Raw genomic sequence first — 115,343 nt, 5'->3', positions numbered from 1 at the left:
CACAGCGGGATGCCTCGCGATACATCGGGCAAAACGTCATCACGATGTCAGGACGAGGCCAGCTCATGACACTGATGCACGACCCTGGCATCGAACGGCCGCGCATGACGCTTGCGCGCGAACGCGAACTGCGCATCGGGACTTACAACCTGCATGGCGCGGTGGGGATCGACGGCAAGTTCGCGCCGGAACGCATTGGCGATGTGCTCGCTGAAATCGATGCGGATATTCTCGCGCTGCAGGAAGTGCCATTGGGCGGTGCGAGTTCGCCCGACGTGCTTGCAGTTCTGCAACGCATGACGGGCCTGGACGCCGTCCCCGGAGCAACCTTCGACACGCCCGCGCGACGCTATGGCAACGCCGTGCTGACGCGCTATCCGGTGCGCGCGGTGCGTACGCTAGACCTGTCTTTCAGAAGCCGCGAGCCGCGCGGCGCGCTGGACGCCGATATCGATTGCAACGGCGAACTGTGGCGCGTGGTAGCGACGCATCTCGGCCTTGCCTCCAGCGAACGGCGCGCGCAAGTGGAGCAGGTGTTGCAGAGCTTCGACACGCCCGCGCTGCCCGTCATCCTGCTCGGCGATCTGAATGAGTGGTTCGTCTACGGCCGTACGCTCAGGCGGCTCGTCACACACTTCCATCGCGCGACCGCGCTGCGTACGTTTCCTACGCGCTTTCCGCTGTTCGCGCTGGACCGCATCTGGGTGCATCCGGGCGAACGGCTGTTGCGTGTCGTCGTGCATCGCACGGCGCTTTCGCGAATCGCGTCGGATCACTATCCGTTGATCGCGCATATCAGCGCGTCGGTTAATGAATGATCCGCGCGCGGCTTCCGTCTATTTGTGCAATTCGCTGCGCAACGTCGCGACGTCGTTGGCGGTGACGGGCTGCGCATTGTTGCCCCAGGCGCCGCGGATGTACGTCAACACCTGGGCGATCTCGACGTCGGCGAGGGTCGTCGCGAACGCCGGCATCGACTGACGTGGCGGGCCGCTTTCGGTCGTCGGACTGTTGCCGCCTTCGATCAGCAGCCGGATCAGCGAGGTCGTATTTTCCGCGATTACCGACGGGTTGCCGGCGAGCGCGGGAAACGCGTTCGGCACGCCGCGTCCGTCCGCGTGATGGCAACTCGCGCAGAACGACCGGTAGACGTTGAAGCCGACGCTCAGCGCGTCGGCCACGCGGCTGCCGTTCACACTCGAACGCGCGGGATCGGCGCCGCCCGTATAGGTGCCCGACGGCTGCTGGGCGGGCAGCGACTGCAGGTAATGCGCGATCGCATGCAGGTCCTCGTCGGTCAGGTATTGCGAGCTGTCCTCCACCTGTTCGACCATGCTGCCGTATGCGACGACGCCCGCGCCGTGGCCGGTCTTCGAGGAGCCATGAGTCTGATGGTCCAGCGATATCGACGGTCCTGCGACGGAGAATCAGTTGAGCCGGGTTTCTCACGGCAGTGAGCCAGTCAGGGCACCAGCTTCACCTTGATCCAGCCAGGCTCCCGCCGGTCGAACTCGCGGTACGCCGCGATTGCATCGACTAGCGGCTCGCGCTGGGTCAACACCGCGAGCGGATCGAACGTGCCGTTGCGTACGAGTTCGATCAACCGCGGCGTCACCGCGCGATGGTTGCAGTTGCCCATCCGTAGCACCAGGTTGCGGTTCATCGCCTCGCCGATCGGAAACACCCGATCGGTCGGCGGATATACACCGATGATCGCCACCGTGCCCGCCTTGGCGACGGCGCGCACCGCCCACTGCAATACTTGCGACGGGCCACTCCCGGGCTGCCAGTTGTCCCCGTCGGGCCTGGTCTGCGGCGCGATCTCCCTGACCTCCTGATCGAACAGCTTCTGCTGGTCCTTCGCTTTCTGTGCGGCGGGTCCGTGCTCCGCGCGCACCGCATCGACGCCGACCGCATCGATCACGCGATCCACGCCGATGCCGCCGGTCAGTTGCAGGATCATGTCGACCGGGTCTTCGTCGTCGAAGTTGATCACTTCGGCCCCTTGTGCGCACGCCATGTCGAGCCGGGAAGCAACGCGATCGACCACCAACACCCGGCCCGCGCCCATCAGCTTCGCGCTTGCGATCGCGAATTGACCGACGGGTCCCGCGCCGAACACCGCGACCGTATCGCCGGTACGAATGCCCGCCAGTTGTGCGCCGAAATAGCCGGTCGGAAAAATATCCGACAGCATGATTGCGCGGTCGTCGTCGATCTCGTCGGGCAACCGGATCAGGCTCGCGTTCGCGAGCGGCGCGCGCGCGAACTGTGCCTGCAAACCCTGAAACGGCCCAGTCGATTTGGGACCGCCGAAAAATGCGGTGCCGGCCGCCGGCCCGTGCGGATTCGCGGTATCGCATTGGGCGGTATAACCGGCGCGGCAATACGAGCAGAAGCCGCACGAGATTGTTGACGGGATCAGCACGCGATCGCCCTGGCGCAGATTGCGCACCGAGCGCCCCACTTCCTCGACGATGCCGAGCCCCTCGTGCCCGAGGATCGTACCGGGCTCCATCTCGCCGAGCGTGCCGCGCACCATATGCAGGTCCGTGCCGCAAATCGCGCTCGACGTGAGTCGTACGAGCGCGTCGCTCGGCTGCTGCAGTTGCGGGTCCGGCACGTTGTCGAGCCGGATATCGCCGATCCCGTGAAATACCACTGCCTTCATCATTCACCTCCGATGCTCGATGGCGTTAGCGTCCGTCAGATCCTGTCCGACCGCGCGACTGCCCGGTGTTCTCGTGGTTCCGCGTGCAGCGACGAGTTCCGCTTCGTCGGAAGGGGAATCCGTTGTGCGGTCATTCATGGCGGCTCCGCGATCGACCAGGTTCTCCCGTCGAGCAAACCCCATACCGAGCCACTGGTCGCGCGGCTCGTTCCGATCTGCCGCACGGTCCGTGGATTGCGCAACTCACGTCAGGAGGTACGAGCACGGCGCGATCCCGCCCGCGTCGCCCCGTCGAGGTACGGTGGTTGCTACGTCGCTGGCTGACTAGCTGCCCCCCCCAGGCCAACCGGCGAACCCGATCTTCATGACTGACACCGACACCACGCGCGACACGTCTGCCCGTCTGAACGCGATGCGCAGGACGCTGCGCGAGGTGTTCGGTATCAGCCGGCTGCGCCCGGGCCAACGGGACATCGTCCGCAGCGTGCTCGAACAGCGCGACACGCTCGCCGTGATGCCGACGGGGGCCGGCAAATCGCTGTGCTACCAGTTGCCGGCGTTGCACCTCGACGGTTGGACGCTCGTCGTGTCGCCGCTGATCGCGTTGATGAAAGACCAGTTCGACAAGCTGTGCGAGGCCGGCATCGACGCCTGGCGGATCAATAGCGCGGTGCCGGCTGCTGAGCTGCGCGAGACTTACGAAGCGTTGCGCGACATACGCCGCGGCATCGTGTTCGTCACGCCCGAGCAGTTGACCCGGCCAGAGCTGATCCACGCATTGCAGGCGGGCTCGCGCCAGCGCATCAAACTCGTGGTCGTCGATGAGGCGCACTGCGTATCGCAGTGGGGCCACGATTTTCGCCCGGCGTTCCTGCGCATCGTCGATGCGGTCAAGGCGCTCGGCAAGCCGCCGATCCTCGCGCTGACCGCGACGGCGACGCCCGACATCCGCGAGGACATCGTGCGTTCGCTCGGCCTTCACGAGCCGCGCATCGTGAACACCGGCGTGTATCGCGACAACCTTCACTATCGAGTGACGCAGGTGTCGGTGGGTGGGGGACGACAGCGTGCATCGACGCGCGCGAGAGAGGCGAAGACGGCCGCGTTGCGCACGCTGCTCGCGAGCGAAGCCGGCCGAGGCATCGTCTACACGGCGACCGTGCGCGAAGCCGAACAACTCGCGGCAACGGTGCGCAGCTGGGAAGTTGCCGCCGCCTGCTATCACGGCCGTATGCCGGCGCGCGAGCGGCACGATGCGCAGGAGCGTTTCATGTCGGGCGACGTGCGCGTGATGATCGCAACCAACGCGTTCGGGATGGGCGTCGATATTCCCGACATCCGCTTCGTCGTCCATTACCAGATTCCCGGCAGCATCGATGCGTATTACCAGGAAAGCGGACGCGCGGGACGCGACGGCAAGGTCGCGCGCTGCGAGCTGCTGTTCGACCTGAACGATCGGCGGGTGCAGCAGTTTCTCGCGCTGGGCCGCTATCCCGATGCTGCGCTGCTGCGGCGGATCTGCGACGCGCTCGCGCAGCGCGCGAAAGCGCCCGGTCCTGGCGTGACGGCGCGCGAGCTGCTCGACGCGGTGCCGGACGTGGGCCGCAACAAGCTCGCCGTGGCGCTGAAGATGCTGACCGACTCGGGGCACGTATTGCGCAGCCGGCTGCAGCGGTATCGGCTACGCGAGCGTGGCCCCGAGCATGGCCGCGATGGCGCCGAGGACAGCGCGATCGAGGCCGCGGTCGAACGGTATGCGCAGCTCGCGACGCGCGATCGCGACGCACTCCAGCAGATCATCGACTACGCGCAAACCGGCGGCTGCCGATGGCGGGTGATGCTCGAATATTTCGGCGATGCGCAGGGATTCGAGCGCTGCGGCACTTGCGACAACTGCCTGAACCCGCTGGCGGCGACGCTAGAAGCGCAACGAGCCGCCGCCGACGATAGACGGCCGCCGCGCCACGACAGCAGGAAAGCGCGCTTCGGCCGAGGCGATGCAGTCCGCGTGCGCAAATACGGCTCGGGCCATGTGGTGTTTTCAACCGACGAACAGGTCGCGGTGCTGTTTCCCGACGGCACGACCCGCACCTTCATGGCGACGTTCGTGAAGGCCGAGATCGCGTGATGCGCGGGAACGTTCGCGTAAAAAAGTGCGACCAGCCTTCAACCGGCATGGTCGCCACAAGCACGTCTGAGAACGCTGTCCCCTGGAGTCCAAGCGGAGGACGAGGGCAGTATAGGAAACGCGCCCGCAGCGCGGAGTGTCCGTAACCCTGCGCGACGGACAGTTCTACACGCGAGACGCTGTGCGCCTCATCATTGGCCGCCCTTTTCCTGCGATGGCTTCACTTCGGACAGGTCTTCTTCTTTGACTTCTGCTTGCCGCACGCTCGTGCCGTCCTCGCCGGATTCGGAAATGTCCGTTTCGAACGTGCCTTCGTTGCCCGTGTCGGCGTCAGCAGGTTTCGGCGTTTTCGGCTGCTGTTGCTGGGTCGTCATGATTTGCTCCTTGCAATGTCACACGGCGCGTGATGCCGCGCGTGAACATCACTCAGCATGGACGATGCCCGGGAGCGCAAGACGTTTCATCGCGACGAAGTTCGCACTCGAAAGCAGGCGAGAATTGCCTGTCGTCTGCGCCATATGGCTGCAACTCGTATGGGCCGTACCGGATTCGAACCAGTAACCAACGGATTAAAAGTCCGCTGCTCTGCCAATTGAGCTAACGGCCCAGCCAGCCAGATCGTCACCCGCTGCGGGGTAATCCTGGCGTCGGTGCTAGCCGATGTCGATGGTTCGTTCAGTCGGTACTCACCTCGATGCGGCGCGGTCGCGCTTCGTCGCGGCGCGGTATCGTCAGCTTCAATACGCCGTCCTTCAGATTGGCTTCGATTTTCGACGCATCGAAGTCGGCGCTGATCGAGAACGCCCGCGCGAAGTGAGGCTGCCGGATCTCCGCATGCTGCAGGCGCAGTTCCGCCGGTGTCGGCACCACCGCTTCTGCTTCGATGTACAGGTTGCCATCGTGGACCTTGACGTCCAGCCGCTCCCTGGTCACGCCCGGAAGATCCGCCCACAGCGTGATGCCGTGGCTGTCCTCGAAGATGTCTACCGGCGGTGTCAACGTGATCCGGCGTTGCGACGCATCACCGTCGCGCTGGGCCACCGCCGTTTGGTCCTTTCTGGCGAGTTCAGTCGTGTCGTTCATGATGTCCTCCGTAGTTCTGCCAGCCGCTCACTGAACGGTGATCGCCCGCGGCTTTGACGCCTCGCTTTTGCCGATGCTCACCATCAGGCATCCATTGGTGTACCGCGCGCTGACCTTGCCTGGGTCCGCGTTTTGCGGGAGCTCGACCACGCGCCGGAACGTGCCAACGAATCGCTCCTGCGCATAGGTGCGCACATCGTCGCCGCGGGTTTCCGGTTGCGAGCTCGCGCGCTCGCCGCTGATGGCCAGCAACCCCTTGTCTAGCGATACGTCGAGCTTGGCCGGATCGACCCCGGGCGCGAACGCGACGATCTCGATCGAGTCGTCGGTCGAACCGATGTTGATCTGCGGGAAGGCGCCAGCGCGGCCTGAACGGATACTGGAAGGGAAGCCGCCGAAGAGGCTCGCCATCTGCCGTTGCAGACGGTCGAACTCACTGAACAGGTCGGTCCCGAAGTAAAGGTCACTCATGATCGTTTCCTCCTTGGATGCAGCACGGAAACGAACCGGCCTACGCGCTCCAGTCCGTCTGCCGGGCTGCGGCAAACAAATCGAAACACGCAGCGCGCCGCATGGCGGGCGCGGCTGCCTGAGCGGAATTTAGAATAGTATGCACGGAGAAAATTTCAAGGTGGGGAACGCAAAATTTTGTTCTTGAAATCGGCTCGCTGAGCACTATTTTTACGACACTCCGACGAACCATGCGAGGTCTTCATGGAATTCGAACATGACTGGCTCACCCTTGGGCGGCACCGAATCCGGTTGCGCTCAACGAAAGGTTTTCCAACCGAGACGATGCGCTCTGCGGCCGAAGTCATCCAATTGGCGATCGACAACAATATGAGCGCCCGCGCGCGGCTGGTCGAAGTGGTATTCCGGCAGGAATCGGCTTACGAAATCTCGGTCGGCACCACTTTCGCGGACGATCGGCTTTGCGCGCCGCAGCTCGAAGCGGCGATCGCCACGGTGTTGGGTTTGCAGCTGGACCAGATCAATATCTTCGTGACGGTGGTGACGCAGGAAGAGGTCGATCTGCACTTCGGCGTCTATGAAAGAATGCTGGCCGAAAAGCTCGGCGTCGTGCCGCCGATCCAGTAGGGAGAGATGGATGATCGAACCAGTCGAATTTCTCACCACGATAGATACCGCTTGCGACGGTTACCGCAATGAAGTCCTGACGACCGTCAATGATCACGACGTCCATATTAGCGTGATGAATGCGCCATATTTTTGGCACATCCATCCCGACTCCGACGAAACGTTCATCGCGATCGACGGAACATTGATCATTGACTTCGACGACGGCCAGGTCGAGTTGCGGCGAGGCCAAATGCTCACGATTCCGGCCGGCATGCGCCACCGTACCCGTCCTGCCACGGAACGCTCGATCAATCTGACGGTAGAAAGAACCAACGCCACGACGGTCCGCTGCGACTCACCTGCCGACTAGCTCGTTCGGGGCGGGCATGGCGGTTGCGACCCGGCTGATACCAGCAGAAACGAGGGAGGACATCATGACGAGGCTTGATCCAAATCGAACGACCGGCGAAGCGGGCGCGCGGATAGTTGGCGGTGGCGTAGGAGAAGGACCGGGGCCGGATGTAATGTCCGCCGACACACTGGACGGCAACAAGGTAATCACCACCGACGGCGAACATGTCGGCAAGATTTCCGACATCATGCTCGACGTCCGGGGTGGTCGCGTCGCCTACGCCGTCCTGTCGGAAGGAGGTTTCCTCGGCATGGGCGACACGCTGCACGCGATTCCGTGGAATGCACTCACTCTCGACACGGCGGAAAAATGCTTCCGTGTCGACATCACCGCGCAACGGATCAAGGACGACCCGGGGTTCGACAAAGATCACTGGCCGTCCATGGCAGATCCAGCATGGGGAACCGAGTTGCATAAGTACTACAACCGGCGACCATACTGGTCGGCGCCCGACACCGGAGACTTACCGCTTGGGCCGATGGACGTATGAGGACATAAGCGGAGGCGGCTGCCCGCGAACATCAGCGGGCACCGGCCCCATCACAAGCGTCGGTCAGATGAGTTCACGGAGCTTGTAATACCACATGCCCAGAACCAAAGCCTGTGTGCGTAGCCTCTTGCCGCCCGGGAACCGTCGATGCCTGATGCGGCTAAACACGTCGAAGCGGGACGCATCGCCGCCGATCGCGTCCGCCAGAATCTTGCCGGCCATTCCCGCGAACACCAGCCCATGTCCGGAGAAGCCTTGCACATAGTAGAGGTTGTCGCCGATACGACCGAGATCCGGCGCGCGGTTCATCGTGATGTCGACATAGCCGCCCCATGCATATTCAATGTTCACGTCGGCGAGTTGCGGAAAAACGCCCATCATGCGTCTGCGCATGCGGTCGATCAGATCGCGCGGGGTGGTGGCGTCATACGATTCGCCTGCACCGAACAGCAAACGATCATCCGCACTGAGCCGGAAGTAATCGAGTATCAGATTGTTGTCGGACGCCGCGGCGCGGCCCGGCATCAGCGCGTCGGCCCGCTCACCGGTAAGCGGTTCCGTCGCGATCATGTAGGTGCCCACGGGCATGATGCGGGCTTCGATCTCCGGTGCGGGATGATCGCCGAACTCTCCCAGATAAACGTTTCCAGCCATTACCACACGGTCACACGACACCTCTCCCTCGGCTGTCTTCACCACAGGCCGAGCGCCCCGATCGAGCCGCGACACGGCGGAATTTTCGAAAATCCTGACGCCCGTGCGACGCGCCGCCTCGCCCAGACCAAGGCAATAGAGAAGCGGATGAAGATGGCCAGACCCGGCGTCGTACACGCCCGCGGCAAACCGCTGCGACGCTATATGAGCGTCAAGCGCCGTGCGGCCCAGCCATTCGAGCGGGTAGTCGTACCTGTCGCGCGTGCGCCGCACCCAGTTCATCAGTTGTTCCGCCTTCCGATCGCTGACGGCAAGCGTCAGATATCCGCGCCGATAATGGCAATCGATGCCGAAGCGCACAAGCCGATCTTCCAACAGTCGCATACCCTCCAGCGACACATCCCACGCCCTTCGCGCGACCTCGCGGGAACATTGGTGCTCGATCGCATCTTCACCCTCGTCGCCGAAGCCGACAATCGCGTGCCCACCGTTACGCCCGGACGCCCCCCAGCCGATGCGCTGCGCCTCCAGCAATGCCACGTCGAAGCCACGCTCGGCTAGCTCCAGCGCGCACGAAAGCCCCGCATAGCCAGCGCCGATCACGCACACGTCCGCGTTGAGTTTCTCCTGCAACGGAGGATGAGACTGCGCACGGGTGACGCTCGCCTCGTAATACGAGTCCTCGACAACGCCCTGTTCCTTGTTCAACAGTGACGACATAAGCCGGTCTCCGAAGGTCTGCCCGCTATGGAACGCGTATGTTGAGAAATTGCCAGGGATCGTCGTCGCACGGCGAATCGTAAAGGAGCGAGCGTTGCGCGAGCGGCGTCCATGAATCATAGACGCCAATCATCTCGCCCAGATAGGGTCGCGCGACCCGCATCACGGTTTGATAGTCGATGTCGTCCGGCTCGACTACGCCGGCGTCCGGATTCTCGAGCGCCCATACGATGCCGGCCAGGATGCCGGCCACCACCTGCAGGCTCGTTGCGTCGTTATGCGGCGCGAGTCGACGGGCTTGCGGCGTGGTCAGACGGGAGCCGTACCAGTAGACTCCGCTGTCGTTTCCCATCAACAGCACGCCGAGTTCGTCGGCGCCATCGACGATCTCATCGCGCATGATCCGCTTTTGGTCCTGCAGGCGCCAGCCTCGTCCGGCGAACTGGTCGATCGAAAGAAACGCATCGTCGCAAGGCCGATAAGCATAGTGCACTGTCGGACGGTAGATCACTTCGCCATCCTTGCGAAGTGTCAGATGGTCGGCGATGGAGATCGACTCTCCGTGCGTAATGAGGAACCCATGATAACTACCGGCGAGCGGCGTCCAACTGCGTACGCGGGTCGCGAGTCCCGGGCGTTGCAGGTAGATCGCCGCATCACTGCCGAATCCGTGCCGACGCGCGTCCACAGGCCAATGCCGTTCATGCGTACCCCATCCAAGTTCCGCCGGTTGCATGCCCTCTTCCACGAAAGCGTCGACGGACCACGTATTGACGAACTCGTTTCGCGCCTTGCGGCACTTGGCGACCTGGAAGTCCCGCTCCGCTATGTGGATCGCCTTGATGTTCAGCCGGTGTGCGAGCGCGGCCCAGTCCTCGTAGCTGCGCGGCGCTGTTGCCTCGATGCCGCTGTTGGAGGCCATATCGAGCAGCGCCTGTTTTACGAACGCCGAAACCAGTCCGGGGTTCGCGCCTTGCGTGAGAATGGCGGTCGGACCGTCGCGCTTGTCGAGGCGAAAGGCCAGCAAAGCTTCGCGAAGCGCATAGTTGCTGCGCCTGGAGGCGGAACGATCGGGATCGGTCGACTCTCCTTCCCATGGCTCGATGGATGTGTCGAGATACAGCGCGCCACGAGACCAGCAGAAACGCACGAGCGATTCGCTCGACACGTTCACTGACAGATTCAGCACGAGGTCGCCTCTTTTGACGTAGCCAGCGAGCAGCGCCTCGAAGTTGTTCTCCGACAGCGCCTGCTCGACGACGCTCAGCCCGCATTCGCGAGCGATCGCCGTATCGTTGCCGGGCGGGCAAAACACGGTCACGTGTTTCGGGCAAACATCGATGTGCCTGAAAAGTATCGGTAGCAGCGAACTCGCGATGCTTCCTAATCCAATGATCACAATATTGCCGTGACAAACGGCGTGCTTTGTCCAATTCACCTGCGCGCTCATCTCTGCTCCCCAACCACAGCGCTTCGGTATGCGCGTGTTCTCGTGTTCGGTCTTTGTGATCCATCGTGACGGGCCGTACCAATCCGCTAGCATTCCGCATTCCGCATTCCGCATTCCGCATGCTGCTGCCCGCCTCGCGATTACGGCCGCGGCGGTTGGCCGGGAACGCCCGTTGCTAAACGTGCATCGTCAATACGAAACGCATAACGGAGACAGCCATGGGCTGCGCGCTTGTCGCGGCCGAACGGCGCGACCCGTTCAGTGGCGGGAGAAAAGCGATGTCCATTCAGGAATATGCGCCGTATCGCGGCTGCAATATCGAGGTCAACGTCACGCTATCGAAGACGCATTGGCTCGGCGGGAAATATCGCCGTTATCGCGTGTCATGGACCGTGACGTTGCCCGGCAATCCGCACCAGGAAGTGGTCAGCTTTCCGGAACAGTTCGATTTTCTGACTGAGCGGGAGGCGTTCAGGTATGGAGAAAATCGGGCGCACACCTATATCGATTCGATGTTGTCGACGCCTTCTCAAAGGCGCAGGCTGCGCGAGCCGGTCGCGCAGCCCGGCACGCGCCATGAGGTTTGATGGCTCGAGCCGGTGCGCGCTCTTTTGCTGAAGGCGGGCCAGCTGTCGCGCGAGGCGCAAGGTCACGCGGAAATCCGGTTGTAATATGCTAACCAGCAAATGCTCCGCGAGCAGCTCGGGCGAAACCAATCGATCTCGACGGAGCCCCGTGGAGGGACAGCATGAGAGGCTTCCTTCTGGCATTGGCATGCGCGTGTGAGCTGTCGGCGGCCACGGCGCAGGATTTGTTACCTGCCCCTTCGACTTCAGCGCCGGTCGCCGCGACGGACTTTCTGGCCATGGCGAAGCGAGTGGTCGACGCCGCTTCGCGACCCGCTGCGCCCTGGAGCGGGCCGCGCAATGGCCCGCGCGCGCAATCCGGAAAGCATATCGCCGTGGTCGCCGAGGATTTGCGCAACGGCGGCATCCTCGGGGTGGTCGGTGGTGTGCTGGAGGCGGCCAAGGTCATAGGCTGGCGGGTCAGGATCTTCGATTCCGGCGGTACGGCCGAGCTCCGTCTGAAGATGCTCGCGAATGCGCTGGCAGGCCACCCCGACGGTCTGATCCTCGCCGGGGGCGACGCACATGCGCTGCTCCCCGCACTGCGGCAGTTTGCCGACGGCAACATCCCGATCGTCGGCTGGCACGTGGCGGCGCGGGCCGGACCCGTGGCAGGCACGCCCGTCGCGATGAACGTCTCGACGGATCCGCTCGAGGTTGCACGGGTGACCGCGCTCGCGGCCATCGTGCAGTCTGCCGGACATGCGGGCGTCGTCATCTTCACCGATACCGGTTTCCGGATCGCACAGGAAAAGGCGGACGCAATGGCTGCTCTCGTTCGCAAGTGCAGTGGCTGTACCCTGCTTGAAGTGCGCGACGTGGCGATCTCGCGCAGCGAGAAGCTGATGCCAGAGGCGACACGCGCCCTGCTCGCGCGTTACGGCCCGCGCTGGACCTGTGCGCTGGGGATCAACGACATCTACTTCGACTACGCCGTGCCGGTATTGACGCAGGCGGGAATACCAAACGCCGCAATGATCATGCTGTCGGCCGGCGACGGCAGCGAGTCCGCCTTCCTGCGCATCCGCACGGGTACGTTCCAGACGGGGACCGTCGCCGAACCCCTGAATCTGCACGGCTGGCAGTTGGTCGACGAACTGAACCGGCTTTTCGCCGGAGAAGGCGTAACGGGTTACGTGAGCCCCGTGCATCTCGTCACGGCGGACAACATCGCCGCTGACGGCGGCGATCATCTGCTCTACGATCCTGACAACGGCTATCGCGACATTTATCGTCGGATCTGGCAACGCCCGTGAAACTGCCATTCCCACAATCGCTGACCGCTCAGTTTGCGCTCGTCGCCTCGTGCCTGGCCGCGCTGGTGGTCGTGATCGGCGCCACGTCGATCTACTCGTTGGCCACTTCGGCCTATTCGATCCGTCAGCTCGCCGAAGAGCGGCTCGCCCGCCTCGTGGATGCGCAGGATCTCGTGCAGCACACGCTGACGATCGAACGCCTCGCGTTGCAGCTGTCTAGCGACGATACGGTTGAAGCCGTGCGCGAGACGCATCGGCAGGTGCTCGAACAGTTGGCATCCTTCGACGGCCTGGTCAGCCGGCTGGCGTCGGCGACCACGAGCGAAGACCCGGGCGTCGACCCGCTGACACTTTATCGGTCGAGCCAACGCTTTCGCAACATCGTCAACATCGAGGCGCAGGTGCGCGAGACCGCGCTCGCCCGCCGGGCTGCCTCGGCGTCGGTGCAACCGGCAGGCGTGTCGCTGGCCAGCCTCGACGCGGATCTGCGCGGCGCGGCCGACGCGCTCGCCGCCGCGGCGCACCGGCAGTCGGATGATTTGACGAGCGAATACCGCGAAGCAGTCCAGGATCTGGCCGCTCGCGCGGATCGCACTCGTAAATGGGTGGCAGGCGGACTCGCTGTCAGCCTGTTGCTCACCTGGCTAATCGCCCGCGAATTCCTCGGGCGCCATGTGGTGGCGCGCCTGCGCCGCGTCAGCCATTTTCTGCGACATGGCGATGCCGGGAACCCGCAAGCTGGCGTCCCCGTGCACGGCGGCGACGAGATCGCCGATATGGCGCGTGCTGTCGAGCAGTTCCTCGAAGACCGGCGCCAACGCCGCCAGGCCGAGCAGGCGCTAAAAGAACTCAACGCCGGACTCGAGGCACGCGTCGCCCAGCGCACGGCGGAACTCAGTACGGCGCTCGCGGGTCAAGCCGCCGAAATCGCCGAACGTCAGCACGCCGAAGATGCGCTTCGGGAAAGCGAGAACTTTCTTAACAGCATCATCGAAAACATCCCGGACATGGTCTTCGTCAAGGAGGCCGAGACCTTCCATTTCGTGCGCTTCAACAGGGCGGCGGAGCGACTCCTCGGCTACCGGCGCGAGGAACTCCTCGGCCGCTCCGTCCATGACCTGTTTCCCGTCGACGAGGCCAATTTCTTCGCGCTGAAGGATCGCGCGGTGCTGGAGTCGCGACAAATGATCGACATCCCGGAGGAGCCGGTTCATACGCGCCATGGACTTCGCCTCGTGCACACGATGAAGATTCCGATCGTCGATGTGCGCGGCGAGCCCCGGTTCCTGCTCGGTATCTCACGTGATATCACGGAGCAAAAGCATGCCGAAGCGGAGTTGCGGCGCTATCGCGAGCACCTCGAAGACATGATTCGCGAGCGGACAGCGGAACTAGCCGTTGCCAAGGAGCGTGCCGATGCGGCCAATCAGGCAAAGAGTCAGTTTCTGGCACACATGAGCCACGAACTACGCACGCCGCTCAACGGAATTCTCGGGTACGCGCAAATCCTCAAGCGCGACACGACCCTCGATCAGCACCAGCTCGACGGACTTGCAGTGATTCAGCGCAGCGGCGAACACCTGCTTACGCTCATCGACGACATCCTGGATATCGCCAAAATCGAGGCCGGGAGAATGGAACTCAATCTGTCCGACGTCCCGCTCGAACAGTTCGTCTCTTTTATCGCCGAGACGATACGGGTGAAGGCCACGGAAAAAGGCCTGGCCTTCGTTTGCGAGATGCCGCCGGATCTGCCCGCGTGTGTGCGGGTGGACGAAATACGGTTACGCCAGGCGCTGCTCAACCTGCTGTCGAACGCGATCAGATTTACCGAGCAGGGAAGCGTGCGTCTGCGCGTCGCTTTCACACCGCCGACGCGACTATGTTTTGAAGTCCGCGACACCGGCATCGGCATAGATCAAGGGCGTCTGGAGGAAATCTTCAGTCCTTTCGAGCAGGTCAGCGAGGACCATCATCGCTTTGGCGGTACGGGCCTCGGGCTAGCCATTAGCCGGCAACTCGTGCGCCTGATGGGAGGCGAGATCCGTGTCGAAAGTCGCCGCGATATAGGCAGCGCCTTTTCGATCGAGCTGGACGTCGAGGTGGTAGCGCCTTGCGCGGCTGTCGCCACGCCCGAACGAATCGTGAGCGGCTACAGAGGGCCGCGCAAAACTATCCTCGTTGTGGATGACGTGGCGGAGAACCGTGCCGTGATGGTCGATATGCTCGGTCCGCTCGGATTCGATATGGCGCAGGCGGGTAATGGATCTGAAGCAATGGAGAAAATCGAATCCCTGCATCCTGCGCTCGTCCTGATGGACGTGGTCATGCCCGGGACGGACGGCCTCGAAGCCACGCGTCGCTTGCGCCAGATGGCCGAGTTCCGGGAGCTCCCGATCGTCGCAGTCTCCGCACGCGCGTCGAGAACCGATGCGGCGCAAAGTCTGGAGGCCGGCGCAAATGCCTTTCTGGCCAAACCGATCGACTTCGGCCAGCTTTTGTCCGTCGTCGCGGCGCTCCTGAATGTCGAGTGGATCGATGCAGCTTCAGAGGCGCAAGTCACTGAAGCGGGACCATCTGCTGGACCCGCCGTCGCGCCTCTTCCGGACGACTTGAAGGCGCCTCCGCCGGAGGAAATTCAAGCGCTGCATTACCTCGCGCGACTCGGCGATATGCGTGCCATTGCGCAACACGCGCAACACTTGACCGAGCTCGACGAGCGCTATCGACCCTTCGCGGACCACCTCAGCAGGTTGGCGAAGGCTTACCGGTCCAAGTCGATTCTCAATTTCGTCGAGCAATATCTGGAAGGAAGATAAATCCGATGATTTGCGCCGCGGAACGTGAATCGCTGGGCTTACCTTCCAACAGCATCGAGCGGAATGTGAATCGAAACCATGGTGCCCGCGCCGGGCGCGCTGTCGATTGAAAGCGATCCGCCGATCAGCCGCGCGCGCTCGTTCATGCCGAGCAGGCCATATGAATAGTCGCGCCTCACGACTTGCTGATCGAAGCCTCGGCCGTCGTCACGCACCTGCAGCAGGAGCTTCGCCGCTGTCGAAACAAGCGTCACCTCGACATGTGTGGCGTCCGCGTGCCGCGCGACGTTCGTCAGCGACGCCTGTGCGATGCGAAACAGGGCCGTCGCATGGGCGTCGGACAACGCGGGGTCGCCGCCTTCGATGCGCAATTCACACGCAATCGCATGGCGGCGGTTGAACTCCTCGACAAGCCATTCGAGCGCAGACACGATTCCGAAGTTGAGCGCGGCAGGGCGCAAATGGCTCGCGACATTGCGCACCATCGAGATCGTGCCTTCGACCAGTTGACGCATATCATCGGCTTTCTTCGACGCTTCCGCGTCGTGCGCTATGCGCATCTTGAGCAACGACACGTCCATCTTGAGTGCAGTCAGCAATTGGCCCAGTTCGTCGTGAATCTCCATCGCGATGCGCTTTCTCTCTTCCTCGCGGATCGCCTCCATATACGCGGACAGCTCGCGCTGCTGCTCGCGTGATTCGACGAGTTCCTGTTCCATCTGCTTGCGACCCGTAATGTCGTTCAGGCCGACATAGATCGCGGGAGCATCGTCGTAAGTCGCGACGCGCGCCGTCGCCATCGCCCAGAACCGTGTACCGTCCGCACGCCGGAACTGTATCTCCCTATCGCGCAAGCTGCCCTCCGTGCGCAGATGCTCGATCAGACGCTCGCGCTCCCCCCGGTCGGCGTAGAAATCCGTGATATTGGCGGACAAGCGTTCGTCCATGCCGAACAGTTCGCGCAGCGGCTGATTCGTGTACAGGATGTGCCCGTCAGGCATCGACGTGATGCACAGCGGCACCGGGCTCGTTTCGACGATCGCGCGAAAGCGGGCCTCGCTTGCCTGCAAGCACGCGTTCGCGCGCGCCAGTTCTTCCGTACGCAAAGCGACACGCCGCTCGAGATCGTCGCGCGCTTGCGATAACGCAGCCTCCGTTTCCTTGCGCATGGCCACTTCCGCCAGCAGTTGCCGGTTTTGCGCGAGAACCTGCTTGTGCATCACCCGCAGCTCGAGATGCACGCCGACGCGCGCGACCATCTCGTCGACGCGCAACGGCTTGGTCACATAGTCGACGCCACCTGCAAGAAAACCTTCGACGCGGTCCTCGTTGCCCGTCAGCGAGGTCATGAACAGGACGGGAATATCGCGCGTGCGCTCATCGAGCTTGAGGCGTCGACAGGTCTCAAAGCCGTCGATGCCCGGCATCTTCACGTCGAGCAGGATCACATCGGGCTGCGAGAAGACCGCGCGCTCCAACGCTTCGATACCGTCGAGCGCCACCAGCACGCGTATGCCTCGCGCTTCCAGACTGTCGACAACTACGCCGAGATTGCCCGGCGTATCGTCGACTATCAGAATAGTGCCGGTCTGCGCGACCGGGGTGGCGAAATGGCTCATGATGCGGTGTTCCCTTTCAGAGACCGCTCAACGAGTTGCAGGCTGTCCTATTCTGCACTCGATGTCAGAGCCTGGTCTATCGCGCGCTCAAAGGTTTTGAAACGTCCGATGACACAGCCGCGCCGCGGCCTCACTGCCGCCGCACGCTGCTCGCCTCTCGCCGCTCGCACGCTTTGCTCCGCTCTTCTGCGTTTTTTGCTGCGTTGCGGCTCGCTATTGCGCCGCCTCGCCCACCACGGCCAGCAGCCGGACTGCGCGAGGCTCGGTCAGTTCGTCGATCAGGTCGGCTACTTCGCACAGCGCGCGAAAGTCATACTCGTTGATCTGCTCCGCGTGATTGCGACGCAATTCGCGCATCGTTTCACCCAGCCGTTTGAGCGCGTTGGGCGTGCTGTCGATCAGCGGCCAGCAGTGCATCAAATATGCGAGCGATTTCACGCTGCGCGCCTCGCACCACGCGTCGAACAGTCGTAGACATATCGAGTCGATCTGTTCGACGACGTTCTCCCGCTCCGACAGATAGCCCATCATGATCCATCACTTCGACATTGCATTTCGATACCTCATCATCTATGAGCAGAAGTCGTGTCGCATTCAGTGCAAGCTGGAAAACCGGGGTGACACATCCTGATTCGCGTGTCAGGAAATCCTTAGGCCATGCCGATTCCGATGGAGCAAATCCTGACGGCTAAAACCAGCCCTTCCTGAGACGACATTCCGCCGGTGCCGATTGGACGCACTCGCCGATCGCCATAGCATCGACGCATCGTGCATCGAGGGGGGAAATCATGGCGGGCAATATATCGTTGCGTTCTCAGGTCGAAAAACTCATCGGTCCGCAGGACGTGATCCAACTGCGCGCGTGGCTCAGCGACTGGTACGACTATGTATTCGCCGTGGGCTACATCCACCCGCCCTTCACACTCGATGAGGCGACAGCCGACCGGCTCGAAGGCTACTTCAAGGCGGGCCTGACGCCAGCCGAAGGTGCAATTCTGTTCTTCGGCATCGTGCATTGAGAGGCGAGCGGCGAGCTTCGAAGAGTTCGACGGAGCTGCCAGCAAGCGTTGCCGCACAAGCGCCAGGAGAAACCCCCTTTGATCGCATGAGCGGGTCCGACCGCCAGTTCATCCGGCAGATCGTTTGCGACCTTTTCCTTGCGCGCGCGGACCGTGCCATTTTTCTTCGTCAAGATGCCGATCGAATAGACGATCGGACCGTATCATCCAGCGGCGACATGCCCAGCAGCGAGTGAAACGCGAGGCCACTGGCGGCAAAGTAGCGCAGCAACGACAAATCCGCGTCTGCCGCCTCGTCGTGCAACGCCTTCATTTTCGCTTCGTCCGACGTCTTCATTCCGTCCAGCAGGTTCGGGCTCTCGATAATCGCCGCAAGCACGGCCCGTGCGACGGAGTGCGGCTGATTGACCGATTCCCGGTAAATGGCGATCTGGGCCGCAAGGGTAGGTTCGGCTTTCGACGCGCCCTCTTTTGCCACATACCGGCAAGACAAAGATCAAGTTCAAGAACGTCGATATCGGCGTGATCAAAAGCCTCGAACTCTCCGACGATCACAAGACCGTGATAGCCCACGCGGAGATGTCTACCAACTCCGTCGGTACCGCACGAAATAGCGAGCGTACTGTTCCAGCGAAACGTCGCAATTCTTCTAGCGCCGGGCCGACGCATGTATTCAAATGACGATGCCCCCGCAGCCTCCGACCCGCGAATGCCAGAGCGGGCCTTGCACTGAATGGAGCATTCTCGAAACAGTGGAGCAGTTTGGCTGGACGCTGAGCCGGCCGCGGTCCGCTCGAATTGTTTTCTGCAGATCGGGATTACCGTGCAAACTTACATTGGACCATCTGAATCCGCAATTGCTAGCAAAGCGGCTCTGTTCAAGGTTGCTACCGATCGCGGTCACATCATCATGAGCGTGGACTCCGATCAAGACGAGAACGGAGAGCGCGCAATCGTTGAAGTCCGGCGCGATGCTTTGCTGGGGCTATGGCGGAACTGGACCACAACTGAAAACGAACTCGTCTGCTCGTCTCGTGCACCATCGACCCCGCTGAGAGGAAAGCTTGCGTTCGCCGACGAAGCTTTCATGCTGGGCAGGATCGCCCCTGTACCGCTGGCTGAAGTTCGATGCCGGGTGCGCCCGCAATCGATTGCTCGATCGACCAACGCGTCGTCCTTTGTTCAAACGACGACCCAGCCGTATGTGTGTGTGGCCGATGGCATCGACCGCATGCTCTGGCTCACTTCGACCGGGGCACGCTGCTTTCCGGTCGTGTGCCTGGTACCCGAGGCTCCCTTGCTTTCCCGGCTGGCCGGCACGCCTCGCAGCCAATGGGTCCGGGTTTCAGAACTATTGCGACGCTGAATCGGATGCGCACGCGTGCGGGCAGTCGGTGAGAACCACCTGCGTGAAGGCGAATACGCATACGTTTCGCCACGACGCCCAAAAACGTTAGGCCCCCTCACCACCCGCGATCGCTTTAAGCCGGCGATAAAGCGTGCGCTCGCTCAAACCCAGCTGCGCGGCAAGCTCACTGCGTTTCCCGCGGAACTGCGCCGCTGCGCTCGCGAGTTCCGCATCGGTGAGCTTGCGCGGCAAGCCCAGACCCTCGACCAGCGATTCCTTGGCCGCGCCGGAAGCCTTTTCGCGGACCGCCTCGGGCAAGTGTTCCGGGCGGATCACGCCGCCGTCGGCGAGCAGATTGGCGCGCTCTAGCACGTTGCGCAATTCCCGGATGTTGCCGGGCCACGCATAGGCGCGCAACAGCGCCAACGCCTCGGCCGAAATCGACGCCTTATGCGACGCCCCCGTTCGCGTCGACGCAATGCGCGTCAGGATCGAATCCGCGAGCAGCGCGATGTCGTCGACACGCTCGCGCACCGCGGGCAAATGAATCGGAAACGCACTGATGCGGAAATAGAGGTCAGCGCGAAATTGCCCGTCCGCGACCATCCGCTCTAGCGGCTTGTGCGTGGCCGCGACGAGCCGGAAGTCGGCACGCAGCATATCGGTGCTGCCCACGCGCCTGAAGGTGCCCGTTTCGATCAGCCGCAGCAGCTTCACCTGAATGGAAAGCGGCACGTCGCCAATTTCATCGAGAAACAGCGTGCCGCCCTGCGCGGTTTCGACGAGGCCCTGCTTACGGCTCGTCGCGCCGGTGAACGCGCCTTTCTCGAAGCCGAACAACTCGCTTTCGAACAGCGTCTCGGTGATGCCCGAGCAATCCACCACGACGAACGGCCCCTGGCCGCGGCTGCTCGCTTCGTGCAGAGCATGCGCGAACAGCTCCTTGCCGGTGCCCGATTCGCCGAGCAGCAGCACGGGCAGCATCGAAGGCGCGACGCGCTGCAAAGCGGAAATCGCCTCGTTGAACGCGGGCGCGCGCCCGACCAGACCTTCCGAGCTTGGCCGCGCGGACGCGCTCCTGACCGTGGCGAGACGTTCGACATAGGCGACGATGCGTGCTTGCCGGTCGAAGATCGGCCGCAATTCGACGTCCACGTGCTCCGGGCCTCTCGGCGTGTGATGGATATGCAGCACGCGATCCGCACTGCGATTTTCCGTCGCGCGTTTCATCGGGCAGTGCTCGCCCGCCTGATCGCACGGCACGTCGTAGTGATGGGAAACCTGATAGCAGCGGCGCCCGATGTGCGCCTGGCCTTCGACGCCGAACTGGCGCTGATACGCGCGGTTCGCGGCCAGAATCTGATAGTGCGGATCGAGCACGATCGCCGGTTGCGGATCGTGCTCCAGATACGACACCAACGTGCTCACGTCGGGTCCCACTGCGGCCACGCCGTCAGGCGAGCCACAGGATTGCGACGGAAGCTCGGTCGAAGGCAGCGGCGGAATGTCGGGCGGGATCATCGTGGGTACTCGTTGGCTGCCGCACTATACGCCCGGACCTGCCATTTCTGCCACGACTGCCAAATGGCAGTGACTTTATGCCACGGGTGATGCCGATTGCCAGGCGGGTGCATCTTCAATCCGCCATATCGCGCGCGACAAGCCTCTAAAAATCAGCGTGTTACGAACGAGGGCCGCGACGCCGCCGCTTGATGGCACGACTCCTGCAGTAGTGGGCGCCTCGGACAGGCTTAGTCCGCTAGCGTGAGGAACCCACCGAAATGGCAACCGGCAAGCTCGCCGTCGAGGGCTTCTTCGATCCTGCAACATCGACCGTCAGCTATCTGCTGATGGATGCAGGCACGAGGAATTGCGCATTGATCGACACCGTGCTCGACTACGACCCGAAGTCGGGACGCACCTGCACCGCAAGCGCGGATCGTCTCGCCGCGCGCGTGGAGTCGCTCGGCGCCCGTGTGCAATGGATACTCGAAACCCACGTGCACGCCGATCACCTGTCGGCCGCGCCCTATCTGAAAGCACGGCTCGGCGGTCAGATCGCGAGCGGCGCGCAGGTTACGCGCGTGCAAGCCGTGTTCGGCAAGCTGTTCAACGCGGGGCCTGAGTTTTGCGCTGACGGCTCGCAGTTCGACCGCCTGTTCGACAACGACGAGACGTTCAACGTCGGCGACCTGTCCGTGCGCGTGATGCACACGCCAGGCCACACGCCCGCCTGCGTAACCTATGTCGCGAGCGACGGCAGCGAAGAAGCCGCGTTCATCGGCGACACGCTTTTCACGCCCGACTACGGCACCGCGCGCTGCGATTTCCCCGGCGGCGATGCGGCGGCGCTGTACCGCTCGATCCAGCGCATCCTCGGTCTCGCGCCGCAAACCCGCCTGTATCTGTGCCACGACTATCAGCCGGGCGGCCGGCCGCTGCTGTTCGAGACCACGGTGGCCCATCAGCGCGAACAGAACATCCATGTCCACGACGGCATCGACGAAGCGTCGTTCATCGCGATGCGCACGGCCCGCGATGCCACGCTCGCGATGCCCGTGCTGATCCTGCCTTCGGTGCAGGTCAACATGCGAGCGGGCCACCTGCCACCGCCCGAAAGCGATGGCGTGTCGTACATCAAGGTACCGGTCGATGCGCTGTAAGCGCGACGGCGTGATACAAACATGAGGACCCTACATGCGGAACACGAAACTCACGGACCGTTCGAATCCAGCGGCAGACACGCTCGCCGCCGCCTCGCAACGGATGCGGCCGACGCACCGGCACGACGTGGCGATCGTCGGCGCCGGCGCGGCAGGTATCGCGACGGCATCGAGCCTGCTCGCGCGCTGTCCCGATCTCGACATCGCGGTCATCGATCCCGCCGACACGCACTATTACCAGCCGGGCTGGACCTGGGCTGGCCGCTACAGCAAGCCACGCCGGTCGCGCTCGTCGCGGTGGCCGGCAGCGCAGCGGTGGGCGCGCTCGAGGCGTTCCGCAAGCGGCTCGTCCGCTATCGCGCCGCGCTGCTGATGGCCGCCGCGGGTGTGCCCGCCACCGCCGCCGGCGCGCGCCTCGCGCATGCGTTGCCGCAACGCGTATTGCTCGCGCTGTTCGCCGCGGTGATGCTGGTCGTCGCGTTCCGGCTGCTGCGTCAGACGCTCGCGCGCCGCGCGTCGGGCGAGCCGCAATCGTCGATGTGCGTCGCGCATGTCGACCCGGCGACTGGCCGCTTTCGCTGGACCTGGCCGACCGCAGCCGCGCTCGCGGCCACCGGGTCGCTGACCGGATTGATGACAGGTATGCTCGGCGTCGGCGGCGGCTTCATCATCGTGCCGATGATGCGCAAGCTGACCGACGTGTCGATGCACGGCATCGTCGCGACTTCGTTGATGGTGATTGCGCTCGTCGGCAGTGGCGGCGTTCTCGCGACGGCCACGCACGGCGCGACACTTCCACTCGAAGTCGCGTTGTGGTTCACTGGCGCCACCGCCGCCGGAATGCTCAGCGGGCGGCTCGCATCGCATCGCCGCCCATCATGTGCAGTTGGGCTTTGCGAGCATCCTCGTGTGCGTGGCGCTCGGCCTGCTGGTCAAAGCGGCGCTGATGTAAGCGCTGCTGCTGCCCTCCAACCCACCCAACGATCAAACAGAGCGAACGATGATCGATCTCGACCATTTCACCCCGATCGCCTCCCTGTGCGGAGGCCTGCTGATCGGCGTCGCGGCTGCGGCGATGGTGCTTTTGCTGGGCCGCATCGCCGGAATCAGCGGGATAGTCGGCGGCCTGCTGCGCTGGACGAAGCGCGAGGGCGCATGGCGCGCCGCCTTCGTCGCCGGGCTGATCGTTGCCGCGCTGATCGCGCGCGCGCTCGATGCACCTGTCGCGATCACCGTCGACGCGTCGTGGCCCGCCGTGGTCGCGGCCGGCTTGCTGGTCGGCATCGGCACCCGCTACGGCAGCGGCTGCACGAGCGGACACGGCGTGTGCGGCATTTCACGCGGCGCCACGCGCTCGCTGGTCGCGACGGCGACGTTCATGGCGGCCGGCTTCGTCACCGTCTATATCATTCGACATCTTCTCGGAGCCTAAGATGGCAACAGCTGTTTCATTCGTATGCGGGCTGCTGTTCGGCTTCGGCCTGCTGTTGTCGGGCATGGCGAACCCCGCGAAAGTGCAGGGCTTCCTCGATCTCGCCGGACGCTGGAACCCGTCGCTCGCTTTCGTACATGATGGGCGCGGTGGCCGTCGCGGCAATCGGCTTCGCGATCGGGAAACGCCGCGACAAGTCGCTGCTCGGATTGCCGATGCAAATTCCCGCGTCGACGCACGTCACGGCAAGGCTGGTGCTGGGCAGTGGCGCGTTCGGCGTCGGCTGGGGAATTGCAGGGTTCTGTCCCGGCCCCGCGCTCGTCGCGCTCGGGCTCGGGTCGGCCAAAGCGTGGGTATTCGTGGCGGCGATGATCGCGGGAATGGCCATCTTCGAGTTATTCGAACGGCGCAGACAGGCGGCCTTGGCGACCGGTTCTTAACCTGACCTTAAGGTGCCGCCGTGTACGATCCATTTCGACAGAAACCAACTCACAGGCGCCCCTATGCAAGTCTCGACTGAACACCGCTATGACATCGTCGCCCGTTTGCTCCATTGGCTCGTCGTCGGGCTGGTAGCCGCGCAGTTCGCGATCGGCTGGACGATGCCGGACGTGCACCGCGATACCGTGCCGGACGGCGAGATCGCCTGGCACCTTGGCGTCGGCACCGCACTGCTCGCGGCGATGGTGTTGCGGGTGCTGTGGCGCGTGACTCACCCGTCGCCGCCGGACAATCTGCCGCCGCTGTTTCGCGTCGCCTCCAAAGTCACCCACCTGGCGCTGTACGTGCTGCTCGTGCTGGTGCCGCTGCTCGGCTGGATCAACGCTTCGTCGCGCACATGGACGGTACGCCTCGGCGGACTTGTTTCGTTACCCTCACTGTCGGCACCCGGCTCGTCATTCGGGCATGCAATGGGCGATGTGCATGGCGTTCTCGCGTGGGTGCTGTTCGGTGTCATCTGCCTGCATATCGCTGCCGCAATGTTTCATCAGTTCGTCTCCGGCGACCGCGTTCTACAGCGCATGAAGATCTAGCGCGACCCCGAATAACCAAAGCCGCGGCAACTCAACAAGGACCCTCTCGATCTCCCGCCTTGCGCGTTCAAGCGCATGCGCGGGAATAAATCGGCGTGCGCGTTCGTTCTGGAGTCTGGAGAAAGCGCTTCGCGCAGGCAAGCATCAACCCCAACGCGGCATCAGCTTGCCCCACTACGCCGATGTAAATGCGACGCCGGTCATGCCGAGCGCGAAGTGCGATGCTGTCGCCCAGTTTCCGCAGTGGGCAGGGATTCGTGCGCGCTGCGCATGACCGAATGCGGAACTGGCTGTCGGGGAGACGGACATGTCAAAGGCAATTTCAGGCGACGATGCCGCCCATCGGCTGATGGGTCACTTCTGGATGCTGGCGCTCGCCGTGCTTTGCCTGCTGGTTGCTCCAGTCGTTCGAGCGCTGCCTGTTTTCGCCCGTCAAACAGGGCAAAGCTGCGTCGCGTGTCACGCGGGCGGACAGTTTCCCGAACTGACGCCGTACGGTCGAATGTTCAAGCTCAATGGATATACCTTCGGCGAACGTACGGTCCCGATCGCCGTGATGGCGATGCTCGACATGACCAGGACGAGGCTCAACCATGATGCCAGCGGCAATATCGTCTCGCCCAAAGACGGTCTGCCGATCTTCGATTCAGCCAGCATCTTCCTCGCCGGCAAGATCACCGACAGGATCGGTGCGTTCACGCAATTCACCTACTCGAACTACGACCATCAGGGCAGCGACGGACACTGGATCGGCCACTGGGCATCGGACAACATGGATTTCCGTTATGTGGACAGGATCATAGGGGACGCCAGCGACCTGATTCTCGGCACCACCCTGCACAACAATCCGACCGTGCAGGACGTGTGGAACAGTTCTCCGGCATGGAGTTATCCGTACATTTCCTCTTCGATCAGCACGGTCGGCTCACCCCAGTTTCTGCCACTCCTCGAAGGCACACTCGCGCAGCAGGTCGTGGGTGCGGGCGGCTACCTCTACTGGAACCGGACCGTCTATGCGGAGGTGTCGCTGTATAGCACCGCTGATGGCATCTGGTCGTTCATGAGCAAGGGCAACAAGGCCGGCGACCCCAACCACCCGCAGATCTATCTGAAGGGTCAAAATCCGTACTGGCGTCTGGCCCTGACTCATGAGTGGGGGCCGCACAACATCATGGTGGGAACATTTGGCATCAATGCGAACGTCTATCCGAACGACGCGAACTCGATGCCGATCTTTACCCAGGGTGTCACCCGTTATCGCGACATCGGTGTGGATGCGCAGTACCAGTACATCCTCGACCCGAACACCGTCACCGCACAGGCGCGCTACATCCATGAAAACATCAGCGATCCGAGTAACTTCGTGTTTGGCAACAGCCAGTCAGCGAATCTGAATTCCTTACGCCTGAAAGCCTCGTACATCTATCAGGCCAAATATGGCGTGAGTCTTTCGTTCTTCAACGTGACTGGCACCGCGGATAGTGTTGCGTACGCCGGCAGCGCGAACTCGTCGCCGGCCACGCAAGGGTGGATGCCCGAGATCTTCTGGATTCCGGTTCCGAACATTCGCGTCGGTCTTCAATACACGCATTTCACCAAATACCTCGGCGCCCGGTCGAATTACGACGGCCATGGACGCAATGCGAGCGACAACGACACGCTATTTCTATACCTATGGGCCGCGTACTGGTGACGGTATCGGCTCACGTTCTTTAGAAGGCTCATCGATGAAACATCCAGCGAATTCCATTGAGGATTCAACGTGCCGCTTCCCACGAGCGCGATTGATCCTCGTCGCCCTATCGCTCGGCGCAACCGGCTGCCACAACCTGGAGCAGTCCAGACAGATCGACAATCCCGCGGTCGCCGGAAAGACGATCGCGTTGCAGGTATGCTCGAATTGCCATAGCGTAAATGGCGTTTCGGTATCTCCCACGTTTCCGAAACTCGCGGGCCAACCACGGGAATACCTCGTCAATCAACTGACGGACTTCAAGGCCCATGTGCGAAGCGACCCGAATGCCAGAAGATTCATGTGGGGCTTCACGCATCTGAGTGAAACGCAAATCGAGCAACTCGCCGCGTACTTCTCCAGCCAGCCGCCTCCGGTACCACGAGCGCCAGCCGATCATCGGCTCATCGATTCGGGCAGGACGATTTTTTTGTTGGGCATTCCGGACAAAGGTGTACCGGCGTGCAGTGCCTGTCACGGCCAGCGTGGGGAAGGGATAGGGGGATTTCCTCGCCTCGCCGGGCAGTACGCGGACTACGCTGAAAAACAGATACTGGTGTTCCGGAGTGCCGGGCTACGCCCCCGTGGCGAAGTGATGAAGACTATCTCCGACAATATGTCGGATCGGGACATCCGAGCCGTTGCTGCTTTCATGGAGGCGTTTCCCGCAGAGACAGAGGCAGCGGCCAGTCCCGCTGTGAATCACTAGGCGTGCGGTCTTGCCATTCGGGTTTATCGGCCAGTACGCGCCCGCCCAGTCGGAAACCAGCGCGGAAGCATGCCGACCAGGACGTCGTCCTTAAGAAAGACATGATGAAAAATAGCCGCGAACGCGTGAAACCCCGCAAGCCACATAATGCCGTCGCCGAGCCACGTGTGCAGCGATGCGATGGCTGAGCCTGCTCCATGTGAAGTACCGAGCAACGGCGGGATATCGCGAGCGCCGATCAGCGTCAGCGGATGCCCTTCTAGCCACGCGCCAGAGATGGCCGTCAGCGGTAATGCAAGGAGAAGCAGATACAGCATCCATTGAACGGTTGCTGACATAACAACCATCCAGCGAGAAATTGGCGGTGTCTCGGGACGCGTGTCGACTAGCCGCCACGACAGGCGGATGAGCGTGAGCGCAAATACGCACAAACCCAAAGTCTCGTGGAGTCGCCGGTCGAACTCGTGGGCCGAAGAGTAGACGCGCTGCTCGGAACCACCTGGACCATAAATGAACGTCACGAGCACGAGAATTGCCGTGCACCAGTGAAGCAATTGGGCAATCGAACCGTAGCTAGTGGCAGAGCTTTTCACTGTGGCGTCTCCGATGTGCAACCTTCGACGAACGCCAGGCACAAGCGCTGGCCGGACACTGGCGTATTCGATTCGTGAATGGATTCTACGCGCAAACTCCGAGCGAATTATCAAGCTGACGGCGGCTCACATTTTGAACGTTCTCCGTCGAACCATCGGCCCGCCAGACTGCCGTCGATCCAGATTGATTCTCAAGTTCTTCGTATTGCTGCCGATACCTTCACTGAGGAGACAATAGCCCGGTTACTGCGCGCAATAACCGGTAAAAGATGCTGACGCACAGCCATGCCGCCGTCGAGTATCAATGTTCTGCACTCACGCGCGCTGATTCTGAATCGATGCAATATATTCCGAGCTTAGGCATCGCTGGCGTCATTGGCCGGTGGAGGCGGCGACATGGCGTCGACCGGCAACTGATCATCACCGTCGCACTGGTGTTGACCGGTCTCGTCATTTTTGCTGTCGGCATCGGTTACACGCTGATATGGCACGAGCGGTCCGTTGCAGAGCGCATTCACGCCCTGCGTGCCCGCGATGACATCGAGACGCTGCAAGCCGTGCACATTCAGGCGAACGCCGACTTCCTGCAGGGGCTCGACAGTGCACGGGTCGCATCTTTCGCGTGGCCGGTGCAGCGTGTAGTGTTGGCCGCCACCTGCTTCGACCGGTTGGAACAAAGTTACGCAAGCGACCCGCGAAGCGAACTGGTGGTACGGCGTCTGCGCGGTGAGACGGCCGGCTGGGCGTGGCTTCTGGCCGACATCGCGGTACGTGCGCACGTCGCGGATGGCCGTGTCTCGGTAGACAGCCCTGAGCTGCTCGCAGCGAACCGCATGCTGGCGAACATCGTCGCCCAGTTGGTGACCCTCCGCGACGCGCAGACCGCTTCCCTGAGGGCTGCAGCCGACAGCGCGACGCGCCATCTGGTGATAGAACGGACCGTGCTTGCAACCACGGCGCTGGCGGCATGTTTGCTTCTTTGCTATGCGCTGATCGCTCACTATCGCGCCCGTCTCGCGCGGCAACGCGCGCGCGTCATCGCAACAGAAAGCGAGCGCCGGTTCCGTCAGTACTTTGATCATCATCCACTGCCGATGTTGATTTTCGACGTCGAGACGCTATCGATCCTCGCTGCGAACCGCGCGGCCGCATCGCAATACGGACGCACGCGCCGCCAGCTATGTTCGCTCGAGATGGCTGCTCTGTATGCGCAAGCCGACTTGCCGTCGTTTCTGCGCGATCTGCACGCGCTGCTGGCCGCGGCCACCGCAAGCGGATCGGCCGGTGTATGCCGGCATCGACACCGCGACGGCACGCCCGTCTACGTCGAACTGTCGTACCACTTCCTCACCTATGGCCGTCATCGAGCGTGCTTCATCACAGCTGTTGACGTCACGGAGCGAAAGAACGCCGAGCTCGCGCTATTGCTGCGAAGCCGTGCCCTCGACGCGATTGGCAACGGCGTGCTCATCACTCGACCCGATCCGAACGGCGACGTGGTCGAATACGCGAACCCGGCATTCGAGAAAATTACCGGCTATGAGCGCCCGCAGAATTCAGGCGATCACTCCGCGCGGCCGGAAACACCCGGATTGTGGCAACAGATCGGTGCGGCGATTGCCGAGAAACGCGAGGCCACCACGCTGACGAAAAGCCAACGCGCAAACGGAACAGAGTTCTGGTATCAGCTATACGTTGCACAAGTAAGCGACGAGTCGGAAAAGGTTACGCATCACATCAGCGTGGTGAGCGACCTGACGGAGCTCATCGAGTCGCGAGATCTGCTGGTCAGGCAGGCGCGCCGCGATGCGCTGACGGACTTGCCCAACCGCGTGACGCTGCGCGAACTGGTCGACACGGCGATCTTCGAGGGTCACGAGTTCGCGCTGCTGTTCATCGACCTCGATCATTTCAAGGACATCAACGACAGCCTGGGCCACGGCGCCGGCGATCGCCTGTTGCAGGAAGTCGCGCGGCGGCTGTCGGCATCGGTCGGATCGGATGGCGTGGTCACCCGTTATGGCGGCGACGAGTTCGTGACGATGTTGAAGGGTTCAACCGGCGATGCCGAACTCTGCGCGTTGTTGGCGCGCGTGACGCAAACGCTGGACGAGCCGGTGCAAATCGACGACATGCAACTGCGGGTCCGGATGAGCGTTGGGGTCAGCTGCTATCCGCAGGACGGCACGGACTGCGAAACCCTGCTGAAACACGCCGACCTTGCGATGTATCGGGTCAAGGCAGGCGGGCGCAACGGCGTCGAGCGATTTGCGCCTTCGCTCGCACATGAAGCGGCTCAGCGCATCGCGCTATCGCACAAGCTGCGCAACGCCGTCGAGCAGAACGGCTTCGAGCTGGTGTACCAGCCGCAAGTGGACATACGCAGTTACCGGCTGAGCGGGGTCGAGGCGCTGATCCGATGGCACGACCCGGACTTCGGCACGGTCAGCCCGACGACGTTCATACCCTTGGCCGAAGACATCGGTTTGATTGCGCCAATCGGAGAATGGGTGCTGCAAACTGCCTGTGCACAGGCAAAGCGCTGGGAAGAAGCGCTGCCGGGGCTGCGCATGTCGGTCAACGTGTCACCGAGCCAGCTTACGTCGAGCGATTTCGGCGCCGTCGTGCGTCGTGCCCTTGCCGCGTCGCGATTGGCCGCCGACCGGCTGGAACTGGAGATTACCGAAGGAGGCCTGGTTGCCCCGGGCGCGCTGCCCACGCTGCGCGCGCTGCACGACATCGGCGTGTCCATAGCGATCGACGACTTTGGCGCCGGTTACTCGAGCCTGGCTTATCTGCGCAGCTTTCACGCTGACCGTCTGAAGATCGACATGTCGTTCATCCGCGGCATTGGCAGCAGTCGTGCCGATGAGACGATCATCGGGGCGATCATCGCACTTGCCCGCAACCTGCGTTTCGAAGTCGTCGCGGAAGGCGTCGAACGAGCGGAGCAATTGGCTTTTCTTGCCGAGGCCGGCTGCGAGATCGTTCAGGGATATTACTTCGCCGCGCCACAGCCAGCGGCGAATATTCCGGCCTACGCGGCGAGTCTGCTCGGCGAGTTGCACGAGTTGCAAAATGCCTCGTCGTGAGAGCCCCGCGCGCGACGACTTCGCTTCGGCCTTGCGACGCCAAAGAGCGGCGCGTCGCCGCTCTTTGGCCCGTCGCCTCTAACGCGGATCCGACAGCGTCTGATTGAGCGTCTGCCCAGCGATGGTCACGTTCTGCAACGTGATGTCGTGCACGTTGTAGAGGTAGATCGGTCCCGGCGTGCTGGCGCTAGCAGGGCCCGCGGCCGCAGGCGTGCCGAAATCACAGTTGGAAATCGTCACTCCGGTGATTGCCGGGACGCTCGGTGCAGGCGCCGGACCGTTGTAGTCGAACGCGACTGGACCTTGTGCAACGATGGCCTGGAAACACGAGCCGGTTGTACTGCCCAATGTCACGTTCGCGGCATTGACGTTCGTGATGTTGACGTTGTCAATGAGCGCGGGGCGGGTGCGGATGGCATCGGCAGCAGGCTGGTAATCGCAATCGAACGTGATCAGGCCGCCTTGCGACGCGGACGGATTAGCGGCGGTTGCGGTGGCCACACCGATGGGCACGGTGCTGTTGATCGGACTGCCTGTCAGCATCTTGCTGCCGTAGCCGCCGCCGGTGAGGCTCACCCCGTGCGGGAGCGTGACGCCGTTCACATAGAAGTTCTTGACGTAGCCTCCGCGGTTCATGTTCGTCTTGATACGGATCGCAATGTTCAGCGAATTGGTTGCCCAGAACTGGTTGAGCATGGTCAGGTTGCGTGCGTAGATGTTCTGCACGCCCCCACCCATCTCGCTGCCGAGCGTAATGCCGCCGTGACCGCTATTCATCATGCAGTTCTGGATCACATGGTTCTGCGCCGGTCCGTACTCCGTGTCGAGATCCTTGCCTGACTTGATGGCGATGCAGTCGTCGCCCGTGTTGAACGTGACGCTGTCGCACAGAACCGTGTTGCAGGCGTCGGGATCGAAGCCGTCGTTGTTCGGTCCGATGCTGTCGGCTGTCACGCCGCGGATCACGACGTTCGTGCAGTCCGTCGGATGATGCTGCCAGAACGGCGTGTTGTTGGTCCGGTAGTTTTCCATCAGCACGTTCGTGCAACCGAGGAATTCGACCATGCACGGCCGCAGATAGTGGCCGAGACCGAAGATTCGCTGCGCGACCGGCACGCCCGCTTCGGAGAGCGCTGGCAGGTAATTCTGGTCCTGCTGCCAGGGCGTAGCCGGATTGGTCAACTGCGCGTACAGCGAGGCCGAAATGGTGGGGGCGGCCACCATCAGATCGACGTTGTTCGGGTTGGTATAAGCCTGCGACGGCGTGGACGACCCGGCGCAGCCGTATGCGCCACTGGTACCCTTGTAGGTCCACCAGCAAGTGCTGGTGTTTCCGCTTCCGGCGAACGGCGTCATCGCCTGACCGTTCAGCACCGACGTCGGACCTTCGCCAGTCAGCGCGATATTGTTCGCGTTGCGCGCATACACGGGCGAGCCGAAGTTCAGGCAGTCGTTTGCCTGCCAGCGGCTGTAGTACAGGTTGCCGTTGGCGCCGCAGTTGACGGGGCCGTCTTTCGCGTAGTCGGCGGGATTCGGGCTGAAATAGATCGTGCAGTTTGCGCTCAGATGGAAGTTGACGTTGCTCTGCAGCACGATCGGACCCGCGCAATACCAAGTGCCGGCCGGCACCACGACCCGGCCGCCACCGGCGGCACTGCACGCCGCGATTGCCGCGAGGAAAGCGGGACGTGAATCGAACGATCCCGGTGCGTTGGTCGCGCCAGCACCGGTACTCACCGGCGATGAACTGCCCGTATAAGGGCTGGTCTGCGCGATGACCGCGCACGGTTGCGCACCGTACTGTTCAACCGGGAAATCGACGGCCGGGAAAGCGCTCTGGGTGATTTTCTGCAGCGCATTGATGATCTTCGTCGCCGAGCCGTCGGAGCCCCAGACCGGGTCGGCCGCGGCCGTTGACGGCGTGCTTCCGGCCGCTGGCGTCGAACTGCCGCCTCCGCCCGCGGCAGCCGAAACGCCGCCGCCGCCGCACGCCTGCAAGAGTGCGCTGCCCGCCAACGCGCCTCCCAGCCCAATGAAGCCACGGCGCGAAATGCGCAAGGTGTCGCCCGTTGCGGGCGCATTTTTATCAAGGTCGCACGACAGCCTGGACATCGGGTCCCCTCCGGACAAATTGCATCGGTTGTATGACAAGTCTGGAAGAGTAAAGACAAGATTCGCGGCAGTACACATGGTGGATACCCTGACTGAGTCTTTCCTACACACCCCGGACACGGCAGGAAGTGACCGGAGGCGTTTAGAGGGTTCGAGCTTCTTTTGGAATTTCGCGCGAGACGGTTCGACTAGAATGATGTCGACGCGCGGCTACGCACTCGATGCACTACACCCGTCATCAGGTATCGCGATGAACAACGGCAGGCTCGTATTACATGCGCGATGGCATCGCTTGCAACGCGACGCGCGCACCTGGTCGCCGCAGCCTGCTGCCGGTAGGCTCAGCGCTTTGCATGAAAGCGATCGATGAAACCGCGATCCGCCGACTGCGCTGCCGTCCTGATGACCGCGTCGTGCATCGCGGGCCTCATGCAGACCTCACCCGTAGCCGCACAGGCATGGCGCGATGTCGCGCCTCAACCCGCCCCGCAGGCGCCGCGAAGCGCGCCGCCGCCCTCCTCCCCGGAGACGCAGGCCGAGTCCGCACGGATCGCTGTCGAGCGGCTTGCCGGGCTCGTCTTCGAACCGGCCGCCGCGTCCGCGACGGCATCACCGACGCAGCAACAACGCATCGTCGCGCAAGGACTGCCCGTACTCGACGACGCGTTCCTGCAGAGCTTCGCCACGGACCTGGACAAGCCGCTGACTTTCGGCCGCCTCGCCGAGATTCGCCGCGCCGTGGTCGCGCGGTATCGGGCAGCGGGAAAGCCGCTCGTCGACGTCTATGTGCCGGAACAGGACGTCAGCTCGGGGGTCGTGCGTATCGCCATTGCCGAGTTCAAGCTCGGGCGGGTTCATGCCAGCGGCAACACCTACTTTTCGAGCAGCCTTCTCGAACGTGAAATGCCGCTCGAGCCCGGCGCACCGATCCCGCAAGCGACGGTCTCGAAGGGACTCGCCGTGCTCAACGCGAATCCTTATCGACGGGTCGATGCTGTGTTTGCAGCCGGTGAAGCAGCGGACACGACCGACGTCGTGCTGCAAACCGAAGACCGTCTGCCGCTTCGGGTCAGCGCGGGTTACGACAATGAAGGCGTGCCGGACCTCGGCCGTGACCGGTTCTTTGCGGGCATCGGCTACGGCAACCTGTTTGGGCTCGATCAGCAGATCGCCTATCAATTCACGGCCAGCAACGATTTTTTCAGCGGCAATCCGGATATCGAAGGCCGGCCGAAGCGCGCCCGCTTCACCGCGCACGCGCTGAACTATACGGCGCCGCTGCCCTGGCTCGACACGATCGAGTTGTTCGGCGTCTACGCGCAGAGCACGCCACGCCTGCCCGACACGTATGGGCAAACGGGCATTTCCGCGCAGCTTAGCTTTCGTTATGACTTGCGACTGCCGACCATCACGGACACGACCCAACTCGTCCAGATCGGATACGACTTCAAGCGGAGCAACAACGATCTGGAATTCGGCGGCTCCCAGGTTTTCAACTCGAATACGCACATCCATCAGTTCGTGTTGGCTTACAGCATCAGCAAACCGACCGACGCGGGCACGGCGCATGCCGCGGCGACACTCGTCGCCAGTCCGGGTGGATGGGATGGCAGCAACCAGGACGCGGCATTCAACGCCGCGCGGCAGGGCGCGACGGCCCGCTACATCTATTTGCAGTTGACTGCGTCGCGCGCCACCGCGCTTGGGGCGGGCTTCACACTGATCACGAACGGAACGTTTCAGTGGACGCCGAACACGTTATTGCCGAGTGAGGAGATGGGGCTCGGCGGGGAGTCCAGTGTGCGAGGCTACGACCCATACGTGACGCTCGGCGATCGCGGCTGGAACATCCAGACCGAGGTGCGCACGCCTGCGATCGCTCTCGGCGCGAGCAACGCAGTGGTGCAACCTTTTGTGTTTTTCGATGCCGGCCGCGTATGGGCCACCATCGATCAGCCAGCGGAGAATAATCCCGGTCTGCTCGCGGGTGTCGGCGCGGGCGTGCGCTTTCAATGGTCGAGATTCGTGGATTTTCGCTGCACCTACGGCGCGCCATTACGCTCGGCGACGCCAAATGGTTCGAAGGCACCGATCGTGCTCTTGTACGTGTCGCTCGGAACATGAGCCATCGACACGTCATCTCCCGACCGTCAACGACGCCTGAGCGCTAGTCTCACTGCGCGACCCGTTGCTCGTCGGCGCGGCCGTCATCTAGCCGTCTCGCCCCTTCCACGCTTTCGATCGGATGACCCGCGGCGCCGAAGCCGCGCTCGATGTCCGTCGCGATGCCTCGGCCGGCCGGCGCGTCCAGTGCCGGCGGGCCGTCGTCCGGAAGCCGCGGCGCCACGTCCGCGACGCGACGCGACGAGCGCCGCTTCGTCGCCTTCGCATCGAACCACGCGACGTCGCGGCGCAAGCCGACAACATAGGCACGCCAGCCTCGCGGATGGTCACTGAACAGAGACGCGCGCACGGATGCGGCCAGCGCGTCCCTGTCGAGCGGGTCGTCGAGCAACCCTTGCGGCCACCGGCAGAACGCGTGAAGCGCACGGGTCCTGAACGCGTCCACGGGCATATCGGGGCGCAGCTGCGCGAGCAGCGGCTCGTCACCGAGAATCGGGTATCGCGCGATCAGCTCGCCAATGGTTGCCGCGCTCGGCGCCATATCGTCGAGCCGAACGATCAATTGCATCACGCGCCCCAGATGAAGCAGCAGCGCGCGCCTTTCGAGAGCGTCTTCCATGATTTGCGGTGCCTTCGATCAAGACAGTCGAATTGCATCCGGTCAATCGCGTCGTCTTGCTGGCCGCTGTTTGACCGGCGTTCCCTTACAAGCCTACGGCGCCTCGCGGCGCGGACGTTGATCCGGGTCAATGCATGCACCGGGTCGGCGTCACGCGCGGTTCTTCTCTTCGATGTGGGGCTGGCGATCCGTCACCAGCGATAGCTCCGACAGAAGCCCAGCCACCGCCTCGAGCAGATCGTCGAGCGTCACGATGCCGGTGAGCGCGCCTGCGGTGTCGACGACCGGCAGGCGCCGCACGCCGTTCAGACGCATTCGCGAGGCGGCAAGCCAGGGATCGTCCGCCTCGGCGACGAGCGCCGGCGGCGACGACATCACGTCGTTCACGAAAATCTTCTCGGGGTTGGCCTGTTTGGCCACGATCGCCAACACGATGTCGCGATCGGTCAGCATCCCGACAGGCACGCTGTGCCCGCCGATCGTCTCCACCACCACGAGGTCGCCGACATGCTGTTCGCGCATCAGCTGCGCGGCCTCGAGAATCGTCGCTTGCTGTCGGCAGACGGTGACGTCCCGCGTACAAATGGTTCCTGCATTCACGATACATGCCCCACGTTCGACACGGCCTGCCGCCGTGTATCCGTTCGCTGCGCCGTCACCCGATCGAGTCCGAGCTCTGCTCGGGCTCCCAACCGCGCGCCGCAGCGAGACACGCGCGGACTTCTTCATCGCTCGTCTGGTCGAAATTCACATAGAACCCGCCGATCCCCATCAGCAAGTCCGGCTGCAACACGCTGACGAACGCGTCCGCGATTCCTTCGAATGACATCGCCGCATCGGATTGCGACACCGGGACCGCCACCACGATCCGGGCAGGATGTCTGTCACGGAGTGCGTCGATCGCCGCATGCATCGACGCCCCCGTCGCGATGCCGTCGTCGACCACGATCACCGTCTTGCCCTGCACGGCCGCCGGGGGGCTGTCCCCACGGTACGCGACTTCCCTGCGCGCGAGTTCCGCCCTTTCGCGGGCGATCACATCGGTCAATTGGGTGTCACTGATCTGCAATTCGCGAAGTACCGACCTCTCCAGATGGAGGGCGCCCCCGGAAGCGATGGCGCCCATCGCCAGTTCCTCGTCTTGAGGCGCGCCCAGCTTTCTGACGACCAGAACGTCGAGCTTCGCGCGCAACTCCCGCGCGACTTCGAACGCGACCGGAACGCCGCCGCGCGGCAGGGCCAGCACGACCAGATCGCCGCGCCCCTGATAGTCGCGCAGCGCGTGGGCTAGCTGTCTGCCCGCGTCGACGCGGTCGCGAAACCGGTTGCCCATCACTTTTCCTCCCCCCAACGCCCGAGCACGTTGCCTCGGTCACTATGCCATCGATCGGCAGCATCAAGCGTTCCTCGACGCAGCGCAATCAAAGCGCATTTCGATTGACGTAGGTCAGTAGTTGGTCCGAACCGGCGGCCGATCATGAATACTGACAACACGCGAGATGCGGAGGCCGACGTGTTCTCCAACATTCTGGTCGCGGTGGACGGCGGCGGGAGCGCCGCCCAGACGTTCGAGACAGCGACATGATCCGCAATAGAGACAATGGATGTCGTCATGAATGGAGAGGTTACCGAACTCCGGGATCATGCATTCGCCTGCGCCGCGGACGCGACTGCGCGTAAAGATACGGATTCGGCGCAACTGTCCGCGGCGATCCGCTACGAAGCCGCCACGCGGGCTCGGGTTGCCATATCCCATCAACGTCTGCTGCGGCAACAGGCGCTCGTGCGTCGACTTGCTGTTGGCGGAGTCGATCATTCCATCGCGCGACAGTGCCTGCAGGGACTGGAAGACTCCTTTCATGTATTGAGCCTGATCTGGGAGATGCGCCTTCACAAGCTCAATGCGCTGCTAGACAGCGAAGCCCAGTGACGGGACCGAAGCACCCGTGTTCACATCGGCGTGAACGGGACCGGATATTCCAGATGATCCTTTACTTCTTTTACGCCTGGCGCGCGCGCGGCGGCGGCGAGGATCGCCTGGCGCTCTTCCTCGGAGCGTATCGGTCCCCAGCAATGAGCGACGCCATCCGTGACGATCAGGTCATCGGCGTCCAGCGCCCAACGCTGTCCTTCGAGTTCCTTCATGATCGCGGCGCGAATCTGCTCGTCCGACGGTTGCGAATCGAGCTGCGCGGGTGCGCAACTCGCGAGAGCCCGCACCAGATTAGCCCTGCTGACGATGCCGACGAGCTTGCCGTCGCGCAAGACCGGTAGACGCTTGATGTGCTTGCGCCCGAGCAGTTCGGCGACCGCCGTCAGCGGCGCGGATTCGTCGACGGTGACGGCGGGGGCGCTCATCACGTCACGCACCCGAACCGAACGCTCTTTCAGATACTCGACCGCGAGTTGACGCGTAGGCGCGATGAACTGGGCGAGCCACGAGCGCCGCGGCGTATCGGTGCCGGTTTCGACGCGCCGGAGCAGATCGCCCTCGCTGACGATGCCAATCACGCTGCCTTTGTCGTCGAGAACGGGCATGCCGCTGATCTTGCGGTCGGCGAGCAGCTGTGCCGCGTCGTAGACCGAGCTGTCCGGTGCGATCGACACGACCTGGGTCGTCATGATGTCCGAGGCTTGCATAGTGACCTCCGTATCGAGTGCCCTGCGCTGCCGCACATCGATGCAGGCAGGCACGAGGCGACGCAATGGACAGGCGCTGAAGGACGCGTCGCCGTGTTCCCTTCGGCACCCACTTCGAATCCGCTCGCCCGGCGTGTCGACCAGTCGTTGCAACGCGTCGATTCCGCCATGCGCCAATCACAAAGAACCGGCCACTGATGATCGGCCCCCGGTCCAGTACAGCCCAATGATCGATGCGCAGCGACCGGCGATCGTTGACTTGTATCAAGCCGCCCCCCCTGACCAACCGACGATGCAGCAATCGATTACCGGCCACCCGCCCCCCGAGATTCGCCGCAAAACGCGATGCTGAACGCTGCCGCGAATTCGTCGAGCCGCGCGCGATCGAGCCCGTCGATACCGGCGGCAGCGACCCTGCCGTTTCCGCCGAACTTTCTGCAAAGTACGTCGGCGCCACGCGGGCAATCGAGCGGAGCCCGCACGCTGCCCGTGTATCGGCCATCGGCGCCGGCTGTCAGTACAGCGTGCGCTCGCGCCGGGTCGCGCCGCGCAACGAGATTCGCGAAATCGCCTCGCACGCGCCGCGCCCACGCCGCGTCGGGAAGAATGTGCAGCGTTGCATTGGCGAGCCGCCGGACTTCCACGCGTCCCAAGGCCAGCTCGAGGTCTTCAGTGCGCCGCGCCTGCAGTTCGGGCAGCACGCTGGTCGACGCAATGAACTCGAGCGGGTCCGAATAGGGTTGGATTGCGCGATACATGTCGACGGGATCGACCGCAAGATCGGCCACGCTATCCCCGTACGCGTTGTAGTTGATCGCTTCGCCAAGCTCACGCAGCTTGCGCTCGTCGGACGAGTTCATCGCGCACGCGGTGGCGGCCCGGTGCGCTGCCGGATGCAGGTTGTCGCCATAGGCGGCGACCACCGCCCAGCGCGTGTAACGGCCTTGCAGATGGCGGTCCACGAGCAGCGCCGTGCACGTATCTGGTGACGTATCGATATGCGTCGTCAGCAACACGTTTGCGGGTATCGGTCCCGAGAAATGATGATCGAAATACTCGATCTTTACCCCAAGAGCCAGCAACGCGAGGAGTGGATCGCGGTTCGCATCGAGCGAAATATCCAGCACGGTCACGCTGTCGCCCGGCTGCGCGTTCGCGCGGTGCAGCAGCGTGACCTCGCGCTTGGCCCCGGTGATCAGGATGGTGTCGGCAGGCTCGGCAAGTCGCAACTGATGCAGCGCGCAAATGCCGTCCGCATCGCCATTGAAAATATCGAATCGCTTCATCCGCTGCTCCACCCGTGCGTCGCTGCCACGATCGCACGCGGTTCGACTGGGGTCAAACGGTGCCCCCGCTCCACTTCATATGGAAGCGTACGCCGGTATCGTCCGCTTGACCGCCTCGTCGATTCAGATCAAGCCGGTTACCATACCCGATGACTTGAATGAGTAGACGATTGCGGCTCGCGCGCAAGGCGGGCGCCGGCCGTCCCACTACGTGGAGGTCAACCGTGTCGAATCAGACGCTCGTTTTTCTCGATCACGCGCGGCACGGCGCGCCGCTCGTCACGACATGGAGCCTGGCATGAGTGCGCCGCCGAGCCGCAAGCCTTCCGCGCGCCGAGCTGATGCCACACTCCACGGCATCCTTCATGTCGCCAACCGTTTGAGTGCCGCGCGTCGCAGCCTGCGCGGACTGGACGCGACGCTGCGCAGGCCGGGCACCTACCGTCATCCGGCGGGCGGGATCGTCAGAATCGAAACGCATATATCCGTCGTGTATCTCGCCGGGCGCTTCGCGTACAAGATCATCAAACCCGTCGCACCCGGCTTCGCGGACTTTACCTCCGCCTCGACACGCCAGCGCTGCTGCGAAGCCCAGCTCCGCCTGAACCGGCCACTCGCGCGAGGTATCTACGCCGCCGTGATACCGATTGCGCGCCGTGCCGGTGTGCTGGCGCTCGGCGCCGGCGGCGTCGCCGTCGAGCACGTGGTCAAGATGCGCCGCTTCGACGAGGCGATGCTCTTTTCGAGTCTCGCGGCGAACGGAGCACTGACGCCGCACGACATCGACGGCGCGGCGAAGCGGCTCGCCGACTATCACCTGAGCGCACCCCGCAACGCGCCCTCGTCGCGCTACGGCAGCGCGTCGCTGGTGCGAACCCAGATCGAAACGATCAACGCACCGCTGCTGGCCAATTGCAGCCATCCCGCGCTGCCCGGCATTGCCGCGTGGTGCGCGCGACAACTCGACGAACTCGCGCCGCTGATCGAGCGGCGCCGCGCCGAGGGTTTCGTGCGCGGCTGCCACGGCGATCTGCATCTCGACAACGTGGTGCGCTGGCGCGGCGCCATCGCGATGTTCGACTGTATCGACTTCGACGATGCGCTACGCTGGATCGACGTCGCGGCGGATGTCGCGTTTCTCGTGATGGACCTGTGTGCGCGAGCGGAACCGCGTCTGGACAATCGCCTGTTGAACCGTTGGCTGGAAACGTCGGGCGACTATGCGGCGCTGTCTCTGATGCCTTTGTACATCGCCTATCGGGCGCTGGTGCGGGCGTGGGTCGCGTGCCTGAAAGCGGGGCACGTGGCGGGCCGCAACGTCGCGGTCCCGCAACCGGCCCTGCGCTACCTCGAGGTCGCGCGGGCGCAAACGCAGAAGCCGCGACCCGTTCTGCTGCTGTGTCATGGCTTTTCCGGTTCGGGAAAATCGGTCGCGAGCCGCGCTCTCGCGGACCTCTGCGGCGCGGTACGCGTGTCGAGCGATGCGGAACGCAAACGCATGCGGCCAGCGTCCGACGCGCAAATGGCGCTCGGCGCCGAACACTACACGCAAGCTGCGCGTCACGCGATCTACGATCACCTGCTTGGACTCGCGCACGGCGTGCTGCAAAGCGGCCACAGCGTGATCGTCGACGCGACCTTTCTCGAATCGAGTCAGCGCGGCAGGTTTCTCGCGCTCGCCGAACGGCTTGGCGTACCGGCCCGCATTCTCGACTTTCGTGCCGACCCAGCGGTGCTCGAGCAACGCATCGAAGCGCGCCGGCGCGGTCCGCGCGATCTCTCCGACGCGGACACCGCCACGCTCGCGCGTCAACTCGCGAGTGCCGACGCACTGACGCCGGCGGAACAGGCGCTGACCTTGTCGTTCGACACCGCGGTACCGATGGCAGCGTTCGACTCGCCTGCGTTCTGGCGACCGGTGATCGAGTTGATGCAGCCCGGTATCGAAACCGTCGCGGCTGCGTCGCGTGTTACGCATACCGCTCGTTAGCCGGGCAAGCGGTCAGTGGATCGCGGATCGTGAACGAGCCGCCGATCGCGAAACCCCTGGAGCCAACGGTCACGAAAAGCCGACTAAAATCGATTTGCGCGAACACGCGTCGATGCCCGGCGATTCCATGCACATCGACACAGCGCAAAGCGCGACTTCGCGATTGCTTCAGGTTTTCCTGCCAATGGATGCAACCGGAAGAGATCACCCGATGATCAAGGTGTTGCTGGCCGACGACCACACGCTCGTGCGCGACGGACTGCGCCATATCCTGCAGCAAGCGAACGGCTTCGAGGTAGCCGGCGAAGCGTGCGACAGCGCGACGACGATCGCGCTGATCCGCGCGACCCAGGCCCACGTGCTCGTGCTCGACCTGTCGATGCCGGGGCGCAACGGCATCGAACTGATCAAGCAGATCAAGGAGGAAAATCCCGATCTGCGGATTCTGGTGCTGACGATGCACGCCGAGCAGCAATACGCGGTGCGTGCGTTCAAGGCGGGCGCATCGGGCTATCTGACCAAGGAAAGCGCGAGCGCGGAACTGGTCGGCGCGGTGACGAAAGTCGCGTCGGGGGGCGTCTACGTGAGCCTCGCGATGGCCGAACGCTTCGCGCAGAATCTGAACGAGCCGGCCGACACGCTGCCGCACCAGCGCTTGTCCGACCGCGAATTCGACGTGTTCCGGCGCCTCGTCGAAGGCCAGAGCATCACCGGGATCGCCCATGAACTCTGCGTCAGCGTGAAAACGATCAGCACCCACAAGACGCGCATCCTCGAAAAAATGCAGATGCCGAACGAGAACGGGCTGGTTCGCTATGCGATCCGCCACAAGCTGTTCGACGACGAGAACGATTTGTAGTGCTTCCCCGCCGCGGCGCCCGGTGACACGATAGCGGCACGAACCGCGTGCTTGCGGCCCTGATCCGACAGGAGCCTTCAAGATGAGCGATGCCGCGCAACATGATGCCTGGGAAATCGGCGAACCGCACTTCCCCGCCTCCACGCCAGTGGAACAGCAATTGCGCTTTGCGCTGCACTACGCGGTACTCGCGCCGTCGAATCACAACACGCAACCGTGGCGGTTCATCGTCGACGGCGAGACCGTACAGATCTGCGCCGACCGCATGCGCGCGCTTCCCGTAGTCGATCCTTTCGATCGCGAACTTCTGATGAGCTGCGGTGCCGCTTTGTTCAATCTTCGCGTGGCGCTGTGCCGACTCGGTCTCGCTTATGCGATCACGCTGTTTCCTGCGGAAGCGGATCCCGACATCGTGGCGCTCGTACGTGTGTCGCGCGACGGGCCTCGCGACCCGCACCTGCATGATCTCTTCGACGCGCTGACGGAGCGCGTGACGACGCGTGCGTAGTTCGTCGATAACCCTGTGCCCGCGGCCCTGCAACGCAAGTTCAGCGACGCCTGCGACGACGAGGGCGCGCTTGCCTGCTGCGTGGCGCAGAAAGCCGCGCGCGAGGCGCTCGCGCGCCTGATCGCCGATGCGGATCGAGCGCAGTTCGCTGACCCGCGTTTCAGGCGCGAGCTCGCCAGCTGGATTCACCCGCGGCGACGCGACGATGGCATGCCCGCTTACGGTACCGCTGTCGGCATCGCGACGATGCGCGACGACCGCGAGGCATGGCTCGCGGCGGGACAGGCGCTCGAACGGATGCTGCTGGTCGCGGCATCGGCGGGATTGACCGCTTCGTACCTGAACCAGGCGATCGAAGTGGACGCGCTGCGCGAGCGGCTCCGGACGCTGCTGCGCACGGACGCGTTTCCGCAGCTCCTGCTTCGCGTCGGGCGCGGCCCGCGGGTCCGTCATGCGCCGAGGCGGCCGCTCGCCGATTCGGTGTCGTGAAACGCACGGGACGTTTGCTGAGGGCGATGCCAGCCCGCGAGCTACACCGTTACCACGATCTTGCCGAACTGCCCGTTGGTTTCGAGGTAGCGGTGCGCGTCGACGATCTCGTCGAACGCAAAGGTGCGATCGATGACCGGCTTCAGCGCGCCGCTTTCGAGGCCCTTGAGCACGAACTCCACCGCGGCCTTCCGGCGCGTCGGGTCGCCACTCGTTAGCCAGATGTTGTGCGCCTTCACGGAATTCATCCTGGCGATCATCTGCAGCACAGGCAGCGTCGTAGCACGCTCGTCGAGCGCGCCGTACAGATACGCGATCCCCTGGAATGACAGCGCCTCGATCAGTTTCGCGAAGTTCGGGCCGCCGACCGGATCGAATGCGACGCGAGCCCCCTTTCCATCCGTGATCCGCATGATCTCTTCGAAAAGGTCCGACTCGTCCGTCACTATCACGTGGGCGGCACCCGCATCGAGCAACTGCTGTCTCTTGCCGGCATGGCGCGTGACCGCGATCGACGTCGCGCCCGCGTAATTCGCCAGCTGGATCGCCGCCAGTCCCACGCTGCTCGAAGCGGCCGGTACGACGACATGGTCGCCGGCGCCTACCCTCGCATCTTCGATCAGCGCGCCATAAGCGGTGACGAACATCATCCACACCGAAGCGGCCTCGGCGAAGGAAAGCGACTTCGGATGCCTGACAACCGCATGGTCCGGCACAAAGATGACTTCGCCGTAGGTGAAGTACTGATTCATCGAGAACGACGGGATCACGCTGACCTCGTCTCCGGGCGCGAAATCGACGACACCCTCGCCCACCGCATCGACGATGCCGGCCGCCTCGTACCCGAGCCCGGCCGGAAAGCGCACCGGTTCGATGTACCGGTCGGTGCGCCACATCGCTTCCGCGCGATTGAGACCAATCGCCTTCACATTGATCCGAACTTCACCGCGGCCGGGGCCGCGGACCGATTCTTCGACGAATCGAAGCACTTCGGGCGCACCGGCCTCGGTAAACCTGACAGTCCGTGACATCACTACCTCCTGGATGGATTGACGGTAGAGCTCGCCCGCGTGCACAACGATGGCCCGAGGGTATCCCCGATCCTATTCCACTTATCGACCGAAAGTAAAATTCAATTGACCGACCGGTCGGTTAATTTATACTGCGTCACATTGCCACTTATTCTGGACGGTGCAGATGTACACCCAATCCCTCGATATCCCCGGCCACGTCGCCCCACAGGACGCGGACGCGAATTCGCCCGAACAGGCGCGCTTCGACGCGGTCATGGCCGCCGACGGCAAGATCGAGCCGCAGGACTGGATGCCCGACGCCTACCGCAAGACGCTGGTGCGGCAGATCTCGCAGCACGCGCACTCGGAGATCGTCGGCATGCTGCCCGAGGGCAACTGGATCACCCGCGCGCCGAGCCTGAAGCGCAAGGCGATCCTGATCGCCAAGGTGCAGGACGAGGCCGGCCACGGGCTCTATCTGTATAGCGCCGCCGAAACGCTCGGCGTGTCGCGCGAGCAGCTGATCGACGCGCTGCACGCAGGCAAGGCCAAGTATTCGAGCATCTTCAACTACCCGACGCCCACCTGGGCCGACGTCGGCGTGATCGGCTGGCTGGTCGACGGCGCGGCGATCATGAACCAGATCCCGCTGTGCCGCTGCACCTACGGGCCGTACGCCCGCGCGATGATCCGCATCTGCAAGGAAGAGTCGTTCCACCAGCGCCAGGGGTTCGATGCGCTGCTCGCGATGATGGCCGGCACCGACGCGCAGCGCGAGCTCGTGCAGCAGGCGGTGAACCGCTGGTGGTGGCCGGTGCTGATGATGTTCGGCCCGAGCGACAGGGACTCGGTGCACAGCAACCAGTCGGCGCAATGGGGCATCAAGCGCATCACCAACGACGACCTGCGCCAGAAATTCGTCGACGCGACCGTCGAGCAGGCCAAGGTGCTCGGCGTCACGCTGCCCGATGCGCAGCTCAAATGGAACGCGGCGCGCGGCCACTACGACTACGGCGACATCGACTGGGAAGAGTTCTGGCGCGTCGTCAATGGCGACGGCCCGTGCAACCGCGAGCGCCTTGCCACGCGCGTGAAGGCCCATGCGGACGGCGCCTGGGTGCGCGAAGCCGCACTCGCCCATGCCGAAAAACAGCGCCAGCGCGCGCAACAGCACGCCGCCTGAGTGGCACCGCACATCACAGGAATCAGGAGATCAGCAATGAACAAGGAATGGCCGATTTGGGAAGTGTTCGTGCGCAGCAAGCAGGGACTCGACCACAAGCACTGCGGCAGTCTGCACGCGGCCGACGCGCCGATGGCGCTGCGCATGGCGCGCGACGTCTACACGCGCCGCCAGGAAGGCGTGAGCATCTGGGTGGTGCCGTCCTCGGCGATCACCGCCTCGGCGCCCGACGAGAAGGCCGAACTGTTCGAACCGGCGGGCGACAAGATCTATCGCCACCCGACGTTCTACACGCTGCCCGACGAAGTCAACCACATGTAAGCGCGCCATGACCACAATATCCATCACGCCCGAACATCTGCAGTACGTGCTGCGCCTCGCCGATACCGCGCTGATCCTCGGTCAGCGCAACAGCGAGTGGTGCGGCCACGGCCCGATCCTCGAAGAGGACATCGCGCTGTCGAACATGAGCCTCGACCTGATCGGCCAGGCGCGCCTGCTGTACACGCATGCGGCCACGCTCGAGCAGCAGCTCACCGGCCGTCAGCGCAGCGAGGACGACTACGCGTACTTCCGCGCCGAGCGCGAATTCGCGAACTACACGCTCGTCGAGCTGCCGCACTACGGGCCGCTCGCCGGCACCGCGCAGGCAGAGAAGGACTACGCGGTCACCATCGTGCGCAACTTCCTGTATTCGACGCTGATGCTGCACCTGTGGAGCGCGCTGACGGGTTCCGCCGACGCACAGCTCGCCGCGATCGCCGCGAAGTCGATCAAGGAAACGCAGTACCACGTGCATCACGCGGGCGAGTGGCTGATCCGTTTCGGCGACGGCACCGACGAATCGCACCGTCGCGCGCAGGCCGCGCTCGACTATCTGATGCCGTACACGTACGAGTTCTTCAGCGCGGACGCAGTGGAAGACGCGATCGCCGCGGCCGGCATCGGCCCGCGCACCTCGACGCTGGAAGCCGCATGGCTCGACGACGTGCGCGCCACGCTCGACGCGGCCACGCTGACGCTGCCCGCGGCGCTGCGGCACGTGAGCACCGGCAAGCATGGCGAGCATTCGGAGCACATGGGTTTCGTGCTCGCGGAAATGCAGAGCCTCGCGCGCCAGCATCCGGGCGCGAACTGGTGAGCCCGCGATGACGACCTCGACCGCCGCGACCGCCGCCACCGATCCCGTGCTCACCCGCGCGTGGAACGTGCTCGAAGCGGTACCCGACCCGGAGATCCCGGTGGTCTCGATCCGCGAGCTCGGCATCCTGCGCGAGGTGCGACGCGCCGCGGACGGCGCGCTCGAGGTCGTGATCACGCCGACCTACTCGGGCTGCCCGGCGATGTCGCAGATTGCCGAAGACATCGGCCGTGCGCTCGAGGCCGCGCAGCTCACGCCGTACCGCGTCGCCACCGTACTCGCGCCGGCTTGGACCACCGACTGGATCACCGCCGAGGCGCGCGAAAAACTGCGCGTCTACGGCATCGCGCCGCCCACGGGCAACTGCGGTTCAGCCGCGACGTCTGCGTCACAGGAGAAAGTGCTGCGCTTCGTGCCGCGCGCGCTGCCCGCCCCGTCCTGCCCGCGCTGCGGCTGCGCACACACCGAGCGGCTCGCGCAGTTCGGCTCGACCGCCTGCAAGGCCCTGTATCGCTGCCTCGACTGCCGCGAACCCTTCGACTACTTCAAACCGTACTGATATGGCCACCCCGCAATTCCATCCGCTGCGTATCCGCGAAGTACGTCCCGAAACCGCCGATGCGGTGTCGGTCGCCTTCGAAGTCCCGCCCGAACTGCGCGACCAGTACCGCTTCACGCAGGGCCAGTTCGTCACGCTGAAGACGCATATCGACGGTGAGGAAACGCGCCGTTCGTATTCGATCTGCGTGGGCGTCACCGACTATGACCGCGACGGCGAGTTGCGCATCGGCATCAAGCGCGTGCGCGGCGGGCGTTTCTCGAACTTCGCGTTCGACACGCTGCAGCCCGGCCACACGATCGACGTGATGACGCCGGACGGCCGCTTCTTCACGCACCTGAACGCCGAACAGGGCCAGCAGTACCTCGCGTTCTCGGGCGGCTCGGGCATCACGCCGGTGCTGGCGATCATCAAGACCACGCTCGAAGTCGAGCCGCGCAGCACCTTCACGCTGGTGTACGGCAACCGCAGCGTCGACCAGATCATGTTCGCCGAGGAGCTCGAGGACCTGAAGAACCGCTTCATGAACCGCTTCGTGCTGTATCACGTGCTGTCGGACGACCTGCAGGACGTCGAGCTGTTCAACGGCGTGCTCGACCAGCAGAAGTGCGCGGCGTTCCTCGAGCAGCTGCTGCCGGCCGACGCGATCGACGAGGCGTTCATCTGCGGCCCCGCGCCGATGATGGACGCGGCCGAGGCGGCCCTGAAGGCCGCCGGCGTGCCGCCCGCGAAGGTGCACGTCGAGCGTTTCGGCACGCCGCTGCCGCAGGCGGGGGTGCCGCCCGTCGAGATCACCGCGGACACCCCGGCGGCCGACCTCGAGATCGTGCTCGACGGCAAGCGGCGCAGGCTGCGCCTGCCGTATCAGGGCGTGAGCGTGCTCGACGTGGGGCTGCGCGCCGGTCTCGCGCTGCCGTATGCGTGCAAGGGCGGCGTGTGCTGCACGTGCCGCGCGAAGGTGCTCGAGGGCGAAGTGAAGATGGAAAAGAACTACACGCTCGAAGAACACGAGGTCCGCGACGGGTTCGTGCTGACGTGTCAGTGTCATCCGGTGAGCGAGAAGGTTGTCGTCAGTTACGACGAACGATAAGCGCAAGCGCATCACCCCCGTCTTCGATCAAAGTTCCATCTCATGTCTCATTCGCTGTTCAACGAGCACCGACGGTAGGTACGGCGTCACGTGCCGCCGCGCGAAGCCGCTCATGTCTGATCGCACCGCGCAACCCTGTTGCGGATGCAAAGCCTGAATCGTTCAATTTCTCTACCGGAAAACACCATGACCGAAGCCTTTATCTGTGATGCCATTCGCACTCCGTTCGGACGTTATGCAGGCGTACTGAAGGATGTTCGCGCGGACGACCTTGGCGCCGTGCCGATTCACGCGCTGATGCAGCGCAATCCGTCGGTGGACTGGCAGCAGGTCGCGGACGTCCTCTACGGATGCGCGAACCAGGCCGGCGAGGACAATCGCAACGTCGCCCGCATGTCCGCTTTGCTCGCGGGCTTGCCGATCGACGTCCCCGGCTCCACGATCAACCGCCTGTGCGGCTCGGGGATGGACGCGGTGGGCAGCGCCGCGCGCGCGATCCGCGCGGGCGATGGCGACCTTTACATTGCAGGCGGCGTCGAAAGCATGACGCGCGCACCTTTCGTGGTCGGCAAGTCGGCGACGGCATTCTCGCGCTCGGCCGAAATCCATGACACGACGATCGGCTGGCGCTTCGTCAATTCGCTGATGCGCAGCCAGTACGGCGTCGACTCGATGCCCGAAACGGCGGAAAACGTGGCCGACGACTTCGGCGTGGACCGCGACTCGCAAGACCGCTTTGCGCTGCGCAGCCAGCAACGCGCCGCGCGCGCTCAGGCGGACGGCACGCTGGCCCAGGAAATCACGCCGGTGCGCATTCCACAAAAGAAGGGCGAACCCCTCGTGGTCGATCGCGACGAACATCCGCGCGAGACCTCGCTCGAGGCGCTGGCGAAACTCAAAGGTGTGGTGCGCCCCAACGGCACGGTGACGGCGGGTAACGCTTCGGGTGTCAACGACGGCGCTTGCGCGCTGCTGATCGCAGGCGAAGAGGCAGCGAAGCGCAACCATCTGACGCCGCGTGCCCGCATCCTGGGCATGGCTACGGCGGGCGTCGAGCCGCGCATCATGGGCATCGGACCGGCACCGGCCACCGAGAAGCTGCTTGCGCGCCTCGGCATGACGCTCGACCAGTTCGACGTGATCGAGTTGAACGAAGCGTTCGCGTCGCAGGGTATCGCGGTGCTGCGCCGTCTCGGCGTCGCGCAAGACGATCCCCGCGTCAATCCGAACGGCGGTGCGATCGCGTTGGGCCATCCGCTCGGCGCTTCGGGTGCCCGGCTGGTCACGACGGCGACCTACGAACTCGAACGCCGCAACGCACGCTTCGCGCTTTGCACGATGTGCATCGGCGTTGGCCAGGGCATCGCGATTGCGATCGAGCGCGTTTGAGCGGAGCCACCAGCATGTCGAACGTATTGAAGACTTCCACGATCGTTGGCATCGTCGGCGCGGGCGCGATGGGTGCGGGTATCGCCCAGGTGGCCGCGCTCGCCGGACACCGGGTCGCCCTGTTCGATCTCGATGCCGCTACGGTCGCAAAGGCCATCAAGGGCATCGCCGCGAATCTCGCGAGGCTCGTCGACAAAGGCCGCCTCGACGCGACGGCTGCCGCTCAAGCGAACGGAAGGCTGTTTGCGGTCGACCAGCTGGCCGCGATGCGCGATGCGGGGCTCGTCATCGAAGCCGTCGCCGAACGGCTGGAAGTGAAGCGCAAGATTTTTGCCGAGCTCGAAGAGCACGTGGACGACGCCTGCATTCTCGCGACCAACACTTCGTCGATTTCCGTCACGGCGATCGGTGCGACGCTGAAGATTCCGTCGCGCCTCGTGGGCATGCACTTCTTCAATCCTGCGCCCGTGATGGCGCTGGTCGAAGTGGTCAGCGGCCTCGCCACATCGCCGGACGTCGCGACCTGCGTGTACGAGACGGCCGCCGCGTGGGGCAAGACGCCCGTCTACGCGCGCTCGACGCCCGGCTTCATCGTGAACCGCGTGGCACGTCCGTTTTACGCCGAAGGTCTGCGGCTTCTGAACGAGCAGGCAGCGAGTGCCGCGTCGATCGACGAGGTGATCCGCGAGGCGGGTGGCTTCCGGATGGGACCGTTCGAGCTGATGGACCTGATCGGACACGACGTCAATTGCGCGGTCACCGAGTCGGTGTTTCGTGCGTATTTCAACGATCCCCGGTTCACGCCGTCGTTGATTCAGCAGGAGCTGGTCAATGCGGGTTTTCTGGGCCGCAAATCGGGACGTGGATTCTACGAATATGGTCCGAACGCCGCGCGCCCGAGCCCGCGGCTTGCGCCACCCGCGGATTCTCCGCGGCTCGTCAAACTGTTCCGGCAGCCCGGCGTGACCGCGCGGCTTCAACAAAGGCTGCTGGATGCCGGGCTCGTTACCGCGACGATGCCAGAAACCGAACGCGTCGACGGTGTGGTCGCGCAAATCGACGACGCGCTGCTGCGACTGACCGACGGGCGCACGGCAACTCAATGCGCTCACGACATGGATCACGACAGCGTGGTGCTCGTCGACCTCGCACTCGACTACGCCGGCTGCAGCACGGTCGCGCTCGCGCGTGCGCGGCAATGCAGTGATTCGGCCTATGCGGCCGTCGTCGGCGCGATGCAGGCGGCCGGCTATTCGGTCGTGCCGATGGCCGATGTGGCCGGCATGATCGTGATGCGGACCGTCGCGATGCTGGTGAACGAAGCGGCCGATGCAGTCAATCAGGACGTGTGCACGGCTGCGGATCTCGACCTGGCGATGGAAAAAGGCGTCAACTATCCATTGGGCCCGCTGAAGTGGGCGGATAACGCGGGCGTCGCTCTGTTCTCTACGGTACTGAGCAATCTCTGCACCCATTACGGTGAAGACCGGTACCGCATTTCACCGCTACTAGCCGCACTTTCATGGTCGCGTGCGTCATGGCATGCCCGCGCTGCCATCGACAGCGCAGCCTGACTCGAATCAATCCAATTCCAGTATTCCGGAGACTCCCATGGTCCGACGCACCCCTCAATCCGACGAACTCGAACCGATCGAACGCGCCAGCCGCGACGAGCTGCAGGCTCTGCAACTGACTCGCCTCAAATGGTCGGTACGCCATGCCTACGACAACGTGGCGCATTACCGCAAGGCGTTCGATGCCGCTGGCGTGCATCCGGACGATCTGCAGGAACTCTCCGATCTGGCCAGGTTTCCGACCATGACGAAGAAGGACCTGCGCGACAACTACCCGTTCGGTCTTTTCGCCGTACCGCGCGACCAGGTGGTGCGTGTGCATGCATCGAGCGGGACCACGGGCAAGCCGACGGTCGTGGGCTACACCGCACGCGACATCGATACCTGGGCCGACATCGTCGCGCGTTCGATCCGCGCCGCCGGCGGCCGTCGCGGCGACACGCTGCACAACGCGTTCGGCTATGGCCTGTTCACGGGCGGGCTGGGCATTCACTACGGTGCGGAGCGGCTCGGCTGCATGGTGGTGCCGATGTCCGGCGGCCAGACGGAAAAGCAGGTTCAGCTGATCCGCGACTTCGAACCGTCGATCATTCTGGTCACGCCGTCGTACATGCTTAGCCTGATCGACGAGATGACGCGCCAAGGGATGAATCCGGCCGAATCGTCGCTGAAGGTGGGTGTCTTCGGCGGCGAGCCCTGGACCCAAGCCATGCGTAGCGAAATCGAAACGCGGGCAGGAATCGACGCGGTCGACATTTACGGCCTCTCGGAAGTGATGGGCCCCGGCGTCGCGGCGGAGTGCATCGAAAGCAAGGACGGTCCGGTGATCTGGGAAGACCACTTCTACCCGGAAATCATCGATCCCGTTACCGGTGAGGTGCTGCCGGATGGAAGCGAAGGCGAACTGGTCTTTACTTCGCTGACGAAGGAAGCCATGCCGGTCATCCGCTATCGCACGCGCGATCTGACCTCGCTGTTGCCCCCGACTTCCCGCGCGATGCGCCGGCTCGCGAAGATCACCGGACGCTCGGACGACATGCTGATCATCCGGGGCGTCAACGTGTTTCCGAGCCAGATCGAAGAGCTGATTCTCGCGATTCCCAAGCTGAGCGCGCAATATCAATTGACGGTCAAACGCGACGGGCATCTGGATTCTCTGGCGGTGTGCGTCGAAGCGCGGCCGGAGCTCGGCGAGTCGTTGAGCGACCACGATCGGACAGCGCTCGCGCGCGAACTGCAGCATCGCATCAAGACGATGGTCGGCGTCTCGACGACGGTCTCGGTCGCGCTTGCCGGACATATTCCAATGACCGGCACCGGCAAGGCGAAACGCGTCGTCGATCTGCGGGGCGCGAACCTGTAAGCATCGATCAGAGGCGCTGCGCGCGGGGACTCGCGCAACGCCAGCTCTGCCCGTTCACGTGGCCGCGCGAGGCTGAGTTAGCCAGCGATGCCGCCCTTTTGCACCGCTTTGCTTTTCGGCCGCTTCTCCGCCAGACGGACAGAGTCCTTCGCCGGTTTAGCCTCGCGCTTGCGGCCCGCTGCCCGTGTCGCTTCCCGGAACGACGCGGCACGCGCTTCGCCTAGCGCAATCAGCGCATCGGTGAGCTGCGCCATATGCGTTTCCATCGATCTGTTGTCGCCAGATTGAAAGGAGACGAAAGCGCCGTCGAAGCCGAGCATGCCGAAATACGCCAGTTCGTCGGCGACCGCTGACGCCGCGGCGTCGCCTTCAGCGCTGAACGCGCTGCGGATCATCTCGCGCATATAGTCGCGGCCTTCGTTGCGCACCTCGATCACCGTTTGGATCGCCTCCGGCTCCGCGGCCTCGTTGCTCATCACCATGACGACCAACAGGCGCAGGAAGTTCTCGCGGTGCTGGAACACCTCCCCCGTCTTCTTCAGATACCAGCCCAGACGCTCGCGCGACGTGCCGCCTTCGGGCGGATTCCGGTGAGCTTCACGCATCGCGGCGAAGAAGCCCCGCGCGCCTTGCGCCATCACCTCCGCCAACAGCCCTGCCTTGGAGCCGAAATGATGATAGATCGCGCTCTTCGGGATTCCGGTTGCTTCGACCAGCGCCGACATCGAGGTGCCGGTGTAGCCATAGGCCGACATCACGCGGGCGGCCGCGTCGAGGATTTCCTGGCGCGATCTCTGGCCGCGTCGATTGCCAATTTGCTGTGTGCTTTCCATTCTAAAAGTATACCGCTTCGCCCCCTTTTCTACCGTATTGGACCGATCGGTTCATTACTGGTTTGCCCTGGCTGTTCGCGATTGGACCGATCGGTACACTAATTCCGACTGTGGGAATGAGCTAGGCCAGCGTCCGGATCGGGCGTTGTTCCTCATCGCCCGATCCGGACACGAGCACGCACCGGAGAGTGCTTCGCACCATTTCCGGGCCAATGGCCCGTCATCAGAACTTGAACATAAGGAGAGCTATGCACAGCGTGTCGACACTGGGGTATATGGTCCTTGGCGTAAGCGACCTGGCGGCATGGGAGGGGTTCGCCGTCAACGTACTGGGTTTGCAGGTGGGCAGGCGCGTCGCCGGCGAATCGCTCGGCCTGCGTATGGATGATTACGAGCAGCGCTTCCTGTTGGTCAAGAGCGAGCTCGACGACTTCCTCGCCGCCGGCTGGGAATTCGAAACGGATGCGCAGCTCGACGCGTTCGTCGATCATGCGCGTGCCCGCGGAGCCGGGATCGTCGAGGCGGATCGTGAAATCGCCGAGCAGCGCCGCGTAGCCCGCCTGTTCGTGTGCCACGATCCCGACGGCATCAGCCACGAGTTCTATAGCTGCGCGTACCGCGCTCACACACGCGACGCATTCCGCTCCTCGGTACTGCGCGGATCATTCAGCACAGGACGCCTGGGTGCTGGCCACTTCGTCACGGTGCCCAAGCAGAGTGCGCGCGCCAAGGCGTTTTGCCAGGACGTGCTCGGCCTCAAGCTCAGCGACTCCATCACTGGTGAAGCCGCACCGGGCGTGAACCTCGACGTCACGTTCTTTCACGCTCGCAGCGGACGTCACCACTCGATGGCGGTCGCGGAAGTGCCGTTCCCGGTCCCCAAACGTATCCACCACATCATGGTCGAGTGCACCGACGCCAACGACGTCGGCCTCGCCTACGACCGCTGCAAGCAGGCCGGCGTGCCGATCCTGATGGAACTGGGCCATCACCCCAACGACCAGATGTTTTCGTTCTACATGATCTCGCCGTCCGGTTTCGCGATCGAATTCGGCGCGGGCGGCATCGTGGTGAACGACGACACATGGGAAATCAAGCGCTACTCCGAACTCAGCGACTGGGGACACAAACTGAATCCGCCGCCCGGCGCGCCCGCCCCCAACGCGCATTGAATCCCGACTCATTACATAGCTTGACTGCAAGACCATATTCCTGGAGCCACAGTATGACCTTGACCGAAGCCAGCACCAGCAAGTTCGTGACGATCAACGAACCTGGTCTCGAGAACTTCACCATCCATTTCAACGACGCCGGCCACGGCCCTGCCGTCGCCATGCTGCACGGCGGCGGGCCCGGCGCAAGCGGCTGGAGCAACTACTACCGCAATGTCGACGCGCTCGTGAACGCGGGATTTCGAGTGCTGCTCATCGACAGCCCCGGATTCAACAAATCAGGCGAGATCGTCAGCGACGTGCCCCGCAACCTGCTGAACGCGCGCGCGACCAAAGGGGTGCTCGATGCGCTTGGCATCGCCAACGTGCATCTGGTCGGCAACTCGATGGGCGGAGCATCCGCATTGAGCTTCGCGCTGGAGTATCCGGAACGCCTCGATCGCATGGTGTTGATGGGACCTGGCGCTCAGGGTCCGAGCATCCTCCAGCCTCAGCCGGGCGAAGGCATCAAACGCATGTTCAAGCTGTATGCAGAACCCACCTATGAGAACTTCGAGGCCATGCTCGAAGTGTTCGTGTACTGGCCTGGCGCAATCACCGAGGAGTTGCGTCGCGGACGCTGGAACAACATCGAGTCGAACCTGAACCACCTGAAGAACTTCATCGCGAGTTCGAAGCTTTGCCCCGTGACCACATGGGACCTGTCCGCACGCTTTCCGCAAATCGCTCACAAGACGCTGATCACGTGGGGCCGCGACGACCGCTTCGTGCCTCTCGATCACGGCCTGCGCATGATCAATACCTTGCAGGATGCGCGACTCCATATCCTGCCGCAGTGCGGCCACTGGGCTCAGTGGGAACACGCCGACGAGTTCAACCGCCTCGTCATCGACTTCCTGAATAACTAAAAAACGGGCGACGGCGGCGGTCGCCGTCATCGCGCTGGCCTTTACGCTGCGAATACGCGCATCCCGCTGCCACGTTGAACATCCAGAATATCTAGTGGAGACAAGATATGACCAATGAGTACGACGCCGAGGTCGCCATCGTCGGCTATGGGCCGACCGGCGTGATCGCCGCGCTGACCCTGGCGAAACACGGCATTTCCACCATCGCGTTCGAGCAACACAAAGACATTTACCAGCGTGCGCGCGCAGTCACCGTCAACGACTGGACGATGCGCATCTTCCAGAACCTCGGCGTCGACGAACCGGTGCTGAAGCAGATCGATCCGCAACGCGCGCTACGCTGGATGCGCTATGACGGCACCGAGATTTTGCGCATCGAGCACCCGCCTTCGACACTCGGCGTCAAGCCGCGCTTTTTCAACATCTATCAACCGACGATGGAGTCCACACTGCGCGAATGCGCGGCGAAGCACGCCGAATACATCGACGTGCACTACGGCTTCGAAGTCGTGTCGCTGGAGCAGGATGAAACCGGCGTCACGGTGACCGCAAGGGACCTCGGGACTGGCGAAACGAAACAGACCCGCGTGCGCTACGTGATCGGCTGCGATGGCGGCAGCAGTGCGACGCGCGGCAAGCTCGGCGTCAAGCTGCTGGGCGATACGCTCGACGTGCAGTGGATCGTGATCGACTGCCGCGTCAAGCGCTGGTGGCCGGACCGCAACCTGCTGACGTTCTGGTCCGACAAGGAACGGCCGGTGGTGGACATCGCGCTGTCTGGCGGCAACCACCGCTGGGAACTTCCGCTGAAGCCTACCGAGTCGGAAGCCGACTTCGCGACGAACGAGGACGTCTGGCCGCTGCTTAAAGCACTTGGTGTCACCGAGGACGACGTCGAAATCCACCAGTATGCGTTCTATCGCCACCATACGCGGATGGCTGACAAGTGGCGTGTCGGGCGCGTGTTTCTCGCGGGCGACGCGGCGCATCTGATGCCGCCCTGGGCAGGCGCGGGCATGCAAACCGGCATGCGCGACGCGTTCGATCTGGGCTGGAAGCTCGCCGGCGTGCTCAAGGGCACGCTGCCCGAGCAGTTGCTCGACACCTATGAAGCGGAACGTCGGCCCAATGCGGCGTTCTACACCGGCCTTGCCGTGCAACTCGGCCGCATCATCAAACAGGAACTCTCCGAAGAAGAGCAGGCCGCGCTCAATGCACCGCCTCCGCCGGACGCGCCGGAGCAGCCGCTCATCGCGCCGCCAGTGCTGGAAGCCGGCTGGCTGCGCGGTCCGCTCGCTCACGACAGCATCGTGGGCCGCATGGTCCCGCAACCCGTCGTGGGCGATAACCGCGGGGTGATGGCACGGCTGGACGACCTGCTCGGCGATGGCTTCGTGCTGCTCGGCGACGACGTCGATCCCGCCACGCTGCTCACGCCCGATGAAAAAGCGGCGTGGGACCAGCTCGGCGCCCGCTACATCGCGCTGCGCCAACAGGATCAGCACACGAAGGGCTGCGACGAATTCGTCGACCTCGACGGCGTACTGCGCCCATGGTTGCGCAAGTACGGTGCGCGCGCAGTCGCACTGCGCCCCGATCGCTTCGTCGCCTCCGCCGACGTCAGCGGTCTTGCGGTACCTGCCTGACACGTCTCAAACCAGGGAGAAACATGAACATGCATGACGCCAACGTCGTCAACGCGCTGGCCTCGCGCCTGCGCAATGCTGAAGCGATGCGCCAGACCATCTCGCCCGTACGCGGCGACATCGCTGCGGGCGGCATCCCGCTCGACGACGTCGCCACCGCCTACGCAGTGCAGCAGGCGAACGTCGATCTGCGCGTCGCGAACGGCGAGCGCATCGTCGGCCGCAAGATCGGTCTGACGTCCGTTGCCGTGCAGAAGCAGCTTGGCGTCGATCAGCCCGACTTCGGCGCGCTGTTCGCCGGCATGTCCTACGGCGACAGCGAACCGATGCCGCTGTCGAAACTGATCCAGCCGAAGGTCGAAGCCGAAATCGCGCTGGTGCTCGAACACGACCTCACGCACGACAAGCACACGTTCGTCGACATCCTGCGCGCCAGTGCGTACGCATTGGCCGCGATCGAGGTTGTCGACAGCCGCATCGAAAACTGGGACATCCGCTTCGTCGATACGGTCGCGGACAACGCGTCGAGCGCGCTGTTCGTGCTCGGCAGCCGGCCGGTGCCGCTGTCGCGGATCGACCTCGCCGCGTGCGCGATGACGCTGTCGCGCGACGGCGAAGTGCTCTCGCGCGGCAGCGGCGTGGCCTGCCTCGGCAATCCGCTGAACGCCGCCGTGTGGCTCGCGGATCGCATGGTCCAGCTCGGCACGCCGCTGCGCGCCGGCGACGTCGTGCTGACCGGCGCGCTCGGCCCGATGGTCGCCGTCAAGGAGCCGGGCACTTACTGCGCGCAGATCGAAGGCCTCGGCAGCGTGCGTGCCACGTTTATCGCTTGAATCAGGACTTTATATGGCTTCCGAAAAACTGAACGTCGCGATCATCGGCTCGGGCAACATCGGCACGGATCTGATGATCAAGATCATGCGCAACAGCCGGCATCTGCAGATGGCGGCGATGGTCGGCATCGATCCGAACTCCGACGGCCTCGCGCGCGCCGCGCGGCTTGGCGTCGCGACCACGCATGAAGGCGTCGAAGGTCTGACGCGTCTGCCCGTGTTCAATGACATCGACTTCGTGTTCGACGCGACCTCGGCCGGCGCACACGTGAAGAACGACGCGCTGTTGCGAAAGCTTAAACCTTCGATTCGCGTGATCGATCTGACGCCGGCCGCGATCGGGCCGTACTGCGTGCCGGTCGTCAATCTCGACGCGCATATCGGCGCGCCCAACGTGAACATGGTGACCTGCGGCGGACAAGCGACCATTCCGATGGTCGCGGCCGTGTCGCGCGTGGCGAAGGTGCATTACGCGGAGATCGTCGCGTCGATCAGCAGCAAGTCGGCCGGTCCCGGCACGCGCGCGAATATCGATGAATTCACCGAGACCACGTCGAAGGCGATCGAAGCGGTCGGCGGCGCAGTGAAGGGCAAGGCGATCATCGTGCTCAATCCGGCCGAGCCGCCGGTGATGATGCGCGATACCGTCTATACGCTGTCGGAGATGGCCGACCTCGACAAGGTCGAAGCGTCGATCGAGCAGATGGCCGCCGCGGTGCAGGCGTACGTGCCCGGCTATCGCCTGAAGCAGAAGGTGCAGTTCGACGAAATTCCCGCTAACGCGCCACTCAACATTCCGGGCCTCGGCCGCTTCAGCGGCCTGAAGACGTCGGTCTTCATCGAGGTCGAAGGCGCCGCGCACTACCTTCCCGCCTATGCCGGCAATCTCGACATCATGACTTCGGCCGCGCTCGCGACCGCCGAGCGCATGGCGCAGGCGCTCGTGCAGGCATCAGAGGCATAAGAGGCTTAAGGAGACTTCCCGCATGGACAAGAAACTGTATATCTCCGACGTGACGCTGCGCGACGGCAGCCACGCGATACGTCACCAGTACTCGATCCAGAACGTGCAGGACATCGCGCGCGCATTGGACCGCGCGAAAGTGGACAGCATCGAAGTCGCGCACGGCGACGGCCTGCAAGGTTCGAGCTTCAACTACGGCTTCGGCGCGCATAGCGACCTGGAATGGATCGAAGCGGTCGCGGATGTCGTCGAGCACGCGCAGATCGCGACGCTGCTGCTGCCCGGCATCGGCACGATTCACGACCTGAAGGCTGCGTACAACGCGGGCGCGCGCGTGGTGCGCGTGGCGACCCACTGCACGGAAGCGGACATTTCGAAGCAGCACATCGAATACGCGCGCGAACTCGGCATGGACACCGTCGGCTTCCTGATGATGAGCCACATGACTACGCCGGAGAACCTCGCCATCGAAGCGAAGAAGATGGAGAGCTACGGCGCGACCTGCATTTACGTGGTCGATTCGGGCGGCGCGCTGACGATGAACGATGTGCGCGACCGCTTCCACGCGGTGAAGGCCGTGCTGAAACCCGAAACGCAGACGGGTATGCACGCGCACCACAACCTGTCGCTCGGCGTGGCGAATTCGATCGTCGCGGTCGAAGAAGGCTGCGACCGCATCGACGCATCGCTCGCGGGCATGGGCGCGGGCGCGGGCAACGCGCCGCTGGAAGTGTTCATCGCGGCAGCGGAGCGTATGGGCTGGAATCACGGCACCGACCTCTACACGCTGATGGACGCCGCCGACGACATCGTGCGTCCGCTGCAGGACCGGCCGGTGCGCGTGGACCGCGAAACGCTCGCGCTCGGCTATGCGGGCGTGTATTCGAGCTTCCTGCGTCATTCGGAAGTGGCCGCGAAGAAGTACGGTCTGAAGACCGTCGACATTCTGGTCGAGCTGGGCAAGCGCCGCATGGTCGGCGGCCAGGAAGACATGATCGTCGATGTCGCGCTCGACTTGAAGCAGGCACGCCAGGCTTGAAGCGCGCGGACTAGCAGCCTCATTGAAGCCGCACAAAAGATCGATCAAGTAAACTATCTGGAGACTGGAATGAAAAAACATTCCATTGCAATTCTTTTTGGATTCCTGCCTGTCGGATACGCGTTCGCCCAGAGCAACGTCACGCTGTACGGCCTGATTGACGGGGGCGTCTCCTATGTGACGAACCAGGGGGGGCATTCGGTCACGAAGTTTGACGACGGCATCTATACGCCGAACCTGTTCGGCTTGCAGGGCGCCGAAGATATCGGCGGTGGAAACAAGGTCATTTTCAAGTTGGAGAACCAGTTTCAGCTCGGTACGGGCGCGACGGTGCAGCCTGGCATCTTCGGGCGGAATGCTTACGTCGGTCTGGATAGTGCCAGCTTCGGCAAGCTGACTTTCGGCAATGTCTTCGATTTCATGACGACGTCGCTGACAGAGACGGGCAATGCTCCTGCCGTGTTCACTGGCGGCTTGTACAACTTCGCGGCCGGCCCGTTCCAGAAACTGAACATTCCGCAAAACCCAACCGGCTGGTTCGACTGGAGCCGCATGAGCGGCATCCCGGCGGCCAATTCGATCAAGTATCAATCACCGGTGTTTGCGGGCTTGTCCGCTGGGGCAATGTATTCGCTCGGCGGAGTGGCTGGTTCGTTCGGGTCGAATTCATCCATGAGCTTCGGGTTGAATTACGGTGCCGGTCCGTTCGGAGTCGGGGCCGCCTACACGAAAGCGAAATATCCCGGCTCCAGCAACGGCTCGCCGCAGATTCCAATCACGAACTGGGGTTTCGGCGCTCACTATGTAATCGGACCCCTCTACACGGTCGCGAACATTACGAGCGTGCGCAACTCGTTCAACGGCGCCGCGGCCTTTGCCGCACAAGTCGGCGCCAGTTGGCAGATCACTCCCGCGTGGTCGTTCGGCGGGAACTATATGTACCTGAAAGGTAACGAGGAACTCAACAACAACCACGCGCATCAGCTTGGTGCAACGCTGAACTATTCGCTCTCCAAGCGGAGCATGGTTTATGCGGAGGGCGTTTATCAGAAGGCGAGCGCAGGTTCGCAGGCTGCCATCAACGGCATCATGGGTCCCAACGGATCGTCTAGCACGACGTCGCAAGCCATTGCACGAGTTGGCCTTCGCACCGCGTTCTGATATCCGGCTGTTCTGGGCTGGACGTGGCGATCAGCAACGCTTGCGGGCGGTGACTCCGCAGCGTCGTAACCGCTTTCAACTCGATGCTGCTCGCCACACTGCACGACGCCTGCTACTACGCCGACGATTACTCTGCCAGTTTCAAACGCATTGCCGATTGAATCAGGACGGGTAATTCATAGGTGTCTGATCACACTGCCGGCCAGCTTGCGCAGTTCGTCGAACTGCGTGGCGAGTTCGAGGCACAGCATGAACGCCAGCGATGCTGACGGTCCCGGGTAACGCTCCATCCAACGCAGCGCCGGAGTAGCGTAGCGCACGCGAATCGCATCTCGCGTCATTAAATAGGTAATTCCGGCGCCGATGAGCGCGCCCACCAGCAAGTCGGACGGATAGTGAAAGCCGAGATAGGCGCGCGGCACGCAAATGACCAGCACCGCATAGATAAGCACCAGCACACCGATGGCCCGCCACACGAGGAAGATGCCAGTCGCGATCGCCATCCATAGCATTGCGTGATCGCTTGGGAAGGAACTCCATGTCGACAACTGTGCGTCGTCGATGACGTGACCCGCGAAGCGCAGATGCAACTCGCTGCTAAAGACGGGACGCACTCGGAACGGTAACCAGTGAGTCAGCAGCCTCCCGGCGAAGAGCGCCAGGAGGCCGCCGAGAAGCGTTGCGAGCACCATTTCCCGCCGCCATTCGCGGCGATCGCCACGCTGAAACCACATCCACCACAGCAACGGTATGAGAACGAGCCCTTTGAACGTGTAGAGGTCCGCAATGACCTCTATGGTTTGGGTCGTGAGATTCCCGAAGTGGACGTTGGATAGATATGTTTCGATAGATGAATCGATGCTGTTCATTGTCTTGTAAGAATATCGAGCTGGTCCCATCGGAAATCAGCACGGTCCATTGGATGTGCCACATTTCACGACGCTTACTTTCACCGACAACTTCTACTGCACAATTTCATCGCAAACTTATGAGGATGGTCTACTACCTGGAGAGATCAAGGAACAACGATAGTCTGCTCGATGCAACCCGTCGTATGATGCCTGGTAGAGACCGTATAACGCTCATGCGTCGTGGTGGCCTGCCGTCAAGATTCGAGCTCAGCGGGGGCGCAATTCATAGAGCCGATGTTCCGGCAAAGTTGCAACCAGTTGCCAACCATCAAGCGTCTCGGGTAGACGCCGGTACGGGTCGAGCACCGCAAGATAGACCGTCGTGAACCGGCTTTGAAGATCCGGGAAACGATCCAGCAGTTCAGTCGACCAGGCGCGCAACATCTCGCCATCTGCCAAGACATTCTGTTTCCGGGTGGAGCTGTCGTCCTGGAACTCCCTCAATGCTACGTTCTCGCTCCGGTAAAGCACGGGTTGCTGCCCCGGTTTGAGATACAAATCCGGCACCAGAACGCCATTCACCGTTGCGAGCGCCACCACCTTGTCCAGATATGGATTCCAGCGGTGGGGGTCTTTCCATGGAGACCGGTCGGCGGTGTCCTGCTTGTACTGGAACAACACGGAACCGGCCTTCAGCGAAGCGAACGTATTGCGGTAAGCCTGAATGACAGGCCTGTCGCCACGCCAGTCTTCAGTCACAGTCACGATCCGGAAAACAAAGACAAGCGTGAGCGCGACTGCGCCGATACGTTGAAAACGTGGCGCCACCGAGGGCCGTATGCCGACCAACGCAGTCAGCAAAAACGCGAAGCTGATCGCACATCGCTCGATCACACCGTAGGAAGCAAATGCGTCAAACGGTGCGAGTAGGACTACCAGTGGAAGTGAAAACACGGTTATCCGGAACTCTGGCTCGCACGTCCACCATTTCAGAACGAGACCAATGGCCACGAACAGGCTCAAACCCGCCACGATCGCCACATCGCCCGCACGATTGCCCACCGAGAAGACATCGATGCAGAAAGCGAGCTTCGAAAGTACGTGAATAAGGCCGAAGTGAGTTGACCCGTGAAGGCCACCGGTGGTGCTGCGGACCAACAGTGCAAGAGGAAGCAGCAACGGAACGACGCTCGCGGCCGCGTGGCGAGCAATTGATTGACTCGAGATCTTCCCCTCGCGAAGAAGACAGCCAAGTTCCCACGTGCCTACGACCAGGGCGAAAACGGCGAGTGGAAACAGATGGCAAAAATAAATGACAAGGGCACTGCAGCAAGAGACCACGATCCGCGCGAGGGTGGCTCTGCGCAACGCCACATGCGCGGCGATCGCCCAAAAGGAAATGCCAAGACCGAACAGAAAGTTATCGTAGCCGCGGATGAGTATCCAGTTATAGAGTAGCAGGAAGCTGACGAGCGGCAACCATGACCAGCGACCATTGGCAACACGGCTCAACACCAGGCAGCCCGACGTCAATAGCCCGAGTTCAGCGAGGGTAAATAGCCAGGCGGCCCATTCTACCGGTATGAGCTTCGTGAACCACGGGAGGGTCAAGTCCATGGCAAGGTCAGGCACGGCATCCCAATGAACCACAAAGTTTCTCGCATACGAAGCCGGATGAGAAAGGATATCGACCCTGACGATATTGTAAAAGTGTTGCCCAAGAGGCGGATATAGCGTGACGAGGAATGGCACCGACGCAACCACGGTCGCAACAAGCCACACACCCCATAGACGCACTAGCGAAATGCCAGTGTTCATCCGGTCGCTGACAGTCATCGAAACCTCGGAAGGTTGATTTGGAATTTGGAACCCTCCACGCAAGGTATTCTCGAATTGTTCTGTTCACCGAAATTTACGTTTCTCAAGGAAGCTGTCGCGCAGCTCTATTCGAGGACGCTTTCGGCCTCATAGTGCTATATGTCATTTTTTTTACAAGCATACGCGCGCGCCAACGTAGCCATTTGTACGTCACCTCACACAAAGGTGAGGACATTCCTTCGGGTCTCGCTGACGAAGGCACCCGTGAGGTTCCTGGACAGACGCAGCGCAGATGGAATGAAGCGATAAAGCAGACGAAATCGCTTTGTTACGATGAACGGCCCGGCGTCGATACCGGCTAAGTAGATGCTCAAGGAAAGCACCGAGGACCGGCCGCATCGCGCGAGGGTCGCTTGCCGACATGCAGAGGAAGAACTGGCGCCGTGCCCATTCGTCCGTCAGCCGAATGGCCTCTAACCCGTAACGCGATAGATAAGCGTCCGCAATCAGGCAACACGGAGTTGAATCCGGTGTGCCCAAAGACGTGCTCGAAGAGACCTACATGAACTATCAACCGCAGACGCGTCGCGTATCGGGAATGAGGGAGAGGGCGCCCCCAACCGTGGCGGCGCCCTCTCCATACAGCTCAGCACGTCAACGGCAACGCGCTAACAGCCTTACGCCGACGAACCAGTAGAAGCCGCCCGCTCCGCTCGCCGCCGATAGAGCCCAAGCGTCGCCCCAAGCCCGCACAGCGCGGCGAAACTGAGCCAATAGCCGGGCGCGGCCTTGTCGTGTGTGGTTTCGATCAGGAAGGTCGACACGGCCGGCGTGAAGCCGCCGAACAGCGCCGTCGCGAGACTGAACGCCAGCGAAAAACCCGCGACGCGCACCTCCGCCGGCATGACCTCGGTGAGCGCGGCGACCATCGCGCCGTTATACATGCCGAAGAAGAACGAGAACCACAGCAGCACGCTCAGCATGCGGCCGAAGCTCGGCGCCGCGGCGAGCCACGACAGCGCCGGATACGCGGTGAAGATCGCCAGCACGGCAATGGCGAGCAGAATCGGCTTGCGGCCGATCCGGTCCGACAGCGCGCCGCCGATCGGCAGCCAGATGAAGTTCGACACGCCCACCAGCAACGTCACCGTCAGGCTATCCGATGTCGACAGTTTGAGAACGGATTTGCCGAAGGTTGGCGTGTAGACGGTGATCAGATAGAACGTGGTCGTCGTCATCGCGGTGAGCAGCATGCCCGCGATCACCGTGCGCCAGTTGCTGAGCAGCATCGCGAAGATTTCGCGCGTCTGCGGATGATGCCGGCGCGCCTCGAACGCGGCGGTTTCCTGCAGCGAGCGGCGCAGCATGAACAGGAACGGCACGATCGCGCAGCCGATGAAGAACGGAATGCGCCAGCCCCACGCGCCGATCTGCTGCGCGCTCATCCAGTGATTCAATCCGTAGCCGAGCGCCGCCGCCATCACGATCGCGACCTGCTGGCTGGCCGACTGCCAGCTCGTGTAGAAGCCCCTTGCGCCGGGCGTGGCCATTTCCGCGAGATACACCGACACGCCGCCCAACTCCGCGCCCGCCGAGAAGCCCTGCAACAGCCGCCCGAGCAGAACGAGCGCGGGCGCGAGCAGGCCGATGGTCGCGTAACCGGGCACGCACGCGATCAGGATCGTGCCGCTCGCCATGATCGACAGCGTGACGATCAGGCCGGTACGCCGCCCCACCTTGTCGATATAGGCGCCGAGAAAGATCGCGCCCAACGGACGCATCAGAAAGCCCGCGCCGAACACGGCGAAGGTCAGCATCAGCGACGCGAACTCGCTCGACGCCGGAAAGAAAATCTTCGAGATCGACGTGGCGTAGAAGCCGAACAAAAAGAAGTCAAACTGCTCGAGGAAGTTGCCGCTCGTCACGCGCAGTACGGCCGCGGCTTTGGACGAGCGCGCCCCGACCGGCGTGCCGGCTAGTGGTTCGGTAGCGTTCATGAATATGTCCCCTGTTGTTATGCCAATATGCGGCGCCTGTCGCGCCTAGTCCGAGCCGAGACCCAAGGTATTGGGCTGGCGCTTTTCGATAGACGATTTGAGCAGCGCCGCCGAGCGGAAAATGCCGTGCGCGAACTTGCCGTACGGAAGCGTCGCGAACAAGGCGATCACGATGCCAAGATGCACCGCCAGCAGCCACGGCATCGCCGCCGTTTCGCGCAAAGCCATCAGCCCGAGGCCCGACGCGCTGGTGAGCAACAGCAGCGCGATGAACGCACGGTCCATCGGACGCTGACGCGCATCGCCCTGCTCCGGACGGCGCTTCAGATTGAGCCACAGCAGCCCCAAGGGCCCGACGATCAGGCCGATCCCGCCCGCCGTTCCCAGCAATACCGGCACGCTGAAGAACGGATATGGCGCTTCCTCGCCGAGCAGGTAGTGATAGAGCGTCGCCACCACCGTTGCCGCGAAACACAGCATGAACCCGTAGAACGTGAAGTGGTGAAAGCGCCGCCGCGCGAGCGTGAAGGCATCGTTCGATTCGTTGCAGCCGTCGCCATGGCCGCCGTCGAGATACTTGAGCGTCAGCGCGTTTTTCGCCGCTTCCGTCACGGCTGGCGTGCTCGCGTTCGCGGTTCCCGGCGACACGTCGCGCCAGAAGCGCGTCACGCCGATGCCGAGCGCCACGATCGCGAACAGGAAGACCGCGCCGAACATCGCCGCCAGCAGATTGTGCGGGAAGATCGCGTAGAAGTTCGCGGGCGCGACGTTACCGCTCAATCCGCCATGCAGTGCGGTGCCGAGCAGCAGAAACAGCGCGAGCCCCGCCGCCAGCGCGACCGACAGCGTCACGCCATTGCGCTTGTACAAGCCGCCCAGCGCCTTGGGCCACGCGTATTCGGTGTAGGTTTCGAGGCGCACTTGCGCCATCGCCTTCGGCACGTTGACCGCGAATTCGTGCGGCGGCGCGTACTGGCATGCGTGATAGCAGGCGCCGCAGTTATGGCACAGATTGGCCAGATAGTTGACGTCGGCCTTGCCGAATTCGAGGCGCCGCGTCATCGCCGGGAACACCGCGCAGAAGCCTTCGCAATAGCGGCACGCGTTGCAGATCTGCATCTGGCGCGCCACTTCGCCTTCGCTTGCGGTCATCGGCACGATCGGAATCACGCGCGAGCCGCCGCGCGTGCGTTCAATGTCTTGCTTCGATTCGAACGCCGCGGCGCGCGTGCGTTCGGACGCGAGCGTGTCAGTTGGCTGCACAGGAAACCTCCGTAGTCTGCAGTGCGGCGCGCGCGGCCTGAGTGCCGGCAATGCGCCCGAACGCCGTGCCGATCGACATGCCGACACCCGCTGTATAGCCCTTGCCGAGCACGTTGCCCGCCATCATCTCGCCCGCGACGAACAGGTTCTCGCTCGCCTCGCCGCCGAAGTGCACCTGCGCGCGGTCGTTGGTCTTCAGCCCGAGATACGTGAACGTGATGCCGGGACGCAATGCGTAGCCGTAGAACGGCGGCGTGTCGATGGGGCGGGCCCAGTGCGTCTTGGGCGGTGTGACGCCTTCCGTGTGGCAGTCGTCGAGCGAGGTGTGATCGAAGGTGCCGACCCGGCATGACTCGTTGTAACGCGACAGCGTCTCCACGAAGCGTGCTTCCGGCAGCTTCAGTTGGCGCGCGAGTTCGGGCAGCGTGTCGGCCTTCACGCCGGGAAACACCGGCGGCATGAAGCGGCCGATCGCCTTCGAATCGATGATCGAGTAGCCGATCTGTCCCGGCTGATGCGCAACGAGGCGTCCCCAGATCGCATAGCGTTTCGGCCAGAAGTCCTCGCCTTCGTCGTAGAAGCGCTCGGCCTCGCGATTGACGACCACGCCCAGCGACACGCAGTCGATGCGCGTGCAGATGCCGCCGTCATAGAGCGGCGCGCGCGCATCGATGGCCACGCAGTGCGACTGCGACGGATCGCCGATCATGTCCGCGCCGGCATCCATCATGTGGCGGATCAGCACGCCCTTGTTGAAACGCGTGCCGCGGATCAGGAAGTTGTCGGCGGGCCATTCGCCGCGCTCGTTTTGCCCCCAGGCCTCGCGCAGCCATTCGCGGTTCGATTCGAAGCCGCCCGCCGCCAGCACGCAGGCGCGCGCCTCGAAGCGCTGGCTGCCACTCCTGGCCGCGACGAAACGGCCGCCGTCCAGTTCCAGCGAATCGACCGGCGTGTCATAGCGAATCTCGACGCCCAGCGCCTCGGCACTGCGGTAATACGCATTCACGAGCGCCTTGCCGCCACCCATGAAAAACGCGTTGGTGCGCGCCACATGCAGCGCGCCCGACAGCGGCGGCTGAAAGTGCACGCCGTGCTTTTGCATCCAGGGCCGGCACGACGACGACGCGCGAATCGTCAGGCGCGCGAGATGCTCATTCGTGATGCCGCCGGTGACCTTCAGCAGGTCTTGCCAGAATTCTTCTTCCGGATAGGCATCGACGAGCACGTCCTGCGGCGCGTCGTGCATGCAGCGCAAATTGCGGGTGTGTTGGGAATTGCCGCCGCGCCATTCGCGCGGCGCCGATTCGAGGAGCAGAACCGACGCGCCGGCTTCGCGCGCCATCAATGCCGCGCAGAGCGCCGCATTGCCTCCTCCGATTACGAGTACGTCGACCATCTTGTGGGCCTCCTTTCGGACGCACTCTAAAGGTCGCGCTCGTCCTCCGCCATCAGCGGGCCGTCAACAGGCCTTCAGTTTTTGTGAAGCCCTCCGACTGACGCAGGCGCGCGCCGGGCCAGCGGCCTTCGCGCACCAGTTCGCGCGCGACGTCGGCGAGCACCACGCGCGCGGCGAGCCCCGCAGGTGAAAGCTCGTCGTCGGAGATGCTCGCGATCATATTGGGCCGCACGGCGAAGCTTTCGGACACGGACACGCTAGCCAGTACCGCGTTCTCCGGCCGCGCGAGTGCGGCGCCGGGCTGGATGGTCGCGGCGATGCCCGTGCGCACGACGTCCATCAGCAGCGCGAGGCCGTCTACTTCGGCCGCGATGTTCGGTTCATATTTGGCCCGCTTGAACGCGGCGGACAGCAGCGAGCGCAGGCCGTGCGCGCCGCTCGGAAGAACGAGGGGAAGCTTGCCGAGTTGCCCGAGACGCACGCTCGCGCCCGACGGCATGCCTTCGAGCTCGTGCCGGCCGATCACGAACAGCCGCTCGTCGAGCAGCGACACGACGCTCCAGCGCTGCGCGGGCTCCGGGCGAAACAGCACGGCAAGATCGATCTGGCGTGCGCTCAGCATCGACGCGAGATAGCCGGACAGGCTTTCGACGATGCGCAGCCGCACGTCGGGATAGCGCGCGCGCATGGCCTGCATGAAGGGGACCCCGAGCACGCTGGCGGTGCTCGGCGCCATGCCGACGCTGACGTGGCCCGAGAGCCGGGCAGCGCGCGCGGCGAGCGCCGCGTCGTCGATATGACGCAGCGCGAGTTGCGCCTGACGCCAGAACGCGAGACCGGCATCGGTCGGCACGACACCGCTGGAGGTGCGCTGCAGCAGGCGCGTCGACAGTTCGCCTTCGAGGCGGCTGATCTGCTGACTCAGCGCGGAAGTGACGACGCCGAGTTCGAGCGCGGCCTTTCCCATGCTGCCGTGTTCGACGACGCTGAGGAAATAGCGTAATTGTCTGAGTTCCATTTCACGATCGGCGTGGACGAGAATCGGGGCTATTGTCGCAGATTGGAAATGGGTACTGACGGCGGGTCACGGCTCGCGTTTACGTGAATACCTCGCGATCATCCGCCGGGGTGACGGTCGGTGAGTTATCCGCTCGATTGGCGACGGAGGTCTGGATTTTCGCCGGTCATCCGCCTGATGATTGCGAGCAGTTCCTCGATATCGACGGGTTTGACGAGATGCGTATCACACCCCGCCTCCGCTGAGTGAGCCACGTCCTCAGGCTGTCCGTATCCCGACACGGCGACGATTTCAACGCGCTTGCCGCCCGCCAGATGCTCCCTCAGCCGACGCGCAACCTCATAGCCGCTGATTCCCGGCAGCCCAAGATCGAGGAACACGATCTGCGGCTCGAACGCTGCGGCGATCTGAAGCGCGTCTTCGCCGCTGTGTGCGGTGCGCACATCGTGCGCGTCGAGAATCATGGCGAGCGATAGTGCGGCGTCGCTGTTATCTTCGACGATCAGAACACGCAATGGGTCGGACGCCGGCCGACCGGCCTCGGCACCGTCCTTCGCGTCCTGGTGGCGGGCCTGGCAAACGGGTAGACGTATTTCGAATTCACTGCCTCTGTTCTTGCCTGCGCTCCTCGCGGCAATGGTCCCGCCGTGCATCTCGGTCAGCGTCTTGCACACCGACAGCCCGATCCCAAGACCGCCCCTCGATGGCTCGCCGTGGCAGGAACCCTGTACGAACAGATCGAACACGTGAGGCAGTGCGTCGTCCGAAATACCCGTGCCCGTGTCCGACACCGTCACGGAGACTTCCTGCCCGACGAGCGTCGCGCATACGACGATCCTGCCACCGTCGTCGGTGTATTTGATCGCGTTATCGAGCAGATTCGAAAATGTCTGGGTGATCCGCGCAGGGTCGCCGTGCACGTACACCGGGTGCTCCAGCGGCAGACGCACGATGTCGTGATGCCGCTGCGACGCAGCCGGCATCGTGATCTCGAGAGCGTGGTCGAGTGCCAGCCTGATATCGAAGACCTCGCGCTTCAGCTCGATCTTGCCGGTGGTGATTCTCGATACATCGAGCAGGTCGTCGATCAGATGCGACAGGTGACCGGTCTGGCGTTCGATCACATTGCGCAGCCACTCGCGTTTGGCGGGATCGGCTCCCGCGCTGTGACCCAGCAGATGTGCGGCGTTGCGCACGGGCGCCAACGGATTGCGCAGCTCGTGCGCGAGCGTGGCCAGAAAGATGTCCTTGCGGCGATCGGCGTCGCGCAGTTTCGCCTCCGCGTCGGCCCGCTCCGTCACGTCGCACAAGCTGCCGATGAACGTGTAATCGTCCTGATGAATGGGCGGTCGCAGATACCCGAACATTTCGACGGTCCTCAGCGCACGATCGGTTATGCGGTGTAGCCGGAACGCGACATGCACCGGTTCGCCGGAGACCCGCCGGGCCTGGAAATGGCGTCGCAGCAGTTCGACATCGTCCGGATGAACGACCGACGTCATGAACTCGGTTTCCGTCAACGGGCCCCTGTCCTCGGGCTGCCCGGTGATTTCGTACATCCGGCGGTTTTCCCCACACGCCTTGTCGCGACGCGCCACACCACTCGAAGATGCCGATGCCGGCCGCGCTCGTCGCGACACGCAGCCGCTCCTCCGTGAGCTTCAGCGCGGTCAGCGCCGTGCGCAGGCTGTCCTGTGCCGCCGCCACCTCGGCCGCCTGACGTTGCATGTAGGCCTCGATCGCGTTTTCGATCATCGCGCGAAACGTGCGCTCGACAATGTCGTGCGCCCGCATGTGAACATCGACGGAAGCGGCGACGGGACCGAAATACGCGCGGATCTCGTGCTTCAGAAAGCGCTGCATCAGATCCATGTTGCGAAACAGATCCGTGACCCGCCAGTCGTCCGGCCAGAACCTGCCGGGCTGCGCGATACCTACGCGATCGGTTAAAGACGCGTCGCTGTCGGCGACCAGCAAGGAAGCGCATACCTCGGCCAGCATGTAGGCGAAACAGGCAGTCAGTCCCTGCCCGCTGTCCGCACCGGGGTGCGCGCCCTGCTCCGAAGTCTCGGCGATCCAGCGCTGCATCAGCTGCTCACGGGTACGCCCCAGCCTGCGCGCCAGCCCATTTAGCGTGATCGCGCCTGGGGAATCCTGGTCGAAATCCCGTTTCATCGAGGCGCCCCCGGACAAGCGCGGTGAGCCCGCGATGCCGCCCTGGCACGCTGGCTTATGTCATTCAACTTCTCTCTCATGGCCCGTTTTTTATCGGATATGTCGCTTGCGACTATTAATAGTCTCGATCGGCCGAAGTCGGACCCCGGCCCGCCGCAAATCGCCTCACACTGTACCTGCTGCCGGGCGGCGGTTTAACCGAGACAAACCCGCAGCCGCGTCTGGCGAGGCTAGACCAAACGCGTGACACTTACGGGTAAGATTGCCGGAACGCGATCAAGACGAAGGAGCCATGACGATGGAGGAACCTCGGAACTCGACGCGGCACAAGGGCCCCAAGGTCGCGTTTGCCCTGCAAGGCGGCGGTTCGCACGGCGCGTTCACGTGGGGTGTGCTCGACCGTCTGCTGGAGGCTTCGTCGCAGGCAATGCCACTCGATATAGCGGCAATCAGCGGCGCGAGCGCGGGCGGCATCAATGCGACGCTGTGCGCGGCGGGTCTCGCAACCAGCGGGGCAACGAAAGCACGCGACATGCTGCGCGCGTTTTGGGAAGCGGTATCGCGCGCCGGCGCGCTGGCGGGCAACGCGCTCCTCGGCTTTTCCGAACCTGGCCCATTCGGCGGCTGGAATATCGACTGGAATCCCGCCGCCATCATGCTGGAGGCCGTCGGACTCGTCGCTTCGCCTTATGGCAATCCGTTCTACCGCGATCCGCTCGGGCCGGTGATCCGTTCCGCGCTCCCCGAGCACGATCTCGCCGCGCTCAATACGACGCGCGACGGCCCGCAACTATTCATTTGCGCAACCGACGTACGAACCAACCAACGCGCAATCTTCACCCGCCCCGCTATTTCGATTGACGTATTGCGCGCTTCCGCATGCCTGCCGAACGAGTTTCGCACCGTCAGCGTGAACGGCATACCGTACTGGGATGGTGGTTATCTGGGCAACCCGCCTTTGGCGCCGTTGATCGAGCATGCCCAGGACCTGATTCTCGTGCTCGCGAATCCGTTCGTGCGCCACGATATGCCGCCCAAAGATGCGCGCGGCATTCTCGAACGGCTCAATGAAATCGGTTTCAACGCGTCCGTGGTGCTGGAGATCAACGCGATCGAAGCGGTCAACCACGTGCTCGATTCCGTCGGCGAGGAAGCGGCGCGCAAGAGCCGCTACAAGCCCGTCAGGTTTCACCTGATTCGAGACGACGAATTTTTGGCGAAGTTCGGATTCGTGTCGAAGAGCAGCACGTCCTGGTCATTGCTCAGCACGCTGTTCGAGCGTGGCCGTGAAGTCGCCGACGTATGGCTCGAGGGCGGCTACGCGAAGCTCGGGCAAGCGTCTTCGGTGGACGTCAAGGCTTCGTTGATCGATCCGACGCTCAAGCACAGCGGCAACGCGAGCGCGCGACGAAACTGACATGGACGGACGGCGCATTTGACGACATCGCGTAGCAGGCTGGCGCGCTCAGCCTGCGGTGCTGTCAATCGCCTGCCCGCGAGATGACCTTGGCGATGGCCTGCGCCGCCGTCGCAACGTTGTTGTCATTGAGCGCGGCGACGCACATGCGCCCGGACCGGATCAGGTAGACGCCGTGCCGTTCGCGCAGCGTGTCGACCTGCTCCGCCGACAGCCCCGTGTACGTGAACATGCCGCGCTGCTCGAGGTAGCGCGCGAGCATCGTGTCCGGCACCTTGCCGCGCAGGCGTTCATGGATCTCCGCGCGCATGCGCATGATGCGCCTGCACATCGAGGCAAGCTCCTGTTGCCACGATTGCCGCAGCGCCGGTGTGGTCAGCACGCGCGCTACGATCTTCGCGCCATGCGCCGGCGGATTGCTGTAGTTGGCGCGCACGGCGCTCGTCAATTGACCCAATACGCGCGCGGCAATATCCGGTGACTCGCAAATCACCGACAGTCCGCCGCACCGCTCGCCATACAGCGAGAAGTTCTTCGAGAACGAATTGGCCACCAACGCCGGCACGTTCTGGCGCACCAGTTCACGAATCGCGAATGCGTCGGCGTCGATACCAGCGCCGAAGCCTTGGTACGCCATGTCGATAAAGGGCAGCAGGTTCCGCTTTCCAATGACCTCGATAAGCTGGACCCATTGCGCGTCGTTCAGATCGACACCCGTCGGGTTGTGACAGCACGCGTGCAGCAGGACGACGCTGCGCGCCGGCAGAGCGTCGATGGCCGATAGCATCTCTTCGAACTTCAGCCCGCCGCTCGACTCGTCGTAGTACGGGTACGCATTGACTTCGAATCCGGCGCGCTCGAAGATGAAACGGTGGTTTTCCCACGTCGGATCGCTGACCCATACCCGCGAGCCCGCAAAGTAGCGCTTGATGAAATCCGCACCGACCTTCAGCGCGCCCGAGCCGCCCAAGGTCTGCACGGTCGCGATGCGCCCCTCGGTACGCGCCGCCGAGTCGTCGCCGAACACCAGCGATTGCACGGCATCGCGGTAGTGGGCGAAGCCCGCCATCGGCAGGTACGGCTTGGGACCGAGTTCGGCGAGCAGTTGTCCTTCGGCCTCGCGTACCGCTTGCATCACCGGCAAGCGGCCTTGATCGTCGTAGTAAATGCCGATGCTCAGATTGACCTTGTGCTCGCGCGAATCCTTCGCGAAGTTTTCGTTCAAAGTGAGGATCGGGTCGCCCGCATAGGCATCGATGTGTTCAAACATGCTAGTTCCTTGAATCAGGCCAAAAGATTGCAAAAGCGCGGTGCCTAGCGCGTCGGCACGCCAACGGCAACCGAGGCGCCCGCCCGCCTGTTGCGCACGCGGTAGCCGACGCCCAGCGCAACGAGCCAAACGGGGATCAGGTAGACCGACATGCGCAGATCCGGTATCAGCCACATCACGACCAGAATGCCGGCAAGGAAGATCAGGCAAAGATAGTTGGTAAGCGGATAGCCGAGGCTGCGGAATAGCGTCGTCTCACCGGCGCGCGCTTTCGCAGCGCGGAAACGCAAATGAATGATGCTGATCATTGCCCAGTTGATGATCAGCGCCGAGACGACGAGCCCCATCAGCAGCTCGAATGCCTTGCCCGGCATCAGATAGTTGATTACCACGCAGGCGGCCGTCGCCACGGCGGACACACCCAGCGCGACGAGCGGAATCCCGCGCGCGTTGACCTTCAGCAGAGCGCGCGGCGCATTGCCCTGGCCTGCGAGGCCGTAAAGCATGCGGCTGTTGCAATAGACACCGCTGTTGTACACCGACAGCGCGGCGGTGAGCACCACCGCATTGAGCACGTTGGCGACGAAGTTGCTATTCATCGCGTGAAAGATCAGCACGAACGGACTACCGCCCGCGACGACTTTTTCCCACGGATACAGCGACAGCAGCACGCCGAGTGCGCCGACGTAGAAAATCAGGATCCGGTAGATCACCTGGTTGGTCGCGCGCGGGATCGTGTGCGAAGGATCTTCGGCCTCGGCGGCCGTAATGCCGACGAGTTCCAGTCCACCGAACGAGAACATGATGACGGCCATCGCCATCACGAGACCCGACACGCCGTTCGGGAAGAAGCCGCCGTGGCGCCACAGATTGGTCACGCCCGCCTCAGGACCCGCATGGCCCGAAATCAGCAGATAGCCGCCGAAGCCGATCATGCCAACGATCGCCGCGACCTTGACGATCGAGAACCAGAATTCGAGTTCGCCGTACGACTTCACGCTCGTGAGGTTGATCGCGTTGATCACGCCGAAGCACACGAGCGCGGAGACCCACGTTGGCAGTCCGGGCCACCAGTACTGCATGTAGATGCCAACGGCCGACAGTTCGGCCATGGACACGAGCACGTACAGCACCCAGTAATTCCACCCGGAAACAAAGCCGGAGAATTGCCCGCAGTACTTGCCTGCGAAGTAACTGAAAGAACCTGCGACGGGTTCGTCGACGACCATTTCGCCGAGTTGCCGCATGATAAAGAAAGCGACGATGCCCGCGATCGCGTACCCAAGCAACACGGACGGCCCAGCCGTCTTGATGGTCTGCGCGATGCCGAGAAACAGGCCCGTGCCGATTGCGCCTCCTAGCGCGATCAACTGAATGTGACGATTCTTCAGGCCGCGCTTTAGCGTGCCCTGTTCCTGGTGTGCCACGATGTTGTCTCCTGTGTCCTGCGGTTGGTTCTGGACGCCACGCCTCGCTTTTTTCGCCTGCTCGCGTCAGAGCAGGCGAAATATGCCGAGGCCTCACAGCCGACGCTTGTGACGCCGGTGCCGTGTCTTGCCGGGATAGGTATGGTTGAAGCGGCGATGAACGGGTTGCATGCGCGTCAAACTTTCAGCGTGCCCCGCTCGATCTGATCGCGTTCGAGCGACTCGAAAAGTGCCTTGAAGTTGCCTTCCCCGAAACCTTCGTCGCCCTTGCGCTGGATGAATTCGAAAAAGACGGGGCCAAGCAGCGGTTTGGAAAAAATCTGTAGCAACAGGCGCGGCGATCCATCTGCAGTCGTTCCATCGAGAAGAATGCCGCGCGACTGCAATTCGCCAACCGGTTGACCGTGGCCTGGCAGGCGCGTTTCGAGCGCATCGTAGTAGTAGCTGTTCGGCCCGGTCATCAGCGGCACGCCAGCCATCTGCAGGTTGTCGATCACCGCGATCAGATCGTCGGTCAGGAAGGCGATGTGTTGAATGCCCTCGCCGTTGAAGGCCATCAGGAATTCTTCGATCTGGCCGCTCCCCTTGCCGGATTCCTCGTTCAATGGAATGCGGATCTTGCCGTCCGGCGCCGTCATCGCCTTCGACGTGAGCCCCGTGTATTCGCCCTCGATGTCGAAGTAGCGTAGCTCCCGGAAGTTGAACAGCGTCTCGTAGAAGTTGGCCCAATAGGTCATGCGGCCGCGATAAACGTTGTGCGTCAGATGATCGACGAGGCGCAAGCCATGACCGGCCGGCCGACGCTCGACACCTTCGATGAACTCGAAATCGATGTCGTAGATCGACTTGCCGTCTTCGAAACGGTCGATCAGATAAAGCGGCGCGCCGCCAATGCCTTTGATTGCCGGCAATCGCAACTCCATCGGACCGGTTGCGATTTCGATCGGCTGAGCGCCCAGCGACAGCGCGCGGGCGTAGGCCTTGTGCGAATCCTTCACGCGAAATGCCATGCCGCACGCACTCGGGCCATGTTCGGCGGCAAAGTAAGCGGCCTGACTATTGCGCTCACGATTCACGATGAAGTTGATTTCGCCTTGGCGGTAAAGCAGCACGTCTTTCGAACGGTGGCGAGCCACCAGTGTGAAGCCCATCTGCTCGAACAGCGGTTCGAGGACATTGGGTACGGGCGAGGCAAATTCAACGAATTCGAAGCCCATCAGTTGCATTGGATTGTCAAACAGGTCGGCCATGATTTCTCAGGTTCAGCGGAGGATGAATGATTGGTGGTGATCGACGGGCACTGACTGATGCGGAGGCATGTTGGAAAAATGCAAGAAAATTTCCCCATTCGTCACGCAGGGAAAGGCCCTCGAGCCACCTGCTCATCTGACCATTCTCCCAGCACACGCGCTCGCGTCGCAGCAACATCTGGAATCAGTTTAATTTTTTATCGATGCAATAGGATTTCCTAGCGGACGCAGACAAACCCTGATTTGTGCATTAACATTTCATTTCACTGCGGAACGAGGAAATAAGAGTGCATACAATCGACATCGACCGAATCGACGTGCGTTTGCTGGAGATTCTTCAGTCGCAAGGGCGCATCTCCAATCTCGAGTTGGCGGAGGCGATCAAGCTTTCGCCCGCGCAAACGCTGAGGCGTCATCGCCGGCTCGAGGAAATGGGCGTAGTCAAGTGCTACGAGACGCGGCTCGATGCGCAGCTGCTGGGCTTCGGCGTGGTGGCTTTCATCCAGGTGACGATGGAGCGAGGCCATGTGCGCGACCTGTCGAAGTTCAAGCGAATGATCTCGGAACTCACCCAGGTTCAGGAATGCTTCGTCGTAACGGGTGATATCGATTACATGCTCAAAGTCGTCGCGCACGACCTGAAAGCGCTGTCGGAGTTTCTACTGGATACGTTGATGCGTATTCCGGGCGTGAGCGGAGTCAAGTCCAGCGTTTGCCTCGATGAAATCAAATGTACAGGCGCTGTCCCGTTGGCAGCCTGGTGAATCGACTCGGAGACCGTACTGACGCGGGTTTGTTTCCATGCAACATGGCCCTGTTTTGTCGCAAACCTCGACACCAGGATGCGGCGTCTCGGCGCAGGCCGAAGCCTCAGCATGCCGCCAGGGTTCGTGCAGCGTGTTCCGCCGCGATAGGGCCCAAGCGCCCCGCAACCCGTTCGATAGCCGCGATACGACTGATTGCCGCGCGGTACGTCTCGTCGATACTCCGCTCCCCATCCAGCGCGACGACGCCATTGACGTCGAACACGGCGCGATAGGCCGCCACCTGACGCGTCAGAAAATTCATCGGCGGCGGTTGGTCGTTCACGTCGTTCCTTGAGCGCACGCGGCGGTGTGAAGTCGCGCCGGAAACGTTCAGACCAAAGGCGACGTCGGGACGCAGCACATGGCCAGCGATGCTGCGGAGCACCGGCGCAGTCTCAGCCGGATCGGATCGCGTGCCGATCTCGGCCTGAGAGGTGAACACGTAGCGGTCGCAAAAGACTACGTCGCCGCGTTCCAGTGCCGGTATGACCGTGTCGGTCAGATGCTGGACGAGGTCGCCCATGATGGACAGCAGAATGCCCAGCATGTCGACGCGACGTACGCTTGCATCGGGCTCCGAGCTCGCTTTACGGGTATGCCAGTGGCTGTCGACCATATCCCGGAACACCGCATCTTTGCGGATGCGACTGGTCGGCGTAAACGTCGTCACGCAGTTGAGCCCGGCACAAGTGCACGCGCTTTCGAGCTTTTCCATCAGTGAAGACTTCCCGGCCCCATCCACGCCGCACAACGTGACCAGCACGCCCGGATAAGCATGCGGTTTGAGCTCGAGCGCTTCGAACACGGCATTCGACATGAAATCACCTCAGACCATCACTTCGCGACTCTCCGCAAACACCTCGTCACGGGCCTCGATCGGTGCGAGCACCGCGGTGAAGTGCTTGAGCATCGGCGGCGCCGAGACGATGCGCATACCGCGGATCGAATCGCGTCGCTGGTAGACCCGGATCAACGCCGCCGCAACCGCCGCGAGATGGCTATCGGTGTAGACGCGGCGAGGAATGGCGAGCCTCAGCAGTTCCAGCCTCGGGGCGCTGACCGCGCCCGTCGATGGATCTTCTTTCAGGAACGCCAACGAACCCAGACCGACGGCGCGCACGCCGCCCTCCAGGTAAAGCTCGGAAGCCAGCGCCTCGGCTGGGAACTCCGAGCGCGGCACGTGCGGCAGGAAGGCGGCCGCATCGACATACACCGCGTGTCCACCGGTCGGCCTAAGGATCGGAACGCCGCCGGCAAGCAGTGTGTCCCCTAGCCGTTCGACCTGACCCACGCGGTGTTGCAGGTATCTGTCGTCGACCATCTCGCGCAGACCGATCGCGAGCGCTTCGAGATCGCGGCCTGCCATCCCTCCGTAGGTGACGAAGCCTTCGTGCAGCACGAGCAGCGGCACGACCTGCTCGTAGAGCGCGCGCGACCGTGTCGCGAGCAAGCCGCCGATGTTAACCAGCGCATCCTTTTTGCAACTGAACGTGCAGCCGTCGGCGTAGGAAAACTGCTCCTTCAGAATTTCCGCCACCGACCGGTTCGCATAGCCGCTCTCGCGCTGCTGGATGAAATAAGCATTCTCCGCGCAGCGCGCCGCGTCGAAGTACACGGGAATCGCAAACTCATCGGCCAACGCTTTCACCGCGCGCAGGTTCGCCATCGATACCGGCTGTCCGCCGCCCGCGTTGTTCGTCAGCGAAACCATGATGAGCGGAACGTTGTCGCGTCCTTCGCTCTCGATCACGTTGCGCAGTTTCTGCACATCCACGTCGCCCTTGAACGGATGCTCGACAGAGGGTTGGTAGCCGATTTCGGCGACACACGATATCGCGGTCCCGCCGGCAATCGATACGTGCGCCTCGGTCGAATCGAACGGCGCGTTGAACGGCACCACCTGGCCCGGGCGCACGAGGGTCCGGAACAGGAAGTGCTCGGCCGGCCGTCCCTGGTGAGTCGGCAATACGTATTCGAAGCCGAGCATGTCCCGCACCGCCTGCGTCAGCTTGGTAAAGCTGCGGGAGCCGGCATACGACTCGTCGCCGGTCATGATGCCCGCCCACTGGTTCGCGCTCATCGCGGAGGTGCCGCTGTCCGTCATCAGATCGATATAGACGTCGTCGGCTTCGAGGCGAAACACGTTGTACCCGGCAGCGGCAAGCCGCGCCTGCCGTTGCTCGCGGTCGATCAGCCTGATCGGCTCGACCATCTTGATCCTGTACGGCTCAGGCTGGCTGTTTTCTAAAAGCATGCACTTCTCCTGCGTTGAAAGTACACGGGCCAGCGGATGGCTGGTCGCTTCGGGCATCACATCCCGCGTCAGGCGCTTTGCTCGATCGGCAAAATCTCGATCGGCGTCCAGTCCGGAGCGCCGCCGTCCGCGGACGCGCGGTGACAAGCGCGCGCGTTATGGGCCGCTTCGAAGCGTTTCTCGATCCGGTTCAGGATCGACCAATACGCGCCGCGTTCGCCTTGCGCGATCGCTTCGACCAGCGCGTCGTTCGCGTTGTAGTTGAACAGGCTCGCATTGGTCCCGAAGAACCGCCGGTCATTGCCGATCAGATCGGCAATGAACTGCTGCGGGTCCGGGCCCAATGCGGTCGGCAGATAAAACACCGGGTGCAGCAGATCGTCGTTGCCTTCGATATGGCCGTGCAGATTCGGATTCCCGGCATGGAGGCCTTCGCGGCGGATCATCTGTTCGAGCTCGGTGCCCGGGAAGATCCTCAGCCCGACCGTGACCGAAACGCGCTCCGGATCGACCCGCTTGATGAACTCGATGGTCTCGCGAGCGGTCTCCTGCGTCTCGCCGGGCGCGCCGAACAGCAGTTCGATGATGTGCTCCAGACCGTGGCGCTTCGCGGTATTGACCGCATGTTCGATGTCGGGAGCACTGAAGGTGCGGCGCAGTATCTTCAGCATCGTTTCGCTGGCGGTATCGACGCCGAAGTTCATGCCGACGCAACCGGCCGCTTTCATCGCGGCCGCGAGTTCGTCGGGAAACGGCCGCGGCATCCCGTACGCATACCACTGGATTTTTCCGGCGAGCCCGTGCCGGATGATGGCCGCGCACAGCGCCATCGGATGCGCGACGCTCAGATTGAATTCCGAGTCGTTGATGTGAAAGACGTTGACCCCGCGCTCCTCGAGCGATGCCATCTCGGCGACGACGTCATCGGGTTCGCGCATGCGCACCGAGCGGCCTTTGATCAGCGGCTCGACGCAATAGATGCAGGAGCGATTGCAGCCGCGTTTCGTTTCGATGCCGATCTGGCCGCCTTTGGCGAAATAGTGCGGGTTGTTGACCAGCTCGCGTTTGTGAGGCCCTATGCTGGCCAACGGTCCGCATGTGTTGGGCGCGAGCGGCGTGGCGTGCACACCGGCCGTATCGCGGTAAACCACGCCGGGTATGTGCGTGAAACTGCTGCCTTCTTCGAGGCAGGTCAGCAGTTCGGGAAAGCTGAATTCGCCCTCCCGAACGATGCCGAAGTCCGCGTCGAGGTACGCAAGCAGTTTTTCCGGCATCACCGAGTAGCCCGCGCCGCCCATTACGATCGGGACCGCGCGCGCACGCCGAAGCATCGCGACGATGTCCCTGATGCGTTCGAGAAAGCTGTAGCCGCTGGAGAAATAGACGTCGTCGGTATTTCGCAGCGTCACCCCCCAGTAATCCGGCGCGGCGGTGTGACAGTGCTCGGCAATGGCCGCCTCGCAATCGTCGGAGAAGCACAGGTCGAGCAAGTTGAGCTCGAACCCTGCACGCTCCATCGGCGCCGACAGATAGTCGAAGGCAATCGGCGCAATCGCCGGCTTGATCTGGTTCGTGTTGACGAAGGTGACGCGCTTGGCCATGTTCGATCAGTCTCAGTGGAAAGTTTCGCGAGGGTTCGCAAGGGGTCGCGCAAATGCGCGGCTAGACGGCGACGTCGATCGACATCTTCTGGCCCGCGCGGGCCACCGTCATCTCGCTCATGAATTCACTGAACCGATGCAGCATCACCGCCGAGAGGTGCTTCGCCTTTTCCTCGCAGTCGGAAAACGCATAGAAGCCCGGACCCGCGCTGCTCATCCCCGCGTACACCGCGCCCTCGCGTTGCATCGTCTCGTCGAACTCACGCATCACGTCGGTCCGGAAGATGCCTTCGAGCACCTTCATGTTGCTCATGCTGTTGAGTTCCCAGCCGTGCTTCAGAAACGCGAACAGGTCGTTGCGATGCAGCGCCGGTCGCAGTTTCTGTTCGATGAAGTTGCGCCACGCGGTGCCATAGCGCTTCTGCCACTCGACGAAATGCGTCGGCACGAAACCGGCCTCGGTGGTGCCGGACATGTCCGCGCCTTCGCCATGCGCACGCAGCGCTTCGGTCGATAGCGTGTCGTAGTTGCCAACGGCGGTGGTCACCCACAGGTTTTCCGAACTCAGGTTGCCGAGGAAACGGCCGTTGCCGTGTTTCTCGTCGACCCAGACCAGCCCGCCGAAGAACAGGCACGCTTCGCCGACGCCGGTCTCGAGGCCGAAATACACGTGCTCGTCATCCTTCGCGGTCTCGACGTAGTTGCGGGTGATCATTTCCCACATGTCGTGCGGCGAAAACGGTGAGCCGAACAACGCGTTCAAGCCGGCGAGCGTCGCGGTGTTGAACGACACATTCGAGCCGAAGCCGCTGTGCTGATGCTGGATGCTGCGCAGCCGATCGACACGGATGTCGTCGCGTGCATAGCCGACCGTTCGCTTGAACAACTCGAGCATGTGCCGCCCGCTCGGCACGTCGCAGCCGCCTTCGCCGTTGTTCGTCTTCGTGACGGTAATCCGGTGTCCGACCGTGCTCGTCGATACGCCGAGTCCGCCGCCGCCGAAGCCGGGCATCATTTGCATGAAGTCGAATACGGCGAAGTGAAGGCGCCCTGGCACCGAGACTTCGGCACGATCGTAGCTCGGCACCGCGTCGCGCTCCCAGTGCGGCAGCACAGTCAGATTCGCCCCCGGCAGGAACTGCCCCGCTTTCGCCTTCCAGGCCTGATTCATTGCTCTACCTCCGTCCTCGTGAGTTCCAGGAATTCCAAAGGGCACCACCCGTTGTTCGCGCTCCTGGTGCACTGTTCGTGCCAGGCATTCTTTTGCTGCGCGAAGTGAGTCCCCGTCAGAGGCAATGACGCAAGCAGGCAGCCAGATTTCAAAAGATCGAGCGATATATCCGAACGTTTAGATGTTTGGACGTTGGCATGTGAACCGGGCCGGTATCAGACGTCGTGCAGTCGAGCTGCAACCAACAGATCTCCTTCGGATGTTGGCCCGGCACCGACATTCAGGAGGCTGCGAGGGGTTTTCCTCCAACCCCGCCTTTTGAGATCTGGGCACTTCGTTCCGTTCTTGCAGGGGATGAGGACGACTTGCGTGGTGCCAACGGATGACTGGCATGAACCCTGCAAAAAGCGTCCGCAAGAAGTGGCACCGGTCGATCGCCACTCGTGACCCGCCCTCTTGATCTTTGCCGGGAGCCGCAGATGACAGCAACTTTGAAGGACGACGCGCTGGCGCGACGCCACATCGATTGGCCGCGCGCGTTGCGAGCGATCAAGGCGTTGAGGGAGAACGTAGACGACATTCAGCATGCCTACGAAGTGATGATCGCGCTCGATGGCGGTCAGATGGAGACGATGTACCAGCGCTTTCTGAGCGAGCCGGGCGCCGGCGCGCTGCTTGCGGAGCAGCCGTCGCTGCTCGACACGCTCGCCGATTCCGGCACGCTGCTGCGCTTGCCGCCCGGCTCGTTCGGCCGCGCCTACATGGCGATGATGGAGCGCAGCGGCTACAGCGCCGATGGTCTGCTGCAAGCAAGCCGGCTGGCCGCCGGTCTCGAAGAAATCCTGCCGGGCCCGGACCGTCAGTGGTTCATCGAGCGCAGCGGCTGCATTCATGACCTGCTGCACGTGTTGACGGGCTATGGACAGGACTGGGCCGGCGAGACCTCGCTTCTCGCCTTCGACTGCGGCCTCGAACCGATGCGCGCGCGCATCGTCGGTCTGCTCGGCACCGCGCTGACCGCGCCGTGGTGGCCGAACTTCTGGGTCCATCGTTTTCTGCGCCGCGCGTGGCTGCGTGGCAAGCGCGCGCGCATTCCCCTCTCATACCGCTGGGAAGAAGCGTTGGAGCGGCCGCTCGCACTCGTCCGCCTGCAACTGGCGATCGAGCCGGTCGCGCTCGCGCATCCCCAGGGCATCCTGGCCGGCGGCCAGACTCTGCCGTGGCGCTACGCGGCGCCGAGCAACGCGTGAACGGAAAGGAACCCAGCATGGCCAGCACACCGAAACATGCGTCGATGCGCAACACCGTATTCGGCATCGTACGCACGCAGTTACTGCGCGTCTGCCGCGAGCATCAGCGCGACTTCAACGCAGAGATTCACCTCGAGAGTTCGCTGATCGCCGATCTCGGCCTCGACTCGCTATCGCTCGTCGAAGCGGTGGTCGCGGTCGAGCAGGCATTCGGCATCGACCGTCTGCCGCTAGAAGCGTTGAACGAAGAACACGCCGAAACGTATTTCACGGTCGGCTCGCTCGTGGACCTGTGCATCCGGCACGCCGCCATCCGCGTGGACGCCAACGAGGGGATGCGTACATGAGCCCGCGCCTTTCGCTGGCCACCGCGCATGCAAGACGTGGCCGGCTTGCGGCTGCGGCAGTTGCGCTCGGCAGCACGCTCGGCCGCTTGCCGCTGGCCGCAGAAGCGCTGCCGATCGCCGGCGCGTTCGTCTGCTCGCTGCTGCTGTACGGACGGATCGCCGACGTCGCCGTTGAACCGGGCTGGCGTGTGCTGGCCGGCCTCGTGTCCTTTCTCCTGCTGTTCGTCCAGCTCCGCTTGATCGACGATCTCGACGATCTTGAACGCGACTATCCCGCCGGGCACGCGCTGTTGGCGCGCCGCGAGGCACGACGCACACGTCTTGTCGCCAGCCTCGCGACATGCGCGCTGCTGCTCGTTGCACTAAACACCGGCATGGGGCACGCGAGGACGGCCGCCGCTGCGGCCACCGCCCTCGCCTTCGCCGCGCCGTTCGTATTCAAGCGGCTGCTCCCGAGCTGCCCGTTGCTGTGCTTTCCCGCATTCGAGGGGGCCCCCTTCGCGGTCTTCATATACGGCTATTTCTGGTGGCGCGACATGGCTGGCCGCGAACTGAGCTTCTATGCCGTGACGTGCGTAGCGGGCTCGATGTGGACCGGCTACGAATTCTGGAAGTTCTCGCGCAAAGTCGGCACCACCGCACTGCAGCCCTATCACCTGTCGGCGCGCGAAATCCGCGTCGCGCTGAATCTCCTGCTGATGCTCGCGCTCCGCATCAACGTGTCGCTGTCGCGCCTCGCAGGCCTGTCGCAAACCTATTCGATCTATGCGGCGACGCTGCCACTCGTATGGCTCGTCTGGCTCAACGCGAGTTGGCCGGGCCCCGCGGGCAGGCCGGGCCGGCCACGCTGGGCGGGCACGCGCTTCATCGTCGCCGTCGAGCTCGGACTGCTGGCCGAGATTCTCCTCAAATGACACGCAACCCTGGATGGTCACCCACGATGGATAAGCACGTTCTCGTCACCGGTGCGCGAGGTCTGTTGGGCGCCGAAGTGATCGCCCGGCTCACGGCAATGGGCTACCCGGTCGTCGCATTCCTGCGCTCCGAAGGACCGGTTGTCCGCAACGACGGCACGCCGCTCGCGGCAACCACGTACGACGGCCACCCCCCTGCAGCCGGAACCTTCGCATGTGTGCGGGGCGACGTCGCCGAACCCCAGCTTGGGCTCGACCCGCACACCTACGAGGCGCTGCGCGCGACGACGGGCGCGATCGTCCACTGTGCCGCGCTCACCAGTTTCGGTCGCAAGCCCGAGGTCTACGACGCGATCAACTTTCGCGGCACCGAGCGCATCGTCGAGTTCGCGCAACCTCGCGACGACGCGCCGATACCGCTGCTTTACGTGAGCACCGCCTATGTCTGCGGCGAGCGCCCCGGCGTGTTCAGCGAGGACGATCTGGACCTCGGCCAGCGGCTGGGCAACCCGTATGAGCAGAGCAAGTACCGCGCGGAACAATCGGTGCGAGCGGCGATGCGCAGCGGTCTGCCGGCCGCGGTGCTGCGCCCGTCGATCATCGTCGGCGACTCGGCGAGCGGCGTGATCCGCAAGTTCGACACGCTCTACACCGTCGTGCGCCTAACAGCCGCGGGACTCGTGCGCACGATGCCAGGCGACTACGGCGCGACGCTGAACATCGTGCCGATCGACTGGGTCGCCGACTGCGTCGTCGAGGCACTGGTGAAGTTCCCGCTGGTGCGCGGACGCACGCTGCATCTGACCTCGGGCGCGCCGACCACGCTGCGCGAAATCAACGACGTCTGCGCGGAGTTCCCGTCGTTTCACGTGCCTCGCTATGTGCCGCGGCATGTGTTCGACGCCGCCGCGATGAAGCCGCTCGAGCGGCGCTACTACGACGAGGTCGTGAAGCTGTACGAGTCGTACCTGACGCGCCAGGTGCGCTTCGCCCGCGACGCGACCGCCGCGATCCTGCCGGCCCTGCCTCGCGCGACGGGCAAAACGCTGCTGCGCAGGATCTTCCGTTATGGGATCGCGGCGGGCTACTTCGTGCCGCGCACGGCTTGACGCTCAGGGAGCCTAACCATGTTGATGACCGATCCGATGCTCGCCGAGCTCTGGCAGAAAGCGCGCGCCGCGTTGAGCGCCCAGTTCGAACAGCGGGCACCGAGCGCCGTCTTTCTCGAAGGCTCGATCGCCGAAGGTTTCGGCAACGAGCGCTCCGATGTCGACTTCGTCGCGATCGTCGATAGCGGGCTGGAGCCGGCCACGATGCCGTACATCCTGTTCATCGACGGCCGCCGCATCGAAGTCAGGTTGCTGAGTCCGGCGCGCCTGCGCCGCGAGCTCGCGCAGGTTCGCGCCGCGCTCGGCAAAGGGCGTCGCGCGGTCGCGCGCCTGTCGTGGAATCTGCTCGAACGGTGCCAGCGCTTCATCGGCGCGCTGCCGATCGACAACCCGGCATTGATCGAAACGCTGCAAGCGGAGCTTGGCCGCGACGCGCTGTGCGAGGCGGTGGCGCTGTGGTTCGAGGATTTCGCGCGCCAGACGGGGCGCTATGCGGTCGCGATGTTCGCGCTCGGCGAGCCCGACTACGCCCGCGCCTGGATCAGAACCGCCGCGTTCCATGCGGCGAAGAGCCATGTGGCGCGCGTCGGCGAGTGCTACATGAGCCCGAAATGGCTGTCGCTGCAACTCGAACGCGCGGCTGTCGACGCGGGTCTCGCCGGCCGTCTGTGGAACCTGCTGCACGCGCCGCGCGAACATGGCGCCGAAAGCTCGTTCCTCGCGACGGGGGTCGCGCTGCTCCGCGAGTTTGGCGTCGGCGGTGTGAGCCTCGCGGCGGAGAACGTGCTGATCGGCCCAGGCAAGGACGCGACGACCTGGCAGATCGGCGAACGGGTCCATGTGCTGCGAGGCGGCGACGTCTTTGCGCTCGACGACGAAGCCGCCCAGGCCTGGCGTGCGATCACCTTCGATACCCCGTGCACGGCCATCGCCAGCCGCGGCGACGCGCAGGCGGCGAGCCGGCAGCGGGCGCTGATCGCGGACTTCAGCCGGCTGGGTCTCGTCAGCCTGCGCTGGAAGGGCAGCGGAGAAATCCACGCACGACAGCAGGCGACTTCGACGCCGGTGTCCCGTGCGCCGTTGATCTCGATCGACGGCGCACGCCTCGCGGCCGGCCGCGCGAGCGGTGCCCAGTTGCTGCCGATGCCCGCCGGGCGCTTCGCCGAAGCGGGCCTCGAGATGGTCTGGGCCAACATCGGCCTCGAAAATGCGCGCGAGGACGCCCAGGGCGCACTGCGGCGCGGCCAATGGAAGGTGCTCGAGTACGCGCTGCAACGGATGATGCAAACCGCCTGCATGGTCACGCTCGGCGCGCACGGCGTGACGCCGCAGTCCACGATGGAAGAAGCGACGCTCGACGCGATCCGGCTGCTGCCTCTCGATGCGGCGCTGATCGACGGCATCCGCGAACTCGAACAGTGCTCGATCGGATCGGCACCGGATGCCGAGCGTTACGTCGCGCTGGCCGATGAGCTCGCGCAGCGTCTGCGCAACCTCGGCGGCGACCCGCAGTTTCCGGCGAGCTTCGATACGGCGTCGGGCTGGCGCGGCACGATCCACGCCGCCTACGACTGGATCAACCTCGGTGCGCATCTGCACGCGCGCTTTCCGCAGACCGCTCACGGCGGGCGGGGTACCGCCGAGGAAGCAAGAGACCTGCTCGCTTCGTCGAGCACCTGAGCAACGGGGACCTCAATGAATTTCGACACCATCGCGCGCGCATGCGGCGAATTCGAAGCGGGCAAGAGCTACGCACAGCGCGAGAGCTTCGACGCAAGCAGCAGCGCCGGCCCAACAGCATCGCCACGCGTGATCCTCACCGCGGCAAGTCCCGCCGAAGCCATCGAGCGGCTCGCCGGCAACAAGGGACGGTCGCTTCATCGGCTGGCGAACCTCGGTGTAGCGGTGCCGCGCTGGGCGATCCTCGGCACCGACTGCTTTGCGGAGTTCCGCCGCGACGGCGGCCTCGATCAAACCATCGCCACGCTGCTCAGCGACTTCACGCCCGCCAACGCCGCCGCGATCGCGAGCAGAATCTGCGAGGCCGTGCTGACGTGCGACATCAGCGCCGCGTTGCGCGCCGACATTGCACGCGCGCACGATGCGATCGGAGACGGACCGCTCGCGGTGCGTTCGTCAGGTGTCGAAGAAGACAGCGCGAGCTTCTCGTTCGCGGGCCAGTTCGACACGTTCCTCGATGTACGCGGGCTCGACTCGACACTCGAACACGTGCGCCGGTGCTGGGCCTCCGCGTATTCCGAGCGCTCGCTGCGCTACCGGCATCAGCACGGACTCGACATGGCCGGCGCCGACATGGCCGTGATCCTGCAGCGCCTCGTTCAGGCGGACACGAGCGGCGTCGTGTTCACGATCAACCCCGCCAACGGCAAGCGCGACGAGCTGGTGCTGAGCGCCGTCTACGGGCTCGGCGAAGGACTCGTGTCGGGCGCCGTCGACGCTGACACGATCACCGTGGACCGCCACACCGGGCAGCACAAGCAGGTGGTGATCGGTGAAAAACGCGAGCGTCATGACGGCCGCCACATCCGCGAGGTACCGGCCGCGCTGCGCGATGCTGCGGGCCCTTTCCAACGACGAGATCGAGCGCGTCGTGGCGGCGGCCCGCACGCTCGAAAACAAGTTCGGCGAGCCGCTCGATATCGAATGGTGTATCGCGGAGCACCAGTTGTGGATCCTGCAGGCGCGCCCGGTGACCACGCCGGTCGCACCGGCCCCATCGCGGAGCGGCGAATTCCAGCTGTGGGACAACTCCAACATCGTCGAGAACTATCCCGGCGTGACCACGCAGCTGACCTTCACCTTCGCGCAGCACGTCTACGCACAGGTGTTCCGCGAGTTCTGCCGGCTGCTCGCGATTCCGCACAAGCAGCGGCGCGAGATGGACGGCTTCCTCGGCTCGACGCTCGCGTTCCTGAACGGGCGCGTGTACTACAACCTGCTGCACTGGTACAAGCTGTCCGGGCTCGCGCCGTTCCAGGACCTCGGACGCAAGATGATGGAAGTCCAGATGGGCGTCGACGAGCCGCTCGATCTGGCGAGCTTCGCCGAGCTGATCGCGCCGTACAAGGCCGGCTCGCGCGCTGGGCTCGCCTGCATCCGCGCCGTGAGCGGCACGAAGTTCGCGTGGCACTTCGCGCGTCTGGAGCGCAACGTCGAGCGCTTCCGCGCGTTCTTCTATCCGGTCTACGACGAGTTCAACGCGCTCGACTATCGCTCGCTTCCCGCCGATGCCGTCTATGCGCACTACTGCCGCTTCGAGCGGGCGCTGCTGGCACGTTGGGGCATGATGATCGTGCTCGAGTCGGCGATCGGTCTCAGTTACGGCGTGCTCAGGCGCCTGATCAAGCGGTGGATTGCCGATGCGCCCGACTGGCTCGAAGTGGCGGTGATCGGCGGCATGGACGACATCGAATCGATCGAGCCGGTCCGCAGGCTGGCCGCGCTGGCGGAAGCCGTGCGGTCGAAGCCGCGGGTCGAAGCGCTGATCCGCAACACGCCGTCAGCCGACGCGTATGCGGCGCTGCGCGAATGCGGCGCGCCCGAGATCGTCGCCGACGTCGAGCGCTACCTCGCCGACTTCGCGTACCGCAGCAACAACGAGCTGAAGCTCGAAGAACCCGATCTGCGCGAAGACCCGGGTGTGCTGTTCGATATGTTGAAGGCCTCGCTCGCGCATGGCGCCGCGACAATCGATCGCAGCGCCACCGAAGCGCGCATCGACGCGTTGTTGCGTGAGCGGCTGGGTCCGCTGCAGCGCTGGATTTTTGCCCGCGCACGCGGCCGTGTGCGCGCCGCGATCCGGGCGCGCGAGACCGTGCGCTTTTGCCGTTCGCGCGCGTTCGGGGTCGCGCGCCGGATGTTCCGCGCGATCGGCGAGGGTCTCGCCGCCGACGGCGTGCTGGCCACAGGCCGCGACATCTTCCATCTGCGTCTCGACGAGATTCGCGGCTGCTTCGAAGGCACCGTGTCCCACCGCGAACTGCGCCCGCTCATCGAGCAGCGCAAGCGCGACGACGCGAGCTATCGCGCGATGGATGACCTGCCGCCACGCTTCGTCACGCATGGCCCCGTAGCGGCCTGGCTCAGCAAGCCGGCGAACCTCGCCGCGCTGCACGCGGCGCCCGCCCATGCGGCCGGCGCGACGCTGCGCGGCACGCCTTGCTCGCCGGGCTTCGCCGAAGGGCGCGCGAAGGTCGTGCGCGAAGCGAACGAATTCGACGGCGGCATCCTCGTCACCTATCGGACCGACCCCGGCTGGGTCCCGGTATTCGCGTCGGCGACCGGCCTGCTGATCGAGCGCGGCAGTCCGCTGACCCATGCCGCGATCGTCGCACGCGAAATCGGCATCCCGACCGTCGTGCAGATTCCGGGCCTCACCACGCGCGTGCAGTCGGGCATGCAACTCAAGGTCGATGGCCATAGCGGCGTGATCGAACTGCCCGAGCCGACCTGAAACGAATCCCCACCCCCTTGACTGACCACTGCAACCGCCCCTGAAGGAAACTGCCATGTACCGCCTGCTCAACGATCGTCGCGACCTGCCGCATCTGTGGCTCTACATCGAGTGCGCGCTGATATTCATCCCCGCCGCAGCCATGCTGTATTGGCTCGGCCACTTTCCCTGGTGGGCGGGCGTGGCCTATGTGCTGGTCTGGAACATGTTCGGCGACCGCTTCACGATGAGCTACCACTGCACGCTGCATCGGCGGCTCTTCAGGAAGAAGTACCGCGCGCTCGAAATCCTGCTCGACTGGGTGCTGTGCCCGTTCTTCGGCCAGACACCGGGCACGTTCTATGTCCATCACATGGGCATGCATCACATCGACGACAACCTGCCACGCGACCTGAGCTCGACGATGCGGTTTCAGCGCGACAGCGTCATCGGCTTTCTGCACTACTACCTGCGCTTCGCCGCGCTGGTGCCGGTCGAGCTCAGCGTCTATCTGTGGCGCTCGCGCAATACGAAGCTGATGCGGCAACTGCTCGTCGGTGAGATCGCGTTCTACGCGGCGATCGGCGCGGCCGCGTACTGGAACCTGCGGGCGACGCTCGTCGTGTTCGTGTTTCCGTTTGTGTTCGTGCGGCTGATGATGATGATCGGCAACTGGGTCCAGCACGCGTTCATCGACCCCGATCATCCGGACAACCCGTACACGAGCAGCACCAATACGATCGACTCGCGTTTCAATGCGCGCGTCTTCAACGCCGGTTATCACATCTATCACCACGTCCGCAAAGGCACGCACTTCAGCGAGCTCACGAAGGAGTTCGCCGCGAACCTCGAGAAGTACGGTCACGAGGATGCGGTCGTGTTCGATGGAATCGACATCGCGCAGATCTGGCTGCTGCTCGTCACGCGTCAGCACCGCAAGCTCGCCAGGCATTTCGTGCGCTTGCCGGGCGCGCCGGTGCGCAGCGACGACGAGGTGATCGCGCTCTTGCGTCGCCGTCTGCAGCCGATCCGCGACTGGTCGCCCGCTGCTTCGCTCGATCACGGAATCTCGACCAAGTAAGCGGGGAGCCGTCACCATGAACCTGACGCTAGTCGATGCCGTTTCAGCGCTGCCGCGCGGCGACGCTCGAGGCCTTCGTTTTGTCTCCTCGCACGGCGACGAGCACTACTATCCGTACGAAGCGCTCGAGCGCGAGGCACGCCAGCGTGCGCAAAAGCTCGTGGCACTGGGCCTGAACAAGGGCGACCGTATCGCGCTCGTGATCCTCGACCCGGAAGCGTTCATCCTGAGCTTCCTCGGCGCGTCGTTCGCCGGTCTGGTGCCGGTTCCGATCTTTCCGCGCGGAAGCCTGAACTTCAGAACCCGCGCACGTTACGCCGAAACCGTCAGTCACATCGTGCGCTCGGCAGGCGCACGGATGCTGCTGACGTCGAACTCGACACGCGAGACCATCGAGGACGTGCTGGCCGCCGACACCGGCCTCGAACGCATCGTGACCGTCGAAGCGCTGCTCGACGGCGAGCCACCCGCCTGCGATTTGCCCACGCTGCATCCCGATGACCTGTGCTTTCTGCAATACACGTCGGGCAGCACGTCGCTGCCGAAAGGCGTGATGGTCACGCATCGCAATCTGATCGCGAATGCGACAGCGTTCCTCGGACCGCGCGGCATCGATCTGCACGAGCAGGACGTCTATGTGAGCTGGCTGCCGCTGCACCACGACATGGGACTCATCAGCGTGCTGGGCGCGCTGATCTGCGACTTGCCGAGCGTGCTGCTATCAACCGAAGCATTCGTGCGCCGGCCCGGCCTCTGGATGGAGGCGATCACGAAGTACCGCGGCACGATCAGCTTCGCGCCGAACTTCGCGTATGCGCTCGCCGCGCGCCGCACCCGCGACCAGGACCTCGAAGGCCTCGACCTGAGTCGGCTGCGCGTGGCCGGCTGCGGCGCCGAGCCGATCAACGCGCAAGCGCTGCGTCAGTTCTCCGCGCGCTTCGAGCCGGCCGGTTTTCGCGCCGAAGCGCTGCTGCCGTGCTACGGGATGGCCGAGGCAACGCTCGCGATCACGTTTCACGACCACGGCCAGCCGATCGTCACCGACGTCGTCTATGCGGCACCGCTGGGGCTCGGTCGAGCGATACCGGCCGCGCGTGATACCAGCTTGCGCACGATCGAACTGGTCGGCTGCGGCCATTGCTTTCCCGGACACGAGCTGCGGATCGTCGACGAATCCGGGCGGGCGTTGCCCGAACGCTGCGTCGGCGAGATCGTCACGCGCGGGCCCAGCATCACCGTGGGCTACTACGGCCTCACCGAAGCGAGCGCCGACGCGTACCGCGACGGCTGGCTGCAGACCGGCGATCTCGGCTACGTCGCGGGCGACCAGCTCTATATCTGCGGCCGCAGCAAGGACCTGATCGTGATTCACGGCTCGAACCTCTATCCGCAGGACATCGAATGGGCGGTGGCCGAGTTGCCGAGCGTGCAAAGCCGCGGCGTGATCGCGTTCAGCGTGATGCGCGACGGCGACGAGACGCTGGTCGTCTGCGCCGAGGGCAAGCCCGCGGAGGCCACGGCGCTGCGCCGTGCGATCGCGCAGAAGGTCGCCGAATGCGCGGGCCTGCAGGTCGGTCACGTCGCGATCGTGCAGGCGGGCAGCTTGCCGCGGACTTCGAGCGGCAAGGTGCAGCGCCGCCGGACCAAGGCGCAGTTCGAAGCCGGCGAGCTGGAGGAACACTCGTGAGCATGCGCTGGCGCGAGATCATGCTGACGGTGTCGGGCGCGCTCGCGCTCGCCGCCTGTCACGCGAAAGAAACCGAGGTGACGCTGCCGCGCCCGGTCATCGCGGTGGTCGTGCATCGGGACAGCAAGCCGGTGCTCGCGACGCTGCCGGGCGAAGTCAACGCACGCTATGCGACGCCGCTGTCGTTTCGCGTCGCCGGCAAGCTGGTCGAGCGGAAGGTGCGGCTCGGCGATACGGTCACGGCCGGCCAGGTGCTCGCGCGGCTCGATGCCGACGACGCGCAGCGCAGCCTCGCGAGCGCGCAGGCCCAATTGATGGCGGCGCAGCATCGGCTCACCTTCGCCGAGCAGCAACTCGATCGCGACCGGGCGCAGGCGCAGGAACAGCTGATCTCGACGGCGCAGCTGGAGCAGACCCAGGATGCGTATGTGGTGGCCGCCGCGCAGCGCGATCAGGCGGTACAGCAGTTCGCGCTGCTGAAGAATCAGACCCAATACACGGTCCTCACCGCGGACCATGCCGGCGTCGTCACCGCCGAAGACGCCGATACCGGGCAGAACGTCGCGGCGGGACAGCCGGTCTACCACCTCGCGTGGTCCGGCGAGGTCGATATCCTCTGCGACGTGCCCGAGAGCCTGCTGAACGCGCTGGCGGTCGGCAGCGCGGCCAGCGTGTCGCTGCCGGCCGTCACGGACCGACGCTTCACCGCGCACGTCCGGGAGCTGTCGCCGGCAGCAGACCCCGGCAGCCGCACCTATCGCGCGAAGCTGACGCTCGATGCGCCAGGCCCCGAAGTCCGCCTCGGCATGACGGCCACCATCACCTTCGCCGACGCGTCCGGCGAGGCGCAAGCGGACGACCCGATCACGCTGCCCGCCAGCGCGCTCTTTCACGACGGCAACGCGCCGGCCGTCTGGGTCGTGCGGCCCGGCGACGAGGCGCTGGAACTGCGCCGGGTCCAGGTGGGCCGCTATGACGACCGCACGATCTCCGTCGCGCGAGGCCTCACCGATGGCGAGCGCGTCGTGCTGCAAGGCGTGCACACAGTCAGCGCCGGCGAAACTGTGCGCGCGGTCGCGCCGTTGCATCCCGAGGACTTCGCATCATGAGAGCGCTGTTCGGCCAGGGGCCCGACGGAGCGGGCGGCCCCGGTGAACCGGGTGGACCGCGGCGGCCAGCAGCGGACGACACCGGCCGCTTCAATCTGTCCGCGTGGGCGATCCGCAACCAGGCGCTCGTCTTGTTCGCCGTCGTGCTCGCGACGCTGTTCGGCGTGCTCGCCTATTCGCGGCTCGGACAATCGGAGGACCCGCCGTTCACGTTCCGCGCGATGGTGATCCGCACCTTCTGGCCCGGCGCGACCGCGCGCCAGGTCGAGGAGCAGGTGACCGACCGGATCGGCCGCAAGCTGCAGGAGACGCCGCATCTCGACTATCTGCGCAGCTACTCGCGTCCGGGCGAATCGCTGATCGTCTTCACGATGAAAGACTCCGCGCCGGTGAGCGAGGTGCGCGACACGTGGTACGAGGTGCGCAAGAAAATCGGCGACATCGCGGATACGCTGCCGCCCGGCGTGCGCGGGCCGTACTTCGACGACGAATTCGGCGACGTCTACACGAACATCTATACGCTAGCCGGCGACGGCTTCTCGCCGGCCCAACTGCACGACTATGCGGACGAACTGCGCGGCGTGCTGCTGCGTGTGCCCGGTGTCGCGAAAGTCGATTATTTCGGCGACCCCGACGAGCACATCACGATCGAGATTCCCAACGCGCAATTGACGCGCCTCAGCATCACGCCGCAACAGCTCGCGCGGGCGATCAACGCGCAAAACGCGGTCACGCCGAGCGGCACGCTCACACACCGCTTTCGATCGCGTGTTCGTGCGTCCGAGCGGCCAGTTCACCGACCTGACGGCGATGAGCGACACGCTGATCGACATCAATCACCGCCTCGTTCGTCTTGGCGACATTGCGACCATCAAGCGCGGCTACGACGATCCGCCGGTCTCGCAGGTTCGCACCAACGGCCGCCCGGTGCTCGCCATCGGCATCACGATGCAGACTGGCGGCGATGTGATTCAGCTCGGCAAGCTGCTCGACGCGAAGACGGCCGAATTGCGCGCGCGTCTGCCCGCGGGGCTCGAACTCGTCCAGGTGTCGAGCATGCCGCACGCGGTCTCGCACTCGGTCAACGGCTTTCTGCGCGCCGCCGCCGAAGCGATCGTGATCGTGCTGGCAGTGAGCCTTATCTCATTGGGCTGGCGCGCCGGCGTGGTGGTGGCGATTTCGATCCCGGTCGTGCTCGCGGTCACCGCGCTATGCATGAATGGGTTCGATATCGGCCTGCACAAGATCTCGCTCGGCACGCTGGTCCTCGCACTGGGGCTGCTCGTCGACGATGCGATCATCGCGGTCGAGATGATGGCAGTGAAGCTCGAACAGGGATGGGGCCGCGCGAGGGCCGCGGCGTTCGCCTACAGCAGCACCGCGTTTCCGATGCTGACGGGAACCCTGGTCACGGTGGCGGGATTCCTGCCGATCGCGCTGGCGAAATCGGCCACTGGCGAATACACGCGCTCGATCTTTCAGGTGTCCGCGATTGCGCTGGTTGCTTCGTGGTTCGCGGCGGTCGCGCTGATTCCGTTGCTCGGCTATCATCTGCTGCCCGAACGCACGGACATCGCGCGCGAGACGCCGCCTCGGCGCGCGCTTCGCAAGCTGCGCCGGCGCGACGACGCGCAGACGCGCCGCGCCCCGCTGGGGGCGCCGCGCGCGCCCCGCTTTCATGACCGCCTGCGCGACTGCATCGCGTGGTGCGTGAAGCGCCGCCTCGTCGTGATTGGCGTCACGGCTGCGCTGTTCGTGGTTGCGTTGGCCGGCTTCGCGCTCGTGCCGCAACAGTTCTTCCCGAGCTCCGAGCGTCCCGAGCTGCTCGTCGACCTGCGGCTGCCCGAAGGTGCGTCGTTCGAAGCGACGCTGCGCGAAGCCGCGCGCCTCGAAAAGACGCTAGCCGGCCGGCCCGAGATCGATCATCTGGTCGACTTCGTCGGCACGGGCGCGCCGCGCTTCTATCTGCCGCTCGACGTCCAGATGCCCCAGCCGAACTTCGCGCAGCTCGTGATCACCGCCAGGTCCGTCGACGACCGCGAAAAGCTCGAACGCTGGCTCGCGAGCATGCTGCAAAACAGCTTTCCCGCCGTGCGTGCGCGCGTTTCGCCGCTCCAGACGGGACCCTCGGTCGGCTATCCGGTGCAGTTTCGCGTCAGCGGAAACGACCTCGCCACCGTGCGCGAAATCGCGGAAAAAGTCGCGGCGACGATGAAGGCCGATGCCCGCACGACGGGCGTACATTTCGACTGGGACGAACCCGGCGAACGCTCGGTGCGCTTCGAGATCGACCAGCAGAAGGCGCGCGAGCTCGGTGTCACGTCGGAAGACGTGGCGAGCTTTCTCGCGATGACGCTGTCGGGCTATACGTTCACGCAGTACCGGGTGCGCGACCGGTTGATCAGCGTCGACCTGCGCGCACCCCAGCGTGAGCGGGTCGATCCCGCCGAGATCGTGAACCTCGCGATGCCGACGCCGAACGGCCCGGTTCCGCTCGGCACGCTCGCACACCTGCACAACGAACTCGAATACGGGGTGATCTGGGACCGCGACCGTCAACCGACGATCACGGTCCAGGCCGACGTGCGCGGCAACGCGCTGGACCTCGACGTGACCCAGGCGATCGATCGGACGCTTGCGCCGCTGCGCGCGTCGCTGCCGATCGGCTACCGGATCGAGACCGGCGGCGCCGGCGAGATCAGCGGCAAGGCGCAGGCGTCGGTGATCGCGCAGCTGCCGCTGATGCTCGTCGTGGTGCTGACGCTGCTGATGATTCAACTGCGCAGCTTCGCGCGCGTGCTGATGGTCGTGCTCACCGCGCCGCTGGGGCTGATCGGCGTGGTCGCTGCTCTGCTGCTGTTCAGCAAGCCGTTCGGCTTCGTCGCGATGCTCGGCGTCATTGCGATGTCCGGAATCATCATGCGCAACTCGGTGATTCTCGTCGATCAGATCGAACGCAATATCGCCGCGGGCCAGGGGCGCTTCGATGCGATCGTAAGCGCCACGGTCCGGCGCTTCCGCCCGATCATGCTGACCGCCGCGGCCGCCGTGCTCGCGCTGATCCCGCTGCTGCAATCGGCCTTCTTCGGACCGATGGCGACCGCACTGATGGGCGGCATCACGGGCGCGACCGTGCTGACGCTGTTCTTCGTTCCCGCGCTCTACGCGACCGCGTTCAAGGTGCGGCACTTCGAACGCGGTGTGCGAACCGCGTCCTCGACAATCGAATACACGTGGAGCTGATCGTGCGCACAGACTGCAACCCTATCGACGGGCCGGCGAGTGCGCCGCATTTCACTTTCGCGCCGCGTCGAGCGCGAGCGGTGGCGACCCATCGCTGGTGCGCGGTGGTCGGCGCGGCCGCGACGATCGCGCTTGGCGCATGCTCGTTCGGTCCGAGCGGCGAGCCGCCGGCGATGCCCTCGCCCGCCCATTACGGCGTCGAACCGCAGCCCGCGCAAACCGTCGAGGCGCTCGGTGTTGCACAGCGCTTCACCACCGGCGCGCAGCCGGTGCCGCAATGGTGGCGGCTGTTCGGCTCGACGGCGTTGAACGACCTTGTCGAAGAAGGCCTGCGCAACAGCCCGACGCTCGCCGCCGCCGACAAGCACCTGGCCGCCGCGCACGAAGAACTGCGCGCGCAGATCGGCGCCACGCTGCTGCCGTCGGTCGATCTGGTCGCGCAGGCCTCGCGCGGACGCGATCTCGGCATTCCGGTTCCCGGCGCGCCGAATACGCTGCTTTACAACGAGTTCATCGGCGTGGTCCAGGCGCAATACACGTTCGACCTGTTCGGCGCGGTGCGCAAGGCCAACGCGGCGCGCTCCGCGCGGGTCGACATCGATGCGTATCAACGGGAAGCCGCGCGCCGCGCGCTGGCCACCAACATCGCCACGGCGACGATCGAGGCGGCGATGCTGCGCGCCGAGATCGATGCGACCGAGCGCCTGATCGTGCTGGCGGGCGATCAGGCTCACGATACCGAACGGCATTACCAGCTCGGGTCGCTGACGCGCGGCGACGTGTCGAATGCGCGGCAAAGCATCGCCGCGCTCCAGGTCAGCGTGGCCGATCTGCGGCAACGGCTGACCGTGACCCGCCATGCGCTTGCGGTGCTGCTCGGCCGCACGCCCGACGCGGCGCCGCCCGAGCCCGATCTGGCGAGCCTGCATTTGCCGCAGGACGTGCCGGTCGTGCTGCCATCGGACCTGTTGCGCTCACGGCCCGATATCGCGGCCGCCGAGGCGGCGCTGAAAGCCGCCGCGAACGACGTCGGCGTCGCCACCGCACAACTCTTTCCGAGCCTGACGCTGAACGCCTCGATGGGACAAGGCGGGTTCAGCTGGCCGCTCGCGCTGTCGGGCGCCGGCGCGATCTGGAGCATCGCCACGACGATGTCGCAAGCGCTGTTTCATGGCGGCGCGCTCGTCGCGCAGCGGCGCGCGGCAATCGACACCTACGAGGCCGCCGTGTTCGAGTACAAGCAGACGGTGCTGGCCGCGTTCGAGAACGTCGCCGACACGCTTGCGTCGCTCGAACACGACGCGCAGGCGCTCGAAGCCGCGAGCGGCGCTGCCCGCGACGCACGCGAAACGTTCGACGATGCCACGTCACGTCACCGGCTCGGCGCGCTGCCCGCGGCATCCGCTCGCGGCGGCGAGCAGCAGTACGAAGCAGCAAGGCTGGAAGAAATCCGCCTGGTCGGCCGGCGCCTGGCCGATACGGCGACGCTGTTTCAGGCGATGGGCGAGTTGCCGCCGGGCAACACCCAGACACCCGAGCATCTGGCCGGCAAGTGATCCGCGCGCCGCGCCCGACGGCGCGCGCTTGCGTTCAAGCCTGCGGGTTGCCGCGGAACGCCGACAAGATAAGTCAGACCGAGCGGCGAGCCCTGCACCGGCAGCGTGCCGATGTCCCAATCGAAGCTCTGCTGATCCGGAATACTCGCGACCATCTCACGCAATTCGTCGGGGTTGTAGATGCGCAGCATCGACACGATGCCGTCGAACAGACACAGCAGCGGGATCGCCGGCAGCACATAGGTGAGCGCTAGCCGCGACCAGCGAAACGGTCGGATCAGCGGGGTCAGCGCGAGCATCATCAGCGGCATCACCAGGATGAACACGATACCGAGCAGTCGGTGATCGGCACCCTCGACGACGACGATCGCGCGGCGTTTCGTCACGGCGTCGGCGAGGATCGCGCGCGCATCGTCCGGCCGGAAATGGTGGAACGAGTTGAACATCGTGCGCACGCCGTCGAATCTCGATGGCACGTTCATCGCGTCCACCGGTTCGCTCACATAGGTGACACAGTTGGTCGGCCCGGCTGAGATCCGCTCGTACGCGGCGCGATTCGGATAGAAGTCCGTCAACTGCACCATCACGCGGCCGGACAGCGCGAGCAACGGTGCGAGCGTCTGCCACGGCCCGCCGCCGCCCGAGCACAGATCGACGATCCGGTCGCTGCCAACCCGGCGCATCGCCTCGCGCAGCTTGCCCGCGATCACGTTGAAGCCCTTGTGGGAATTGGCCAGAAAGTGCAGCCAGTCCGTCCCGCCGTCACGGAGGGCGCGTGGGCACCACGGCTGGTCTTCGATTTCGAGCAGATGCAGGCGTCGCATGATTACGCGGGCAACCGAGGTAACTGAAAACCACGCCGCTCGGTCAGCCTTCGCGAGCGGCAACTTACTACCGAAGTTAAACGAGCCAACGCGCGGGCTTCTTTAACGGCGTCAATCGACTATACGCCGAGCCGCCCCGCGCCGGCGACGCTCGCCGTTCACATCCCGCATAATGACGACGGATTAGGACTTACCCGCATCAGCCGCCGGACGGCGGCCGGGAGATGAACGATGCAAAACGACAGACCGCCGCCGCGGCGGGTGACATATGAGAAAGGGATCCGGATCGGTGGCTCAGGCTGGTTCGGCCGGTTGCTGACCGTCGCCTTAAGCGCGATCCTGTTCGTGGTGGCCGCGACGCTGTCGATCGTGCTGTTCGCCGTGCTGTTCGCGGTCGGCACGGTCGTGGTCGGCTATCTGTGGTGGAAGATGCGCAAGTTGCGCCGGCAGGCGGCCGCGTATGGCGACGACGGCCGCACCGTCGACATGGAGGTCGTTCACAGGGACACACCCGACGACGACGGCCGCACCATCGACATGGAGGTGGTCCACAAGGACCCGCCCCGCGACGATTCCGCGCCACGCTGACGATCTGCTCCGCGCCTGTTTCAAGCCGCAAGGGCCGTTTCGACCGCGCTCACGTAGTTGCGAAAGCCGGCCTGCTGTAGCGCCTCGAGCAGCCGCAGCAGTTCATGTCGTGTGGCGTCGGTGAGCGGCGCCTGAAGCGCGAGCGCAAGCGCACGGCCACGCGCCGCGAAAAGCTCGGACCACGGCAACGGTTCGCGCTGCGTATAGGCCTCGAGTGCTTCCACGTAGTGCAGCATGGCAGCAGGATCGCCCGCCCCCAGCATCGCTTCGATGGCGTCGCGGTAAAACCACAAGTGATTGTGGCCGACCGCGCCAAGGCGCAACAGCGCCTCGCCTTCAGCCAGCAGCCGCGTCCGCTCGTCTTTGTCGTCAACCGCGCGGCTCAGCGCGCTCAAGGTCTTTGGCCCGGAAAACTGACTGCCCACCTCGCGTGTGATGGCGAGTGCTTCGCGCAGCGCAGACACCGCTTCGCTGCGGCATCCCTGGTCCAGTAGCAGGCGTCCCTGCATCTCCAGGTTCTGCGCCTGGAAGCGGCGCGCACCCAATTGCCGGATCACGCGCAGTTCCTGCGCCAGATGCTTGCTGGCCGCCTGCACGTCGCCCAATTCCTGGCACGCGAATACCCCCAGCGTCTCCCCCAGCAATTGCGCGCGGGGCTGTCCGATCAGCTCGGCGGTGCGGGCGGCGGCGATGGCGTCCTCGCGCGCGGGAGCCGCGTCGTTCAGATAGATGCGGCTGAAGCCCTGCATCGACAGGTTGGCAACCTCGATCCGGCCGAAGCCGTGCTCCCGGCTCATCGCCACGCATTCGCTGAAATGATGGAACGCGGTCCGCATGCGTCCCTGCGCATACGCCGCATCCGCCAGGCCTCCGAGCGCGCGAGCCTCCGCCTCGGGCAGATCGAGGCGGCGCGCATAGGCGAGACCGCGCTCGTGTTCGGCGCAGCAGGCGTCGATCTTGCCGAGCGGAAACAGGATGTTGCCGCGCAAATAATGGAGGCTTGCCAGCTCGGCCAGCCGGTTGTCCCGCTCCGCGATTCGTTGCGCTTGCGCCAGCAGACCGAGTGCTTCGTCGAGACCCTCGCTGACCCGCAGACCTTCCGCGAGCCCGAGCTGGCAGTCGCATCGGGCGGTGTCGTCGGTGGCGGCGGCGAGTGCGGTGCGGTACGTCGCGATCGATCCCGCAATGTCGCCCAGGTCGCGCTGAAGCTCGCCCTTGCAGCAGCTCAGTGCATGGCGGTCCGCGTCCGACCGCGCGATCTCGATGCCCCGCTCTGCCAGCCGCAGCGCGGCTTCGAAACGATGAGCGGCGCGCTCAGCCACCGCCGCGCCCAGGTAGGCGTGCGGCGCGTGCGGGTCTTCGGCGCGATCGAGATGCTGGGCGTGCAACGTGGCATCGCTGTGTGCGAACCATTCGGCCGCGCGCAGATGAAGTTCACGGCGGCGCGCGCGCAACAACGTCGAATAGGCGCTCTCCTGGATCAACGCGTGCGCGAACAGGAAGTCCTCGCCTTCCGGCAGCACCAGTGCATTGACGAGCAGTCCGGCGCAGACATAGCCAGGATCGTCGACCAGTTCTCGCAGCAGCGCCAGGTCGAAGCGCTGGCCGATCACGGCGGCCGCCTGGAACGCCAGGCGGTCGCGAGGTGCGAGCCGGTCCATCCGCGCGAGCACCAGACTGCGGATCGACGCGGGCACGTTGCTGCCGCTGCCTTCTTCGGCGTTGCGCAGCAGTTGTTCGAGAAACAGCGGATTGCCGCCCGCGCGCTCGATGCAGGCGAGCGCGACACGCTGCGTCGCATCGATGAAATTGCCCGCCAGGCTCAGCGCCTCGTCCTTGCGCAGCGGTCCGAGATCGATCGTGGCGAACGGCGTGTCGCGGCAACGTGCGCGCCAGCCTGCATCGATCGGATCGCCTTCCACGCGCGAAGTCGTCACCAGCAGGCCGGTACCGTTGGCAATGCCCGACGCGAACGCCGACAGGTAGCCGATGACTTCGGCATCGGCCCAATGCAGGTCTTCGACGACGATGAGCGTCGCCGCGTGCGCGCAAACGTCCTCGGTCAGCCTCGCGGCGAGCGCCTGCTTGCCGCGCTTGCGCGCGCCGTGGTCCATGGCCTCGTAGATGGTTTGCCATTCGGCGCTTTGCGGGAGGTCGAGGAAGTCGTGCAGAAATACGATCTGCTCGGCCTTGACGATGCCTTCGGCCGCGACCTGCGCGGCGGCGGCCTGCCGTGCCTCGCTCGATGCACCGGCCGGCAAACCGAGCAGGCTGCCGATGATGGTTCGCACCGGGTCCTGGCCCTTGCCGACGCCGAAATCGAGCACGAGGCTTCGATGCAGCGTGAAGCCCTGGGCCTGCGCATGGCGGCGCATCTCATCGACGAGCCGCGTCTTGCCGATCCCGGCTTCGCCTCGCACATGAACGACGTGTCCCGCGCGCTTTGCCATGCACGCATGCAGGATGCCGTGAAACTGTTCGAGCTCGGCTTCGCGTCCGACGAAATGGCTGTGACTCGTCCTGACCGGCTCGCTGCCGAGCGCGACGAGGCGCCATGGCCGCACCGGCGTGTCGATGCCCTTGAAGCGCCGCTCGCCGATTGCCTCGCAACTGGCGACGTCGCCGAGCGTGCGCGCTGCGTCGTCGGATAGCCAGGTTTCGCCGGCTGGCGCGGCAGCCACCAGCCGAGCGGCGAGGTTCACCGGATCGCCATGCACGGTGTAGTCCTGCGCGTCGGCGCGGCCCAGCGCGCCCGCGATGACCTCGCCGCTCGAAATGCCGATGTGCGCCTGCAACGGCCGCCCGGTCTGGGTGGCCAGTCGCGCCACGCCGTCGTGAATGTCGAGTGCGGCACGCGCGGCGCGCAGCGTGTCCGTCTCGTGCGAGCGGGGTGCGCCGAACAGCGCCATCACCGCGTCGCCGATGTGCTTGTCGATCGTGCCGCCATACGCGAGCACGATCCCGTCGACCAGCGCCGTATAGCGTCCGATCAGCGCGCGCAGGTCCTCGGGATCGAGCGAGCGCGACAGCATCGTGTACCCGCACAGATCGGCGAACAGAATCGTGACCTGCCTGCGCTCGTCCGCGGGCACTTCGTGGTCGTCGGCCGTGGCGGGCGATAGCGGCGCCGCTGTCGGTAGCGATGCCGTCGCCGCGGCCAGAATGCGCTTACGGTGGCCGAGCGACTGTACGCCAAGCTCTTTCAGGTCCGCGTCGGTCAGCTGCCCGAGCAGCGACATGTCGATGTCGTTTGCCGCGAACGCGTGGGCGTACTGCTCGAGCCCGAGGCCCCGCAGCCATTTCTCGATGTCCATGTTCGTCGCCCTGCCTCCGATGCGTGGTCCCGCGGGCAAAAACTCAGACGATTAACGCGCGTGACGGCCGCCGACGTGAACGGCCCTGAGCCGCAGTGCATTCGCGTGGAGCCGCCAGCTACGAGGCCGATGAATAACCAGTGTAGGTGTCCGATCAGCACGCTGCATCGCGTTTGACAGCCGTTCGAGGCGCGCAGGATACTGGCTGGCGCGCCTCGCGGCGCCCTCGCATTCGACCGGGAATCCACGTGAAGCCGGGCAAGACCGTTTCCGTCTCCGACGTCGCGCTGCGCTCGCGTTTGGCGGGCCTGCCAGGCGACGTGGCGGCGGGCGCCGTATCGACGCTCGTCATGCTGTGCTATGCGATGAGCCTCGGCACGATGATCTTTAGCGCCGATCTTGCGCGCTACGCGATGCTGGGCGTGCCCACCGCGCTCGTGAGCTGTGTCGTCACGGCGCTGGTGATCGCCTTGACGAGTTCGATGCGCATCAACATCGGCGGCCCCGACAGCAACGCGGCGGCGTTTCTCGCGGGCGTGGCGGCGGGTGTGGCCAGCAGCGTGCGCGCGGACGGCGGCTCACCGCAGACGCAGATCCTCACGGTGCTGATCGCCATCGCGCTGTGTTCGGTGATGACGGGCATCGCGCTCTATGCGATCGGCTCGTCCAGGCGCAGCCGCTCGTTGCAGTTCCTGCCCTATCCGGTGCTCGGCGGGTTTCTCGCCGGCACGGGCTACCTGCTGCTCGCCGGGGCGTTCCGCGTGCTGACGGGCCAGCCGCTGGAGTGGCACACGCTCGCGTTGCTCGCGCACCTTCACTGGATCACATGGCTTCCGGCGCTCGTCGTCGGCGTGCTCGCCACGGTGCTGATGCGTACGTGGCAACACATTGCCGCGTTGCCGCTCACGCTGGCCTTCGGTGTCGTGCTTTTCTACGTTCTACTACAGTTTGCCGGAATTTCGATCGACGACGCGCGCGGCATGGGTCTGCTGCTGCCGCGCGTCAAGCTGCACCTTGCCGGGCTGCCGGAGTTGCACCTGGCCGCGAGGCTCGGACAGGGCGCCATCGACTGGTCGGCGGTCGGCGCGCATCTTCCCGAGAGTCTGGTGGTGACGTCGGTATCGGCCGTGACCATCCTGATGAATTCGACCGCGATCGGCACGGCCACCGGAGAGGACATCGACCTCAATCGAGAGATGCGCGCCGCCGGCCTCGCCAATCTCGCGAGCGGACTGCTGGGCGGCATGGTCGGCTACCAGTCGTTCAATCGCTCGATGCTCAATGCGCGGGTGGGCGCGACGAGCCGGGTGGCGGGCGTGTTCGCGTCGCTTGCGTGCGTGGTCGTGCTCGCCACCTCGCCCGACATCGTGGCGCTTTTTCCGGTGCCGGTGCTGGTCGGCCTTCAACTGTTCATGGGGCTGCGTCTGCTCGTGCATTGGCTCGCGGGCGCCTGGACCAGGCTCAACTGGTATGAGTATCTGCTCGTGCCCCTGATTCTCGGCACGATCGCGGCTTATGGCGTGATCGTCGGCGTGGTCGTGGGCGTCGTTGCGGCATGTGTGATGTTCACGCTGCTCTACGGCCGGGTCGGCTGCATACGCATGGAGTTCGACCTGCGCGCGCGGTCCTCGAATGTGGAGCGCAGCATCGAAGACACCCAGGCGCTGCGTGCCATCGGCTCCCAGGTATGCGGAATGTGCCTACAGGGCTTTCTCTTTTTTGGCACGGCCAATTCGATTCTGCAGCGCCTGCGGGAACGCTTCAATGCAAACAGTCCCGTGCAAATCCGTTTCGTCGTGCTGGACTTTGCGGCGACACATGGCATGGATGCTTCGGTATCCATCAGCTTCGTCAAGATCAGGCAACTCTGCGCGGCAAAGAACGCGGACCTCGTGTTGACCGCGCTGCCGCCGCGCTCGCGCGATCTGCTCGAGAAGACCGGCACGCTCAGTCTGAAGATCCATCAATTCGATACGCTCGATGCGGGTCTCGAGTGGATCGAAGACAAACTGCTAGCGTCGAACTCGCTCGCGCTCGCGCATGGCGGCGATCTGCGTGCGATGCTCGAGCCGCATTTCACGGCCAGTGCGTTGAACGGCTTGGTCGCGTGTCTGGAGTTGCGTGATCTGCTTTCGGGCCAGGCACTGTTTCGTCATCGCGAGCCGGGCGATGCGCTGTATTTCGTCGAGCAAGGACGTGTCGCGATCTCGCTGCCGCTCGCCGATGGCCGCTCGGCGCGTCTGCGCTCGTTCGGCCCGGGCACGGTAGTGGGGGAAATGGCGGTGTACACGCAGCAGCAGCGCAGCGCGGACGTGATTGCCGAGGCACCGACGCGCGTGTACCGCCTGTCGATCTCCCGGCTGCTCGAACTCGAGCAGCAGGACCCGGCAACCGCGCAACAGTTGCATCGGTTTCTCGTGAAGACGATTGCGTTGCGCCTTGCCGTTGCCGATGAGGCGCTACGCGCGGCTTTGTAACTTATGTATGCAGGACTGGCGCATTGCGCGCCATCGTCAGTTGTAGCCCAGGATCGCTGCGGTCGCGACATCCGTGCGGTCGATCGGGTTGCCAGCAAGCAGTACGGTCGGCTCTTTCAACAACAAACGGTATGACGGCACGTAGGTTTCGCTCATCCCAGCCGCATCGCGCGGCTGACCTTCCTGCGGCTTGCTGTTTTCGGGGTGATTCATCGTTGTCTCCTTCTGGATGGCCGGTGGTCCCGTCACGGATGCGTTCAAAGCGGAAATGACGCACGCGTCCGTTGCGGCGAAACTGCCGGCTTGATATGCATAATTTAGCAAGTTCAATGCCATCGCGGCATCCGTCTGCAACGAAAGCAAGCAAGGGCGGCACCGCGCGCTCGACGAAGTGAATGTCATCCGGCACGCACGTCAAACACATCACAGCGTGAGATATATTTTTCCATAAACACACCGTTATTGCACGGGTATATCTCCGACTGTCTGGCTCGCCTTTACCGCATGAACATTCGCATGGTACAAACATCGTGTTTGGCAGTTCGGGCTAGCTAATGTAAGCAGGCACACCATGCGGGCAGCGCTGGATCATCCTCGGCGCCATGTCCGCAGAGGAAACCGATGCAAGGACGCTGATGAACGATCCTGCTCACTTCCTTCCTTCATTCGTTTGGCGTGCCGATCGCGACGGCGTCGTCCGCTACGCCAACCCGTGGACATCACGGTATCTCGGCATTCCCGCCCTTGAACTGGTCGGGATGCACTGGAAGGCCTTCGTTCATCCCGACGACATCGATCATGTGCTCGACGCAGTGCGGCAGATGCGGGACGGTCCGCTGCTCGGCAATGTCGAAGTGCGTCTGCTGCGCGCGGACGGCGAGTATCGCTGGCACGTGTTGCATCTCCAAGCCGAGCGCGACGCGAGTGGCCGCATCGGCGACACGGTGGGCGTCGCGACCGATATCCACGAAGCCCGTCACGCGTGGGCCATGTACGAAGCGAGCGAGCGACGCCTGAAGGCTGCCTTCCACGGCGCTCGCATGGGTGCGTGGGAATGGGACATGAAGAGCCGCGTCGTGCGAATGACCTCGCAACTCGCGGATCTGTACGGGTTTCCGCCCGGCACCGATGCGCTTGCGCTATCAGATCTGGAGAACCGGGTCGAGCCCGAGTATCGGGCGCTATTCCAGCGGAAGGTCGATGACGCTCTGCAACACGGCGGTCCCTTCGAATTCGACTTCGTGCTGAACGGTGGATCGACTTCACCACGCTGGCTGCGCATGCGCGGCCACGCGGAATACGAGAACGGTACGCTCGCGCACGTGTACGGCGTGACCTTCGACATCAGCAAGCAGCGGGCAGCCGAAGAGCAACTCAGTCTCAGCGAACGGCGTTATCGGGTGCTCGTGGAATCGACGGGCGCACTCGTATGGTCGGCCGAGCCGAACGGCGACATCCGGGCCGCAGGCGAGAACTGGAGCCGCTTCACGGGCGACGGCGTAGTCCGTCTGGAGGACTGGGGATGGCTCGACTACGTTCACCCGGACGACCGCGAGGCGGCAAGGCAAGTGTGGGTCGATGTGCTGCAGCGACGCGCGCCCGCATCGACCATGTTCCGCATGCGGCGTCACGACGGCCAGTACAGGATGATGCACGCCCAGGCGGCGCCCCTGTTCGACAGCCACGGCAAACTCCAGGAGTGGTTCGGCACCTCGACCGATGTGACGCCTCAGTATGAAGCGCAATTGGCGATCGAAGCGCGCAACCTGCGTCTGTCCGTCGCGATGCAGGCAGCGCGGCTGAACATCGTCTGCTTCGACCTGAGCTCGCGCACGCTATCGTTCGAAGAGGGCCACGCACCGCGGATAGACCATGTGCTCAGCTATGACGAGGCGCTGCGCAACGTGCATCCCGACGATCGCGCGATGCTCGAACAATATGTCTGCCGACTGGCCGAAGGCCACGACCCGGTCGCGAACTTCGAATTCCGCTTGCAGAACGCGCACGGCGAACAATGGATGCACGGCAGCGCGCTGCTTCAGCGAGGCACGGACGGCAAGCCGTTGCGCATCATCGCCAGCGTGATCGACATCACCCAGCGCAAGCAGCTCGAACTGATGCTGCGCGAAACCGATCGCCGCAAGGACGAGTTTCTCGCGATGCTCGCGCACGAACTGCGCAATCCGCTCGCGCCACTACGCACTGCCATCGCATTGCTCGACAAGCAGCCCGGCGCGGTCTCACGCCCCCACGAGCTGATCAACCTGATGCGCCGGCAGGTCGAGCACATGACGCGAATCGTCGACGATCTGCTCGAAGTGTCGCGCATCACCCAAGGCCGCATCGTGCTGCAACTCGAGCCCGTCCTGGTCGGCACGGCCGTCTATCACGCTGTCGAGGCGATCGCGGCGATGGCCGAAGCTCGTCATCAGCAGTTGCACGTCAGTGTTTGCGATCCGACCACGTGGGTATGCGGCGACATCACGCGGATTTCGCAGATCTTCGTCAATATCCTCAACAACGCGAGCAAGTACACGCCGGAGAACGGGCATATCACGGTGAACGTGGCGGCCGACGGCGAATGGGTTTCCATCGTCACGCAAGATACCGGCACGGGCATTTCGGCCGAGCTTCTGCCGAAGGTGTTCGAGCTCTTTTCGCAAGGCGAACGCACGCTCGATCGCTCGGATGGCGGCCTCGGCATCGGACTGTCGCTCGTCAAGAAGCTCGTCGAAATGCACAACGGCACGATCGCCGTGCACAGCGATGGCCCCAATCTCGGCACGACGGTGACGGTCCGACTGCCACGTTTGCACCATCATGAACGCCATTCGGCGGTCGCGCTGTCAGAGCCCGCGCCGGGGCACGCGCGAACCGCGTTGCACGTGCTGGTCGTCGATGACAATCGCGACGCCGCCGATTCACTCGCGATGCTGTGCGAATCAGAAGGGCATGTGGCCCGCGTCGCGTATTCGTCAGCCGAGGCGCTGGACGCGGCACCGTCTTTTGCGCCGGACGTGGCGTTGCTCGATATCGGCTTGCCCGATATCGACGGATACGCACTGGCGAGGCAGCTTCGCCGCAAAGGCGATGCGAAGCCCGTGCTGATCGCGATCACCGGATACGGTCAGACGGACGACAGGCTGCGCGCACAATCGGCGGGCTTCGACTATCACTTCGTCAAACCCGTCAATATCGACAGCCTGCTGAAGCTGCTTTCGTCGCTGATGGAGGGGCGCTAGAGCGGCTATACGTCGCATGCGATGCCGCGCCGTCCCCAACCCATCACCACGTGCCGCTGAACGCCTGCTGCACCTTGACCGGATCGGTCACGCCGTTGGCCACCAGCAACTGCGTCAGCAAGCGCGCCTTCTGCGGATTCAGATCGAGCGATGCGACGAAGCCGCGCTTGTCGTCGTCCACCTCGACGTTCCGGTTCACGAATCCCGACACGAGGCGCGTCGAACGAACCACCACGATGCCTTTTGCCGCCGCGCGGTCGAGCGCCGCGAGGGCTTCCTTCGACATGTCACCATCGCCTTCGCCAGCTACGACGATGCCCTTCGCGCCATCGGCGATCGCATGCTCGATCTGGCGGCCATCCATGTTGCTATGCGCATACACGATATCGACGCGCGGCAATTGCCCGTTCGCGGGCACGCTCAGCGCGGTGCGCGTCGCTTGCACCGCCGGCATCACGAAGCGCACGCTGGCCGGATCGACATAACCGATCGCGCCCGCGTTCGGCGACGCGAACGCCTGTACCGCCGTGGTATTGGTCTTGGTGATCCAGCGCGGCGCGTGAATCTGATCGTTCATCACGACCATCACGCCCCGGCCACGCGACTGCGGGCTCGCCGCCACTTCGACGGCTTCGTACAGATTGTTGGGGCCGTCGGCGCTGGTGGAACCGCCCGGGCGCATCGAGCCGACCAGTACCACCGGCTTGTCGGAGTGCAGCACGTTGTTCAGGAAGAACGCGGTTTCCTCGATCGTATCGGTGCCGTGCGTAATCACGACGGCGTCGGCCTCGTTGCGCTCGAAAGCCTCGTCGATTCGCCGCGCAAGCTGCCTCCAGATCTTGTCGTTCATGTCCTGCGAGCCGACGTTCGAGATCTGCTCCGCGTTGATGCTCGCGAGCTTCTCGATGCCCGGCACGCCGCGCACCAGTTCCTGCCCCTTCACGTTGCCCGAGTTGTAGCCGATTGCCGAGCGCGGATCGGCGGTGCCCGAGATCGTGCCGCCGGTGGCCAGCAGCAGAACGCGCGGCATTACGGTGACGGCGCTTGCCTGTTGCGATGACGCGTCGGCCGCCTGCGCGCCGGTACCCGCGGCAAGTGCCACAATCAGCAGTGCCGCCGAACCGCACAGCCGCATTGCTTTTCGATTGATCGTGTTGATGCTCATGTTTCGTCTCCACCATCGTTTAAAAGAGTCGCGTGCGTAAACACGCGACCTGTCACTGGGAAAACCTTCGTCGCTCATTCCGCCGGGTTCATTTTTCTCGGTTGCGTCAGCATGACCGGTTGAAGGATCTGGTCGAGCTGCGCCTGGCTCAGCAGCCCTTTGTCGATCACGATCTGCGCCACGCTCTTGCCCGACGCCAGCGCTTCCTTCGCGACTTCGGTCGAGTGCGTATAGCCGATGTACGGGTTCAGCGCGGTCACGATGCCGATCGAGTTCTCGACGATCGCGCGCAGCCGTTCGCGATTCGCGGTGATGCCGTCGACGCATTTCGACGCGAGCGTGAGGCACCCCGCGCGCAGATGCGCGACGCTCTTGAACAGGCTGTGCGCGATGATCGGTTCGAACGCGTTGAGCTGCAGCTGACCCGCTTCGGCGGCGAAGCTCACCGTCACATCGTTGCCGATGACTTCGAACGCGATCTGGTTGACGACCTCCGGAATCACCGGATTCACCTTGCCCGGCATGATGCTCGAACCCGCCTGCACCGGCGGCAGGTTGATTTCGCCGAGGCCCGCGCGCGGACCGCTCGAAAGCAGGCGAAGATCGTTGCAGGTCTTCGACAGTTTGACGGCGACGCGCTTCAGTACGCCGGAAAGCTGCACGAACGAGCCGACATCCTGCGTCGCTTCGACCAGGTTCGGTGACGTGGTCAACGCAATACCGGTTATTTCGCTCAGGTGCCTGCAGGCAAGCTGTGCGTATTCCGGATGCGTGTTGATGCCGGTGCCGATCGCGGTCGCGCCGAGGTTGATCTCGCAGATCAGCTGGGCGGCCTCCTTCAGCCGCTCTTCATCTTCGCCGAGCATCACCGCGAAGGTGCTGAACTCCTGGCCGAGCGTCATCGGCACCGCGTCCTGAAGCTGCGTGCGGCCCATCTTCAGGTCGTTGCCGAATTCCACCGCCTTGCGTTCGAACGATGCGCGCAACACGCCCATCGCATCGACGAGTTGCATGATTCCCGCGTACGTGGCGATCTTCAGCGCGGTCGGATAAACGTCGTTGGTGCTCTGGCCGAGATTCACATCCTCGTTCGGATGAAGAATCGCGTATTCGCCGCGCTGTCGCCCGAGATGTTCGAGCGCGAGATTGGCGATCACCTCGTTCGCGTTCATGTTGGTCGACGTGCCCGCGCCGCCCTGAATCACATCGACGACGAAATGTTCGTGCGCGGTGCCTGAGCGCACTTGCCTGCATGCATGCACGATGGCCTGCATCTTCGCTGCGCTCAACAGGCCGAGATCGTGATTCGCAAGCGCGGCGGCTTCTTTCACGCTCGCCAGTGCATTGACGAGGTTCGGATACACGGAGATCGGAAGACCGGTGATCGGAAAGTTCTGCAGCGCGCGCAGCGTGTGTACGCCGTAGTACGCGGTCGCGGGCACGGCGAGATCGCCGAGAAGGTCGTGTTCGATACGTTCGGTCGGTGCAAGCATGAGTTCCTCTCAGGTTCTGAAAACGACAGGCGAGCGGGGTCATCCGGCACACGTCGTGTGCAGGTCCGTCGCGTTACATGGTTGATGCGGTTGGGTTATCGAGGCGGCGCGGTCGCGCAGGCGACGCACTGCTTCGCGAGCACATCGGTCGGATCGACGACGCTCACGCGCGCGCCGTTCGCGCCGATCACATACGGCTCACGCAGCAGCAGCGGCAGTTCCGTGCAGCCGAGAACGATCACTTCGACGCCCTCGGCGATGAGTCCGTCGATCGCCGCGGCGAGGTCTTGCTGGCACTGGCCTGCGGTGAATCCGGCCTTCACGCCTTCCTTGCCGTAGATCGCATCCATCACGCGCGCCTGCAGCGCGGGTGCCGGCACGACCTGCCGCAAGCCCTGCGATTCGAGCGCCTTCTGGTAGACGCCGCTCGCGAGCGTGCCGGAGGTCGCGAGCACACCGACCGAGCGCAGCGCGGGAAACGACTCGCGCAGATAACGCACGGTCACCGTCAGCATATTGACGATCGGCACGCCGAGATAAGGCTGGATCCGCTCGACGAAGGCATGCGCGGTATTGCACGGGATCGCGATCAGATCCGCGCCGCCCGTTTCGAGCTTCTTGCAGGTCGCGTACAGCGAGATGGTCGGATCGGGCCCATCGCCGATCAGATTCTCCGTGCGATCCGGGATCTGCGGGTTCTGCTCGACGAGCAGCTTGATGTGGTCCTGATCGCGCTGCGCGGGCGTCGCGCGCACGATCTTGTGAATGAAATCGACGGTGGCCGCCGGACCCACGCCGCCCACCACGCCGACCTTGAAGATCGTCTCGGGCGTGTGGTACTGGCCGGACACGACGTATTGCGCGTAAGCCAGGTTCGAATCGACGAGCGGCACGCGCAACGCACCCAGTTCATCCGCGACCAGCGCGATTTCGGTGAGGCCCGGCACGATAACGTTGGCGCCCTGCGCGATCAAATCCTCGCAAGCCGCGCGCAGCAATTCGACCGGACGGCCACGCAGATTGCCGCTCTTCACGCCATCCTCGCCATAGACGGCTTCGGCGACGAAATCAGTGCCGTCGCTGATGCGCGGGTGGATCACTTCGAATTCGGGCGCCGCGAAGTACTTCTCGAACAGACGCTTGCGCCGCGTATAGGCCGATGCCAGCACGCCCACGCGGCGCACCGCGGGAAATCTTCTGCGCACGTGGCTGCGCACCGCATCGACCATATCGACGATCTGCAGCGGCGAATTGGCTTTTAGTTCGTCGATGAACGTATGGCTCAGGAAGCACGGCAGCACGACCGTCGTCACGCCGTGCTTCTCGAAGCTGCTGATCAGATCGAAGATGTACAGCTTGCGCTGCGTCAACGTCTCGCTGTCGGCATCGGCGCTGCGAAACGGCTGCTGCTCGAAGATCGCATCGAAGTGCTCGGCGTCGCGCGTGGCCGGCGTCGACTTGATCAGTTTGAAGAACACGTCCGCGCTCGCGAGCGGGCCGAGCCCGCCCACCACGCCGAACTTGCGCGCGCTCGTGGCAGCGGTTGCGTCGATGCCGCTCATTTCGTCTCGCCTTCGAACTGGCCGAACGAAGCCGTGGCGATCGCCGCGCGGCGCTGCTGGCGCGCCACGCGCTTGCCTTCCCACTTCCCGATGGCTGCCGTCGCGATGCTGTTGCCGATCACGTTGGTCGCGGTGCGCCCCATGTCGAGAATCTGGTCGATCGCGAGCACCAGCACGACGCCCGATGGCGGCAGATGGAACATCGGCGCCACCGCCGCGACGACCACCACCGAGCCGCGCGCGACACCCGCCATCCCCTTGCTGCTCACCATCAGCACCAGCAGCATCACGATCTGCGTGCTGATCGGCATGTCGATGCCAAACGCCTGCGCGATGAAGATCGCAGCGAACGCCTGATACATCATCGAGCCGTCCAGATTGAACGCATAGCCGAGCGGCAACGTGAAACCGACCACTTTCTTGTCGACGCCGAATTCCTCCAGCTTCTCCGTCAGGCGCGGATACGCCGCCTCGCTGCTCGCGGTGGAGAACGCCAGCATCGCAGGTTCACGGATCGCCTTGAGCAAGGCCCAGATCGGCTTGCCGAGAAAAGCGTAGCCGGCAATGATCAACGCCGCCCACAGCAGCGCGAGCCCTGTATAGAAGCTCGCGACGAGCTTGCCGTAGGTGGTCAGCACGTCGAGGCCATGCACCGTGATCGCCGAGGCCAGCGCGCCGAACACGCCGAGCGGCGCGAGACGCATCACGTAATCGGTCAGTTTCAGCATGGTGGGCACGAGCGCTTCGACGCCCGCGATCAGCGGCGCGACGCGCGGGTCCGACTTGATCACGCTGAGCACGATGCCGAACAGCACGGAGAAGACGAGGATCTGCAGGATATCGTTGCGCGCCATCGCATCGATGATGCTGGTGGGGAACGCGTGGGTAACGAAGTCCTTGAAGTTGAGGCTGGACGTGTTCAGGCCCGTGGCCACGTCAGCGCTCGTCTGCGCCATGTGCAAGCCCGCGCCCGGTTGCAGCAGATTCGCGAGCACGAGGCCGAGCGCGAGCGAGAACAGCGACGCGCACAGGAACCACGCGATCGAGCGCAGCCCGATGCGGCGCACGTCGCTGGTGCCTTCCATGCCGG

At 64.0% G+C, this 115,343-nt stretch carries 94 protein-coding genes, 1 tRNA gene and 7 pseudogenes (2 of these 102 only partly in view); 60 read left to right on the top strand and 42 right to left on the bottom strand.

All coding sequences use genetic code 11. The annotated features are described in order from the left end of the window. Positions 1-69: the end of a VTT domain-containing protein gene (locus QFZ91_RS02950; RefSeq protein ID WP_429566186.1), read on the top strand. 2,211 nt of this gene lie to the left of the window's left edge; 69 of the gene's 2,280 nt are visible here — the last part of the coding sequence; its start codon lies beyond the left edge, outside the window; its stop codon occupies positions 67-69. After that, positions 66-818: an endonuclease/exonuclease/phosphatase family protein gene (locus QFZ91_RS02945; protein ID WP_176381809.1), complete on the top strand. Its 753-nt coding sequence runs from the start codon at positions 66-68 to the stop codon at positions 816-818. The genes QFZ91_RS02950 and QFZ91_RS02945 overlap by 4 nt, the downstream gene beginning before the upstream one ends. A gap of 18 nt (positions 819-836) precedes the next feature. Here the strand turns inward: QFZ91_RS02945 and QFZ91_RS02940 are convergent. Together QFZ91_RS02940 and QFZ91_RS02935 are read right to left on the bottom strand one after the other, a co-directional pair. Then, positions 837-1,373 (bottom strand): annotated as a pseudogene (locus QFZ91_RS02940) (c-type cytochrome); the annotation flags it as partial. Between the two features lie 89 nt (positions 1,374-1,462). Beyond that, positions 1,463-2,671, bottom strand: a complete 1,209-nt coding sequence (locus QFZ91_RS02935; protein ID WP_429566640.1) for a zinc-dependent alcohol dehydrogenase — start codon at positions 2,669-2,671, stop codon at positions 1,463-1,465. Between the two features lie 364 nt (positions 2,672-3,035). On the opposite strand from QFZ91_RS02935, the gene QFZ91_RS02930 reads away from it, so the two are divergent. Next, positions 3,036-4,799, top strand: coding sequence for a RecQ family ATP-dependent DNA helicase (locus QFZ91_RS02930; protein ID WP_429566185.1), 1,764 nt, complete (start codon positions 3,036-3,038; stop codon positions 4,797-4,799). 191 nt (positions 4,800-4,990) lie between these two features. Here QFZ91_RS02930 and QFZ91_RS02925 read toward each other — a convergent pair whose 3' ends face one another. The 4 genes from QFZ91_RS02925 to QFZ91_RS02910 all read right to left on the bottom strand — a co-directional run bounded on the left by QFZ91_RS02925 (position 4,991) and on the right by QFZ91_RS02910 (position 6,353). Further along, on the bottom strand, positions 4,991-5,173 hold the full coding sequence (locus tag QFZ91_RS02925) for a hypothetical protein (RefSeq protein ID WP_176381805.1): 183 nt from the start codon (positions 5,171-5,173) through the stop codon (positions 4,991-4,993). 160 nt (positions 5,174-5,333) lie between these two features. Continuing rightward, a tRNA-Lys gene (locus tag QFZ91_RS02920) sits at positions 5,334-5,406 on the bottom strand. Positions 5,407-5,474: 68 nt separating this feature from the next. Further along, the gene (locus tag QFZ91_RS02915) at positions 5,475-5,882 is read right to left on the bottom strand and encodes an Hsp20/alpha crystallin family protein (RefSeq protein WP_429566184.1); all 408 of its coding nucleotides are present in this window, start codon (positions 5,880-5,882) and stop codon (positions 5,475-5,477) included. Positions 5,883-5,909: 27 nt separating this feature from the next. Next, positions 5,910-6,353: an Hsp20/alpha crystallin family protein gene (locus QFZ91_RS02910; RefSeq protein WP_429566183.1), complete on the bottom strand. Its 444-nt coding sequence runs from the start codon at positions 6,351-6,353 to the stop codon at positions 5,910-5,912. 243 nt (positions 6,354-6,596) lie between these two features. Between QFZ91_RS02910 and QFZ91_RS02905 the strand changes: the two genes are divergently transcribed. The 3 genes from QFZ91_RS02905 to QFZ91_RS02895 all read left to right on the top strand — a co-directional run bounded on the left by QFZ91_RS02905 (position 6,597) and on the right by QFZ91_RS02895 (position 7,864). Next, positions 6,597-6,980, top strand: coding sequence for a hypothetical protein (locus tag QFZ91_RS02905; protein ID WP_176385257.1), 384 nt, complete (start codon positions 6,597-6,599; stop codon positions 6,978-6,980). A gap of 10 nt (positions 6,981-6,990) precedes the next feature. Continuing rightward, complete coding sequence (locus tag QFZ91_RS02900; RefSeq protein WP_176385259.1) at positions 6,991-7,332, top strand: cupin domain-containing protein; 342 nt, start codon at positions 6,991-6,993, stop codon at positions 7,330-7,332. A 64-nt stretch (positions 7,333-7,396) separates the two neighbouring features. Then, positions 7,397-7,864, top strand: coding sequence for a PRC-barrel domain-containing protein (locus QFZ91_RS02895; protein ID WP_176385261.1), 468 nt, complete (start codon positions 7,397-7,399; stop codon positions 7,862-7,864). A 63-nt stretch (positions 7,865-7,927) separates the two neighbouring features. On the opposite strand, the gene QFZ91_RS02890 is transcribed toward QFZ91_RS02895, so the two are convergent. After that, the gene (locus QFZ91_RS02890) at positions 7,928-9,238 is read right to left on the bottom strand and encodes an NAD(P)/FAD-dependent oxidoreductase (RefSeq protein ID WP_429566182.1); all 1,311 of its coding nucleotides are present in this window, start codon (positions 9,236-9,238) and stop codon (positions 7,928-7,930) included. Between the two features lie 25 nt (positions 9,239-9,263). Beyond that, the gene (locus tag QFZ91_RS02885) at positions 9,264-10,688 is read right to left on the bottom strand and encodes a homospermidine synthase (protein WP_176385264.1); all 1,425 of its coding nucleotides are present in this window, start codon (positions 10,686-10,688) and stop codon (positions 9,264-9,266) included. A 278-nt stretch (positions 10,689-10,966) separates the two neighbouring features. On the opposite strand from QFZ91_RS02885, the gene QFZ91_RS02880 reads away from it, so the two are divergent. The 3 genes from QFZ91_RS02880 (at position 10,967) to QFZ91_RS02870 (ending at position 15,389) form a co-directional block, all read left to right on the top strand. Next, the gene (locus tag QFZ91_RS02880) at positions 10,967-11,275 is read left to right on the top strand and encodes a hypothetical protein (protein ID WP_176385266.1); all 309 of its coding nucleotides are present in this window, start codon (positions 10,967-10,969) and stop codon (positions 11,273-11,275) included. Between the two features lie 161 nt (positions 11,276-11,436). Continuing rightward, positions 11,437-12,570, top strand: coding sequence for a substrate-binding domain-containing protein (locus QFZ91_RS02875; protein WP_176385268.1), 1,134 nt, complete (start codon positions 11,437-11,439; stop codon positions 12,568-12,570). Beyond that, positions 12,567-15,389 carry an ATP-binding protein gene (locus tag QFZ91_RS02870; protein WP_429566181.1) on the top strand — a complete coding sequence of 941 codons (2,823 nt, stop codon included), beginning with the start codon at positions 12,567-12,569 and terminating at the stop codon, positions 15,387-15,389. The genes QFZ91_RS02875 and QFZ91_RS02870 overlap by 4 nt, the downstream gene beginning before the upstream one ends. Positions 15,390-15,427: 38 nt before the next feature. Here QFZ91_RS02870 and QFZ91_RS02865 read toward each other — a convergent pair whose 3' ends face one another. Next, complete coding sequence (locus tag QFZ91_RS02865; RefSeq protein ID WP_429566180.1) at positions 15,428-17,008, bottom strand: response regulator; 1,581 nt, start codon at positions 17,006-17,008, stop codon at positions 15,428-15,430. A gap of 213 nt (positions 17,009-17,221) precedes the next feature. Next, positions 17,222-17,539: a hypothetical protein gene (locus QFZ91_RS02860; RefSeq protein ID WP_176385274.1), complete on the bottom strand. Its 318-nt coding sequence runs from the start codon at positions 17,537-17,539 to the stop codon at positions 17,222-17,224. A gap of 257 nt (positions 17,540-17,796) precedes the next feature. On the opposite strand from QFZ91_RS02860, the gene QFZ91_RS02855 reads away from it, so the two are divergent. Then, a complete protein-coding gene (locus QFZ91_RS02855) occupies positions 17,797-18,027 on the top strand; it encodes a hypothetical protein (protein ID WP_176385276.1) in 231 nt (76 codons plus the stop codon). Positions 18,028-18,196: 169 nt separating this feature from the next. On the opposite strand, the gene QFZ91_RS02850 is transcribed toward QFZ91_RS02855, so the two are convergent. Next, positions 18,197-18,505: a hypothetical protein gene (locus QFZ91_RS02850; RefSeq protein ID WP_429566179.1), complete on the bottom strand. Its 309-nt coding sequence runs from the start codon at positions 18,503-18,505 to the stop codon at positions 18,197-18,199. Between the two features lie 345 nt (positions 18,506-18,850). On the opposite strand from QFZ91_RS02850, the gene QFZ91_RS02845 reads away from it, so the two are divergent. After that, positions 18,851-19,393, top strand: a complete 543-nt coding sequence (locus QFZ91_RS02845; RefSeq protein WP_429566178.1) for a plasmid fertility inhibition factor family protein — start codon at positions 18,851-18,853, stop codon at positions 19,391-19,393. An 87-nt stretch (positions 19,394-19,480) separates the two neighbouring features. On the opposite strand, the gene QFZ91_RS02840 is transcribed toward QFZ91_RS02845, so the two are convergent. Then, positions 19,481-20,896, bottom strand: coding sequence for a sigma-54 interaction domain-containing protein (locus QFZ91_RS02840; RefSeq protein ID WP_429566177.1), 1,416 nt, complete (start codon positions 20,894-20,896; stop codon positions 19,481-19,483). Between the two features lie 260 nt (positions 20,897-21,156). Between QFZ91_RS02840 and QFZ91_RS02835 the strand changes: the two genes are divergently transcribed. The 8 genes and pseudogenes from QFZ91_RS02835 to QFZ91_RS02800 all read left to right on the top strand — a co-directional run bounded on the left by QFZ91_RS02835 (position 21,157) and on the right by QFZ91_RS02800 (position 26,945). Further along, complete coding sequence (locus QFZ91_RS02835) at positions 21,157-22,038, top strand: MBL fold metallo-hydrolase (protein ID WP_429566176.1); 882 nt, start codon at positions 21,157-21,159, stop codon at positions 22,036-22,038. 34 nt (positions 22,039-22,072) lie between these two features. Then, positions 22,073-22,300, top strand: a pseudogene (locus tag QFZ91_RS02830) (FAD/NAD(P)-binding protein); the annotation flags it as partial. After that, positions 22,291-22,990 (top strand): annotated as a pseudogene (locus QFZ91_RS02825) (sulfite exporter TauE/SafE family protein); the annotation flags it as partial. The pseudogenes QFZ91_RS02830 and QFZ91_RS02825, both read left to right, overlap by 10 nt. A gap of 48 nt (positions 22,991-23,038) precedes the next feature. Continuing rightward, complete coding sequence (locus tag QFZ91_RS02820) at positions 23,039-23,470, top strand: YeeE/YedE family protein (protein ID WP_429566175.1); 432 nt, start codon at positions 23,039-23,041, stop codon at positions 23,468-23,470. Between the two features lies 1 nt (position 23,471). Further along, positions 23,472-23,910 (top strand): annotated as a pseudogene (locus tag QFZ91_RS02815) (DUF6691 family protein). A 63-nt stretch (positions 23,911-23,973) separates the two neighbouring features. Next, complete coding sequence (locus QFZ91_RS02810) at positions 23,974-24,504, top strand: cytochrome b (RefSeq protein ID WP_429566174.1); 531 nt, start codon at positions 23,974-23,976, stop codon at positions 24,502-24,504. A gap of 307 nt (positions 24,505-24,811) precedes the next feature. Next, positions 24,812-26,197 (top strand): cytochrome C, encoded by a 1,386-nt coding sequence (locus QFZ91_RS02805; protein ID WP_429566173.1) that lies wholly within the window; start codon positions 24,812-24,814, stop codon positions 26,195-26,197. Between the two features lie 91 nt (positions 26,198-26,288). Next, entirely contained in the window at positions 26,289-26,945 is a 657-nt protein-coding gene (locus QFZ91_RS02800) for a c-type cytochrome (protein ID WP_429566172.1), read from the top strand. Positions 26,946-26,968: 23 nt separating this feature from the next. Here QFZ91_RS02800 and QFZ91_RS02795 read toward each other — a convergent pair whose 3' ends face one another. Next, positions 26,969-27,538, bottom strand: coding sequence for a cytochrome b (locus QFZ91_RS02795; RefSeq protein ID WP_429566171.1), 570 nt, complete (start codon positions 27,536-27,538; stop codon positions 26,969-26,971). Between the two features lie 338 nt (positions 27,539-27,876). Here QFZ91_RS02795 and QFZ91_RS02790 point away from each other — a divergent pair, with 338 nt between their 5' ends. Beyond that, positions 27,877-30,630 carry a putative bifunctional diguanylate cyclase/phosphodiesterase gene (locus tag QFZ91_RS02790; RefSeq protein WP_429566170.1) on the top strand — a complete coding sequence of 918 codons (2,754 nt, stop codon included), beginning with the start codon at positions 27,877-27,879 and terminating at the stop codon, positions 30,628-30,630. 78 nt (positions 30,631-30,708) lie between these two features. On the opposite strand, the gene QFZ91_RS02785 is transcribed toward QFZ91_RS02790, so the two are convergent. Continuing rightward, on the bottom strand, positions 30,709-32,742 hold the full coding sequence (locus QFZ91_RS02785; RefSeq protein ID WP_429566169.1) for a glycoside hydrolase family 28 protein: 2,034 nt from the start codon (positions 32,740-32,742) through the stop codon (positions 30,709-30,711). Positions 32,743-33,144: 402 nt separating this feature from the next. Between QFZ91_RS02785 and QFZ91_RS02780 the strand changes: the two genes are divergently transcribed. Next, positions 33,145-34,866 (top strand): ShlB/FhaC/HecB family hemolysin secretion/activation protein, encoded by a 1,722-nt coding sequence (locus QFZ91_RS02780; RefSeq protein ID WP_429566639.1) that lies wholly within the window; start codon positions 33,145-33,147, stop codon positions 34,864-34,866. Between the two features lie 49 nt (positions 34,867-34,915). On the opposite strand, the gene QFZ91_RS02775 is transcribed toward QFZ91_RS02780, so the two are convergent. The 3 genes from QFZ91_RS02775 to QFZ91_RS02765 form a co-directional block, all read right to left on the bottom strand. Continuing rightward, positions 34,916-35,485, bottom strand: coding sequence for a hypothetical protein (locus tag QFZ91_RS02775; protein ID WP_429566168.1), 570 nt, complete (start codon positions 35,483-35,485; stop codon positions 34,916-34,918). 150 nt (positions 35,486-35,635) lie between these two features. Next, the gene (locus tag QFZ91_RS02770; RefSeq protein WP_429566167.1) at positions 35,636-36,085 is read right to left on the bottom strand and encodes a CBS domain-containing protein; all 450 of its coding nucleotides are present in this window, start codon (positions 36,083-36,085) and stop codon (positions 35,636-35,638) included. Between the two features lie 55 nt (positions 36,086-36,140). Then, positions 36,141-36,818, bottom strand: coding sequence for a phosphoribosyltransferase (locus QFZ91_RS02765; RefSeq protein WP_429566166.1), 678 nt, complete (start codon positions 36,816-36,818; stop codon positions 36,141-36,143). Between the two features lie 267 nt (positions 36,819-37,085). Between QFZ91_RS02765 and QFZ91_RS02760 the strand changes: the two genes are divergently transcribed. Continuing rightward, the gene (locus tag QFZ91_RS02760; protein ID WP_429566165.1) at positions 37,086-37,415 is read left to right on the top strand and encodes a hypothetical protein; all 330 of its coding nucleotides are present in this window, start codon (positions 37,086-37,088) and stop codon (positions 37,413-37,415) included. Between the two features lie 20 nt (positions 37,416-37,435). On the opposite strand, the gene QFZ91_RS02755 is transcribed toward QFZ91_RS02760, so the two are convergent. Together QFZ91_RS02755 and QFZ91_RS02750 are read right to left on the bottom strand one after the other, a co-directional pair. Next, a complete protein-coding gene (locus QFZ91_RS02755; RefSeq protein ID WP_429566164.1) occupies positions 37,436-38,125 on the bottom strand; it encodes a CBS domain-containing protein in 690 nt (229 codons plus the stop codon). Positions 38,126-38,430: 305 nt separating this feature from the next. Then, positions 38,431-39,411, bottom strand: coding sequence for an acetyltransferase (locus QFZ91_RS02750; RefSeq protein ID WP_429566163.1), 981 nt, complete (start codon positions 39,409-39,411; stop codon positions 38,431-38,433). A gap of 158 nt (positions 39,412-39,569) precedes the next feature. Here QFZ91_RS02750 and QFZ91_RS02745 point away from each other — a divergent pair, with 158 nt between their 5' ends. From QFZ91_RS02745 to QFZ91_RS02730, 4 genes and pseudogenes are all read left to right on the top strand, one after another. Next, complete coding sequence (locus QFZ91_RS02745) at positions 39,570-39,713, top strand: hypothetical protein (RefSeq protein ID WP_429566162.1); 144 nt, start codon at positions 39,570-39,572, stop codon at positions 39,711-39,713. After that, the gene (locus QFZ91_RS02740) at positions 39,710-41,401 is read left to right on the top strand and encodes an AAA family ATPase (RefSeq protein WP_429566161.1); all 1,692 of its coding nucleotides are present in this window, start codon (positions 39,710-39,712) and stop codon (positions 41,399-41,401) included. The genes QFZ91_RS02745 and QFZ91_RS02740 overlap by 4 nt, the downstream gene beginning before the upstream one ends. Before the next feature lie 211 nt (positions 41,402-41,612). Beyond that, the gene (locus QFZ91_RS02735; protein ID WP_176385320.1) at positions 41,613-42,260 is read left to right on the top strand and encodes a response regulator; all 648 of its coding nucleotides are present in this window, start codon (positions 41,613-41,615) and stop codon (positions 42,258-42,260) included. Between the two features lie 82 nt (positions 42,261-42,342). Then, positions 42,343-43,257 (top strand): annotated as a pseudogene (locus QFZ91_RS02730) (Acg family FMN-binding oxidoreductase). A gap of 41 nt (positions 43,258-43,298) precedes the next feature. Here the strand turns inward: QFZ91_RS02730 and QFZ91_RS02725 are convergent. Further along, a complete protein-coding gene (locus tag QFZ91_RS02725; RefSeq protein ID WP_429566160.1) occupies positions 43,299-44,288 on the bottom strand; it encodes a zinc-dependent alcohol dehydrogenase family protein in 990 nt (329 codons plus the stop codon). 166 nt (positions 44,289-44,454) lie between these two features. On the opposite strand from QFZ91_RS02725, the gene paaA reads away from it, so the two are divergent. The 8 genes from paaA (at position 44,455) to paaK (ending at position 52,569) form a co-directional block, all read left to right on the top strand. Continuing rightward, the gene (gene paaA, locus QFZ91_RS02720) at positions 44,455-45,453 is read left to right on the top strand and encodes a 1,2-phenylacetyl-CoA epoxidase subunit PaaA (protein WP_429566159.1); all 999 of its coding nucleotides are present in this window, start codon (positions 44,455-44,457) and stop codon (positions 45,451-45,453) included. Positions 45,454-45,489: 36 nt separating this feature from the next. Next, positions 45,490-45,774 (top strand): 1,2-phenylacetyl-CoA epoxidase subunit PaaB, encoded by a 285-nt coding sequence (paaB, locus tag QFZ91_RS02715; RefSeq protein WP_013090772.1) that lies wholly within the window; start codon positions 45,490-45,492, stop codon positions 45,772-45,774. 16 nt (positions 45,775-45,790) lie between these two features. Then, positions 45,791-46,594: a 1,2-phenylacetyl-CoA epoxidase subunit PaaC gene (gene paaC / locus QFZ91_RS02710; protein WP_429566638.1), complete on the top strand. Its 804-nt coding sequence runs from the start codon at positions 45,791-45,793 to the stop codon at positions 46,592-46,594. A gap of 7 nt (positions 46,595-46,601) precedes the next feature. Then, a complete protein-coding gene (gene paaD, locus QFZ91_RS02705; protein WP_429566158.1) occupies positions 46,602-47,153 on the top strand; it encodes a 1,2-phenylacetyl-CoA epoxidase subunit PaaD in 552 nt (183 codons plus the stop codon). A gap of 1 nt (position 47,154) precedes the next feature. Then, positions 47,155-48,243 carry a 1,2-phenylacetyl-CoA epoxidase subunit PaaE gene (gene paaE, locus QFZ91_RS02700; RefSeq protein WP_368594380.1) on the top strand — a complete coding sequence of 363 codons (1,089 nt, stop codon included), beginning with the start codon at positions 47,155-47,157 and terminating at the stop codon, positions 48,241-48,243. Positions 48,244-48,429: 186 nt separating this feature from the next. Continuing rightward, on the top strand, positions 48,430-49,632 hold the full coding sequence (gene pcaF / locus QFZ91_RS02695; protein WP_429566157.1) for a 3-oxoadipyl-CoA thiolase: 1,203 nt from the start codon (positions 48,430-48,432) through the stop codon (positions 49,630-49,632). 14 nt (positions 49,633-49,646) lie between these two features. After that, entirely contained in the window at positions 49,647-51,206 is a 1,560-nt protein-coding gene (locus QFZ91_RS02690) for a 3-hydroxyacyl-CoA dehydrogenase (RefSeq protein WP_429566156.1), read from the top strand. A gap of 37 nt (positions 51,207-51,243) precedes the next feature. Continuing rightward, a complete protein-coding gene (gene paaK / locus QFZ91_RS02685; protein WP_429566155.1) occupies positions 51,244-52,569 on the top strand; it encodes a phenylacetate--CoA ligase PaaK in 1,326 nt (441 codons plus the stop codon). Between the two features lie 77 nt (positions 52,570-52,646). Here paaK and QFZ91_RS02680 read toward each other — a convergent pair whose 3' ends face one another. Then, the gene (locus QFZ91_RS02680; RefSeq protein ID WP_429566154.1) at positions 52,647-53,402 is read right to left on the bottom strand and encodes a TetR/AcrR family transcriptional regulator; all 756 of its coding nucleotides are present in this window, start codon (positions 53,400-53,402) and stop codon (positions 52,647-52,649) included. A gap of 248 nt (positions 53,403-53,650) precedes the next feature. Here QFZ91_RS02680 and QFZ91_RS02675 point away from each other — a divergent pair, with 248 nt between their 5' ends. The 7 genes from QFZ91_RS02675 to QFZ91_RS02645 all read left to right on the top strand — a co-directional run bounded on the left by QFZ91_RS02675 (position 53,651) and on the right by QFZ91_RS02645 (position 61,125). Next, a complete protein-coding gene (locus tag QFZ91_RS02675; protein WP_429566153.1) occupies positions 53,651-54,574 on the top strand; it encodes a VOC family protein in 924 nt (307 codons plus the stop codon). Positions 54,575-54,627: 53 nt separating this feature from the next. After that, positions 54,628-55,482 (top strand): 2-hydroxy-6-oxo-6-phenylhexa-2,4-dienoate hydrolase, encoded by an 855-nt coding sequence (gene bphD / locus QFZ91_RS02670; RefSeq protein WP_176111910.1) that lies wholly within the window; start codon positions 54,628-54,630, stop codon positions 55,480-55,482. Between the two features lie 107 nt (positions 55,483-55,589). Continuing rightward, positions 55,590-57,128 (top strand): bifunctional 3-(3-hydroxy-phenyl)propionate/3-hydroxycinnamic acid hydroxylase, encoded by a 1,539-nt coding sequence (locus QFZ91_RS02665; RefSeq protein ID WP_429566152.1) that lies wholly within the window; start codon positions 55,590-55,592, stop codon positions 57,126-57,128. A gap of 29 nt (positions 57,129-57,157) precedes the next feature. After that, positions 57,158-57,961, top strand: coding sequence for a 2-keto-4-pentenoate hydratase (mhpD, locus tag QFZ91_RS02660; protein WP_429566637.1), 804 nt, complete (start codon positions 57,158-57,160; stop codon positions 57,959-57,961). A 13-nt stretch (positions 57,962-57,974) separates the two neighbouring features. Next, on the top strand, positions 57,975-58,925 hold the full coding sequence (locus QFZ91_RS02655; RefSeq protein WP_429566151.1) for an acetaldehyde dehydrogenase (acetylating): 951 nt from the start codon (positions 57,975-57,977) through the stop codon (positions 58,923-58,925). Between the two features lie 22 nt (positions 58,926-58,947). Then, positions 58,948-59,964 carry a 4-hydroxy-2-oxovalerate aldolase gene (gene dmpG / locus QFZ91_RS02650; protein ID WP_429566150.1) on the top strand — a complete coding sequence of 339 codons (1,017 nt, stop codon included), beginning with the start codon at positions 58,948-58,950 and terminating at the stop codon, positions 59,962-59,964. Positions 59,965-60,033: 69 nt separating this feature from the next. Further along, entirely contained in the window at positions 60,034-61,125 is a 1,092-nt protein-coding gene (locus QFZ91_RS02645) for a porin (protein WP_429566149.1), read from the top strand. 176 nt (positions 61,126-61,301) lie between these two features. Here QFZ91_RS02645 and QFZ91_RS02640 read toward each other — a convergent pair whose 3' ends face one another. From QFZ91_RS02640 to QFZ91_RS02610, 7 genes are all read right to left on the bottom strand, one after another. Then, positions 61,302-61,994 carry a phosphatase PAP2 family protein gene (locus QFZ91_RS02640; protein WP_176383384.1) on the bottom strand — a complete coding sequence of 231 codons (693 nt, stop codon included), beginning with the start codon at positions 61,992-61,994 and terminating at the stop codon, positions 61,302-61,304. A 249-nt stretch (positions 61,995-62,243) separates the two neighbouring features. Next, positions 62,244-63,812 carry a hypothetical protein gene (locus tag QFZ91_RS02635; protein WP_176383381.1) on the bottom strand — a complete coding sequence of 523 codons (1,569 nt, stop codon included), beginning with the start codon at positions 63,810-63,812 and terminating at the stop codon, positions 62,244-62,246. A gap of 659 nt (positions 63,813-64,471) precedes the next feature. Further along, complete coding sequence (locus QFZ91_RS02630) at positions 64,472-65,791, bottom strand: MFS transporter (protein WP_429566148.1); 1,320 nt, start codon at positions 65,789-65,791, stop codon at positions 64,472-64,474. Positions 65,792-65,836: 45 nt separating this feature from the next. After that, positions 65,837-67,054 (bottom strand): tricarballylate utilization 4Fe-4S protein TcuB, encoded by a 1,218-nt coding sequence (gene tcuB, locus QFZ91_RS02625; protein ID WP_429566147.1) that lies wholly within the window; start codon positions 67,052-67,054, stop codon positions 65,837-65,839. Continuing rightward, complete coding sequence (tcuA, locus tag QFZ91_RS02620) at positions 67,041-68,450, bottom strand: FAD-dependent tricarballylate dehydrogenase TcuA (RefSeq protein WP_429566146.1); 1,410 nt, start codon at positions 68,448-68,450, stop codon at positions 67,041-67,043. Before tcuA ends, tcuB begins: the two co-directional genes overlap by 14 nt. Positions 68,451-68,502: 52 nt before the next feature. Further along, the gene (locus QFZ91_RS02615; protein ID WP_429566145.1) at positions 68,503-69,468 is read right to left on the bottom strand and encodes a LysR family transcriptional regulator; all 966 of its coding nucleotides are present in this window, start codon (positions 69,466-69,468) and stop codon (positions 68,503-68,505) included. Between the two features lie 125 nt (positions 69,469-69,593). Further along, positions 69,594-70,970 carry a hybrid sensor histidine kinase/response regulator gene (locus QFZ91_RS02610; protein WP_429566144.1) on the bottom strand — a complete coding sequence of 459 codons (1,377 nt, stop codon included), beginning with the start codon at positions 70,968-70,970 and terminating at the stop codon, positions 69,594-69,596. Here QFZ91_RS02610 and QFZ91_RS02605 point away from each other — a divergent pair. After that, a complete protein-coding gene (locus QFZ91_RS02605; RefSeq protein ID WP_429566143.1) occupies positions 70,969-71,418 on the top strand; it encodes a hypothetical protein in 450 nt (149 codons plus the stop codon). The genes QFZ91_RS02610 and QFZ91_RS02605 overlap by 2 nt on opposite strands. Before the next feature lie 523 nt (positions 71,419-71,941). Beyond that, positions 71,942-73,060, top strand: a complete 1,119-nt coding sequence (locus QFZ91_RS02600; protein ID WP_429566142.1) for a patatin-like phospholipase family protein — start codon at positions 71,942-71,944, stop codon at positions 73,058-73,060. A 64-nt stretch (positions 73,061-73,124) separates the two neighbouring features. Here the strand turns inward: QFZ91_RS02600 and QFZ91_RS02595 are convergent, their stop codons facing one another. The 3 genes from QFZ91_RS02595 to hppD form a co-directional block, all read right to left on the bottom strand. Beyond that, a complete protein-coding gene (locus QFZ91_RS02595) occupies positions 73,125-74,330 on the bottom strand; it encodes an amino acid aminotransferase (RefSeq protein WP_429566141.1) in 1,206 nt (401 codons plus the stop codon). Between the two features lie 44 nt (positions 74,331-74,374). Continuing rightward, positions 74,375-75,757, bottom strand: coding sequence for an amino acid permease (locus QFZ91_RS02590; protein WP_429566140.1), 1,383 nt, complete (start codon positions 75,755-75,757; stop codon positions 74,375-74,377). A 176-nt stretch (positions 75,758-75,933) separates the two neighbouring features. After that, positions 75,934-77,007, bottom strand: coding sequence for a 4-hydroxyphenylpyruvate dioxygenase (gene hppD, locus QFZ91_RS02585; protein WP_368592888.1), 1,074 nt, complete (start codon positions 77,005-77,007; stop codon positions 75,934-75,936). A gap of 287 nt (positions 77,008-77,294) precedes the next feature. On the opposite strand from hppD, the gene QFZ91_RS02580 reads away from it, so the two are divergent. Continuing rightward, positions 77,295-77,771 (top strand): Lrp/AsnC family transcriptional regulator, encoded by a 477-nt coding sequence (locus QFZ91_RS02580; protein ID WP_429566139.1) that lies wholly within the window; start codon positions 77,295-77,297, stop codon positions 77,769-77,771. Positions 77,772-77,877: 106 nt separating this feature from the next. On the opposite strand, the gene QFZ91_RS02575 is transcribed toward QFZ91_RS02580, so the two are convergent. The 4 genes from QFZ91_RS02575 to QFZ91_RS02560 all read right to left on the bottom strand — a co-directional run bounded on the left by QFZ91_RS02575 (position 77,878) and on the right by QFZ91_RS02560 (position 82,839). Further along, positions 77,878-78,630 carry a dTMP kinase gene (locus tag QFZ91_RS02575; RefSeq protein ID WP_429566138.1) on the bottom strand — a complete coding sequence of 251 codons (753 nt, stop codon included), beginning with the start codon at positions 78,628-78,630 and terminating at the stop codon, positions 77,878-77,880. A 9-nt stretch (positions 78,631-78,639) separates the two neighbouring features. Beyond that, complete coding sequence (locus QFZ91_RS02570) at positions 78,640-80,067, bottom strand: tryptophanase (RefSeq protein ID WP_429566137.1); 1,428 nt, start codon at positions 80,065-80,067, stop codon at positions 78,640-78,642. A gap of 68 nt (positions 80,068-80,135) precedes the next feature. After that, positions 80,136-81,668, bottom strand: a complete 1,533-nt coding sequence (locus tag QFZ91_RS02565; protein WP_429566136.1) for a B12-binding domain-containing radical SAM protein — start codon at positions 81,666-81,668, stop codon at positions 80,136-80,138. A 61-nt stretch (positions 81,669-81,729) separates the two neighbouring features. Beyond that, positions 81,730-82,839, bottom strand: coding sequence for a hypothetical protein (locus QFZ91_RS02560; RefSeq protein WP_176383361.1), 1,110 nt, complete (start codon positions 82,837-82,839; stop codon positions 81,730-81,732). 479 nt (positions 82,840-83,318) lie between these two features. Here QFZ91_RS02560 and QFZ91_RS02555 point away from each other — a divergent pair, with 479 nt between their 5' ends. From QFZ91_RS02555 to QFZ91_RS02495, 13 genes and pseudogenes are all read left to right on the top strand, one after another. Further along, positions 83,319-84,089 (top strand): Coq4 family protein, encoded by a 771-nt coding sequence (locus QFZ91_RS02555; protein ID WP_429566135.1) that lies wholly within the window; start codon positions 83,319-83,321, stop codon positions 84,087-84,089. A gap of 17 nt (positions 84,090-84,106) precedes the next feature. Further along, positions 84,107-84,436 (top strand): acyl carrier protein, encoded by a 330-nt coding sequence (locus QFZ91_RS02550; RefSeq protein ID WP_176383359.1) that lies wholly within the window; start codon positions 84,107-84,109, stop codon positions 84,434-84,436. Next, complete coding sequence (locus QFZ91_RS02545; RefSeq protein ID WP_429566134.1) at positions 84,433-85,350, top strand: hypothetical protein; 918 nt, start codon at positions 84,433-84,435, stop codon at positions 85,348-85,350. Before QFZ91_RS02550 ends, QFZ91_RS02545 begins: the two co-directional genes overlap by 4 nt. Positions 85,351-85,376: 26 nt before the next feature. Beyond that, the gene (locus tag QFZ91_RS02540) at positions 85,377-86,459 is read left to right on the top strand and encodes an SDR family oxidoreductase (protein WP_429566133.1); all 1,083 of its coding nucleotides are present in this window, start codon (positions 85,377-85,379) and stop codon (positions 86,457-86,459) included. Positions 86,460-86,477: 18 nt separating this feature from the next. Next, on the top strand, positions 86,478-88,139 hold the full coding sequence (locus QFZ91_RS02535; protein WP_429566132.1) for a nucleotidyltransferase domain-containing protein: 1,662 nt from the start codon (positions 86,478-86,480) through the stop codon (positions 88,137-88,139). Positions 88,140-88,154: 15 nt separating this feature from the next. Beyond that, positions 88,155-88,928, top strand: a pseudogene (locus tag QFZ91_RS02530) (PEP/pyruvate-binding domain-containing protein); the annotation flags it as partial. 61 nt (positions 88,929-88,989) lie between these two features. Next, the gene (locus tag QFZ91_RS02525) at positions 88,990-90,933 is read left to right on the top strand and encodes a phosphoenolpyruvate synthase (RefSeq protein WP_429566131.1); all 1,944 of its coding nucleotides are present in this window, start codon (positions 88,990-88,992) and stop codon (positions 90,931-90,933) included. Positions 90,934-90,988: 55 nt separating this feature from the next. Next, the gene (locus QFZ91_RS02520) at positions 90,989-91,993 is read left to right on the top strand and encodes a fatty acid desaturase (RefSeq protein WP_429566130.1); all 1,005 of its coding nucleotides are present in this window, start codon (positions 90,989-90,991) and stop codon (positions 91,991-91,993) included. 16 nt (positions 91,994-92,009) lie between these two features. Continuing rightward, a complete protein-coding gene (locus QFZ91_RS02515; RefSeq protein WP_429566129.1) occupies positions 92,010-93,680 on the top strand; it encodes a fatty acyl-AMP ligase in 1,671 nt (556 codons plus the stop codon). Between the two features lie 2 nt (positions 93,681-93,682). Then, a complete protein-coding gene (locus tag QFZ91_RS02510; protein ID WP_429566636.1) occupies positions 93,683-94,789 on the top strand; it encodes an efflux RND transporter periplasmic adaptor subunit in 1,107 nt (368 codons plus the stop codon). Beyond that, positions 94,786-95,487: pseudogene (locus QFZ91_RS02505) on the top strand (efflux RND transporter permease subunit); the annotation flags it as partial. The gene QFZ91_RS02510 and the pseudogene QFZ91_RS02505, both read left to right, overlap by 4 nt. Before the next feature lie 112 nt (positions 95,488-95,599). Then, positions 95,600-98,032 carry an efflux RND transporter permease subunit gene (locus QFZ91_RS02500; protein ID WP_429566128.1) on the top strand — a complete coding sequence of 811 codons (2,433 nt, stop codon included), beginning with the start codon at positions 95,600-95,602 and terminating at the stop codon, positions 98,030-98,032. After that, entirely contained in the window at positions 98,023-99,588 is a 1,566-nt protein-coding gene (locus tag QFZ91_RS02495; RefSeq protein ID WP_429566127.1) for an efflux transporter outer membrane subunit, read from the top strand. The genes QFZ91_RS02500 and QFZ91_RS02495 overlap by 10 nt, the downstream gene beginning before the upstream one ends. On the opposite strand, the gene QFZ91_RS02490 is transcribed toward QFZ91_RS02495, so the two are convergent. Beyond that, a complete protein-coding gene (locus tag QFZ91_RS02490; RefSeq protein ID WP_429566126.1) occupies positions 99,525-100,412 on the bottom strand; it encodes a class I SAM-dependent methyltransferase in 888 nt (295 codons plus the stop codon). The genes QFZ91_RS02495 and QFZ91_RS02490 overlap by 64 nt on opposite strands. Positions 100,413-100,643: 231 nt before the next feature. On the opposite strand from QFZ91_RS02490, the gene QFZ91_RS02485 reads away from it, so the two are divergent. Further along, entirely contained in the window at positions 100,644-101,000 is a 357-nt protein-coding gene (locus QFZ91_RS02485; protein ID WP_176383344.1) for a CPBP family intramembrane glutamic endopeptidase, read from the top strand. Positions 101,001-101,020: 20 nt separating this feature from the next. Here QFZ91_RS02485 and QFZ91_RS02480 read toward each other — a convergent pair whose 3' ends face one another. Then, positions 101,021-104,314 (bottom strand): adenylate/guanylate cyclase domain-containing protein, encoded by a 3,294-nt coding sequence (locus QFZ91_RS02480; protein ID WP_429566125.1) that lies wholly within the window; start codon positions 104,312-104,314, stop codon positions 101,021-101,023. Between the two features lie 248 nt (positions 104,315-104,562). Here QFZ91_RS02480 and QFZ91_RS02475 point away from each other — a divergent pair, with 248 nt between their 5' ends. Beyond that, positions 104,563-106,791 (top strand): SulP family inorganic anion transporter, encoded by a 2,229-nt coding sequence (locus QFZ91_RS02475; RefSeq protein ID WP_429566124.1) that lies wholly within the window; start codon positions 104,563-104,565, stop codon positions 106,789-106,791. 36 nt (positions 106,792-106,827) lie between these two features. Here QFZ91_RS02475 and QFZ91_RS02470 read toward each other — a convergent pair whose 3' ends face one another. Continuing rightward, positions 106,828-107,127 carry a hypothetical protein gene (locus QFZ91_RS02470; RefSeq protein ID WP_429566123.1) on the bottom strand — a complete coding sequence of 100 codons (300 nt, stop codon included), beginning with the start codon at positions 107,125-107,127 and terminating at the stop codon, positions 106,828-106,830. Between the two features lie 299 nt (positions 107,128-107,426). Here QFZ91_RS02470 and QFZ91_RS02465 point away from each other — a divergent pair, with 299 nt between their 5' ends. After that, positions 107,427-110,033 (top strand): hybrid sensor histidine kinase/response regulator, encoded by a 2,607-nt coding sequence (locus QFZ91_RS02465; protein ID WP_429566122.1) that lies wholly within the window; start codon positions 107,427-107,429, stop codon positions 110,031-110,033. Positions 110,034-110,076: 43 nt separating this feature from the next. Here the strand turns inward: QFZ91_RS02465 and QFZ91_RS02460 are convergent, their stop codons facing one another. The 4 genes from QFZ91_RS02460 to QFZ91_RS02445 form a co-directional block, all read right to left on the bottom strand. Further along, complete coding sequence (locus QFZ91_RS02460) at positions 110,077-111,198, bottom strand: asparaginase (RefSeq protein WP_429566121.1); 1,122 nt, start codon at positions 111,196-111,198, stop codon at positions 110,077-110,079. A 74-nt stretch (positions 111,199-111,272) separates the two neighbouring features. Next, the gene (gene aspA, locus QFZ91_RS02455; protein WP_429566120.1) at positions 111,273-112,691 is read right to left on the bottom strand and encodes an aspartate ammonia-lyase; all 1,419 of its coding nucleotides are present in this window, start codon (positions 112,689-112,691) and stop codon (positions 111,273-111,275) included. 95 nt (positions 112,692-112,786) lie between these two features. Further along, positions 112,787-114,253, bottom strand: coding sequence for an aspartate/glutamate racemase family protein (locus tag QFZ91_RS02450; RefSeq protein ID WP_429566119.1), 1,467 nt, complete (start codon positions 114,251-114,253; stop codon positions 112,787-112,789). Next, positions 114,250-115,343, bottom strand: partial view of a dicarboxylate/amino acid:cation symporter gene (locus QFZ91_RS02445; protein WP_429566118.1) — the 3' portion only. Its footprint extends 202 nt past the window's final position; only the last 1,094 of its 1,296 coding nucleotides appear in the window; its start codon lies beyond the right edge, outside the window; its stop codon occupies positions 114,250-114,252. The genes QFZ91_RS02450 and QFZ91_RS02445 overlap by 4 nt, the downstream gene beginning before the upstream one ends.

Source organism: Paraburkholderia sp. JPY419 (assembly GCF_050435705.1).
GTDB classification, from domain to species: domain Bacteria; phylum Pseudomonadota; class Gammaproteobacteria; order Burkholderiales; family Burkholderiaceae; genus Paraburkholderia; species Paraburkholderia youngii.
This window is presented reverse-complemented; position numbering and strand designations above follow the sequence as displayed.

Coding starts and splice junctions, on each gene's coding strand:
- QFZ91_RS02900 (WP_176385259.1), top strand. CDS start 6,991: ATGATCGAACCAGTCGAATTTCTCACCACGATAGATACCGCTTGCGAC.
- paaK (WP_429566155.1), top strand. CDS start 51,244: ATGGTCCGACGCACCCCTCAATCCGACGAACTCGAACCGATCGAACGC.
- QFZ91_RS02535 (WP_429566132.1), top strand. CDS start 86,478: ATGTTGATGACCGATCCGATGCTCGCCGAGCTCTGGCAGAAAGCGCGC.
- QFZ91_RS02755 (WP_429566164.1), bottom strand. CDS start 38,125: ATGCAAGCCTCGGACATCATGACGACCCAGGTCGTGTCGATCGCACCG.
- QFZ91_RS02470 (WP_429566123.1), bottom strand. CDS start 107,127: ATGGCATTGAACTTGCTAAATTATGCATATCAAGCCGGCAGTTTCGCC.
- QFZ91_RS02525 (WP_429566131.1), top strand. CDS start 88,990: ATGACGGCCGCCACATCCGCGAGGTACCGGCCGCGCTGCGCGATGCTG.
- QFZ91_RS02875 (WP_176385268.1), top strand. CDS start 11,437: ATGAGAGGCTTCCTTCTGGCATTGGCATGCGCGTGTGAGCTGTCGGCG.
- QFZ91_RS02570 (WP_429566137.1), bottom strand. CDS start 80,067: ATGCTTTTAGAAAACAGCCAGCCTGAGCCGTACAGGATCAAGATGGTC.
- QFZ91_RS02855 (WP_176385276.1), top strand. CDS start 17,797: ATGGCGGGCAATATATCGTTGCGTTCTCAGGTCGAAAAACTCATCGGT.
- QFZ91_RS02520 (WP_429566130.1), top strand. CDS start 90,989: ATGTACCGCCTGCTCAACGATCGTCGCGACCTGCCGCATCTGTGGCTC.
- QFZ91_RS02750 (WP_429566163.1), bottom strand. CDS start 39,411: ATGAAGCGATTCGATATTTTCAATGGCGATGCGGACGGCATTTGCGCG.
- QFZ91_RS02785 (WP_429566169.1), bottom strand. CDS start 32,742: ATGTCCAGGCTGTCGTGCGACCTTGATAAAAATGCGCCCGCAACGGGC.
- QFZ91_RS02790 (WP_429566170.1), top strand. CDS start 27,877: ATGCAATATATTCCGAGCTTAGGCATCGCTGGCGTCATTGGCCGGTGG.
- QFZ91_RS02880 (WP_176385266.1), top strand. CDS start 10,967: ATGTCCATTCAGGAATATGCGCCGTATCGCGGCTGCAATATCGAGGTC.
- aspA (WP_429566120.1), bottom strand. CDS start 112,691: ATGCTTGCACCGACCGAACGTATCGAACACGACCTTCTCGGCGATCTC.
- QFZ91_RS02595 (WP_429566141.1), bottom strand. CDS start 74,330: ATGTTTGAACACATCGATGCCTATGCGGGCGACCCGATCCTCACTTTG.
- QFZ91_RS02545 (WP_429566134.1), top strand. CDS start 84,433: ATGAGCCCGCGCCTTTCGCTGGCCACCGCGCATGCAAGACGTGGCCGG.
- QFZ91_RS02460 (WP_429566121.1), bottom strand. CDS start 111,198: ATGAGCATCAACACGATCAATCGAAAAGCAATGCGGCTGTGCGGTTCG.
- QFZ91_RS02550 (WP_176383359.1), top strand. CDS start 84,107: ATGGCCAGCACACCGAAACATGCGTCGATGCGCAACACCGTATTCGGC.
- QFZ91_RS02665 (WP_429566152.1), top strand. CDS start 55,590: ATGACCAATGAGTACGACGCCGAGGTCGCCATCGTCGGCTATGGGCCG.
- QFZ91_RS02630 (WP_429566148.1), bottom strand. CDS start 65,791: ATGAACGCTACCGAACCACTAGCCGGCACGCCGGTCGGGGCGCGCTCG.
- QFZ91_RS02765 (WP_429566166.1), bottom strand. CDS start 36,818: ATGGGCAACCGGTTTCGCGACCGCGTCGACGCGGGCAGACAGCTAGCC.
- QFZ91_RS02465 (WP_429566122.1), top strand. CDS start 107,427: ATGAACGATCCTGCTCACTTCCTTCCTTCATTCGTTTGGCGTGCCGAT.
- paaD (WP_429566158.1), top strand. CDS start 46,602: ATGACGACCTCGACCGCCGCGACCGCCGCCACCGATCCCGTGCTCACC.
- QFZ91_RS02610 (WP_429566144.1), bottom strand. CDS start 70,970: ATGACGTCGGTCGTTCATCCGGACGATGTCGAACTGCTGCGACGCCAT.
- QFZ91_RS02865 (WP_429566180.1), bottom strand. CDS start 17,008: ATGAGCCATTTCGCCACCCCGGTCGCGCAGACCGGCACTATTCTGATA.
- QFZ91_RS02805 (WP_429566173.1), top strand. CDS start 24,812: ATGTCAAAGGCAATTTCAGGCGACGATGCCGCCCATCGGCTGATGGGT.
- QFZ91_RS02635 (WP_176383381.1), bottom strand. CDS start 63,812: ATGACTGTCAGCGACCGGATGAACACTGGCATTTCGCTAGTGCGTCTA.
- QFZ91_RS02725 (WP_429566160.1), bottom strand. CDS start 44,288: ATGTCACGGACTGTCAGGTTTACCGAGGCCGGTGCGCCCGAAGTGCTT.
- QFZ91_RS02540 (WP_429566133.1), top strand. CDS start 85,377: ATGGATAAGCACGTTCTCGTCACCGGTGCGCGAGGTCTGTTGGGCGCC.
- QFZ91_RS02745 (WP_429566162.1), top strand. CDS start 39,570: ATGAGTAGACGATTGCGGCTCGCGCGCAAGGCGGGCGCCGGCCGTCCC.
- QFZ91_RS02615 (WP_429566145.1), bottom strand. CDS start 69,468: ATGGAACTCAGACAATTACGCTATTTCCTCAGCGTCGTCGAACACGGC.
- QFZ91_RS02890 (WP_429566182.1), bottom strand. CDS start 9,238: ATGTCGTCACTGTTGAACAAGGAACAGGGCGTTGTCGAGGACTCGTAT.
- QFZ91_RS02910 (WP_429566183.1), bottom strand. CDS start 6,353: ATGAGTGACCTTTACTTCGGGACCGACCTGTTCAGTGAGTTCGACCGT.
- bphD (WP_176111910.1), top strand. CDS start 54,628: ATGACCTTGACCGAAGCCAGCACCAGCAAGTTCGTGACGATCAACGAA.
- QFZ91_RS02510 (WP_429566636.1), top strand. CDS start 93,683: ATGCGCTGGCGCGAGATCATGCTGACGGTGTCGGGCGCGCTCGCGCTC.
- QFZ91_RS02915 (WP_429566184.1), bottom strand. CDS start 5,882: ATGAACGACACGACTGAACTCGCCAGAAAGGACCAAACGGCGGTGGCC.
- QFZ91_RS02565 (WP_429566136.1), bottom strand. CDS start 81,668: ATGGCCAAGCGCGTCACCTTCGTCAACACGAACCAGATCAAGCCGGCG.
- paaA (WP_429566159.1), top strand. CDS start 44,455: ATGTACACCCAATCCCTCGATATCCCCGGCCACGTCGCCCCACAGGAC.
- QFZ91_RS02680 (WP_429566154.1), bottom strand. CDS start 53,402: ATGGAAAGCACACAGCAAATTGGCAATCGACGCGGCCAGAGATCGCGC.
- QFZ91_RS02735 (WP_176385320.1), top strand. CDS start 41,613: ATGATCAAGGTGTTGCTGGCCGACGACCACACGCTCGTGCGCGACGGA.
- QFZ91_RS02810 (WP_429566174.1), top strand. CDS start 23,974: ATGCAAGTCTCGACTGAACACCGCTATGACATCGTCGCCCGTTTGCTC.
- QFZ91_RS02555 (WP_429566135.1), top strand. CDS start 83,319: ATGACAGCAACTTTGAAGGACGACGCGCTGGCGCGACGCCACATCGAT.
- QFZ91_RS02760 (WP_429566165.1), top strand. CDS start 37,086: ATGGATGTCGTCATGAATGGAGAGGTTACCGAACTCCGGGATCATGCA.
- QFZ91_RS02780 (WP_429566639.1), top strand. CDS start 33,145: ATGACCGCGTCGTGCATCGCGGGCCTCATGCAGACCTCACCCGTAGCC.
- QFZ91_RS02600 (WP_429566142.1), top strand. CDS start 71,942: ATGGAGGAACCTCGGAACTCGACGCGGCACAAGGGCCCCAAGGTCGCG.
- QFZ91_RS02560 (WP_176383361.1), bottom strand. CDS start 82,839: ATGAATCAGGCCTGGAAGGCGAAAGCGGGGCAGTTCCTGCCGGGGGCG.
- QFZ91_RS02840 (WP_429566177.1), bottom strand. CDS start 20,896: ATGATCCCGCCCGACATTCCGCCGCTGCCTTCGACCGAGCTTCCGTCG.
- QFZ91_RS02515 (WP_429566129.1), top strand. CDS start 92,010: ATGAACCTGACGCTAGTCGATGCCGTTTCAGCGCTGCCGCGCGGCGAC.
- QFZ91_RS02775 (WP_429566168.1), bottom strand. CDS start 35,485: ATGGAAGACGCTCTCGAAAGGCGCGCGCTGCTGCTTCATCTGGGGCGC.
- QFZ91_RS02640 (WP_176383384.1), bottom strand. CDS start 61,994: ATGAACAGCATCGATTCATCTATCGAAACATATCTATCCAACGTCCAC.
- QFZ91_RS02930 (WP_429566185.1), top strand. CDS start 3,036: ATGACTGACACCGACACCACGCGCGACACGTCTGCCCGTCTGAACGCG.
- QFZ91_RS02935 (WP_429566640.1), bottom strand. CDS start 2,671: ATGAAGGCAGTGGTATTTCACGGGATCGGCGATATCCGGCTCGACAAC.
- QFZ91_RS02575 (WP_429566138.1), bottom strand. CDS start 78,630: ATGTCGAATGCCGTGTTCGAAGCGCTCGAGCTCAAACCGCATGCTTAT.
- tcuA (WP_429566146.1), bottom strand. CDS start 68,450: ATGGTCGACGTACTCGTAATCGGAGGAGGCAATGCGGCGCTCTGCGCG.
- QFZ91_RS02690 (WP_429566156.1), top strand. CDS start 49,647: ATGTCGAACGTATTGAAGACTTCCACGATCGTTGGCATCGTCGGCGCG.
- QFZ91_RS02835 (WP_429566176.1), top strand. CDS start 21,157: ATGGCAACCGGCAAGCTCGCCGTCGAGGGCTTCTTCGATCCTGCAACA.
- paaB (WP_013090772.1), top strand. CDS start 45,490: ATGAACAAGGAATGGCCGATTTGGGAAGTGTTCGTGCGCAGCAAGCAG.
- QFZ91_RS02860 (WP_176385274.1), bottom strand. CDS start 17,539: ATGATGGGCTATCTGTCGGAGCGGGAGAACGTCGTCGAACAGATCGAC.
- QFZ91_RS02675 (WP_429566153.1), top strand. CDS start 53,651: ATGCACAGCGTGTCGACACTGGGGTATATGGTCCTTGGCGTAAGCGAC.
- QFZ91_RS02925 (WP_176381805.1), bottom strand. CDS start 5,173: ATGACGACCCAGCAACAGCAGCCGAAAACGCCGAAACCTGCTGACGCC.
- QFZ91_RS02740 (WP_429566161.1), top strand. CDS start 39,710: ATGAGTGCGCCGCCGAGCCGCAAGCCTTCCGCGCGCCGAGCTGATGCC.
- QFZ91_RS02645 (WP_429566149.1), top strand. CDS start 60,034: ATGAAAAAACATTCCATTGCAATTCTTTTTGGATTCCTGCCTGTCGGA.
- QFZ91_RS02905 (WP_176385257.1), top strand. CDS start 6,597: ATGGAATTCGAACATGACTGGCTCACCCTTGGGCGGCACCGAATCCGG.
- QFZ91_RS02945 (WP_176381809.1), top strand. CDS start 66: ATGACACTGATGCACGACCCTGGCATCGAACGGCCGCGCATGACGCTT.
- QFZ91_RS02450 (WP_429566119.1), bottom strand. CDS start 114,253: ATGAGCGGCATCGACGCAACCGCTGCCACGAGCGCGCGCAAGTTCGGC.
- QFZ91_RS02820 (WP_429566175.1), top strand. CDS start 23,039: ATGATCGATCTCGACCATTTCACCCCGATCGCCTCCCTGTGCGGAGGC.
- hppD (WP_368592888.1), bottom strand. CDS start 77,007: ATGGCCGACCTGTTTGACAATCCAATGCAACTGATGGGCTTCGAATTC.
- paaE (WP_368594380.1), top strand. CDS start 47,155: ATGGCCACCCCGCAATTCCATCCGCTGCGTATCCGCGAAGTACGTCCC.
- pcaF (WP_429566157.1), top strand. CDS start 48,430: ATGACCGAAGCCTTTATCTGTGATGCCATTCGCACTCCGTTCGGACGT.
- QFZ91_RS02485 (WP_176383344.1), top strand. CDS start 100,644: ATGCAAAACGACAGACCGCCGCCGCGGCGGGTGACATATGAGAAAGGG.
- QFZ91_RS02655 (WP_429566151.1), top strand. CDS start 57,975: ATGGCTTCCGAAAAACTGAACGTCGCGATCATCGGCTCGGGCAACATC.
- mhpD (WP_429566637.1), top strand. CDS start 57,158: ATGCATGACGCCAACGTCGTCAACGCGCTGGCCTCGCGCCTGCGCAAT.
- QFZ91_RS02605 (WP_429566143.1), top strand. CDS start 70,969: ATGAACTCGGTTTCCGTCAACGGGCCCCTGTCCTCGGGCTGCCCGGTG.
- QFZ91_RS02885 (WP_176385264.1), bottom strand. CDS start 10,688: ATGAGCGCGCAGGTGAATTGGACAAAGCACGCCGTTTGTCACGGCAAT.
- QFZ91_RS02895 (WP_176385261.1), top strand. CDS start 7,397: ATGACGAGGCTTGATCCAAATCGAACGACCGGCGAAGCGGGCGCGCGG.
- dmpG (WP_429566150.1), top strand. CDS start 58,948: ATGGACAAGAAACTGTATATCTCCGACGTGACGCTGCGCGACGGCAGC.
- QFZ91_RS02480 (WP_429566125.1), bottom strand. CDS start 104,314: ATGGACATCGAGAAATGGCTGCGGGGCCTCGGGCTCGAGCAGTACGCC.
- QFZ91_RS02500 (WP_429566128.1), top strand. CDS start 95,600: ATGAGCGACACGCTGATCGACATCAATCACCGCCTCGTTCGTCTTGGC.
- QFZ91_RS02490 (WP_429566126.1), bottom strand. CDS start 100,412: ATGCGACGCCTGCATCTGCTCGAAATCGAAGACCAGCCGTGGTGCCCA.